At 66.6% G+C, this 112166-nt stretch carries 106 protein-coding genes, 3 tRNA genes, 1 other RNA gene and 3 pseudogenes (2 of these 113 only partly in view); 63 read left to right on the forward strand and 50 right to left on the reverse strand.

The features are described 5' to 3' along the window. Together mlaD and H3309_RS17155 are read left to right on the forward strand one after the other, a co-directional pair. A protein-coding gene (gene mlaD, locus H3309_RS04465) for an outer membrane lipid asymmetry maintenance protein MlaD (protein ID WP_182297567.1) crosses the window boundary here: on the forward strand, positions 1-150 show its end. It extends 348 nt beyond the left edge of the window; only the last 150 of its 498 coding nucleotides appear in the window; its start codon lies beyond the left edge, outside the window; the stop codon is at positions 148-150. A gap of 32 nt (positions 151-182) precedes the next feature. Next, positions 183-554: pseudogene (locus H3309_RS17155) on the forward strand (DUF2155 domain-containing protein); the annotation flags it as partial. A 35-nt stretch (positions 555-589) separates the two neighbouring features. Here H3309_RS17155 and aat read toward each other — a convergent pair. Beyond that, positions 590-1276: a leucyl/phenylalanyl-tRNA--protein transferase gene (aat, locus tag H3309_RS04470; protein WP_182297568.1), complete on the reverse strand. Its 687-nt coding sequence runs from the start codon at positions 1274-1276 to the stop codon at positions 590-592. Positions 1277-1353: 77 nt separating this feature from the next. On the opposite strand from aat, the gene H3309_RS04475 reads away from it, so the two are divergent. After that, positions 1354-2727, forward strand: coding sequence for an FAD-binding protein (locus H3309_RS04475; protein ID WP_182297569.1), 1374 nt, complete (start codon positions 1354-1356; stop codon positions 2725-2727). On the opposite strand, the gene H3309_RS17540 is transcribed toward H3309_RS04475, so the two are convergent. Next, positions 2717-3589, reverse strand: coding sequence for a serine hydrolase (locus H3309_RS17540; protein ID WP_182298892.1), 873 nt, complete (start codon positions 3587-3589; stop codon positions 2717-2719). The genes H3309_RS04475 and H3309_RS17540 overlap by 11 nt on opposite strands. Beyond that, complete coding sequence (locus H3309_RS17635; protein WP_182297570.1) at positions 3586-4857, reverse strand: serine hydrolase; 1272 nt, start codon at positions 4855-4857, stop codon at positions 3586-3588. The genes H3309_RS17540 and H3309_RS17635 overlap by 4 nt, the downstream gene beginning before the upstream one ends. An 89-nt stretch (positions 4858-4946) precedes the next feature. On the opposite strand from H3309_RS17635, the gene H3309_RS04490 reads away from it, so the two are divergent. Genes H3309_RS04490 through H3309_RS04500 form a run of 3 tightly spaced genes read left to right on the forward strand, consistent with a single transcriptional unit; the run spans position 4947 to position 10407 of the window. Further along, the gene (locus H3309_RS04490; protein ID WP_182297571.1) at positions 4947-6656 is read left to right on the forward strand and encodes an Hsp70 family protein; all 1710 of its coding nucleotides are present in this window, start codon (positions 4947-4949) and stop codon (positions 6654-6656) included. Between the two features lie 47 nt (positions 6657-6703). Continuing rightward, positions 6704-8836, forward strand: coding sequence for a hypothetical protein (locus tag H3309_RS04495; RefSeq protein ID WP_182297572.1), 2133 nt, complete (start codon positions 6704-6706; stop codon positions 8834-8836). Positions 8837-8895: 59 nt separating this feature from the next. Next, positions 8896-10407, forward strand: coding sequence for a Do family serine endopeptidase (locus H3309_RS04500; protein ID WP_243453845.1), 1512 nt, complete (start codon positions 8896-8898; stop codon positions 10405-10407). A gap of 104 nt (positions 10408-10511) precedes the next feature. On the opposite strand, the gene H3309_RS04505 is transcribed toward H3309_RS04500, so the two are convergent. After that, a complete protein-coding gene (locus H3309_RS04505; RefSeq protein WP_182297573.1) occupies positions 10512-11714 on the reverse strand; it encodes a kynureninase in 1203 nt (400 codons plus the stop codon). 94 nt (positions 11715-11808) lie between these two features. On the opposite strand from H3309_RS04505, the gene H3309_RS04510 reads away from it, so the two are divergent. Then, positions 11809-12090 (forward strand): hypothetical protein, encoded by a 282-nt coding sequence (locus H3309_RS04510; protein WP_182297574.1) that lies wholly within the window; start codon positions 11809-11811, stop codon positions 12088-12090. A 46-nt stretch (positions 12091-12136) separates the two neighbouring features. Beyond that, positions 12137-12445 (forward strand): glycine zipper domain-containing protein, encoded by a 309-nt coding sequence (locus tag H3309_RS04515; protein ID WP_207791556.1) that lies wholly within the window; start codon positions 12137-12139, stop codon positions 12443-12445. A 5-nt stretch (positions 12446-12450) separates the two neighbouring features. On the opposite strand, the gene H3309_RS04520 is transcribed toward H3309_RS04515, so the two are convergent. The 5 genes from H3309_RS04520 to H3309_RS04540 form a co-directional block, all read right to left on the reverse strand. Beyond that, positions 12451-13239, reverse strand: a complete 789-nt coding sequence (locus H3309_RS04520; RefSeq protein ID WP_182297575.1) for a glycosyltransferase family 2 protein — start codon at positions 13237-13239, stop codon at positions 12451-12453. Positions 13240-13243: 4 nt separating this feature from the next. Beyond that, the gene (locus H3309_RS04525; protein WP_207791557.1) at positions 13244-14179 is read right to left on the reverse strand and encodes a GDP-L-fucose synthase family protein; all 936 of its coding nucleotides are present in this window, start codon (positions 14177-14179) and stop codon (positions 13244-13246) included. Next, positions 14176-15225 carry a GDP-mannose 4,6-dehydratase gene (gmd, locus tag H3309_RS04530; RefSeq protein WP_182297576.1) on the reverse strand — a complete coding sequence of 350 codons (1050 nt, stop codon included), beginning with the start codon at positions 15223-15225 and terminating at the stop codon, positions 14176-14178. The genes H3309_RS04525 and gmd overlap by 4 nt, the downstream gene beginning before the upstream one ends. 69 nt (positions 15226-15294) lie before the next feature. After that, positions 15295-16872 (reverse strand): malate synthase A, encoded by a 1578-nt coding sequence (aceB, locus tag H3309_RS04535; protein WP_182297577.1) that lies wholly within the window; start codon positions 16870-16872, stop codon positions 15295-15297. A gap of 11 nt (positions 16873-16883) precedes the next feature. After that, positions 16884-18257, reverse strand: coding sequence for a helix-turn-helix domain-containing protein (locus H3309_RS04540; RefSeq protein ID WP_243453846.1), 1374 nt, complete (start codon positions 18255-18257; stop codon positions 16884-16886). Between the two features lie 155 nt (positions 18258-18412). Here H3309_RS04540 and aceA point away from each other — a divergent pair, with 155 nt between their 5' ends. Then, positions 18413-19696 (forward strand): isocitrate lyase, encoded by a 1284-nt coding sequence (gene aceA, locus H3309_RS04545; RefSeq protein ID WP_182297578.1) that lies wholly within the window; start codon positions 18413-18415, stop codon positions 19694-19696. A gap of 78 nt (positions 19697-19774) precedes the next feature. Here the strand turns inward: aceA and H3309_RS04550 are convergent, their stop codons facing one another. After that, the gene (locus H3309_RS04550) at positions 19775-20623 is read right to left on the reverse strand and encodes a metal-dependent hydrolase (protein WP_182297579.1); all 849 of its coding nucleotides are present in this window, start codon (positions 20621-20623) and stop codon (positions 19775-19777) included. Positions 20624-20678: 55 nt separating this feature from the next. Here H3309_RS04550 and H3309_RS04555 point away from each other — a divergent pair, with 55 nt between their 5' ends. The 3 genes from H3309_RS04555 to H3309_RS04565 all read left to right on the forward strand — a co-directional run bounded on the left by H3309_RS04555 (position 20679) and on the right by H3309_RS04565 (position 22492). Next, complete coding sequence (locus H3309_RS04555) at positions 20679-21284, forward strand: TetR/AcrR family transcriptional regulator (RefSeq protein ID WP_182297580.1); 606 nt, start codon at positions 20679-20681, stop codon at positions 21282-21284. Then, the gene (locus H3309_RS04560; protein ID WP_182297581.1) at positions 21274-21918 is read left to right on the forward strand and encodes a DUF4272 domain-containing protein; all 645 of its coding nucleotides are present in this window, start codon (positions 21274-21276) and stop codon (positions 21916-21918) included. Before H3309_RS04555 ends, H3309_RS04560 begins: the two co-directional genes overlap by 11 nt. Positions 21919-22090: 172 nt before the next feature. Continuing rightward, complete coding sequence (locus tag H3309_RS04565) at positions 22091-22492, forward strand: GFA family protein (RefSeq protein ID WP_243453905.1); 402 nt, start codon at positions 22091-22093, stop codon at positions 22490-22492. An 82-nt stretch (positions 22493-22574) separates the two neighbouring features. Here the strand turns inward: H3309_RS04565 and H3309_RS04570 are convergent, their stop codons facing one another. The 6 genes from H3309_RS04570 to H3309_RS04590 all read right to left on the reverse strand — a co-directional run bounded on the left by H3309_RS04570 (position 22575) and on the right by H3309_RS04590 (position 24464). Continuing rightward, entirely contained in the window at positions 22575-22892 is a 318-nt protein-coding gene (locus tag H3309_RS04570; protein ID WP_182297583.1) for a chorismate mutase, read from the reverse strand. Continuing rightward, positions 22883-23095 (reverse strand): DUF2842 domain-containing protein, encoded by a 213-nt coding sequence (locus tag H3309_RS04575; protein WP_182297584.1) that lies wholly within the window; start codon positions 23093-23095, stop codon positions 22883-22885. Before H3309_RS04575 ends, H3309_RS04570 begins: the two co-directional genes overlap by 10 nt. A 15-nt stretch (positions 23096-23110) precedes the next feature. Then, entirely contained in the window at positions 23111-23686 is a 576-nt protein-coding gene (locus tag H3309_RS04580; protein WP_182297585.1) for a 5-formyltetrahydrofolate cyclo-ligase, read from the reverse strand. A gap of 137 nt (positions 23687-23823) precedes the next feature. Continuing rightward, positions 23824-23977: non-coding RNA, 6S RNA (ssrS, locus tag H3309_RS17875), on the reverse strand. A gap of 21 nt (positions 23978-23998) precedes the next feature. Then, complete coding sequence (locus tag H3309_RS04585; RefSeq protein ID WP_182297586.1) at positions 23999-24301, reverse strand: cell division protein ZapA; 303 nt, start codon at positions 24299-24301, stop codon at positions 23999-24001. Continuing rightward, entirely contained in the window at positions 24294-24464 is a 171-nt protein-coding gene (locus H3309_RS04590) for a hypothetical protein (RefSeq protein WP_182297587.1), read from the reverse strand. The genes H3309_RS04585 and H3309_RS04590 overlap by 8 nt, the downstream gene beginning before the upstream one ends. Positions 24465-24637: 173 nt before the next feature. On the opposite strand from H3309_RS04590, the gene tkt reads away from it, so the two are divergent. From tkt to thiE, 8 genes are all read left to right on the forward strand, one after another. Next, positions 24638-26602, forward strand: coding sequence for a transketolase (tkt, locus tag H3309_RS04595; protein ID WP_182297588.1), 1965 nt, complete (start codon positions 24638-24640; stop codon positions 26600-26602). Beyond that, positions 26599-27609, forward strand: a complete 1011-nt coding sequence (gene gap, locus H3309_RS04600; RefSeq protein WP_182297589.1) for a type I glyceraldehyde-3-phosphate dehydrogenase — start codon at positions 26599-26601, stop codon at positions 27607-27609. The genes tkt and gap overlap by 4 nt, the downstream gene beginning before the upstream one ends. A gap of 48 nt (positions 27610-27657) precedes the next feature. Continuing rightward, entirely contained in the window at positions 27658-28857 is a 1200-nt protein-coding gene (locus tag H3309_RS04605) for a phosphoglycerate kinase (protein WP_182297590.1), read from the forward strand. A gap of 34 nt (positions 28858-28891) precedes the next feature. Then, positions 28892-29173 (forward strand): ribbon-helix-helix protein, CopG family, encoded by a 282-nt coding sequence (locus H3309_RS04610; RefSeq protein WP_182297591.1) that lies wholly within the window; start codon positions 28892-28894, stop codon positions 29171-29173. After that, positions 29170-29496, forward strand: coding sequence for a type II toxin-antitoxin system PemK/MazF family toxin (locus tag H3309_RS04615; protein ID WP_182297592.1), 327 nt, complete (start codon positions 29170-29172; stop codon positions 29494-29496). Before H3309_RS04610 ends, H3309_RS04615 begins: the two co-directional genes overlap by 4 nt. Positions 29497-29562: 66 nt before the next feature. Continuing rightward, positions 29563-30477: a class I fructose-bisphosphate aldolase gene (locus tag H3309_RS04620; protein ID WP_182297593.1), complete on the forward strand. Its 915-nt coding sequence runs from the start codon at positions 29563-29565 to the stop codon at positions 30475-30477. 2 nt (positions 30478-30479) lie between these two features. Then, positions 30480-30929 carry a hypothetical protein gene (locus tag H3309_RS04625; protein ID WP_182297594.1) on the forward strand — a complete coding sequence of 150 codons (450 nt, stop codon included), beginning with the start codon at positions 30480-30482 and terminating at the stop codon, positions 30927-30929. Then, on the forward strand, positions 30926-31615 hold the full coding sequence (gene thiE, locus H3309_RS04630; protein ID WP_182297595.1) for a thiamine phosphate synthase: 690 nt from the start codon (positions 30926-30928) through the stop codon (positions 31613-31615). Before H3309_RS04625 ends, thiE begins: the two co-directional genes overlap by 4 nt. On the opposite strand, the gene H3309_RS04635 is transcribed toward thiE, so the two are convergent. The 3 genes from H3309_RS04635 to H3309_RS04645 form a co-directional block, all read right to left on the reverse strand. Continuing rightward, complete coding sequence (locus H3309_RS04635) at positions 31616-32689, reverse strand: hypothetical protein (protein ID WP_182297596.1); 1074 nt, start codon at positions 32687-32689, stop codon at positions 31616-31618. Positions 32690-32757: 68 nt separating this feature from the next. Further along, positions 32758-33405: an LON peptidase substrate-binding domain-containing protein gene (locus H3309_RS04640; RefSeq protein ID WP_182297597.1), complete on the reverse strand. Its 648-nt coding sequence runs from the start codon at positions 33403-33405 to the stop codon at positions 32758-32760. Then, positions 33402-34298: a tetratricopeptide repeat protein gene (locus H3309_RS04645; protein ID WP_182297598.1), complete on the reverse strand. Its 897-nt coding sequence runs from the start codon at positions 34296-34298 to the stop codon at positions 33402-33404. The genes H3309_RS04640 and H3309_RS04645 overlap by 4 nt, the downstream gene beginning before the upstream one ends. 107 nt (positions 34299-34405) lie before the next feature. Between H3309_RS04645 and H3309_RS04650 the strand changes: the two genes are divergently transcribed. Further along, positions 34406-34480: transfer RNA gene (locus H3309_RS04650), tRNA-Gly, on the forward strand. A gap of 475 nt (positions 34481-34955) precedes the next feature. Then, positions 34956-43061 carry a GH36-type glycosyl hydrolase domain-containing protein gene (locus H3309_RS04655; protein ID WP_207791558.1) on the forward strand — a complete coding sequence of 2702 codons (8106 nt, stop codon included), beginning with the start codon at positions 34956-34958 and terminating at the stop codon, positions 43059-43061. A gap of 62 nt (positions 43062-43123) precedes the next feature. Here the strand turns inward: H3309_RS04655 and H3309_RS04660 are convergent, their stop codons facing one another. The 16 genes and pseudogenes from H3309_RS04660 to H3309_RS04735 form a co-directional block, all read right to left on the reverse strand. Further along, the gene (locus H3309_RS04660) at positions 43124-43405 is read right to left on the reverse strand and encodes a hypothetical protein (protein WP_182297600.1); all 282 of its coding nucleotides are present in this window, start codon (positions 43403-43405) and stop codon (positions 43124-43126) included. Positions 43406-43561: 156 nt separating this feature from the next. After that, complete coding sequence (locus H3309_RS04665; RefSeq protein WP_207791559.1) at positions 43562-44104, reverse strand: TrbI/VirB10 family protein; 543 nt, start codon at positions 44102-44104, stop codon at positions 43562-43564. Between the two features lie 217 nt (positions 44105-44321). Beyond that, a pseudogene (gene trbL, locus H3309_RS04670) lies at positions 44322-45236 on the reverse strand (P-type conjugative transfer protein TrbL); the annotation flags it as partial. A 3-nt stretch (positions 45237-45239) separates the two neighbouring features. After that, on the reverse strand, positions 45240-45485 hold the full coding sequence (locus H3309_RS17765; RefSeq protein WP_398399681.1) for a hypothetical protein: 246 nt from the start codon (positions 45483-45485) through the stop codon (positions 45240-45242). Next, positions 45485-46057, reverse strand: a pseudogene (locus tag H3309_RS17770) (threonine aldolase family protein). Before H3309_RS17770 ends, H3309_RS17765 begins: the two are co-directional and overlap by 1 nt. 143 nt (positions 46058-46200) lie before the next feature. Next, the gene (locus H3309_RS04685) at positions 46201-47841 is read right to left on the reverse strand and encodes a hydantoinase B/oxoprolinase family protein (RefSeq protein ID WP_182298498.1); all 1641 of its coding nucleotides are present in this window, start codon (positions 47839-47841) and stop codon (positions 46201-46203) included. Continuing rightward, a complete protein-coding gene (locus H3309_RS04690; protein WP_182297605.1) occupies positions 47838-49925 on the reverse strand; it encodes a hydantoinase/oxoprolinase family protein in 2088 nt (695 codons plus the stop codon). The genes H3309_RS04685 and H3309_RS04690 overlap by 4 nt, the downstream gene beginning before the upstream one ends. After that, positions 49922-50173 carry a hypothetical protein gene (locus H3309_RS04695; protein ID WP_182297606.1) on the reverse strand — a complete coding sequence of 84 codons (252 nt, stop codon included), beginning with the start codon at positions 50171-50173 and terminating at the stop codon, positions 49922-49924. Before H3309_RS04695 ends, H3309_RS04690 begins: the two co-directional genes overlap by 4 nt. Before the next feature lie 43 nt (positions 50174-50216). Next, entirely contained in the window at positions 50217-51305 is a 1089-nt protein-coding gene (locus H3309_RS04700; protein ID WP_182297607.1) for a cytochrome P450, read from the reverse strand. Between the two features lie 2 nt (positions 51306-51307). Further along, complete coding sequence (locus tag H3309_RS04705; protein WP_182297608.1) at positions 51308-53329, reverse strand: M3 family metallopeptidase; 2022 nt, start codon at positions 53327-53329, stop codon at positions 51308-51310. Then, positions 53329-54003, reverse strand: a complete 675-nt coding sequence (locus tag H3309_RS04710) for a nitroreductase family protein (protein WP_182297609.1) — start codon at positions 54001-54003, stop codon at positions 53329-53331. The genes H3309_RS04705 and H3309_RS04710 overlap by 1 nt, the downstream gene beginning before the upstream one ends. After that, a complete protein-coding gene (gene pip, locus H3309_RS04715; RefSeq protein ID WP_182297610.1) occupies positions 54000-54950 on the reverse strand; it encodes a prolyl aminopeptidase in 951 nt (316 codons plus the stop codon). The genes H3309_RS04710 and pip overlap by 4 nt, the downstream gene beginning before the upstream one ends. Before the next feature lie 2 nt (positions 54951-54952). Further along, a complete protein-coding gene (locus tag H3309_RS04720; protein WP_182297611.1) occupies positions 54953-55714 on the reverse strand; it encodes an alpha/beta fold hydrolase in 762 nt (253 codons plus the stop codon). Next, positions 55714-57414, reverse strand: coding sequence for a DUF885 domain-containing protein (locus H3309_RS04725; RefSeq protein ID WP_182297612.1), 1701 nt, complete (start codon positions 57412-57414; stop codon positions 55714-55716). Before H3309_RS04725 ends, H3309_RS04720 begins: the two co-directional genes overlap by 1 nt. Beyond that, positions 57411-58610 carry a M20 family metallopeptidase gene (locus H3309_RS04730; RefSeq protein ID WP_398399689.1) on the reverse strand — a complete coding sequence of 400 codons (1200 nt, stop codon included), beginning with the start codon at positions 58608-58610 and terminating at the stop codon, positions 57411-57413. Before H3309_RS04730 ends, H3309_RS04725 begins: the two co-directional genes overlap by 4 nt. A 32-nt stretch (positions 58611-58642) precedes the next feature. Then, complete coding sequence (locus H3309_RS04735; protein ID WP_182297613.1) at positions 58643-60787, reverse strand: TonB-dependent receptor; 2145 nt, start codon at positions 60785-60787, stop codon at positions 58643-58645. A gap of 103 nt (positions 60788-60890) precedes the next feature. Between H3309_RS04735 and H3309_RS04740 the strand changes: the two genes are divergently transcribed. From H3309_RS04740 to H3309_RS04770, 7 genes are read left to right on the forward strand one after another with little or no spacing between them, the layout of a single operon-like run. After that, on the forward strand, positions 60891-61907 hold the full coding sequence (locus H3309_RS04740) for a dipeptidase (RefSeq protein ID WP_182297614.1): 1017 nt from the start codon (positions 60891-60893) through the stop codon (positions 61905-61907). A 36-nt stretch (positions 61908-61943) separates the two neighbouring features. Beyond that, the gene (locus H3309_RS04745; RefSeq protein ID WP_182297615.1) at positions 61944-63260 is read left to right on the forward strand and encodes an MFS transporter; all 1317 of its coding nucleotides are present in this window, start codon (positions 61944-61946) and stop codon (positions 63258-63260) included. After that, positions 63253-63585, forward strand: a complete 333-nt coding sequence (locus H3309_RS04750; RefSeq protein WP_182297616.1) for a DUF885 family protein — start codon at positions 63253-63255, stop codon at positions 63583-63585. The genes H3309_RS04745 and H3309_RS04750 overlap by 8 nt, the downstream gene beginning before the upstream one ends. Continuing rightward, complete coding sequence (locus H3309_RS04755) at positions 63585-64724, forward strand: alpha/beta hydrolase (RefSeq protein WP_182297617.1); 1140 nt, start codon at positions 63585-63587, stop codon at positions 64722-64724. The genes H3309_RS04750 and H3309_RS04755 overlap by 1 nt, the downstream gene beginning before the upstream one ends. Before the next feature lie 38 nt (positions 64725-64762). Next, entirely contained in the window at positions 64763-65395 is a 633-nt protein-coding gene (locus H3309_RS04760) for a TetR/AcrR family transcriptional regulator (RefSeq protein ID WP_182297618.1), read from the forward strand. After that, positions 65319-66623 (forward strand): NAD(P)/FAD-dependent oxidoreductase, encoded by a 1305-nt coding sequence (locus H3309_RS04765; protein WP_182297619.1) that lies wholly within the window; start codon positions 65319-65321, stop codon positions 66621-66623. The genes H3309_RS04760 and H3309_RS04765 overlap by 77 nt, the downstream gene beginning before the upstream one ends. Before the next feature lie 52 nt (positions 66624-66675). Beyond that, positions 66676-67932 (forward strand): TetR family transcriptional regulator, encoded by a 1257-nt coding sequence (locus H3309_RS04770; RefSeq protein WP_182297620.1) that lies wholly within the window; start codon positions 66676-66678, stop codon positions 67930-67932. Here H3309_RS04770 and H3309_RS04775 read toward each other — a convergent pair. Beyond that, complete coding sequence (locus H3309_RS04775; RefSeq protein ID WP_182297621.1) at positions 67922-68557, reverse strand: AprI/Inh family metalloprotease inhibitor; 636 nt, start codon at positions 68555-68557, stop codon at positions 67922-67924. The two genes, H3309_RS04770 and H3309_RS04775, sit on opposite strands and share 11 nt — an antisense overlap. Next, a complete protein-coding gene (locus H3309_RS04780) occupies positions 68554-69363 on the reverse strand; it encodes an ABC transporter substrate-binding protein (protein ID WP_182297622.1) in 810 nt (269 codons plus the stop codon). The genes H3309_RS04775 and H3309_RS04780 overlap by 4 nt, the downstream gene beginning before the upstream one ends. 132 nt (positions 69364-69495) lie before the next feature. Between H3309_RS04780 and H3309_RS04785 the strand changes: the two genes are divergently transcribed. The 8 genes from H3309_RS04785 to H3309_RS04820 all read left to right on the forward strand — a co-directional run bounded on the left by H3309_RS04785 (position 69496) and on the right by H3309_RS04820 (position 78135). After that, entirely contained in the window at positions 69496-70281 is a 786-nt protein-coding gene (locus tag H3309_RS04785) for a DUF3011 domain-containing protein (RefSeq protein WP_207791560.1), read from the forward strand. A 29-nt stretch (positions 70282-70310) separates the two neighbouring features. Further along, a complete protein-coding gene (locus H3309_RS04790; RefSeq protein ID WP_243453906.1) occupies positions 70311-70811 on the forward strand; it encodes a fasciclin domain-containing protein in 501 nt (166 codons plus the stop codon). 82 nt (positions 70812-70893) lie between these two features. Beyond that, positions 70894-71286, forward strand: coding sequence for a lysozyme inhibitor LprI family protein (locus H3309_RS04795; RefSeq protein WP_182297625.1), 393 nt, complete (start codon positions 70894-70896; stop codon positions 71284-71286). Between the two features lie 103 nt (positions 71287-71389). Beyond that, the gene (gene lepA / locus H3309_RS04800; protein ID WP_182297626.1) at positions 71390-73207 is read left to right on the forward strand and encodes a translation elongation factor 4; all 1818 of its coding nucleotides are present in this window, start codon (positions 71390-71392) and stop codon (positions 73205-73207) included. A 41-nt stretch (positions 73208-73248) separates the two neighbouring features. Then, positions 73249-74136 carry a helix-turn-helix domain-containing protein gene (locus tag H3309_RS04805; protein ID WP_182297627.1) on the forward strand — a complete coding sequence of 296 codons (888 nt, stop codon included), beginning with the start codon at positions 73249-73251 and terminating at the stop codon, positions 74134-74136. Between the two features lie 158 nt (positions 74137-74294). After that, complete coding sequence (locus tag H3309_RS04810) at positions 74295-75467, forward strand: serine hydrolase domain-containing protein (RefSeq protein ID WP_182297628.1); 1173 nt, start codon at positions 74295-74297, stop codon at positions 75465-75467. Positions 75468-75555: 88 nt separating this feature from the next. Further along, on the forward strand, positions 75556-76818 hold the full coding sequence (locus tag H3309_RS04815; RefSeq protein ID WP_182297629.1) for a dicarboxylate/amino acid:cation symporter: 1263 nt from the start codon (positions 75556-75558) through the stop codon (positions 76816-76818). Positions 76819-76890: 72 nt separating this feature from the next. Next, on the forward strand, positions 76891-78135 hold the full coding sequence (locus H3309_RS04820; protein ID WP_182297630.1) for a cytochrome P450: 1245 nt from the start codon (positions 76891-76893) through the stop codon (positions 78133-78135). A gap of 9 nt (positions 78136-78144) precedes the next feature. Here the strand turns inward: H3309_RS04820 and H3309_RS04825 are convergent, their stop codons facing one another. The 6 genes from H3309_RS04825 to H3309_RS04850 all read right to left on the reverse strand — a co-directional run bounded on the left by H3309_RS04825 (position 78145) and on the right by H3309_RS04850 (position 82283). Further along, on the reverse strand, positions 78145-78537 hold the full coding sequence (locus H3309_RS04825; protein WP_182297631.1) for a type II toxin-antitoxin system VapC family toxin: 393 nt from the start codon (positions 78535-78537) through the stop codon (positions 78145-78147). Continuing rightward, positions 78534-78806 (reverse strand): type II toxin-antitoxin system Phd/YefM family antitoxin, encoded by a 273-nt coding sequence (locus tag H3309_RS04830; protein ID WP_182297632.1) that lies wholly within the window; start codon positions 78804-78806, stop codon positions 78534-78536. Before H3309_RS04830 ends, H3309_RS04825 begins: the two co-directional genes overlap by 4 nt. 88 nt (positions 78807-78894) lie before the next feature. Continuing rightward, positions 78895-79290, reverse strand: coding sequence for a DUF805 domain-containing protein (locus H3309_RS04835; protein WP_182297633.1), 396 nt, complete (start codon positions 79288-79290; stop codon positions 78895-78897). Between the two features lie 60 nt (positions 79291-79350). Next, entirely contained in the window at positions 79351-80871 is a 1521-nt protein-coding gene (locus H3309_RS04840; RefSeq protein WP_182297634.1) for a YifB family Mg chelatase-like AAA ATPase, read from the reverse strand. Positions 80872-80974: 103 nt separating this feature from the next. After that, positions 80975-81049: transfer RNA gene (locus H3309_RS04845), tRNA-Thr, on the reverse strand. A 142-nt stretch (positions 81050-81191) separates the two neighbouring features. Then, positions 81192-82283 (reverse strand): TerC family protein, encoded by a 1092-nt coding sequence (locus tag H3309_RS04850; RefSeq protein WP_182297635.1) that lies wholly within the window; start codon positions 82281-82283, stop codon positions 81192-81194. Between the two features lie 241 nt (positions 82284-82524). Between H3309_RS04850 and folE the strand changes: the two genes are divergently transcribed. The 9 genes from folE (at position 82525) to H3309_RS04895 (ending at position 91053) form a co-directional block, all read left to right on the forward strand. After that, positions 82525-83151, forward strand: coding sequence for a GTP cyclohydrolase I FolE (gene folE, locus H3309_RS04855; protein ID WP_182297636.1), 627 nt, complete (start codon positions 82525-82527; stop codon positions 83149-83151). Positions 83152-83186: 35 nt separating this feature from the next. Further along, positions 83187-84455: a 30S ribosomal protein S12 methylthiotransferase RimO gene (rimO, locus tag H3309_RS04860; RefSeq protein ID WP_182298502.1), complete on the forward strand. Its 1269-nt coding sequence runs from the start codon at positions 83187-83189 to the stop codon at positions 84453-84455. Further along, positions 84452-84988 carry a methylated-DNA--[protein]-cysteine S-methyltransferase gene (locus tag H3309_RS04865; RefSeq protein ID WP_317983337.1) on the forward strand — a complete coding sequence of 179 codons (537 nt, stop codon included), beginning with the start codon at positions 84452-84454 and terminating at the stop codon, positions 84986-84988. The genes rimO and H3309_RS04865 overlap by 4 nt, the downstream gene beginning before the upstream one ends. A gap of 39 nt (positions 84989-85027) precedes the next feature. Next, positions 85028-87280: a fused MFS/spermidine synthase gene (locus H3309_RS04870; protein WP_182297637.1), complete on the forward strand. Its 2253-nt coding sequence runs from the start codon at positions 85028-85030 to the stop codon at positions 87278-87280. An 87-nt stretch (positions 87281-87367) separates the two neighbouring features. After that, the gene (gene argC / locus H3309_RS04875) at positions 87368-88408 is read left to right on the forward strand and encodes an N-acetyl-gamma-glutamyl-phosphate reductase (RefSeq protein ID WP_182297638.1); all 1041 of its coding nucleotides are present in this window, start codon (positions 87368-87370) and stop codon (positions 88406-88408) included. Beyond that, positions 88405-88974 (forward strand): GNAT family N-acetyltransferase, encoded by a 570-nt coding sequence (locus H3309_RS04880; RefSeq protein ID WP_182297639.1) that lies wholly within the window; start codon positions 88405-88407, stop codon positions 88972-88974. The genes argC and H3309_RS04880 overlap by 4 nt, the downstream gene beginning before the upstream one ends. Beyond that, on the forward strand, positions 88971-89495 hold the full coding sequence (locus tag H3309_RS04885) for a GNAT family N-acetyltransferase (RefSeq protein ID WP_182297640.1): 525 nt from the start codon (positions 88971-88973) through the stop codon (positions 89493-89495). The genes H3309_RS04880 and H3309_RS04885 overlap by 4 nt, the downstream gene beginning before the upstream one ends. Continuing rightward, complete coding sequence (locus H3309_RS04890) at positions 89495-90013, forward strand: gamma carbonic anhydrase family protein (RefSeq protein WP_182297641.1); 519 nt, start codon at positions 89495-89497, stop codon at positions 90011-90013. Before H3309_RS04885 ends, H3309_RS04890 begins: the two co-directional genes overlap by 1 nt. After that, positions 90010-91053, forward strand: coding sequence for a Gfo/Idh/MocA family protein (locus H3309_RS04895; RefSeq protein ID WP_182297642.1), 1044 nt, complete (start codon positions 90010-90012; stop codon positions 91051-91053). The genes H3309_RS04890 and H3309_RS04895 overlap by 4 nt, the downstream gene beginning before the upstream one ends. Here the strand turns inward: H3309_RS04895 and H3309_RS04900 are convergent, their stop codons facing one another. Both H3309_RS04900 and H3309_RS04905 read right to left on the reverse strand, forming a co-directional pair. Beyond that, positions 91054-92427, reverse strand: a complete 1374-nt coding sequence (locus H3309_RS04900) for a sensor histidine kinase (RefSeq protein ID WP_182297643.1) — start codon at positions 92425-92427, stop codon at positions 91054-91056. 8 nt (positions 92428-92435) lie between these two features. Next, entirely contained in the window at positions 92436-93116 is a 681-nt protein-coding gene (locus tag H3309_RS04905; protein ID WP_182298506.1) for a winged helix-turn-helix domain-containing protein, read from the reverse strand. Positions 93117-93361: 245 nt separating this feature from the next. Here H3309_RS04905 and H3309_RS04910 point away from each other — a divergent pair, with 245 nt between their 5' ends. From H3309_RS04910 to H3309_RS04930, 5 genes are read left to right on the forward strand one after another with little or no spacing between them, the layout of a single operon-like run. Beyond that, positions 93362-94429, forward strand: a complete 1068-nt coding sequence (locus H3309_RS04910) for an ABC transporter substrate-binding protein (protein ID WP_182297644.1) — start codon at positions 93362-93364, stop codon at positions 94427-94429. 3 nt (positions 94430-94432) lie between these two features. Beyond that, positions 94433-95308, forward strand: a complete 876-nt coding sequence (locus tag H3309_RS04915; RefSeq protein ID WP_317983338.1) for an ABC transporter permease — start codon at positions 94433-94435, stop codon at positions 95306-95308. Beyond that, positions 95305-96144, forward strand: coding sequence for an ABC transporter permease (locus H3309_RS04920; RefSeq protein WP_182297645.1), 840 nt, complete (start codon positions 95305-95307; stop codon positions 96142-96144). Before H3309_RS04915 ends, H3309_RS04920 begins: the two co-directional genes overlap by 4 nt. Continuing rightward, positions 96141-97271, forward strand: a complete 1131-nt coding sequence (locus tag H3309_RS04925; RefSeq protein WP_182297646.1) for an ABC transporter ATP-binding protein — start codon at positions 96141-96143, stop codon at positions 97269-97271. The genes H3309_RS04920 and H3309_RS04925 overlap by 4 nt, the downstream gene beginning before the upstream one ends. Then, positions 97268-98104 (forward strand): alpha/beta fold hydrolase, encoded by an 837-nt coding sequence (locus tag H3309_RS04930; protein ID WP_182297647.1) that lies wholly within the window; start codon positions 97268-97270, stop codon positions 98102-98104. Before H3309_RS04925 ends, H3309_RS04930 begins: the two co-directional genes overlap by 4 nt. Positions 98105-98107: 3 nt before the next feature. Here H3309_RS04930 and H3309_RS04935 read toward each other — a convergent pair whose 3' ends face one another. Then, positions 98108-98842, reverse strand: coding sequence for a class I SAM-dependent methyltransferase (locus tag H3309_RS04935; protein WP_182297648.1), 735 nt, complete (start codon positions 98840-98842; stop codon positions 98108-98110). Positions 98843-98914: 72 nt separating this feature from the next. On the opposite strand from H3309_RS04935, the gene H3309_RS04940 reads away from it, so the two are divergent. The 9 genes from H3309_RS04940 to H3309_RS04980 all read left to right on the forward strand — a co-directional run bounded on the left by H3309_RS04940 (position 98915) and on the right by H3309_RS04980 (position 105602). Beyond that, positions 98915-99667, forward strand: coding sequence for a ComF family protein (locus H3309_RS04940; RefSeq protein ID WP_182297649.1), 753 nt, complete (start codon positions 98915-98917; stop codon positions 99665-99667). Positions 99668-99671: 4 nt separating this feature from the next. Next, a complete protein-coding gene (gene grxC, locus H3309_RS04945) occupies positions 99672-99929 on the forward strand; it encodes a glutaredoxin 3 (protein WP_182297650.1) in 258 nt (85 codons plus the stop codon). A gap of 2 nt (positions 99930-99931) precedes the next feature. Continuing rightward, complete coding sequence (locus tag H3309_RS04950; RefSeq protein ID WP_182298509.1) at positions 99932-100753, forward strand: carbon-nitrogen hydrolase family protein; 822 nt, start codon at positions 99932-99934, stop codon at positions 100751-100753. Further along, positions 100750-101214, forward strand: a complete 465-nt coding sequence (locus H3309_RS04955) for a DUF1178 family protein (RefSeq protein ID WP_182297651.1) — start codon at positions 100750-100752, stop codon at positions 101212-101214. The genes H3309_RS04950 and H3309_RS04955 overlap by 4 nt, the downstream gene beginning before the upstream one ends. An 88-nt stretch (positions 101215-101302) precedes the next feature. Then, complete coding sequence (locus tag H3309_RS04960) at positions 101303-101521, forward strand: ribbon-helix-helix domain-containing protein (RefSeq protein ID WP_182297652.1); 219 nt, start codon at positions 101303-101305, stop codon at positions 101519-101521. Next, a complete protein-coding gene (locus H3309_RS04965; RefSeq protein WP_182297653.1) occupies positions 101518-101811 on the forward strand; it encodes a type II toxin-antitoxin system RelE/ParE family toxin in 294 nt (97 codons plus the stop codon). The genes H3309_RS04960 and H3309_RS04965 overlap by 4 nt, the downstream gene beginning before the upstream one ends. A 338-nt stretch (positions 101812-102149) precedes the next feature. Beyond that, entirely contained in the window at positions 102150-103763 is a 1614-nt protein-coding gene (locus H3309_RS04970) for an RNA-directed DNA polymerase (protein ID WP_182297654.1), read from the forward strand. A 330-nt stretch (positions 103764-104093) separates the two neighbouring features. Then, positions 104094-104170: transfer RNA gene (locus H3309_RS04975), tRNA-Arg, on the forward strand. Between the two features lie 211 nt (positions 104171-104381). After that, complete coding sequence (locus H3309_RS04980; protein WP_182297655.1) at positions 104382-105602, forward strand: RtcB family protein; 1221 nt, start codon at positions 104382-104384, stop codon at positions 105600-105602. A gap of 72 nt (positions 105603-105674) precedes the next feature. On the opposite strand, the gene H3309_RS04985 is transcribed toward H3309_RS04980, so the two are convergent. From H3309_RS04985 to H3309_RS04995, 3 genes are read right to left on the reverse strand one after another with little or no spacing between them, the layout of a single operon-like run. Then, positions 105675-106628, reverse strand: coding sequence for an ornithine cyclodeaminase family protein (locus H3309_RS04985; RefSeq protein ID WP_182297656.1), 954 nt, complete (start codon positions 106626-106628; stop codon positions 105675-105677). Further along, positions 106628-107128, reverse strand: coding sequence for a cupin domain-containing protein (locus tag H3309_RS04990; RefSeq protein ID WP_182297657.1), 501 nt, complete (start codon positions 107126-107128; stop codon positions 106628-106630). The genes H3309_RS04985 and H3309_RS04990 overlap by 1 nt, the downstream gene beginning before the upstream one ends. After that, positions 107125-107913 carry an alpha/beta fold hydrolase gene (locus tag H3309_RS04995; RefSeq protein WP_182297658.1) on the reverse strand — a complete coding sequence of 263 codons (789 nt, stop codon included), beginning with the start codon at positions 107911-107913 and terminating at the stop codon, positions 107125-107127. Before H3309_RS04995 ends, H3309_RS04990 begins: the two co-directional genes overlap by 4 nt. 41 nt (positions 107914-107954) lie before the next feature. Here H3309_RS04995 and H3309_RS05000 point away from each other — a divergent pair, with 41 nt between their 5' ends. The 3 genes from H3309_RS05000 (at position 107955) to H3309_RS05010 (ending at position 111570) form a co-directional block, all read left to right on the forward strand. Next, positions 107955-108908, forward strand: coding sequence for a LysR family transcriptional regulator (locus tag H3309_RS05000; protein WP_182297659.1), 954 nt, complete (start codon positions 107955-107957; stop codon positions 108906-108908). 68 nt (positions 108909-108976) lie between these two features. Beyond that, positions 108977-109990, forward strand: a complete 1014-nt coding sequence (locus H3309_RS05005) for a phytanoyl-CoA dioxygenase family protein (RefSeq protein ID WP_182297660.1) — start codon at positions 108977-108979, stop codon at positions 109988-109990. Beyond that, positions 109987-111570: a GMC family oxidoreductase gene (locus H3309_RS05010; RefSeq protein WP_182297661.1), complete on the forward strand. Its 1584-nt coding sequence runs from the start codon at positions 109987-109989 to the stop codon at positions 111568-111570. Before H3309_RS05005 ends, H3309_RS05010 begins: the two co-directional genes overlap by 4 nt. A gap of 3 nt (positions 111571-111573) precedes the next feature. On the opposite strand, the gene H3309_RS05015 is transcribed toward H3309_RS05010, so the two are convergent. Beyond that, positions 111574-112166, reverse strand: the 3' portion of a protein-coding gene (locus H3309_RS05015; RefSeq protein WP_182297662.1) for an isocitrate lyase/PEP mutase family protein. It continues 232 nt past the right edge of the window; the window shows 593 of its 825 coding nt (coding positions 233-825); its start codon lies off the right edge, out of view — the gene reads right to left on this strand; it ends in the stop codon at positions 111574-111576.

Genomic DNA, 112166 nt, shown 5'->3' on the forward strand with positions numbered 1-112166 from the left:
CCGGGCGGCGAAAGCGACATGCTGCGGCCCGGCGACGAGATCAGCGACACGCAGGGGGCGACGGATTTGATGGGGCTGGTGGGGAGCTTCATCAATCGCAGCGGTGAGACCAAGCCGGCGGAGGCGGCGGCGGAGGACGCGGCGAAGTGAGGGCCGCACCGCTGGCGCTGATGCTGGTCTTGATGCCGATCGCGCGGGTGGTGGCGCAGGAGGCGCCGCCGGCGCCCGCGGCCGAGGCGAAGCCCGCGCCGCGGGCCGAGGCGGCGCCGGCAAAACCGGCTGTCCGGTCGGCGCCGAAAGCGCCGCCGGTTTCAGCGAAGCGCGTGGCGGTGGTGGGGGTGTTGGACAAGCGGACGGGACGCAGCGAGTTCTTCACGCTGGAGCCGGGGCAGCGGGCGGTGTTCGGGCCGCTGGCGGTGTTCCTGGCGCAGTGCGAGACGACGCCGCCATGGCAGCGGCCGAAGGTGTCGGGCGCGTTCGTGCAGGTCGACGAGACGGTGTCGAACGGTGGCCAGCGCGGGGTGCGGCGGGTGTTTTCGGGCTGGCTGTTCGCTGAATCGCCCTCGCTCAACCCGATGCGGCATCGGGTTTATGATGTCTGGCTGAGGCGCTGCACGATGGCTTTTCCGGACACGCCGCCGGCGAAGCCGTCGCCGGCGGTGCCTTCCGCGGCGCCGAAGGCGAAGAAGTCACCGGAGCCGGCGATCGCCTTGCCGAGCGCGGCGACATAGACGTCGCGCTTGACCTCGATGGCGCCGAACTGCGCCAGGTGGTTGGTGAGGAATTGCGTGTCCAGGAGAGTGAAGCCGCCGGCGCGGAGGCGGGCGACGAGGTGGGCGAGCGCCGCCTTGCTGGCGTTGTCGGCGCGGCTGAACATCGATTCGCCGAAGAAGGCGGCGCCGATGTGGACGCCGTAGAGGCCACCGACCAGCCGGCCGTCGGCATCCCAGACCTCGACACTGTGGGCGAGTTCGGCGGCGTGCATGCGGCAATAGCCCTCGTGGATGCTGGCGTTGATCCAGCTCTGGCGACGGCCGGGCGCGGGCTCGGCGCAGGCGGTGATGACGGTTTCGAAGGCGCGGTTGATGCTGTGGCTGAAGCGTTCGGATTTGAGCGTCTTGGCGAGCGAGCGCGGCAGGTGGAAGGCGTCGAGCGGGATGATGCCGCGGCGGCGGGGTTCGACCCAGAAGACTTCGGACGCCTCCCGGCTGTCAGCCATGGGAAAGATGCCGGCGCTGTAAGCGCGCACGAGCAGCTCGGTATTGAGCGTTTTCATCGGCTGGCGGTCTGCCGCCTCCCATCTTTGGCAGGCCATGCTTGACCGAAAGCGCGCGCGTGTCCAGCAGGAAGTTGATGCAGACGATGAACGCGCCGACAGTTTATTTCAATGACGCGACAGGAGATGACGCGCCTGGCGCCCATGTGCCCTTGCTGGTGGCGGGTGGCGGCGCGGCGGGATGGGCAGCGGCACTGTCTGCGGCGGCGCGGGGCATCGGGGTGGCGGTCGTGGAGCAGGATGCGCGCTGCCTGGGGTTGACCAGCATGAGCCAGGGCAATGCCGCGGCGGCGGGGACGCGGAGCCAGCGGGCAGCGGGGGTGGCGGACGATGCCGCGGCATTCCTGGCGGATATCGAGGCGAAAAGCGCGGGGACGGCCTGCCCGGTGATTTCGCGACTGGTGGCGGAGAACGGTGGCCCCTGTCTGGACTGGTTGGCGGATGAAGGGGTGCGGCTGGATTTCGATGCCGGCTGGGCGCCGGCATTCGGGCATCGCACGGCGCGGCTGCACGCACCGCCGAGCAAGACAGGGGTGGAGTTGCTGGCGATGCTGGAAGCGGCGGCGGTGCGGCATGGGGCGATGCTGTTGAACGAGGCGCGGCTGGCGGCGCTGTGGGTGAACGATGGCCGGGTGCGGGCGGTGGGAATCGTGCGGCCGGATGGCGCGCGGGAGGTGATCGGTTGCGATGCGCTCGTGCTGGCGACCAGCGGCTTCAACGCCAATCCGACGCTGATCGCGCGGCACATTCCGGCGATGGCGCAGGCGCGGGTGCACGGCTGGGAGGGCGACCGGGGCGATGCGCTGCTGCTGGGCGAGGCGCTGGGCGCGATGACGGGTGATCTCGACAGCTATCAGGGCTTGGGGATGTTGGCCGATCCGCACGGGATCATCGTGAACTTGCAGTTGTGCGTGGCGGGCGGGATCGTGGTGAACGACGCCGGCGAACGGTTCCAGAATGAGGTGGAGGATGTCTCTGGCGCCGGAGCGCGGGTGGCCGCACAGGGCGGAGCCTGGGTGGTGTTCGACGCGCGGCAGGCCGCGGCGGCGGAGGGTTATCCGGAATTTGCCGAACTGCGGGCGCTGGGGGCACTGCGTGAGGTATCGCGGCTGCGCCTGCCGGCGCTGGCAGCAACATTGGCTGCGGCGGAGGCGGTGCATCGGGGCGAGCGCGACGATCCATTCGGGCGGCGGTTCGAGGTGCCGCCGCCAAGGGGCGCCATGCAGGCGATTCGGGTGACGGGGGCGCTGTTTCACACCCAGGGCGGATTGCAGATCGACGCGCGGGCGCGGGTGGTGCGGGCGGATGGTGGGGTGTTCGACAACCTGTTCGCGGCGGGCGGCGCCGCACGCGGGATCAGCGGGCGCGGCGGCAGCGGCTATCTGCCGGCGGCGGGCATCGGCCACGCGCTGACGACGGGCTGGGTGGCGGGGCGCGCGGTCAGGGTCTGAAGCTGCGGGCCATGCTGGCCTCCAGCGTGCGGGTGGCGCCGCGCTGCTCGAGTTTGCGGGACAGTTTGAACTGCTGCGCGGACATGCTGCCGGTCTGCGGCAGGGCGGCCATCCCATAGGCGGGGAAATGGTCGGTGCTGCCCCAGTCGCGGTTTTCGACAATGGCCTTCAGCGGGTCGAGCCATTCCAGCTTGTAGCCCGTGTGCGTGTTGCCGTTCTGCGCGATGCAGTAGAAATAGCCGCCGGTGTCGCCGGTGAGGACGGTGCCCTGGCCGGGGAGCCAGCCACCCTTCGAATAGGTCCAGCGGTTGCTGCCGGCGTTGGCCACCCAATCGAAGCCATGGTGGCCATGGGCATCGGGGCCGGTCAGCGTGTCGGTGGCGACGCGGGCGGCGGTCAGCATGTCGGTGAGCGTGTCGGTATCGAGCACGGGGTTGTTCTGACGGGCGGCGAAGAGCGCGCAGAGGCGCGCCATGTCGACGATGCCCGCCGAAAGCCCGCCGCAGCCATCGAGAAATTCATAATCCCAGCAGCCATAATGTTTGGCGACAAGGCGTTCGTCGGTATGGCGGACGCTGCTGCCGCAGTCGAAGTGGAACAGTTCCCAGCGTTTGTCGCTGGGGTCGTTGGGGTCGCGGACGCTGTGCACCGTCATGTGGTGGCGGGCTTCGCCATCGACCTGGTTATCGGGGTCGCTGCGGCTGCCGCGGGTGCGGGTCTGGCCGAGCGGGTTGAGCACGAGGCTGCTGAGCGCGGCCTCGAAGCTGTTGACGCCCATCTTCTTCGCAAGGATCAGGCTGAGCAGCAGATAGTCGCTGTTGCCATAGACGCAGTTGGTCATGCTGCCCGGGGTGCCGGTCATGTCCTGGTCGGCGAGCCAGCGGGCGATCTGCGTGCCGCTGGCGGGAGGGTGGATCCGGCGGCGTCCACCGCTTCCTTGCTGCGGTAGATGCCGCCCTGCGGGATGCCGCTGGTGCTTTCCAGCAGGTAGCGGATGGTGACATCCTTGAAGCGGCTGTCTTTTGGGGCGCCGCCCGAAGGGGTTTTCAGGTTCAGGACCGATTGCAGCGTGGTATCCAGCGTGAAGCTGCTGTCCTGCTGCATCAGGCGCCAGATCGCGGCGGCGCACCAGGTTTTCGACGTGCTGGCCTGGCGGAAACGGGTTTCCGGGGTGATGTCGGGGTAGCCTGCCTCGGCGAAGGTGTAGCCGCGGGCGTAGAGCAGGCGGGTGCGGTGGCCGACGGCGATGGCGAGGCCGCGCAGGTTGCGGTCCTTGATGATGTCGCCCATCAGCGTGTCGATGGCGGCGACCGCCGCTGTCCCGCTGCTGCGCACGGTGCGCGGGGTGATGTCGTCGCGGCCGGCGAAGATGGCGGCGTAGCGACGGTCGGCGCCGCTGCCGCGGCTGTTCAGGCAGAGCGGGAAACGGCCGGCGGCGGCGTTGGTGTCGCGGCGAGCGGTATATTCCGCAGGGGTCATGTTGACGGCGGCGTCCCATTTGCCGACGCCGGTGTCGGTGAACATCTCCATGACGCGGCCGCCGGGGGTGCCGGCGACGAGCGTGGGGCGGGCGCCGGTGGCGCGCATGGCGAGGAAGCGGTGCTGGAGCGTGTCGCCGCCCTCGTCCACCGCATCGATGTTCCAGGCGATGCGGTCGGGGTTGGGCACCCAGATAGCGCAATAGCGCGGGTCGCTGGCGGCGCCGAAGGCATCGGCCCAGAGCAGGCGGTCGCCGCGGTCATGCGCTTCGCGGTTCATTTCGACGAAGCGGGCGCGGGTGAGGTGATGGCGGGTGAGCGGGATGAAGCCGAACTTGCGGAAGGCGGCGGCGTAGCGGGGGTTGTCGGCCGGGCCGGTGGCGCTGAGCACATAGGGGCCGAAGCCCTCGGCGGCGAGACTTTCGAAATCGGCCTGGAACTGGTCGAAGCTGCGGTTGATGACCTGGCGTGCGGCGAAGACAGTGGCGTGCTTGACCATGGCGGCGGCATAGCGCGGAGCGCTGACCGGGCCATGGATGGAGAGCGACAGGGTGCGGAAGCTCTGCGCGGCGAGGGTGTCGCGCTGGGCGACATGCTCGGCCTCTGACAGGTCGTGCCACGCGCGGTGATTGTCGGCGGTGAAGCTGGTCATCGTTAACGCCCCCTGGTGATGCGGCGAAAGGGTGGCGCGGCGGGGCGGCTGTTGTATTGGATATTTTCGACAGGAGCAGCGGGGGCGGGATGATCATCGGCATCGATCTGGGAACGACGAACAGCGCCTGCGCGATCTGGCGCGACGGGGCGGCGGTGCTGGTGCCGAACCGGCTGGGGCAGGTGCTGACGCCTTCGGCCGTCAGCGTGGACGAGAGCGGCGCGGTGCTGGTGGGGCTGGCGGCGCGGGAGCGGCAGGTGAGCCACCCGCTTGCCACCGCGACGGCATTCAAACGCTATATGGGAACGCGGCATGAGGTGACGCTGTCGGGCATGGCATTCAGCCCGGAGGACCTGTCCGCGCTGGTGCTGCGCAGCCTGAAGGAGGATGCCGAGGCGTTTCTGGGCGAGGCGGTGACCGAGGCGGTGATCACCGTGCCGGCCTATTTCAACGACCGGCAGCGAAAGGCGACCAAGCGCGCGGGCGAGTTGGCGGGGTTGAGCGTGGAGCGGCTGATCAACGAGCCGACGGCGGCGGCGCTGGCCTATGGCATCGAGCGGCGCGGGGACGAATCGCGGTTTCTGATCTTCGACCTGGGCGGGGGCACGTTCGATGTTTCGGTGCTGGAGCTGTTCGAGGGGGTGATCGAGGTGCGCGCCTCGACCGGGGACAACCGGCTGGGCGGCGAGGATTTCAACGCGGTGCTGATGGCGATGATGCTGGACGCGATGGGGCCGGCGCTGGCGGCGGCGGCGCGGACCGACCCGGCGCTGCACGAGCGGGTGCGGGAGGCGGCCGAGCGGGCGCGGCGCGGGTTGAGCGGCGCATCCGAGGTGGTGATGCGGCTGGTGTGGCGGGAGGTGGAGCACAGCATCACGGTGAGCGCGGAGGGGTTCGAGGCGGCGTGCGCGGGGCTGTTGGCGCGGCTGCGCGAGCCGGTGGTGCGGGGGATGCGCGACAGCAACCTGCGGCCGGAGGCCTTGTCTGAGATCATCCTGATCGGCGGGGCGACGCGGATGCCGGTGGTGCGGCGCGCGGTGGCCAAGATGTTCGGGCGCTTCCCGAACAGCAGTGTCAATCCGGATGAGGCGGTGGCGCTGGGGGCGGCGGTGCAGGCGGGGCTGAAGGCACGCGACGCAGCGTTGAGGGAAGTCGTGCTGACCGATGTGGCGCCGTTCAGCCTGGGGATCGAAATCAGCGAGCGGCGGCCGGACGGCAGCGAGGAGGCGGGGCTGTTCAGCCCGATCATCGAGCGCAACACGGTGATTCCGGCGAGCCGGGTGCAGGGGTATCAGACGACGCACCCGCAGCAGCGGCACGTCGACCTGAAAGTCTATCAGGGCGAGGCGCGACGGGTGATCGACAATGTCGAGCTGGGATCGATGCGGATTCCGGTGCCGCCGTCCAGGGATGGCGGCCTGGTGCCGTTCGAGTGCCGTTTCAGCTATGACATCAATGGCCTGCTGGAGGTGGATGTGGATGTGCCGCTGTCGGGCTATCGCGGCACGCTGACCATCGTGGATGGGGAGGAGGCGCCCGATCCGGCGGCGTTTGCCGAGCGGCGGGCGGCGCTGGCGGCGCTGAAGACGCATCCGAGGGAAAGCGAGGCGGTGCGGGCGGTGCTGGCGCGGGCCGAGCGCTGTTATGAAAGCGCACTGGGGGATGCGCGGGGCTGGGTGAACGGCTTGATCGGGCAGTTCCAGGGGGTGGTGGAGCGGCAGGAGCCGCGCGCGATCGAGGCGGCGATTGCTGATCTGAACCGCGCGTTGGACGAGTTCGAGGGCGACGCGTTTCTGTGAGCCGATGGCCCTGGTCCGTATTGGGGATTGCCCGGACGAAGGAGACATTGGCGATCCGGCGCGCCTATGCCGGGCTGCTGCGGGAGGCGAACCCCGAGGATGATCCGGCGGGGTTCCAGGCGTTGCGCGAGGCCTATGAGGCGGCGATGGCACAGGCTGCGGAGCGGCCGGCGCGGCGAACGGCGGCGGAGGAGCCGGCGCGGGATGCGGTGGCGCCCCCGACCGAGGCGGCGGTGGCGTCAGCCGCGGCGCGGTCTGCGGTGGCGGAGGCGCAGGATGCGCTGGTCGCAGCGCTGGAGCAGGGCGAGGACGGGTTGCCCGCGCTTGCGGTGTTGCAGGGCGCGATGGCGGAGGCGGACATCGGCGCGCAGGCGGCGGCGGAGGGCTGGCTGGGGGCACTGGTCGCCGACAACGCGCCGGCCAGTGACGCCCTGGTGGCGCCGGTGCTGGCGCATTTCGGCTGGGATGATGATTCGCGCCGCGATCTGCCGCCGGTGGCGTGGGAGCTGCGGTTGCGGGCCGACGGGTTGCGACGGATCGGAGGCTTTGCGACGCCGGCGGGGGGTGTCCGGGCTGGCTGGCGGCTGTTGAGCGGACGCACACGACCGCGCTGGCAGTGGCGCTTGTGGGCGTTGCGGCCGGGGATGATGGCGCAGCTGTGGGTGCTGGTCGATGAGGCGCGCCACAATGTTTCGCTGGTGGCGCGGCTGAACGGCGAGGCACTGGCTTGGGCGGAGGAGCTGCTGTCGCGGCCGCGTTTCTCGCTGGCGCATCTGCTGCTGGTGCTGGCGCCGTTGCTGCTGATTTTTGTCCGGGTGCGGCAGCAATCGAGTGCGGAGGACGACGCGACCAACAACCTGCTGGCATCGCTGACGTTTGGCGGAATGCTGTTGCCGGCGCTGGTATTCGCGGCGCAGCGATTGGGGGCGCGTTTGGCGGGGCGCTTCGAGACCACGATGGTGATGCCGGCGTGGTTGCTGCCAGTGCCGGTGCTCGCGCTGCTGCCGGTGACGATTGCCTTGGAATGGACGGTACTGGCAGGAGGACTGCTGTTGAGCCTGGCGATGATGGCCTGTGCTTTCGGGCGCGATCCCGAACGCCCGCGGGCCCTGTTGGGCCGGTTGTGGCGGGCGGGCTGGCGGCCGATTCTGCTGTTGTTGTGGTCGCTGATGGCGCTGAGCCACGAGCAGGCATTGGTGCTGGGGGTGGTGGCGCTGCTGTGCATGCAGGCGCTGATGCAGGGGGTTGATCCGCTGGTCTTCTGGATCGAGCGTCGCTGGCCTGGTCTCCGTCCGGGGTCGATCATTGCGATGGGCGGTTTTGCGTTTGCCGCCCTGTGCGGGCTGCTGGGCCTGTGGGCAGGGCAGTGGGGCTATGGGCTGGCGCTGGGATTGATGCCGGCGCTGTTCCTGATCGAACTGGGGCTGCGATTGGAGCCGACGCAGGGATTGCGAACGATCGTGCTGCTGCTGGCGATCGGGTTGGGGATCGGGCTGGCGCTGCTGGTCGCGCGTGAAACGCCCAAGCCGGCGCCGGCACCCCCGCCGGTGCCGGTGGTGGTGGAACCGCAGACGCTTGATGAGATGTTGAGCGGGTTGGATGAGGGTGCGGGCGCCTATGAGGCAATCCGGGTTCGCAACGCGCCGCTCTACGCCAAGCTGCTGGCGGCGTGGGAGGACTCGGCGGCGGCGGGGGAGCCCGTCGGCGGGCGGCGGATCGAGGTGGGCAATCTGATCGACGAGAGTTTTTCCCGCGCCCTGCCGCGGGGTGACATCGCCGAGGTGCGCGCCTGGCACGCGCTGAACGATGAGGTGGCGCGGCGATACCGGAAAGCCAAGCCCGAACTCTGTGTCGGGGTGTTGAACGGCAGCGAGCCGATCGAGATGGATGACCTTCCCGCCGACCTAAGGGCCCGCATTCATGCGGTGCGGGCGGAGGTGCTGGCCAATGCCGCGGTGGACCTGCCGAAGTCCAGAACGGGGCGCACCAGCGTTTCGAGTCGTGTTCTGGACGATGCACGGGCTGCCAGTGGACTGTCGCCGGCGCGTTTCGAGGCCGCACTGGATGACAAGGGTTCAGCGGCGGACCAATGCGCGATGCGGCTGGCGGTGCTGGGGCGGTTGGCAAAGGGGCGCGATGCCGAGAGCATGCGGGCACTGCGCAGCATTTACGGGGGTTGATGTTCATGGCGGCTTAAACTGTCAGCGCTATGGCGACACACGGAAGCGATGGAGGTTTGATGCTGGCGGCGATGGTGGAGCGGACGAAGGCTCTGGGATATCTGGCGGTCGGCGCGGTGGCGGGGCTGGCGCTGGCGCTGACGGTCAACTGGCAGAACGGCAATGGCGGCGCGCTGGCGCACCAGGCGAGCGAGCTGGCGCGCGACGCGGCGCCGGCGGTGGAGCGGACGGTGCCGGGCAGCGCGGCGCAGATCTCGCTGAGTTTCGCGCCGGTGGCGCGGGCGGCGCAGCCGGCCGTGGTGAACATCTTCACGGCGAAAGTGGTGCGCAACCGCGATGCCATGATGGCCGATCCGTTTTTCCGTTTCTTCAACAGCCAGCCCCGCGTGTCGAACAGCCTGGGATCGGGCGTGATCGTGGATGGTGCCAAGGGACTGATCATCACCAACAACCATGTGGTGGAGGGCGCGGACCAGATCATCGTGGCGCTGGCCGACCGGCGGGAATATGCGGCGCGGCTGCTGTTCGCGGATGCGCGGCTGGACCTGGCACTGCTGAAGGTCGATCCCAGGGGCGCGGCGCTGCCGGCATTGAAGCTGGGGGACAGCGACCGGGCGCAGGTGGGCGACCTGGTGCTGGCGATCGGCAATCCCTTTGGCGTGGGGCAGACGGTGACACAGGGCATCGTCAGCGCGCTGGCGCGGACGGGGATCGGGGTGAGCGACACGCAATTCTTCATCCAGACCGATGCGGCGATCAATCCCGGGAACAGCGGCGGTGCTTTGCTGGGGATGAACGGTGAGCTGCTGGGGATCAATTCGGCGATCCTGTCGCGTGGCGGCGGCAGCAATGGCGTGGGCTTCGCGGTACCATCGAACATGGTGCGCATGTTCCTGCGGGCCGCGGACAGTGGCAAGCTGGTGACGGCGTGGATCGGCGCGGAGGGCGAGGCGCTGACCAGCGACACGGCGCGTGAGGCTGGCCTGGACCGGCCGACCGGGGTGCTGATGACGGGGGTGTCGCCCGGCTCGCCGGCGGCGGCGGCGGGGCTGCGGGCCGGGGATATCGTCTATGCCATCGATGGCAAGGAAGTGAGCGATCCGGGCAGCCTGCGCTATCGCATCGCGACGCTGCCGGTGGGAGAGCGGGTGAAGCTGACCGTGGTGCGTGACGGCAAGGCGCGGAATGTCGAATTGGCGCTGGCGGCGCCGCCGGAAGTGCCGGCGCGGCAGCTGACACAGGTGCCGAACGGCAATTTCCTGGCGGGGATCACGGTTGCCAACCTGTCACCGGCGTTTGCGCAGGAACTGGGGGCGGGGCTGCCGGAGCGGGGCGTGGTGGTGGTGCGGGTACCCGGCGGCGCGCCGGCGGCGCGGACCGGCTTTCCGGCGCCGGGCGACCTGATCGAGATGGTGAATGGCACGCCGGTGCGCACGGTGGGCGACCTGGGGGCGGTGCTGCCCAATGCACGCGCTGCCATGCGGTTCGTGGTCAACCGGGGTGGCCAGCGTGTGGAGTGCGCGTTTCAGGTGCCGGGGAGTTTTGGCTGCCGGCAACTGGCGGTGAGTTAAGGGTCGCGGGCCAGGCTGGTCGGAAATGTTTTCTGATGCGGGAGACACCCCCTCCGCTCGCGTTCCGCGAGTCGCTCCCCCTTGCAGGGGGAAAGCTTGAACGATCAGGTGACTTTCCGCGATTGGTGATAGGCGGGATTGGTCCAGGCCTGGGTTTCGATGAGGTGGGCGAGCGTGGCGGCGGCGGTTTCGACGTCGGCGAAGCGGCTGGTGAGGGGTGCGAAGCCGAAGCGGATCAGGTTCGGGGTGCGGAAATCGGGGATGACGCGGTGGGCGATGAGCGCCTGCGTCAGGGGTTGCGCGTGATCGTGGGCGAGGGCGACATGCGCACCGCGGGCGGCGGGATCGCGGGGGGTGGCGAGCGTGATGCCCGGTATATGAGCGACGCGGTCGATGAAATGGGTAGTGAGCGCGGCGGCCTTGGCCTCGATGGCGGCGGGGGCGAGGCCATCGAAGGTGGCGAGGCCGGCGTTGAGGGCGGCGAGCGCCAGGATGGGCATGGTACCGGCGAGCCAGCGCGCCATGCCGGGGGCAGGGGTGTAACCGGGTTCGAAGGCGAAGGGGCGGGCATGGCCCATCCAGCCGGAGAGGGGGTTTTCCAGGCGTTTCTGATGGCGGCGGGCGACGAACAGCCAGGCCGGCGCGCCGGGGCCGCCGTTCAGAAACTTGTAGCCGCAGCCGACGGCGAGATCGGCGTTTGCGGCGTTGAGGTCCACGGCGATGGCGCCAGCGCTGTGGCTGAGATCCCAGAGGGTGAGCGCACCGGCGGCGTGGGCAGGGGCGGTCAGCGCCGCCATGTCATGGCGGGCGCCGCTCTGATAATGGACATGGGTGAGGAGCAGGATCGCGGTTTGGTCATCGAGTGCCGTGACGATATCGGCGAGCGGGATTTCGCGGAGGGTGACGTTGCCCAGCAGGTTGGCGAGACCCTGGGCGATGTAGCTGTCGGTGGGAAAGTCGCCGGCGAGCGTGACGATGGTGCGGCGGCGGGGGGTGAGGCCCGCGGCGAGCAGCTTGAAGAGGTTCACCGACACGCTGTCGGCAACGATCACCTCGTCTGCATGGGCGCCGATGAGGGGGGCGATGCGGGCACCAAGCTGCGCCGGGGCGTCGATCCAGCCAGCGTCGTTCCAGCTTCGGATCAGGCCCTGGCCCCATTCCGATTCGACGACATGGGCGAGATGGGCGGGCGCCGCGGCGGGGAGCGCGCCGAGGCTGTTGCCGTCGGCATAGACGATGCCGTCTGGCAGGCGAAAGCGGCCGCGGGCATGGGCGAGGGGGTCGGCAAGGTCGAGGGAGTGGGCCATGCGCCTGTTGTAGGCCGCGCGGATGGGGCGGTGAAGCGGGCTTGGCGGGAACGGGGAGGGTGATAGACTGTTTGGGCTGTGAAGGAGAATGGTGATGCGTGGTGCAGCAGTGATGGTGATGGCGGCGATATTGCTGGCGGTGCCCGCGGGCGCGAAGGAGAAGACCCGCTATCAATATGGCGACCGGGTTTATGAGACCTATGAGCAATGCCTGGAGGCGAAGCGCAAGGCGAAGAAGAAGGGCGCGATCGTGGGTGCCGTGGGCGGTGCGGTGACCGGCGCGCTGGTCGGCGGCAATTTCGGCGAGACAGCGCTGGCGTCTGGTGTGGGCGCACTGGCGGGCGGGGCAATCGGGAAGAGCACGAAGAAGTGCTGAGGGACTGAAAAAGCCGGCTGCGTTTCTTCTCCGTTCATGATAAACGATGTTTATCGAAGAAGGAGCGCGGGACATGCGGACGGCGGGATTGATCGCGGCGGCACTGGTGGTGCTGGCCATGCCGGCGGGAGCGAAAGAAAAAGTCCGTTACCAATATGGCAATAATTTTTATGAAAGCCTGCGGGAGTGTCTGGAGGCCAAGCGCAAGGCCAAGCGCAAGGGTGCTGTGATTGGCGCAGTGGGCGGCGCCGTGGTAGGTGCAGCCTCAGGTGGTAGTGTAGGCGGCACGGCCCTGGCCGCGGGAGTCGGCGCACAGGCAGGCGCGGTGATTGGCCGACGCACGGAACATTGTTAAGCCGGTCATGGCTCCCAACGGACGGTCGCAGGCGCGGGATAATGCGCCGCGGGGATCGCATATTGAGCGATTTTGGCGGCATATTTAGCCCACATCAAGGCTGAAGCCGAGGCGATGCCGTGGGCGCGCAACACGGCCAGATTTTCGCGGGCGATCGTTTGGCGGCTGCTGAAGCCACTGTTCGATGCGCCGCCTTCGCGCACGGCGACAAGCGTTTCGGCGAGCGTGGCGGCGCTGTGGCGGGCGAAAAAGCGTACCATGAAGTCGAAATCGGCGCTGATGCGAAGATCGGTGCGCATTGGGCCGAGGACGGTGGCAATATCGCGGCGCACGTAGAAGCCGGGATGTGGCGGCATGTGACCGAAACGCAGCATCCAGGGGCGGAAATGGTGCGCGGAGTAGCTGCGGGTGCGGACCGTGGGCGCATCGGGCTTCACCAGCACGACAGCGGCGGAAAGAGCCTCGGGATGCGCCCCGGCGGCGGCTTGCAGCAGCGCGATAGCATCGGTGCGAACGAGGAAATCGTCGGCATTGAGGAAGCCGATATAGTCGCCGGTGGCGGCGGCAAACCCTTTGTTCATCGCGTCATACAGGCCCTTGTCAGGCTCGCTGATGATGCGGGTGAAGGGTAAGGCATATTGCTGCGCAAGGGCGATAGTAGTGTCCGACGAGGCGCCATCGACGATGAGATGCTCGTGTGGCGCGGTGGTTTGGGCGGCGACCGAGCGAAGCGTGTCGGCGATGGTGGCGGCGGCGTTCCAGGCGACGGTGATGAGCGTGATCTTTGGCGGCACGAGATTATTTCGGCATGGCGGCATAGGCGTGGGCGAGGCCGTCGACGAGGCTGATGCGGGGTGTCCAGCCGAGCGCCGTCAGCCTGCTGCTGTCCATCAGCTTGCGCGGGGTACCGTCAGGCTTGGTTGGATCGAAGACGAGCCTGCCGGTGAAACCGACCACCTGCGCGATGGTTTCAGCCACCTCGGCGATGGTGACGTCGCTGCCGGTGCCGATGTTGATGTGCGGCGCGTCGCTGTAATGTTTCAGCACGAAGACAAGGGCATCGGCGAGGTCGTCGACGTGCATGAACTCCCGCCGGGGGGTGCCGCTGCCCCAAACCGTCAAGGTGTCGGCGCCCGTGGTTTTTGCCTCGTGCGCCTTGCGCAGAAGAGCGGGGATGACATGACTGCTGGCAAGGTCGTAGTTGTCGCCCGGGCCGTAGAGGTTTGTGGGCATCGCGCTGATGAAATCGAGGCCGTGCTGGTGACGATAGGCCTCCGCCAGTTTGAGGCCGGCGATCTTGGCGATGGCATACCATTGGTTGGTGGCTTCCAAGGGACCGGTCAGCAGCGCGTCCTCGGTAATGGGTTGCGGCGCGAGCCTGGGATAGATGCAGGAGGAACCAAGAAACAGTAGCTTGGGGGTGCGGGCGGCAGCGGCGGCATCGATCAGGTTGGACTGGATGACCAGGTTGGTGGCGATGAAATCGGCGGGATAGTCATTATTGGCGGCGATGCCGCCGACTTTTGCCGCGGCAATGACCACGACATCGGGGCGCTTCGCCCTGATGAAGGCGCGGACGGCAGGCTGGTCGGTAAGATCGAGCTGCGCGCGGTCAGCCGTAAGAACGGTGACTGGTTCGGACGCCAACCGGCGCACGAGGGCGCTGCCGACCATGCCGCGATGGCCGGCGACGAACAGGCTCCGCCCGGCAAGATCGAACAGGACTGCGCTCACAGGCGGCAGGCGGCGGCGAGCGCGCGGTCGGCGGAGACCATCTCGCGCACCAGTTCGGGCAGCGTCACCTGATGCTTCCAGCCGAGTTTGGTGTTGGCCTTGGTCGGATCGCCGAGCAGCAGGTCGACTTCGGTCGGGCGATAATAGCGGGGGTCGATGGCAACCAGCTCGCGGCCGGTCCTTGCGCAGCGGCCCACTTCTTGTTCGGCGTGGCCACTCCATTCAATGGTCACGCCGATTTCCGCAAACGCCAGTTCGACGAAGCGGCGAACCGTCTGGGTTTCGCCGGTGGCAAGCACCCAGTCTTCGGGGACATCGTGCTGCAGGATGCGCCACATGCCCTCGACATAGTCGCGGGCGTGGCCCCAGTCCCGTTTGGCGTCCATGTTGCCGAGGTAGAGTTTCGATTGCGCGCCCGCCTCTATGGCGGCGACGGCGCGGGTGATCTTGCGGGTGACGAAAGTCTCGCCGCGCAGCGGGCTTTCGTGGTTGAACAGGATGCCGTTGGCAGCGAAGATGCCGTAGGCTTCCCGATAGTTCACACAGATCCAGTAGGCGTAGATTTTGGCCGCGGCATAGGGCGAGCGCGGATAGAAGGGGGTGGTTTCCTTCTGCGGCACCTCCTGCACCTTGCCATAAAGCTCTGACGTGCTGGCCTGATAGAGGCGGGTCTTGTCCTCCAGCTTCAGGATGCGGATGGCTTCGAGCAAGCGCAGCGTGCCAAGCGCGTCGGCGTTGGCGGTGTATTCCGGTGTTTCAAAACTGACCTGAACATGGCTCTGGGCGGCGAGGTTATAGATTTCGTCCGGCTGGGTTTCCTGTACCAGCCGAATGAGATTGGTGGCGTCCGTCAGGTCACCATGGTGCAGGAAGAAGTTGGTATGGCCCTCGTGCGGGTCCTTGTACAGGTCGTCGATGCGTGCCGTGTTGAAGCTGCTGGAACGGCGTTTGACTCCGTGGACGGTGTAGCCCTTTGCCAGCAGCAATTGCGAAAGATAGGCACCATCCTGGCCGGTGACGCCGGTAATCAACGCGGTTTTTGACAAGAGAAGCTCCGAAAAAGGCAGATGTTGGACGCGGCCTGTTAGCCGGGCGGAGGGGCCGCGTCCAGTTTCTCAGGCCGCCATGAACTGGCGGTAGCAGGGCGTGGTCAGGAAATCCGGCAGCGTCTTGGCGAGGACAAGGTCGCTGAGGATGGTGGCGGCCTCGGCATAGCGGCCGGTGGCGAAGAAATTGTCGCCCACGGCATCTTTCCAGACGGCAAGCTGGGCCTGGATTTCGGCGTTGATCAGTGCGGCGGTGACGGTTTCGCCGCTGTCCAGCGTGACGCCCTGGGTGCGCCATTGCCACAGTTGTGTGCGGCTTATCTCGGCGGTGGCGGCGTCCTCCATCATGTTGTGGAGTGGTACCGCGCCTTGCCCGCGCAGCCAGGCGGCGATGTAGCCGATGGCGACATTGATGTTCATCGCGAGGCCGGCGCGGGTCTTCGGACCTTCGGGGGCGGCGAGAAGTTCGGCGGCGGAGACGGTACCGGCGGGGATTTTCTCGCGCTGGCTGGCGCCTGGCATCAGCCGGTCGAACACTTCCATGGCGACACCGACCAGGCCGGGGTGGGCGACCCAGGTGCCGTCATGGCCCAGCGTGGCCTCGCGTTCCTTGTCGGCCTTCACCGCGGCGAAGGCGGCGCTGTTCTTTGCCTCGTCGTCCTTCACCGGGATGAAGGCGCTCATGCCGCCCATGGCGTGGGCGTTGCGGCGGTGGCAGGTGCGCACGACATGGGCGGCATAGTGCGCCATGAAGGGGCTGGCCATGGTGACTGCAGAGCGGTCGGGCAGGACACTGTTGGCGTCATGCCCCAGGCACTTGATGTAGCTGAAGATATAGTCCCAGCGGCCGCAGTTGAGGGCGACGATATGGTCGCGCAGTTCGTAGAGGATTTCGTCGGCCATGAACGCGCCGGGGAGGGTTTCGATGAGCACGGTCGATTTGATGGTGCCGAGCGGCAGGCCAAGGATCGACTGGGCCGTGACGAAGATGTTGTTCCACAGCCGGGCTTCGAGATAATGTTCCATCTTCGGCAGGTAGAAATAAGGGCCGGAGCCATTTTCCACGAGTCTGCGGGCGTTGTGGAAGAAATAGAGCGCGAAATCGACGATGGCGCCGGAGACTTCCTCACCATCGACGCGAATGTGGGTTTCGGGCAGGTGCCAGCCGCGCGGGCGGAAGATCAGCGTGGCAATGATGTCGTTGAGTTTGTAGGATTTGCCCTTGTCTTCGAGATTGATGGTGCGGTGCACGGCGTCGCGCAGGTTGATCTGGCCGTCGATGATATTGTGCCACGTCGGGCTGGTGGCGTCCTCCATGCAGGCCATGAAGCATTTGGCGCCGCTGTTCAGCGCATTGATCACCATCTTGCGGTCGCACGGCCCGGTGATTTCGACGCGGCGATCGAGCAGGTCGGCGGGTGTGCCGCTGATCTGCCAATGCCCATCCCGGACGGACGAGGTTTCCGGCGCGAAATCGAGGCTGTTGCCGGCCTGCCACCAGCGTTTGCGGTCGTCGCGGGCACGGAGCAGCGATTGCCGGGTGGGATCGAACATGCGGTGCAGGTGGGCGATGAAGGCGAGCGCCGCGTCGGTCAGGATGGTCTCGCCGCCGGGAACGGGGGCGCCGTGGAGAGTGATGCCGGTCATGAAAATGCCTTTCAGGTGAACTGGAATGCGGTGAGGCCGCGCGCGGCGGGATCGATGGCAAGCGTGGCGCCCGATGGTGGCGCGGAACGCTGGCGGCAGTTGTCGCGGCGGCAGGCGGTGCAGCCGGAGCCGATGGGGGTGGGGGGAAGGGTCATGAGGTCGAGGCCGGTGGCGTAGGTGAGGCCGCGCGCATGGTCGAGGCCGCAGGAAAGCGCAATGGCGAAACGTGGCTGTACCGCACCCCAGGGGGTGACCTGGGGCCGGACGGTGCGGGCGATGGTGAAGAGGCGTTCGCCGCTTTCGACCTCGGCGACCTGGGTGAGGATGCGGGTGGGGGATTCGAAGGCGGCGTGCAGCACCCAGAGCGGGCATTGGCCGCCCTCCTCGGCAAAGGGGAAGCGGCCGGCGGCGAGGCGTTTGGAGATTTGCCCGGCGCGGTCAACGCGCAGCATGATGAAGGGGATGCCGCGCGCGCCGGCGCGTTGCAGGGTGGTGAGCCGGTGCGCGACCTGTTCGAAGCCCGCGCCGAAGCGGGCCTGGAGCAGTTCGAGGTCATAGCCGAGCGCCTCGGCGGCGGCATGGAAGCGGGCGTAGGGCATCATCAGCGCGGCGGCCCAATAGCTGGCGAGGTTGGCGGTGAAAATGCGCTGGGCGATGGGATCGGCGAGCGACGCGGCGGCGACCTCAGCAGTGATCTCGGCCTTGGCGTCGAGCAGGGCGAGCTGGTGCGCGGCCTGGAAGGTGCGCGAGGCGCCGTCCAGGGCCTCGGACAGGTGAAGTTGCCGGTTGTGCCAATCGAGCCGGCGGAGCGCGCCCGGCATGACGTCGGTGGGAAGGACACGCAGGGTAAGACCGTGGCGGGCACGCAGGCGATCCTGCAAGGCGGCGTAAAGGCCTGTGGCGGACAGGCGCAGTTCGTCGGAGACCGCCTCTGCATGGGCATCGAGGGTGGCGAAATGATTTTGCCGGTCGAGCATGGCACGGCGGACGGTGGCGAGCGGGTCGGTGGGGGCGGCTGATGCGGAGGGCGCGGTACTGGCGAGGCGGGTGAGCGCGGCGGCGATGGTCGGGTGCGCCTCGATGAAATCACGGATTTCGGCGCGGCTGATGGCGGGCTCGGCAGCGAGCGTGGCGGTGACATCGTGCGACAGGCGGTCGGAATTGCTGTCGGTCAGCGTGCGGACGTCGAGATCGTAGAGATCGGCGAGACGCAGGAGCACGGCGGCGGTGACCGGGCGTTGGTTGCGCTCGATGAGGTTCAGGTAGCTGATGGAGACCCCGAGATCCTGCGCCATGCGGGTTTGCGTGAGGCCAAGCGAGGTGCGCAGCCGGCGGACGCGGGGGCCGGCGAAGAGTTTGCGGTTGCTTTCGGCGGCGCTGGCCAAATTGTCAATACTTTCACAAATTTACAACATTGGAGGGTAAAGATTGAACCAATAAACCCGATTTCGCCCCCGTCTTGTCGCTATTTCTTGACGGAACGGCCGTCAGAGGTCAAGCGGGTGCTGCATTCCCGGTAAAAAATCTGTCAAAGGAAAAGATGGTGTCGAAGAGCTTTTATGATGTGGTGCCGGCGCCGGCGGGGCGCTTCGATGGGATCGAGCGGCCTTATACGCCGGCGGATGTCGAGCGTCTGCGCGGTTCGGTTCAGATTGAACATACGCTGGCGCGGCGTGGCGCGCTGAAACTGTGGGAGCTGCTGAAGACCGAGCCCTACATCAACTCGCTGGGGGCAATGAGCGGCAACCAGGCGATGCAGCAGGTGCGCGCCGGGTTGAAGGCCATCTATCTGTCGGGTTGGCAGGTGGCGGCCGATGCCAACACCGCGGGGGCGATGTATCCCGACCAGTCACTCTATCCGGCGAACGCCGGGCCGGAGCTGGCGCGGCGGATCAACCGGGCGTTGCAGCGCGCCGACCAGATCGAGCATAGCGAAGGCGGCGTGAAGCGGGATTGGTTCGCGCCGATCGTGGCGGATGCCGAAGCCGGCTTTGGCGGGCCGCTGAACTGTTTCGAGATCATGAAGGCCTATATCGAGGCAGGTGCGGCCGGCGTGCATTATGAGGACCAGCTGGCGAGCGAGAAGAAGTGCGGCCACCTGGGCGGCAAGGTGCTGATCCCGACCCAGGCGCATATTCGCAACCTGGACGCGGCACGGCTGGCGGCGGACGTGATGGGCGTGCCGACAGTGATCTGCGCGCGGACGGATGCCGAAAGCGCGATGCTGATGACCAGCGACATCGACGAGCGCGACCATGAGTGGCTGACCGGCGAGCGCACGCCGGAGGGTTTCTTCCGCCTGAAGCCCGGCACGGGGGTGGATCATTGCATCAAGCGCGGTCTGGCTTTTGCCAGCCATGCCGACCTGCTGTGGTGGGAAACGAGCCACCCGAACCTGGACGATGCCAAGCGCTTTGCCGAGGCGATCCGCAAGGTGCACCCCAACAAGATGCTGGCGTATAACTGCTCGCCCAGCTTCAATTGGGAGAAGAATTTGGACAAGGACACCATTGCCAAATATCAGCGCGAGCTGGGAGCGATGGGGTATAAATATCAATTCGTGACGCTGGCGGGCTTCCACAGCCTGAACCATGGCATGTATGAGCTGGCGGTCGGCTATCGTGACCGCGGCATGGCTGCCTATTCCGAACTGCAGCAGGCGGAGTTCGCCAGCGAGGCCAAGGGCTACACCGCGACGCGGCACCAGCGCGAGGTCGGCACCGGCTATTTCGATGCGGTGGCGGAAGCGATCAGCGGCGGGCAATCAAGCACGACCGCGCTGAAGGAATCAACGGAAGCGGCACAGTTCGAGAAGGCCGCGTAACGAAACACCCGGGGAGGGTGACGGCGCCGCGTTCGGGGAGAACGCGGCGCCGTTTCCATGCGTGGCATTCGCCGACTCTCAGGCGGCCTGAGCGCCGGGCAGCAGCGGGTCCAGGTCAGCGCGGGCGATCAGGTCGCGGTCATCATGGTTCCAGGGGTGGAAGCCGGGCAGGAAGAAGGCGAGCCAGGGAAAGAAAAGGGTGCGCAGCGCGCCGGGGTTGCCGAACAGGAACCACAGGATGCGGGCATGGGCGCGGGCGCCGGTGATGCCGTCCTGCGCCAGCAGGTCGAGCATGTTGGCGTAGCGGTTTTTCCAGAAGTTGCGGCTGGTCAGCAGCATCAGCAGCGCCTTGACCCGCCAGCGCTTGCCGCGCGACCAATCGCGGGTGGCGTGCAGCCAGGTGTCATAAGCGACGCCCTTGTGTTCGATCTCCTCGATGGCGTGCCAGCGCCAGAGCGCCTGCTGTTCCGGGTCGGCGGCGGCAAAGGCGTGGGGGTCGGACAGCATGCGCTGCGCCATGATGGCGGTGTAATGTTCGAGCGCCATGGTGACGGCGAGGTCGAGGATGGGGGGTCGACCCTTGGTGAGCGCCAGCGACTGCGCCACCCCGGCCTCGATGCGGCTGAGGTCATAGCCCGATTCGACCGCGCGGCGGTTGAAGGCGAGATGTTCGCGGCTGTGGGCCACCTCCTGCGCGACGAAGGCGCGGATTTCGGCGGCAAGTTTTGGGGGCGCATCGTCGCGGAACGCCTTTACCGACTCGACGAAATACGCCTCCCCCAGCGGGAAGGTGGCCGAGAGCGCGTTGTAAAAGGCGGTGGCGACCGGATCGCCGCCCATCCACCAGCGGGCGTGGGCGGTGCCGCGGCCGAAGCGACGGTCGCGCGGGGTGATGGTGAGGTCGGCGGGTGACTTTGTGGTGGCCATGGGTGATAATCCGGTGGTGGACTGACAATGATGTGAATGGACGCTATTGACACAAATGTCAACAGAGAAGCGGCGCTTCACCCAGGAGGAGAGTCGCGCAGCCGCGTTGGAGGCGGCGAGCGGGCTGCTGGTGGAGGCGGGGCCGGCGGCGGTGACGCTGAAGGCGGTGTCGGCCCGCATGGGCCGGACGCATGCCAATCTGCTGCATCATTTCGGCAGCGCGGCAGGGTTGCAGAGTGCGCTGGCGGCGCATCTGGCGGCGCGGGTGTGCGCGGAGATCACCCGCGTGGTGGTGGCGAACCGGGCCAGGGCGCCCGATCCGCGTGCGGTGGTGGACCTGGTGTTCGACGCCTTCGACCGGGAAGGGGCGGGGGCGCTGGCGACCTGGATGATCCTGAACGGCAACGAGAGCGCGCTCAATCCGGTGGTGGCGATGATCCATTCGCTGGTGGACGAACTGGGCGAGGGGCATGACGCGCCGGCGCTGCACCGCGAGACGCTGATGCTGGTGCTGGCGGCGATGGGCGACGCGCTGCTGGGCGCGGCTATGGCGGACGCGCTGGGCCTGCCGCGCGACGCCGCGCGGGTGCTGGCGACGGAGCGGCTGCTGGCCCTGCCGGCGAACATGGCGCGGATGGAAGAGAATACACATGCCGGGTGACCGGGGAGCGTTGGAACGAAAGGAACGATCCGAAGCGCTGCTGCTGCGACTGGATATTCCTATCAATCCGGATTTGCCCATTGTTGAGAATTCGAACGAGATCAGGCTTCGCGACGGCAAGGAGGTGATTCGACGGGCAATGTGCCTGTTTGCAGTTTCCTATGCGGCGCTTGAGAGCGTTGCGGGCGCGCAATCGCTGCTGGAACGGTGGAGTCTGACAGAGCATCTTTCGCCGAAAGAGCGTGCTTTTCTTTCGTCGGCAACGCCATCGCACCATGATCGCGTGCAGTTCAGTTGGCGCTGCGAGGCGATGGTTCCGTTGATGTGGGCGACCGGTCTGATGGAGGAATTGTCGTTCCCGACCGAAGACTTCAATTTCGAGTATCTGTCCGATTTCTGGAAAACCATCCCGCATGGCTTTTGGGAGGGTGTCGGAACGAGGTCGGCTGACGAGATTCTGGATGAGGTCGATTTGATCTATCGCTTGCACTGGGCCGTGCGTGAGGCTCAGCTCTCGGAAATGCCCGTGCCGGGTGGGTTGGATGAGGGGGTGGTGATGGAGCGCCACCATGCGTTGAATTGGTTGATCGGATATGGAGAGTGCGATTGGGATGATGTGACGACAGACACCTGATGGTGATCGGTTTGCCCATGAGCGGTGAAGCTAGGCGTTCTATGGTTAATGGATGTGATAAGGGATCATTTGGAATGTGCAAAAGCAAATGGAAGGACCGATCATCTGATGATTTGTTTGTAACCTGCCCCGATGAATTTGGTGGAGCATGCCAAGTGAGGTCGATTTGAGCGTGGAACTGTCCTGTCATTGCGGGTCGGTGACGCTATGCGTACAACGACGGCCCGACTTCATTCATGAATGCAATTGTTCCCTGTGCATGAAGACAGGGGCCATATGGGGCTATTTTGACCCGCGGGAGGTCAGAGTGAACGGCTCGACGTTGGGATATCGCCGGGCGGACAAGGCGGAACCGGGTGCCATCATCCGGTTCTGCGGAACGTGCGGCGCCACGTCCCATTTCGAGCTGAGCGAAGCCGCGGTTGAGAAATTCGGCAATGCGGTGGTTGGTGTGAACATGCGGCTGGCTGATGAGCGAGAGCTGTCGGGTGTCGAGATGCGCTATCCGGATGGAAGGGCATGGCCGGGCAGCGGCGATTTCGGTTATGTCCGACCCCCGCGCGTCATCGACTGAAGCAGGATTCGAATGATTTCAACCCGATGGCGATGGGCGTGTGTCGTTTGTCGCGGCACATCAGCCCGTCAGGCGTTGTCGGCTACCGCCGCAGCCGGTCCCATTCTTGGAACTCGTGGGCGATGCTGGCTTCGACCAGGGTGTCCCACAGTTCGGCGATGGCGGCGGGGTTGAGGCCGTGGGTTTCGGCATGGGCGCGGGCGTTGGCGATGACCTGGGCCTTGCGTGCTTCGTCGCGCACGGCGGCGCGCGTTGGCTTGATGCGGGCGGCGGCGTCCATCCAGGCGAAGCGTTCGGCGATCAGCGCCACCAGCCGGGCATCGAGCGCGTCGACGCCGGCGCGGACCTCGGCCATGGTGCTGGCCTCGGCGGGCGTGAGCGGCCGGTCGATCACCGCCATTGGCCGGTCTCCATCCAGCGCAGGAAGGGTTTCAGCGGCAGCAGCCAGGCGAGCCCGAGGATCAGCCAGATCGGCAGTTGCAGCAGCACATGCAGGCGCTCGATGGGGGTGAAGAGCATGGCGGCGCCCAGCACATAGGCGAAGAGGTAGAGGCAGAGCAGGATGATGCCGAACGGGCGGCGAAGCTGGGGAACGGGCTCCATGCGCAGCGGGTTAGACTAACGCAGGCAGAACTGGAAGCGCGTTGGTGTCGCAAGCGCATCGAGCGGCTGGTCCCATTGCTCGGCGGCGACGTGGGAGACGCGCTGCATGTCCCAGCCGATGCCGATGGCAAGCACGCCAGGGCCGCTCTGAGCGCGCAACCAGGCAAGCGTGCGGTCCCAATGGCCGGCGCCCTGACCCAGGCGGTTGCCAAAACGATCCGCAGCGATCAGCGGGACGAGGGCAACGTCCGGCCGGACGGGGTGCGCGTCGGCCGGGGGTTCGGGAATGCGCTTGAAGCCGGGGATGAGCTGGTCGCGGCGGCAACGGTGGAAGCTGAGCGGTGCGGTACCGCGCACCTTGGGGAAGGCAAGCGTCATGCCGCGTTCAAGGGCGAGGGCCTCGAGCGGGGCGGTGTCGATCTCGTCCCCCATCGGAGCGTAGCTGGCGAAGACGCCGCGGCGGGGCAGGGCGGGGGCGACCAGGTCGGCCAGCGCCTGTGCCTGTTCGGCGCGTTCGCCGGCGGTCAGCGCGCGGACATAGGCGGCGCAGCGGGCGCGCATGGCGCGGCGGACATCGGCGCGGGGGATCATCTTTGGCCGCCTTTGGCGGAGTCGGCACTGGCCCGCTCCCCCACCCGGCCACCCATAGGATACTGGCGTTGGGTGGGCGGGTGGGGGAGCGGGCCGGTGCCGCCCTGTTTCCGCCGCGCCGAAACAGAAAAGGCTGTGGCGGGACCGCGTGGGCCGTTTGTCGTTGGATCCTCTGACGCCAAGTACGTCAGGTGGGGACCATATGCACCGCACCAGGATGCGGACAGGGACAGCCCCCGTGGATGTGGAATCGCCTCAGGGATACAGTTGACGCGCACCCGGCAGTTCCCGCCATCAAGCAAGGTAAGCGCTTCAGCCATCGGCTTCAAGCTTGTCGGCAAGGGCCTCGAGACGGGCGATGGCGGCGAGCAGGACGGGGTCGTCGGCCGGCGTGGAGGGCGCGCCGCTGCCATTGCGGGCGGAAAAGAGCTCGTCGGTGATCATCAGACCGGCCATCAGCAGCAGCTGGCCTTCGGGTATCGGGCCGAGGCCGGCGGTGAGCGCGTCGGTCTTGCTCGCGATATGCGCGGCGGCGGTGCGGATCTGCGCTTCCTCTCCGTCGCGGCACGTCAGGCGATAGTGGCGGCCGCCGACGCTGACCGAAACCTCAGCCATTGCTGCGGGCGATCAGCCGGTCGAGATCGGCGAGTGCGGCGGTGGCTTCGTGGCGGAGCCGCTGGTGGCGCGCGTCGCGCACGGCAATCGCGCGTTCGATGCGGGCAAGGGCGGCGGCAAGCCGCGCGGCGGGCGCGCCGGATGATGCCTCCGCTGCCGTCATGCACTTCCCCCACAACGCAAAGACTTAAAGGGAATTGATAGGACGGCATCTTGGCGCCCGTCAACCGGCGTTGCGGCGCGGCGATTGATTTTGCCGTCATGGCTTGCAACAGGGAGGCGCCGCGCCGGGGCCTGATTCGGATTTGCGGGCCAGCACAGGGATTTGATGCGCCGATGACAATGACCAACCGCAGCATGGCCAATGCCATCCGCGCGCTTGCCATGGACGCGGTGGAGGCGGCGAACAGCGGCCATCCGGGGATGCCAATGGGCATGGCGGACGCGGCGACCGTGCTGTTCCGGCAATATCTGAAATTCGACGCCAACGCGCCGGACTGGCCGGACCGGGATCGCTTCGTGCTGTCCGCGGGTCATGGCAGCATGTTGATCTACGCCCTGCTGCACCTGACCGGCTATGCGCGGCCGACGATCGACGATATCCGGCGGTTCCGGCAATTGGGGTCGCCCTGTGCCGGGCATCCGGAGAATTTTGAACTGGCGGGCGTGGAGTGCACCACCGGCCCCTTGGGGCAGGGCCTGGCGATGGCCGTGGGCATGGCGATGGCCGAGCGCCACCTGAACGCGGTGCATGGCGATGCGCTGGTCGATCATCGCACCTGGGTGATCGCCGGCGATGGTTGTTTGATGGAGGGCGTGAGCCAGGAGGCGATCGGGATCGCGGGCCATCATCGGCTGGGTCGGCTGAATGTGCTGTGGGATGACAACCGGATCAGCATCGACGGACCGACCTCGCTGTCGACCAGCGAGGATATGGCAGGACGGTTCGCGGCGGCCGGCTGGCATGTGGTGGCGTGCGACGGTCATGATGATGGGGATGTGGCGCGGGCGCTGGCCGAGGCGCGGGATGATGAACGGCCGAGCCTGATCGCGTGCCGGACGACGATCGGTTATGGAGCGCCGACCAAGGCGGGGAGCAAGGACAGCCATGGCGCCGCGCTGGGGGCGGCGGAGATTGCCGCGACGCGCGTGGCGTTGGGCTGGCACAGTGCGCCGTTCGAGATCCCGGACGATATCGCCGCGGCGTGGCGGGCCGTGGGCGCGCGTGGGGCAGGTGAACGCCAGGCTTGGGAAGCGCGCGCGGCGGGTGCCGAAGGTGCGGCGCTGAAGGTGCGGTTCGGCGCGGTGCCGGATGCCGGCCTGATCGACGGGCATGTGGCGGCGCTGCTGACCAATCCGGCGAAGGTGGCGACACGGAAGGCGAGCGAGATGGCGTTGGGGGTGCTGACCGAAGCCGTGCCGGCGATGGTTGGTGGCTCGGCCGATCTGACGGGGTCCAACAACACCAAGACGGCGGCCACGAAACCGTTCAGCGCGCAGGACTATGGCGGGCGCTATGTCTATTGGGGTGTTCGCGAGTTCGGCATGGCGGCGGCCATGAACGGCTTGGCGCTGCATGGCGGGATCATCCCCTATGGCGGCACCTTCCTGGTGTTCAGCGATTACATGCGCAACGCGATCCGCATGTCCGCCTTGCAGCGGGTTGGCGTGGTCTATGTGCTGACGCATGACAGCATCGGTCTGGGCGAGGACGGCCCGACGCACCAGCCGGTCGAGCATCTGATGAGCCTGCGGGCGATGCCGAACCTGGCGGTGTATCGTCCGGCGGACGCTGTGGAGACAGCGGAATGCTGGGCGCTCGCGCTGGCGGACCGGACCCGGCCGAGCGTGCTGGCGCTGAGCCGGCAGAATCTGCCGCAGCTGCGGGTTGATGCCGGGATGCGCTGCGCGACGGGCGGTTACCGGCTGGTGCCGGCGACGGCGCCGCGGCGGGTGGTGCTGGTGGCAACGGGGAGCGAGGTTGCCATCGCGGCCGATACCGCCAAGCTGCTGGAGGCGCAGGGCATCGGGGCCGATGTGGTCAGCCTGCCTTGCTGGGAGCGGCTGATGGCGCAGCCTTGGGCGCTGTTCGCCGATCTGTTCCCAGCCGATGTGCTGAAGGTGAGCATCGAGGCCGGCGCGACGCTGGGATGGGAGCGCATCGTCGGCACCGACGGGATGACCTTCGGCATCGACAGTTTTGGCGCGAGCGCGCCCATCGAGGCACTGTATGAGCATTTCGGGCTGACGCCCGCGAACATCGCCGCAAAAGTCGGCGAGCGGTTGAAGGAGCGAGCATGACGATCAGGGTTGCCATTAATGGCTTTGGGCGCATCGGGCGCAACGTGTTGCGGGCGATTGTCGAGTCCGGCCGCGACGATATCGAGGTGGTGGCGATCAACGATCTCGCCAGCCCGGAGGCGAATGCCCGGTTGCTGAAGCGCGACAGCGTGCACGGACCGTTCGGTGGCAGCGTGAGCGTGGACGGCGATGCGATGGTGGTGAATGGCAAGCGCATCCGCGTGACGGCGGAGCGCGATCCGGCGAAACTGCCGCATGGCGAGATGGGCGTGGACATCGCGCTGGAGTGCACGGGGTTCTTCACCGATGCCGCCAAGGCGGGCGCGCATCTGGCGGCAGGGGCGAAGCGCGTGCTAATCTCCGCGCCGGGGAAGGGTGTGGACCTGACTGTGGTCTATGGCGTGAACCATGACAGGCTGACCGCCGAGCATCGGATCGTGTCGAACGCCAGCTGCACGACGAACTGCCTGGCCCCGGTGGCGAAGGTGCTGCACGAGACTGTAGGGATCGAACGCGGGCTGATGACGACGATTCATGCCTATACCAACGATCAGAAGATCCTGGACCAGATTCACGACGATCCGCGGCGGGCGCGGGCAGCGGCGATGAGCATGATTCCGACGACGACGGGCGCCGCGCGCGCGGTGGGCGAAGTGCTGCCGGAGCTGAAGGGCAAGCTGGACGGCAGCGCGGTGCGGGTGCCGACGCCGAATGTCAGCCTGGTGGACCTGACCTTCGTGCCGGGACGGGCAACGAGCAAGGCGGAGATCAATGCGGCGCTGAAGGCGGCATCGGAGTCCGGTCCGCTGAAGGGCATATTGGATTTTACCGACGAGCCGCTGGTGAGCATCGATCTCAATCATGCGCCGGCGTCGAGCACGGTCGACAGCCTGGAGACGGCGGTGATCGACGGCATGCTGGTGCGCGTGGTGAGCTGGTATGACAATGAATGGGGTTTTTCCAACCGGATGGCCGACACCGCGGTGGCGATGGGCCGATTTCTGTAAACCCCTGCGCCGGGCGCCGGGGTGACACCAAGGCAAAGAGGATAGGGAATGGCTTTCCGGACGCTGGATGAGCTGCCGATGGACTTGCGCGGGCAGCGGGCGCTGGTGCGCGCCGATCTGAACGTGCCGATGGTCGATGGACGGGTGAGCGATGCCACCCGGCTGAGCGCGGCGGTGGCGACGATTGCCACCCTGGCGGACAGGGGCGCGGTGGTGCTGGTGCTGTCGCACTTCGGCCGGCCGAAGGGGGTTGATCCGGCGCTCAGCTTGCGGCCGGTGGTGGCGGCGCTGGGGGAGGTGCTGGGGCGACCCGTGGCGTTCGTGGCCGACTGCGCCGGCGCGGAAGCCGAGGCGGCCGTGGCCGCGATGGCGCCGGGCGATGTGGCTGTGCTGGAGAACACGCGTTTCCACGCCGGCGAGGAGGCCAACGACCCGGCGCTGGTGGCGGCCATGGCGCGGCTGGGGACGCTGTATGTCAACGATGCCTTCAGCGCCGCGCACCGGGCGCATGCTTCCACCGAGGGGCTGGCGCATGTTCTGCCGGCCTATGCCGGGCGCACGATGCAGGCCGAGTTGAGCGCGCTGCAGCGGGCACTGGGGGCGCCCGAACGCCCGGTGGCGGCGGTGGTGGGCGGGGCGAAGGTCTCGTCCAAGCTGGACGTGCTGCGCAACCTGGTGGGGAAGGTCGACCATCTGATCATCGGTGGCGGGATGGCGAACACCTTCCTGGCGGCGCGCGGCGTGGATGTGGGCAAGAGCCTGTGCGAGCATGAGCTGGGCGAGACGGCGCGCGAAATACTGGCGCGCGCCGACGCGGCGGGGTGCACCGTCCACTTGCCCTATGACGTGGTGGTGGCGCGGGCATTCCGGGCGCAGGCGCCCAGCGAGGTGGTGAACATTCACGAGATTCCGGCGGACGCGATGGTGCTGGACATCGGCCCGGACGCTGTGGAGGCGCTGGGTGATGTGCTGAAAACCTGCACCACGCTGGTTTGGAACGGGCCGCTGGGGGCGTTCGAGATCGAGCCGTTCGACCGGGCGACGGTGGCGCTGGCGCGGACGGCGGCGGCACTTACCGAGGACGGCGGCCTGGTGAGCGTGGCGGGGGGTGGCGATACCGTGGCGGCGCTGAACCATGCCGGGGTGGCGGAGGCCTTTACCTTCGTCAGCACCGCGGGTGGGGCGTTCCTGGAATGGATGGAGGGCAAGACGTTGCCGGGGGTGGAGGCGTTGCGACAGGCAGCCTGACACGCTATGTTCAACATGTTGAACGGAGGCGGCGATGTTGGGTTTGCGGCTGGATGCGGCGACGGAAAAGCGTTTGGCGCAGCACGCGGCGGAGACGCGCCGGACGCGGAGTGACATCGCGCGGGTGGCGGTGAGGGAATATCTGGACCGACATAGTGAGGATGCCGAATGGGAAAGGCAGTTGGCGACGCTGCGAAAGGCACGGGAAGCGCGCGCTGAAATCGACACCGGCGGCGATGGGACAAAGGCTTGGTTGCGGTCGCTTGATGCCATGGACGGCGGTTATGATTGGGGTCCGAACGGTCCGCCGGCATGAAGCGCGGTGAGCTCGTCATTGTGCGCGAACCGCACAGTCCGACAAGCAAAGCGCGTCCGTGCGTGATCGTTCAGACCAATCGGGCGCTTCCCGACCGTAGCTATCTGACCATTTGTCCGCTGACCACCCAACTGAGTGACAGTTCGCTGTTCCGTGTTCATGTCCTTCCGTCGGATTCAAATGGCTTGAAGCGACCATCTGATGTCGAAGTGGACCTGATCTATTCCGTGGCGGTGGCCCATATCGGGCCCACGATCGGGATGCTTGACCGATCCACAATGGTGCAGGTGGATGCCGCATTGCGACGTTGGCTGGAACTGTAACGGCGGTTGCCTCTGCCGGGCGGCCCGGCTATCGCCCGCGCCATACATTCGTATGCGGAGCTTTCGATGACCATGACCCCTGCCGTGCGCGCCATTCTTGCCAATTATGAAAGCGACAATCCGGGAACACGCGCCAACCTGGCGCGGATGCTGATGCAGGGCCGGCTGGGCGGCACGGGGAAGATGGTGATCCTGCCGGTGGATCAGGGGTTCGAACATGGGCCGGCGCGCAGCTTTGCCGTCAACCCCGCCGGCTACGACCCGCACTATCATTTCCAGCTGGCGATCGACGCGGGGCTGTCCGCCTATGCCGCGCCGCTCGGGATGCTGGAGGCCGGCGCCGCGACCTTCGCCGGGCAGATCCCTACCATCCTGAAGGTGAACAGCTCGAACAGCTGGGCAACAGGGGTAAACCAGGCGCTGACCGGCGGGGTGGATGACGCACTGCGGCTGGGCTGCTCGGCGATCGGCTTCACCATCTATCCGGGGGCGGACGACTGCTTCGACATGATGGAAGAGATCAAGGAGATGTCGGCCGAGGCGAAGTCGGTAGGCCTGGCGACGGTGATCTGGAGCTATCCGCGCGGCGGCAAGCTGAGCAAGGAAGGCGAGCTGGCGCTGGATGTGGGCGCCTATGCGGCGCATATGGCAGCACTGTTGGGGGCGCATATCATCAAGGTGAAGCTGCCCAGCGATCATATCGAGCAGAAGGACGCGAAGAAGGCGTATGAAGGCTTTGACAGCAGCACCCAGGCGAAGCGGGTGGCGCATGTGGTGCAGAGCTGCTTCAACGGCCGGCGGATCGTGGTGTTCAGTGGCGGCGCGACCAAGGGCGCAGACGCGGTGTATCAGGACGCGCGGGACATTCGTGATGGCGGCGGCAATGGCAGCATCATCGGCCGCAACAGCTTCCAGCGGCCGCGGGACGAGGCGCTGGCGCTGCTGGACAAGATCGTGCGGATCTATCTGGGGCAGGAATAGAATTGGCCGAAACTAAACCCGAACGGCGTTCAAGCCATCAAACGCAGTGGGCAGCGCAGTTTGCGGTAGCGAGTGAGCTGTGCAAACGCGGATATGAAGTTGCTCTAACGATGGGCAATCACCCTACAAAGGATTTAATGGTTTCAAGCCCGAACGGGGTTAATTTTGGCATTGATGTAAAAGGCCTATATAAGAGAAATTACTGGACAGTAAAAAAGAAACCGGACAGAAATGACATATTTTATGTATTGGCATTTATGCCCAACGATGAAAAAAATCGTTTTTTTGTTTTATCGCAAACGGAGGCCAATGAGGGGTTAAACCAAGAATCAATAAGGGCAGCAGCGGCAGCCGAGAAAAGGGGTGTTACCGGTTATCGCGAAAAGTTTCCTGGAATTTCTTGGAGATTTGCCGAAAAATACGAAAACTTCTGGGATAAACTTCCCAAATGAACATCAACGAAACATCATTTGATTTCGAACCCGGCCCGGACTTTGCCGAGCGGTTTCGAGCCGAGCGGCGGCCGGCGTGTCAGCTTTATCTGATCTCGCCGCCGGCATTCGACCTCGCTACGCATTCCGAGGCACTGCGCGCAGCGCTGGGGGCGGGGTCGGTCGCGGCCTATCAGTTGCGGATGAAGGGTGTGGCTGATGCCGATGTTCTCGCGGCGGCGGCGGTGTTGCAACCGATCTGCGCGGCGGCGGAGGTGGCGTTCATCGTCAACGACCGGGCTGATCTTGCCGCGGCCTGTGGCGCCGACGGCGTGCATCTGGGGCAGGGGGATGGCAGCGTGGCGGATGCGCGCGCGCTGCTGGGGCGGGAAGCGCAGATTGGCGTGACCTGCCATGCCAGCCGCGACCTGGCGTTCGAGGCGGGGGAGGCCGGCGCGGATTATGTGGCGTTCGGGGCCTTTTACCCGACGACGACCAAGCCCAGCGAGCACCGGCCGGAGCCGGCGATCCTGAGCTGGTGGACGACGATCAGCCAGCTGCCCTGTGTTGCCATCGGCGGGATCACGCCGGCGAACGCGGCGCCGCTGGTGGCGGCCGGCGCCGATTTCCTGGCGGTCAGCGCGGGCGTGTGGAATGGCGACCCGGCGGCGAATGTGCGGGCGTTCGCGGCGGTGATGGCGGGGTAGCTATTTCTCGCTGACGGCGGTGCGGTCGGCGATGCGGTTGATGACATCCGGCACCAGTCGTTCGGAAAAGCCGGCGAGGAAGGCGAAAATGAACATGCGCAGCAGGTCGGCGCTGCCGCAGAAGCCCATCAGCCGGCCAATGTCTCCCATCTGGGTGGTGGCGGCGAGCGCCGGGCAGTTGTCGACCGCGGGGAAGACGCCGCCCGACAGGCCGAGCGCCGAGGCCATGCCGCTGGCGAACAGGACATAGAGCAACAGCGCGAAGACGCCGGCGGACAGCATGGCGACGTCGATGCCGCGCTGGCCGGTCAGCAGCCCACCGATGGTGAACACGGGGTCGGTGCCCATGACGTTCGAATCAACGGCTTTCTGGAAGCGCTGCGTGACGCTGACGATGGAACCGAGATAGCCGAGCGCGAAGATCACCGAGAGCACGCCGCCGAGCTTCAGGATCGTATCGCCGAGGTCGGTGTGGCCGGCGAAGCCAAAGCCGAGGCGGACGAGCGCGGTGACGACGAAGGCCGCGAACAGGGCGGCCAGCACGCGGCGCACCCGCAGGATGAGCGCGGTCTTCTGCCGGGTGACCGCCATCTCCCGCGCCATGTTCATCATATATTGCGCGTGGATATAGTTCATCAGGCCGATGGTGTCGGCGGTCATCTCGTCCGTCCAGGTGAGCGACAGGGCAACGGGTTGGGTGGACTCGCGGGCGGTCACGGCACCCGGCGCGGCGACGCGGGCGAAGCGTTCGCGGGTTGCCTGGGCGGAGGCGAGCTTGTTGGCGGGGTCGGAAGCGCGGAAATAGGCAAGCTCGACCTGCATCAGCCGTGAAAAGGCGTCGCTGGTGCTGCCGTCGCCCTCGGCGGACGTGATGGCGTCATCGATCTCGGCCGCCATTGCCTCGGCACCGGCGGCGGGCGGGGAGCCGACAAGGCGGGTGCGCAACGCCAGGCCATAGGCGCGGATCACCTGCGAATAGCTGCGCTCGATCTCGTCGGCGTGGATGTCCTTCCAGCCGATGCCGATCAGGATGAAGCCCCAGATGATCTTCAGCGTCGATGCCTGCTCCGCCATGACCGCCGCCTCCCCAAGGGCAGGATGCGACGCCTCGGCGGCTGTGGCAAGCCATTGCGCTGTGCAAGCTATTGCAGGGTGACGCTGTCCTCCGGACCCTGCGCGAAGGTCATCAGCGTGGTCAGCGTGGCGGTCCTGGCTGCGAGCGTGGGGGCCTCGACCAGCGCCTGGCGCTCGACGCTGTCGAACGGGCAGACGGTGGCGAGCGTATTGACCAGCGATTCATCGTCGGCGCTGGAAATCGCCTCCCAGTCGGCGCTGAGGCCCTGATTGTCGAGATAGCTGCGCAGCGTGTCCTCGAGCGCGGCGCGGGCGGTGGCGGCGAGCGGTGCCGGGGGTGACCAGTCGGCGGCGAAGTCCGCATAATCCGGTTGAACCTGGCGATAGGGGGTGGTGACGGACAGCTCGGCGCGCACGCGAAAGCGCATCAGGCCGGTAAGGGCGATCAGGAAACGGCCGTCACCGGTTTCCGAAAATTGCGTGATGCGGCCGACGCCACCAATGCCGAACAGGTCCGGCCGCTCGCCGCGCCAGTCGCCGCGCGGCTGCACGATGCCGATGATCCGGTCGCCGGCCATGGCATCGCGCACCATGGCGAGGTAGCGCGGTTCGAAGATATTGAGCGGCAGCAGCGCGCGCGGCAGCAGGATCGCCCCGCCCAGGGGAAACACCGGCAGCGTCGCGGGCAGGTCGGCGGCGCTGCTGGGGGGCGTCATGCGAACAGGATCGCCGAGAGTTTGCGGCGGGTGGCGACCGTCCAGGGATCGCCCATGCCCACAGCCTCGAACAATTGCAGCAGTTTGGCGCGCGCGGCGCCCTCGTTCCAGCCACGGTCGGCGGCGATGCTGGCGAGCAGATGGTCGGCGGCGGCGTCGTTCTGCCCCTTTGCCATCAGGGCGGTGGCAAGATCGAGCCGGGCCTGGTGGTTGGCGGGGTCCGCGGCGACAGCGGCCTGGAGCGTCGCGGTTTCCGAATCGGGAACGGCGGTCTCTGCGAGCGCCAGCGCGGCGCGCGCCTGGTTGACGGCGGCATCCTTGCTGTCCGTGGGAAGGGTGGCAAGCGTTGAGCGGGCCGCGTCCACATGGCCCAGCGCCAGCAGCGCACGGGCATAGCCGGCGACGATATCGGCGCGGTCCGGCAGTTCCTGGACAAGAGCGCCGAAGGCTTCTGCGGCGAGTTCGGCATCCCCGGCGGCGAGGGCCTCGCTGGCGGCGGCGACCATGGCTTCGAGGTCGGCCTGCGCATCGGTGGGGGGGAGGGTGCTGAGCAGCTTTTGGATAAAGGCGATGACGTCTTTTTCCGAGCGGGCACCGGCAAAGCCGTCGACCGGCTGGCCACGCACGAAGGCATAGACGGTGGGGACCGACTGGATGCGGAATTGCTCGGCGAGCAGGCGGTTCTGGTCAATATCGACGACCACCTGCGACAGGCGGGGATCGCCGGCAGCGGCGATGGCGCGATCGATGATGGGGGCGAGCGTCTTGCAGGGACCGCACCATTCGGCGGTAAAGCGGACGAGGACGATGCCGGTCATGGATTTTTCGACCACGTCGCGGCGGAAGGCTTCGATCGAGGCGCGTTCGGCGGGACTGATGGAAAGGCTGGCCACTGGCGATGCTCCGTTTGTCGCGCGCCGATATGGGGCAGGCTGAAAGGAATGGAAAGGGCTTGCCTTTGTCGGGCGGCTTGGTTAGTGCCGCGCTTCCGGCGACGGATGCGGGCGTAGCTCAGGGGTAGAGCGCAACCTTGCCAAGGTTGAAGTCGAGGGTTCGAATCCCTTCGCCCGCTCCAGTGCGCCAGCGTGCGCTGTTTACGCCAAGCGACGCTTCCGGCAAAGCTGGGAAAGGGCGTGGAAGCATCTAGGAAGCCGTTGCAAGGGTTGCGATCGCCTGAAGACGAACAGGGGACGAAAACTAACCCATGAATTGCAGCAGGTTAGGCTGAACGATCTTCTGTGAAGCATTGATCTGCTCACGCGCGGAAATGCTTCCTATGTGCTTTCCGCTGCCAAAATGCTGCACCGTCTTGATGGTTTGCAAAGAGGGGCAGATGTCTCGCGGTCGGCAAGACGCCCGACCGGCTGTCGAGAAGCGACCAGATGGTCTCGCCGGCGCCTATTGGAAGCGAACTGGTTGCTCGACGCCCCGCCCTCTGTCGCCCGGACATGTCGGAATGCTGCGCCAGCACCGTGCGACGTTGTGGCTGTGCGAATCTGTGATAGCAAGCAGGCATGAACTCGGAACAGGTTTTAGTTGTTAAGCGTTTCATGCGTTGGGTGACGAAAGCTACTGGCGACATTCCCGCTTTCAGCGACATCGAACCGATCCGCTCCGAGCTGTTCGGGCTTGAGCGTCTTGCCGATCATGCGCGATCGCTTGCCCGTGAACGGCGGCAAGAACGGATGGCGCCGGCGTCGACCACCTTACTCGATCGTCTCAACGCCAATGCCCGCTCGCTTGCCGCCTGCTATGCGGCGACCGTGAAAATGACGGCTCAGGGCAGACCCATCGCACCCGCCGCAGAATGGCTGATCGACAATTTCCACTTGGTCGAAAAGCAGATCCGGAAAATCCGTGACGACATGCCGCCCGATTATTATCGCCAGCTTCCCAAGGTAGCGAACGGGCCGTTGGCGACGTTGCCACGGGCCTTCGAACTGGCGTGGGCTTATGTGGCGCACAGTGACAGCCATTTCGAGCGCGATCGCTTCCAGCATTTTGTCGCTGCATATCAGCGCTCCTATGCGCTCACCATCGGCGAGCTGTGGGCGATGGCGATCATGCTGCAGCTGGTGCTGGTCGAGAATCTCCGGCGGCTGGCCGACGAGGGAATCGCGGACGAGCGCGAGCGGCAGGAAGCCGACAACCTGGCAATCGAGGTGCTTGCCGCACCAGACCCGGCGCGGGCGGTAGCGCGGCTTTCAGCCTCGATCAGCGAAGTGCGGCCCATCCTTCACTCGCAGCTCGCCCTTCGCCTGCGTTTCGACGACCCGCTTGCGGTCGAAAGCCGCCGCTGGCTGGATCAGCACGCGCAGGCAGCCGGGACGTCGCTCGCGGCGCTCGATGCCCAGGCACAACAGCGCTTCGTGGCCGCGACCACGTCGGTTCGCAATGTAATCATGTCCATCCGGATGGTCGCCGAGGCGGATTGGGGCGCCTTTGTCGAGGCGGTCAGCCTGTCCGACCGCCTGCTGGCCGCGGGCAGCGATTTCGCCGCCATGGATTTCGCGACCCGCAATCTTTACCGCAACGCAATCGAGGAACTGGCGCGCGGATCGGACTGTAGCGAAGATCGGGTTGCCGAAATTGCACTGAAGCTGAGCGCACAGGACGCCAGCCGCAACCGCAGCGATCGCGATCCGGGCTATTGGCTGCTGCGCGATGGCCGGGCTGCGCTGGAAGCCGAGATCGGGTTCGTGCCGGGGCTTACGGCCAGACTGCAGCGTTTGCTCCGGCAGGGCAGACTTGGCCTGTATATCGGGCTGATCGCTCTGCTTGCAGTGGTGACGCTCAGCATCGTCTTTGCCCTGACGGGGGCGGCCGAAACGCATTGGGCGTTCGGCCTGTTGTTGCTCGGCGTGGGAGCCGTGATCACGCTCGAGACGTCCACGGCGCTGGTCAATCGCGCCTATGCGATGATCCTGCCGCCGCAGCTGGTGCCCGCGATGGCGCTTGAGGGCGGGATTCCGCCGGAGCTTCGCACGCTTGTCGTCGTGCCGGTGCTGATCGGGGACGCAGCCCAGCTGAAGGCTGCGATCACCGACCTTGAGGTGCTGCACCTGGGTGCCCGGGAACCCGAGGTCTTCTATGCCCTGCTGTCGGATTTCGCCGATGCGGCCTCCGAGCATCTGGCCGGCGAGGATGCGTTGCTGACGCTCGCCGGCGAGCAGCTATCTGCGATCAATGCACGGCATGCCGGGACCGGCGACACGCCCCGCTTTTTTCTGCTCCATCGCCGACGGCTCTGGAATGCGCGTGAGGGCGTGTGGATGGGGTGGGAGCGCAAGCGTGGCAAGCTGGAGGAACTGAACCGATTGCTGCGCGGCGGCGAGGGCACCAGTTACGAGCGGGATGGCGCCCCCCCTGCTGTCCCGGCCGGTGTCCGTTATGTTGTCACGCTGGACCAGGACACGCGGCTTCCCCCCGGCACCATCCGACGGCTGGTCGGCAAGATGGCCCATCCGGTAAACCGGCCACGCTTCGACATTGCGCTGCGGCGGGTGGTGGGCGGCCATGGGGTGATGCAGCCGCGCGTCACGACGGCGCTGCCATTGGGCCGCGGCCAGTCCGTTTTCGAGCGGTTGACGGGCGGACCCGCGGGAACGGACCCCTATGCCGCGGCCGCATCCGATCTCTATCAGGATCTGCTGGGCGAAGGGTCGTTCACCGGCAAGGGCATCTACGAAGTCGACAGTTTCATGGCGGCCCTCCATGGGCGGGTGCCGGAAAACCGGCTGCTCAGCCACGATCTGTTCGAAGGCAGTTTTGCCCGCGCGGCGCTCGTCTCGGACATCGAGGTCGTGGAGGATGTGCCTGTCCGCTACGATGCAGCCGCGCGGCGCATGCACCGATGGGTGCGGGGGGACTGGCAGCTCCTCCCCTGGCTGCTTGCGCACGGCAAGGGCGGAGTGCCCTTCGAAGGCCGCGCCAAGATGCTCGACAATCTGCGCCGGTCGGTCGTGGCGCCCGCCGCGTTCACGGCGCTGGTGGCCGGCTGGTTCCTGCCGCCGTTCGCCGCGGCGCCCTGGATGCTGGCGATCCTTGTGCTGATGGCGGTGTCTCCGATGCTCGGCGTGCCGTCGCTGCTGTTGGCGGCCATCCCCCGCAACGTTCCGCTTCGCCTTCACCTGCGCGATGTCGCCGAGGATGTGGCGCTGGCGCTTGCGTCCGGCGCGCTGATGCTGCTGACGCTGGCCGACCAGGCGGTGCGGATGGTCGATGCCATCGTCCGGACGCTGTGGCGCCTTGCCGTGAGCGGCCGACACCTCCTGGAATGGCAGACGGCGGCGCAGGCCGCGCGTGCGCCGGCGCCGACGGGGCCGGCGCTTGCACGATGGATGGCGACCTCCCTGCTGCTGGTGGCGACGCTTGCCGGACTTGCGCTTTGGCTCGGCGCCAGGCCGTGGCTCGTTCTGCCGCTTGCGCTGCTGTGGCTCTCGGCGCCGCTGGTGCTCGCCATGCTCGGTCGGCCGGCGCCGCTTGCCTCGGCAGCGCGGCTGTCCCCCGGCGATCGCGCGGCGCTGGAGGAGATCGCGCGCGAAAGCTGGGGCTATTTCGCAACCTATGCCACTGCCGAGCACAATCACCTGCCGCCCGACAATGTCCAGTTCGAGCCTGTGCTGAAGGTGGCCGACCGCACCTCGCCGACCAACATCGGCCTTTACCTGCTTGCCGTCGCGACCGCGCACGACCGCGGCTGGATCGACCGATCGGAAGCGCTCGAGCGTCTGGGCGGCACCTTTGACACGCTGGCCCGCATGACCCGCCATCGCGGGCATCTCTTCAACTGGTACGACACGCGCAGCCTGCAGGTGCTGGAGCCGCCTTATGTCTCCACCGTCGACAGCGGCAATTTCGCTGGTCACCTGATTGCGCTCGCCAATCTGCTCGATGCCTGGGACGCGCCGGAGGCAGCCCGGCTTGCAGCGCATGCGCGCGCCGAAGTTGCTGGCATGCCCTTCGACTTCCTGGTCGATCCCGAGCGCCGCTTGTTGTCGATCGGCTGGTCCGTGACCGACAGCCGGCGCGATGAGAGTTGTTATGATCTGCTCGCCTCGGAAGCGCGGCTGGCGAGCCTTGTTGCCATCGCGCGGGGGGACATTTCGGCAAAGCACTGGGCTCGTCTTGGGCGCAGCGCCACGCGGGTCGGTCGCTTTTCGGTCCTGATTTCCTGGTCGGGATCGATGTTCGAATATCTGATGCCCTCGCTGGTGATGCGTGCGGCCGATTGCAGCCTGCTCGAACGGTCCAACCGCGCCATGCTGACCTTGCAGCGCGCCCATGGCGAGGCGGGCCAGATCCCTTGGGGGGTATCGGAATCGGGGTTCAATGCGCGCGATCGCGAGCTGAACTATCAGTATGGCCCGTTCGGGGTTCCGGGACTTGGGCTGAAGCGCGGCCTTTCGGGCAATCTGGTGATTGCGCCCTATGCAACCGCGCTGGCCGCAATGGTCGACGCGCGCGCCGCACTTGCCAACTTCGAGGCGCTGGAGCGGCTCGGCGCGCGGGGCACCCACGGCTTCTACGAGGCGCTGGACTTCACGCCACAGCGGCTCGCCGAAGGCCAGCGCTTCGCGATCGTCCGCAGCCATATGGCGCACCACCAGGGCATGGCGATGCTCGCGCTGGTGAATGTGCTCGACGGGGCTCGGCTGCGCGACGCCTTCCACGCCGAGCCGATGGTTGCGGCTGTGGACCTGCTGCTGCAGGAGCGCCCGCCCCGCGGAGTGGGCACCTTCGAGCCTCGCGAGGAAGAGCGCAGCCATGCCTATCGCAGCCTGGCGCCGCAATCCCCCACCGTCCGCCGCTACGGGCCGCATCCCGGACGGTATCCGGCGCTCCACCTGCTGGCGTCCGGCAGCTACGGGCTCATCGTGACCGACTCGGGCGGCGGCACCAGCAGCTGGCGCGGGCTCGCGCTCAATCGCTGGCGACCGGATCCTGTGGTCACCGGCCACGGGCAGTTTCTCTACTGTGTCGATCACACCGCCGGGCTCACCTGGTCCGCCACCCGCGCGCCGCTGGGCGCCGACGAAGCAACAGGCTACTCGGCGCAGTTCGGAGACGGGCGCGCCGAGTTTCATCGCCGCGACGGCCGCATCTCGACCTCGACCGACATTCTGGTCGCACCGGATGGCGAGGGCGAGGTCCGGCGCGTGACCCTGTCAAGCCAGTCCTCGCGCGCGCACGCCGTCGATGTTGCATCCTTCATGGAGCTGGCAATGGCCCAGCCGGGCGCCGATCTCGCGCACCCGGCCTTCTCGAAGCTGTTCATCGAAACCGAGGTTCGGCCCGGGCCGGTGCTGATCGCCCGCCGCCGCCCGAGATCGCCCGACGAGCCACCGGTTCACATGGCCCATTTCGCCGTTGTGGAAGGTGCGGTCCGCGAACCGGCGGACTGGGACACGGATCGCGGCAGCATCATCGGTCGCGGGCGCGGCATTGCCAATCCTGCGATGCTGGACGACCCGATGGCGGGCAATGCGGGCACCGTGATCGATCCGGCCTTTGCGCTCAGGGTGCGGCTGACGGTGCCGCCTGGTGGCCGCGTACGCGTGGCCTTCTGGACAGTCGTGGCGCCCGATCCCGCGACGCTTGACGAGATTATCGACCGCCACGCCAGCCCTGATGCCTTCGATCGCGCCGAAGTTGCCGCCTGGACTCGCGTGCAGGTCGAACGCCGCTATCTGGGCCTCGATACCGGCGAACGGGCCGATTTCCAGCGCCTGGCCCGTCATGTGCTGTTCGGCGGCCATCTGGCGCCGGACGCGGCGCTGGTCGAAGCTCATGCGGGGCCGCAATCGTCGCTATGGGTGCACGGTATTTCCGGGGACCGCCCGATCCTTCTCGTCCGCCTCGATGACCCCCGCGATCTGCCTGTGGCGGCCGAACTGCTGCGGGCGTTCGAGTTTTTCCGTGGCCGGTTGTTCGACGTGGATCTGGTCATCCTGAACGAGCGCCGCGCCTCGTACATCCAGGATCTTCAGGCTGCGATCGACGCGGCGGTCGCTGCCACCATCGGCCGGATGGGAGGCAGCCATGGCCGGCTCTTTGCGCTCAGAGGCGATCTGATGTCCGAAGAGCAGCGGCTGCAGCTTGTCGCGGCCGCCAGGGTCGACATCGACGCCCGGCGCGGGCGGCTGCGTCGCCAGCTCGACGGGCGGTCAGCCGCCGCGCCACGCCCGGTCGCACCGCTCCCACCTGCGGCGCCCCAACGGCCCGGACGCGCTGCGGCCGCACCACCGCCGGAATCGGCGCTCCTGCTGTTCAATGGAATCGGGGGCTTCGCGCCCGATGGCCAGTCCTATGTGATTGCGGGCAGGACGCCCGCCCCGTGGCTCAATGTACTCGCGAATCCCCATTTCGGCTGTCATGTATCCGCCGACGCGACTGGCGCCATCTGGGCCGGCAACGCCCGCGAGAACCAGCTGACGCCCTGGTCGAACGATCCCGTCGGGGACCCAGGCGGCGACACGCTCTATCTCCGCGACGCTGCCTCGCGTTTGACCTGGTCGGCTTCCGCATGGCCCTGCGGCGCTCCGGGTGGGCGCACCACGGTCCACGGTTTCGGTTTCACGCGCCAGCTGCTGAGCGCGCACGACATCGACACGGACCTGCTGCTGTTCGTTCCGCCGGACGATCCTGTCCGGATCGCGCGGCTGACACTGCGCAACACCGGCACCCGCACCCGCATGCTCGACGTGACGGGCTATGCAGAATGGGTACTGGGACCGAACCGGACCAAAACCGCGCGGCACCTGGTCACGTCGATCTGCCCGGAGACCGGCGCCATCCTGGCGCGCAACCCGTTTGCGACGGAGAATTCGGGCCAGGTTGCTTTCGCGGACCTTGGCGGGGCGCAGACCAGTTTCACCGCCGATCGCACCAGCTTCCTGGGGCCCGACGGAGACCCTTCCCGCCCGGCGGCGCTAGCCAGCCCCGGACCGCTTTCCGGCGGGATCGGTGCCGGCCTGGACCCCTGTGCCGCCCTGCAGGGGCGCGTCGTGCTTGCGCCAGGCCAGTCCGCGGAGCTGCTGTGGCTGATCGGCACCGCGTCCGACGGAGCAGAGGTCAGCCGCATCGTGCGCCGCTGGCGTGATGCCGATCTTGACGCGGCGCTTGCTGCCACCCGGGCCCAATGGAACGACATCCTGGGGCAGGTGCAGGTGGAGACGCCAGATCCGGCCTTCAACTTGATGATGAACGGCTGGCTGCTGCACCAGGTGGTTGCGGGACGCTTGTGGGGCCGGGCCGGCTTTTACCAGGCCAGCGGCGCCTATGGTTTCCGCGACCAGCTGCAGGACGGCGGCGCCCTGCTGCTGGCGCGACCGGATATGGCGCGCCCGCACCTGCTGCGGGCAGCCGGACGGCAGTTTCCGGAGGGCGATGTGCAGCATTGGTGGCTGCCGGAAAGCGGCCGGGGCGTGCGCACCCGCATTTCCGACGATACCGGATGGCTGGCGCTGTCGGTCGCGGACTATGTTGATGCGACAGGCGACGCCACGCTGCTGGACGAGCCACTGCCCTTCCTGACCGGGCCGACGCTGGAACCCGGGATCCACGACAGCTTCTTTCTGCCGGGAACGAGCACGGAACAGGCGCCGCTGTTCGAGCATTGCGCCCGTGCGCTTGATCGGGCGCTGTCGCTGATCGGCGACAACGGGCTGCCGCTGATCGGCACCGGCGATTGGAACGATGGGATGAACCGCGTCGGCGAGCATGGCCGGGGCACGAGTGTGTGGCTGGCGTGGCACCTGATCCATGCGGTCGACCGCTTCGCCCCGCTCGCCGATGCGCGCGCGCCCGAAAAGGCGGCCGACTGGCGCGACCGCACGGCCCGAATCCGCGAAGCGGTCGCAAGAGAGGCCTGGGACGGCGAATGGTACCGGCGCGCCACCTACGACGATGGCAGCTGGCTCGGGACCCGGGAGTCCGCCGAATGCCGTATCGATGCAATCGCGCAGAGCTGGGCGGTGATCTCGGGCGCTGCCGCACCGGAGCGCGCGCGCGCTGCCATGGCGTCGCTGGATCGCCATCTCGTGGACCGCGACGCCGGGATCCTGCGCCTGTTCGCGCCGCCATTCGATCGGGGAGCCCGCGATCCGGGCTATATCAAGGGTTATCCCCCCGGTTTGCGCGAAAATGGCGGCCAGTACAGCCACGGCGCCATGTGGGCGATCATCGCCAAGGCGACCTTGGGTGACATCGATGGCGCCCTCGCGCTGTTCGATCTTGTGAACCCGGTGAACCATGCGCTGACCCCGGAAGCGGCGGCGCGCTATCGGGTCGAGCCTTATGCTGTTGCGGCCGACATCTATTCGGTGGAACCGCATGTAGGACGCGGCGGCTGGACCTGGTACACTGGCGCGGCCGGGTGGATGTATCGCGCCGGGATCGGTTCGATCATCGGGCTGTCCCGATCCGGGCACCAATTCCAGCTCAGGCCGGCACTGCCCTCCGGCTGGGACAGGATCGGAATCGTCATGCGGTCGGCCGGGGGCGGGCATCGGATCACTGTGCAACGGGTGCCTGGCTTGCGCACGCAGCGGGCGACGCGAAACGGGGAGACACTGGAAGCCGCAGGCGGCGCGTTTCGGTGGAGCATGGAGGCCGGGCAACATGAAATCATTGTCAACCTGCCCGGCGCGCCCTGAAGACGGCGGATTACGTCTCGCACGAACCTGGCGGATTACCGCCTCAATCATCTTCTCACCGCTTATTGGCTGCGCAAATTGATGTATCGCCGGGTGCGGAAGCACGGGTTGCCCATGTGGGAAGCATATAGGAAGCCATTGAAAGCAAGCCGTGGCGAAGCGGATCGTACCATGGCGCAGGCCAAGCCGCTGTAAAAAAGAGAGAAGAAATGCTCTGGCGTAAGTTCGGCTACCGCCATCCATGCCTTGCCAAGGTTGAAGTCGAGGGTTCGAATCGCTTCATCCGCTCCAGTTTCTCTTGGAATATCAAGGAATTGGAAGTCGCGGCAGCGCAATCGAGCCATTACTTGGCGCGATCGGGGTGGTCGCGTAATGGCGACGTAATGTCTCGGGAGCGTATTTTGGCGTAGAATGTCGCATTTTGTCGCCTTGCAACGCCCACGCTGCAGCAAGAATGGTTTTGATCTTTGCGGATCCGGGATTGAATGAGGCGGCTGGCGCTAAGGCGCTAGCATCAGATCTCTCGTCAGAATTGCCCTGATGGGCATGCCGGCACGCACCGTGATTGTCGGCCTTCGAGACAATTCGCGCTCGACGATCTGCCTGCCCGTGCGGCTGATGCTGTCGGATGCACCGTCGCGGAGGGCGCGGGCGATGTCGCTTTCGTCTCCGGAAGTGCCGGACTGGGCGCCGATGCTGAGAATGGTCGAGATCAGGGCGGCCTTTGCGGTCCTGCCCCAGTGATTGTCGACCTTGTCGCTCAGGCCGGGCTGACCTGTCGCGTCGGCGGCGGGCATGCGGCCTAGATCGATGGACCGGCCGTCGGGCAGTAGAAGCCGGGTCCAGACCAGGAGCAGCCGGGTCTGGCCGGCGGCCAGTTCGCTGTCGTAGGTGCCGATCAGACGGGCACCTTGCGGGATCAGGATCTTCGAGTACCTGAAGCTGTCCTGGACAGGCTCGGTAACCTGCGCGATAACAAGACCGGGCAGATCCGACTGGATGCCGGTGACCAGGGCCGCCGGAATAATGGTTCCGGCGCGCAAGATGTTCCGGCCGGCGGATGGCAGAGTGCTGGGTGGCCCGCTGGCCAAGGCCACGAATGGTTCCGGCTGGGTTTTCTCAGCCGAACCTGCCTCACCTGATCCGCGTGGCTCATTCGTCGTCATTGATGGCGCATCAGCCGCCGGTGGCGATGCAGCGCTGCCGCTTCCAAAGAAGAGGCCGGAGGTTCTGGCCGCGATCCGTGCCTGTTGTTCCGGGGTCTGACCTGCCGGACGCAAGTATGGCGGCGCGCCATCGTTCGAATAGGGTCCCAGCCAGTGCGGCGCCTCCGACGGCAAGCCCGGTACCGACGGCCGCGCCGGCACCCAGTTGCGGGCCGCCTGCAACGATGCCGTTGGCAATGCCCGGGCCGAAGATGCCAAGCGCCAGCAGGGATAGCGACGCCAGCACGACGGCCGAGGCCTCGTCGATTGTCGGCACCGGCCCGGCAAACGCACCGGTGAACTCGCTGAACAGCGTCGAGCCGATACCGACGATGACCGCCAGCACCAGCACCTTGATCCCCGACGAGATGACATTGCCCAGCACCCGCTCGGCCATGAAGGCGGTCTTGCCGAACAGGCCGAACGGCACGAGCACGAACCCGGCGAGCGTCGTCAGTTTGAACTCGATCAGCGCCACGAACAGCTGGATGGCCAGCACGAAGAACGACAGCAGGATCACCGCCCACGCGGTCAGCAGGATGGCGATCTGGGCGAAGTTGTCGAAGAAGGAGGCGAAGCCCATCAGCTCGCCGACCGCGTCGAGGATGGGACGCCCGGCCTCCAGCCCGACCTCCGCGATCCGGCCCGGCCGCAGGAAGTCCGCCATCGCCATCGGCGTGCCGGACGCCATCAGCCCGAGCCCGGCGAAGCTCTCGAACACGATCCTCGCCAGCATGTTCCAGTTGCCGATGACATAGGCGAACACGCCGACGAAAAGCGTCTTCTTGACCAGCCGGGCAATGATGTCCTCATCGGCCCCCCAGACCCAGAACAGGGCTGCGAGCGTGACATCGATGACGATGAGCGTCGCCGCGAGCCACGCGACCTCGCCCCCCACCAGCCCGAACCCGCTGTCGATGTAGCGGGTGAAGGTGTCGAGGAACCGGTCGATGACGCCGATGTCCTGCATGGCTCAATCCCGGAACATGGTGATGGGGGTGGGGACGTAGCCGCGGCCGGCCTTCAGGAACCGACGGTTCTGCTCGCGCGCTTGATCCTGTGCCGCGACCCGCTGCGCCTCGGCAAGCACCTGCGCGCGGCCAAGCGCCGTCATGGTGGCGGTGAGGTCAGCACCCTCCGCCAGTCGACGCTCATCGATATGATCGTCCGCCAGCCGTTCGACGTGGTGATCGAGCGCATGGAGGCAGGCGGTGGCCATTATGCCTGCCTGCCTGCCTGCCGTATCGCCCCGCCAAGCATATGCTTGCAGCGCTGCGCGGACTGAATGAAGCCATCCGCTCTCATGAGCACCACGCCGAAGGGCGCGCCCAGTCCCTTGGTGAAGTCCAGCCAGAGCGAATCGGATAGCGCGCCGTAATCCGAGGCTGGCGTCTGCAATGGCTGCATTCAGAAGCCGTGCGCCGTCGATATGAACGCCCAGTCTTCGTTCCAACACCAGCTGCCGAATGTGGCGGAGCAGCGCCAGCGGCCAAACCGCACCGCCGCCCATGTCTGTTGTTTGCTCGACCCAGATCAGCCTGGGGCGCGGTGCATTACGCCGCGCCGGACGCAGCGCGCCCTCGAGGGTAGCAAGGTTGAACAATCCCCGACTGCCGGCAAGTGGCGTGGTCATCAGGCAGCCCAGGCCCGCTGCTCCGCCCGTTTCGAAGTGAAAAGATGGCTGGATCTTTCGGCCAGGATTTCATCGCCACGCTGGCAACGGACCATTACCCCAATTACATTGACCATCGTGCCCGATGGCAGGAAAAGCGCCGCCTCCTTGTCGAGCATCGTGACGACTCGGCTGGTCAGTGCCGTGACGGCCGGATCTTATCCGGTTGCTCGTTTCCTACCTCGCAGCCGCCGTTGCGGCACGCACGCCAAGGCTGGACGTGTCATGGAATCGGAATAAAGGTCGATGCGCCGGTGCGATGTCATGAGCGCGTCCGGTAGAGCCGTTCCGCCGCCTCGGCCGAGACATAGCCGTCGCGCAGGTCCCGCGCGATGGCCTCCGGCGACCGCGCCTCGGGGGGGCCGAAACCGCCGCCACCCGGCAACTCCAGGATCAAGCGATCACCGGGAGGGATGTCAAATCTGCCCTTGCCGCCGACCGGACGTCCTGATGCCAGCCTGACCCTGCCCGCGCGCCCGTCCATGCCGCCCTCCCGGCCCCTGGGCGGATGATCGATCCGGTCGAACATGGCGTTGAGCAGCAGCGGTGTTTCGCCGATGCCCTCGATCTCGATCACCTGGCCCAATCCGCCACGCTGCCGCCCGGGGCCGCCGCTGTCCGGCAGCAGCTCCTTGCGGCGGACAAGGATGGGGGCCGATGCCTCGACCGCTTCGACCGGCATCGTCCTCACGCCGGAGGGAAAAGCGGTCGCATTCCACCCATCGCGATCGGATTGGGCACCGGCCCCGCCCGCATTGAAGGTGACCGTCGCAAAATGGCGCCCGTCCGGCCCACGCCCGCGCAGGCTGGGATTCCAGATGAGCCCGGCCCCCTCGGCCGGCACCGGCAGGAGCGCGCCGAGTGCGCCGAGAACAAGATCGGGAAGCATCTGGCCGATCATATGCCGCGCGGAGACCGCCGCGGGCCGCCGGGCGTTCAGGATCGATCCTTCGGGTGCGCGCACCTCAATCGGGGCAAGGCTGCCATGGTTGCAGGGAATGTCGGGGTTGATCAGGCAATTCACGCCGAACACGGCATAGGCCGTGGTATAGTTGAGAACGACATTGACACCACGCCGCGAAACATCCGGGCTCCCCGCGAAATCGAGCGTCATGCGTGACCCGGCGATGGTGATCGTCACCGGGAGCACGAGCCCGTCCCCGGTTCCATCGAGCGCGAGGCTGTTGCGATAGATCCCGTCGGGAAGCGCCATGATCCGCGCCTCGACCGTGTCGCGCGTGCGATCGATGATAGCATCCGAAACACCCTCGAGATCCGCAAGGCCGAACTCCTCGAGCAGTGCCATCGTCCGCCGGATGGCAACGGCGTTTCCGGCGATCGAGGAATGGAGGTCGCCAACCACCTGATCCGATTCGCGCACATTGGCACGGATGACCGCCATCAACAGCGGATCGACGATGCCGGCGCGTGCCAGTTTGCAGACCGGAATGCACAATCCTTCCTCATGCACATCGCTTGCGTCCGCGCCGAATCCCAGCCCGCCGATATCGACGACATGCACCGTGTTGGCGACGGCGCCCACGGCGCGCCCCCGGTGAAAGATCGGGCTGACGATCGTGAAATCGTGGAGATGGCCCGAGCAGATCCAGGGATCGTTGCTGACCAGGACATCGCCAGGTTCAAGGCTGTCGAGCGGAAACAGGCGGAGAAAATGCTCGACGGCCAAGGCCATGGAATTGACGTGGCCGGGCGTGCCGGTGACGGCTTGCGCCACCATGCGCCCGCGTCGGTCGAACAAGCCCGCCGACAGGTCGCCGGCCTCCCGCGTCGTGTTTGAAAAGGCGGTGCGGATCAGGGTTTGCGCCTGATCCTCCAGGATCGCGATCAGCCGCTGCCAGACAAGATCGACCGTCACCCGACCCGGAACCACGATGTCGCTCATGCCCAGGTCTCCCGCGAGATGCGAATATAGCCCCAGCCATCGATGGTGAAGCGATAGCCGGGGTTCACGACCGTGGTGGTTTCCGCCTCGGTGATGATCGCCGGGCCAGAGGCGGTGGCACCGGGTGCCAGCGTTTCGCGGCTGTATTCCGGCCATGTCGCCCAGCATTCGTCGCGCCCGTCATAAATGCGGCGCGCGGCGTCGGCGATGGCTGCGTCGGGCGTGGTCGCTCGTGGCGCGGCGGCGCGGGTGTCGTCCCGGTGCCGCACCCGAACCACCCAAGAGGTTACTTCTGCCGGACTGTCGGCCAGCGCCTGGCCATGCAGCCTCTGATAGGCGGAATCGAATGCGGCGCGCAGCCGCTCGGCGAAATCGCTGTCGTCCGGGTGTCCGGGAAGCGCCACGGCAATCTCGTGCCCCTGGCCCCGGTAGCGCATGTAAGCGGTGCGTTCGACCGCCAGGTCGGGTTCGCCGCGCACCACCGAGCGCACGATTGTGGCCGCAGCGGCTTCCATTTCCGCCAATGCCGCGCGAACGGGCTCGATGCGCGCCCCAGGCAACAGCAGCCGTGCCGTGCGCACGATCTCGAAAGCCAGCGGTGCCCTGAGGAACCCCAGCGCCGAGCCGACGCCCGCGCCCGCGGGAATGATGATTTCCCGAATGCCGAGTTTCTCGGCGAAGCGCACCGCCTGCAACGGCGCGCCGCCACCGAAGGCGATCAGCGTTCGCGCCTCGACATCCACCCCGATCTCGGCGGCATGAACCCGGGCCGCCGATGCCATGGTTTCCGCCACCGTCTCGATGACGGCATAGGCGGCAGCTTCGGGAGACAGGCCGGCCGGACCGGCGACGTCGGTGATGATGGCTTGCGCGGCCGCTGCGCGGTCCAGCGGCATCGTGCCGCCCGCGAAGCTGTCGGCGTCAAGCTTGCCCAGCAAAAGGTCACAATCGCTGACGGTCGCTTGAACGCCGCCACGCCCATAGCAGGCAGGCCCGGGTTCCGATCCCGCGCTTTCCGGGCCGACGGCGACCCGCCCCACGGCATCGATCCGCGCGATCGAGCCTCCGCCGGCGCCGATTTCCACCAGATCGACCACCGGAACACGCACGGGCAGGCCGCTGCCGCGCTTGAACCGGTAGGTGCGGCCAACCTCGAACGTGAGGGCATGGTGCGCCTCGCCCTTGTCGATCATGCAGAATTTGGCCGTCGTTCCCCCGACATCGAACGAAAGCACACGGTCCTCACCCAGCCGCCGGGCGATGTCGCACGCGAAAATCGCGCCGCCCGCCGGTCCGGATTCGAGCAGCCGAACGGGAAAGCGCGATGCCGCGTCGACGGTGGTGAGGCTGCCGCTCGACAGGATCACCAGCATCGGCACGACGAGCCCCGCGGCTTGCAGGCGCCGTTCGAGACGGAGCAGATAGGCGCTCACGACCGGCTGCAGATAGGCATTGGCGCAGGTCGTGGAAACCCGCTCATACTCGCGCATCTCGGGCGACACGTCATGGCCGAGCGACAGCGGCACGTCGCCACCCAGGCGATAGCGCAGGATCTCGGCCGCGCGCAGTTCGTGCGCGCCATTGGCGTAGGCATGGAGAAAGGCGATCGCAACGGCCTCCACGCCCTCCGCGGACATCGCATCGGCCGCCGCCTCGACCCCGGCCTCGTCCAGCGGTTCCAGGACCGAGCCGTCGGCATAAAGCCGTTCACCCACGCCAAAGCGCCAATGCCGCGGCACCAGTGGCGTCGGCTTGACGATTTTCAGATCATATTGATCGAAGCGGCCTTCGGTGCCCATTTCAAGGACATCGCGAAATCCGGCGGTCGTCAGCAGGGCGGTGCGCGCGCCTTTGCGCTCGATCAGTGCGTTCGTGGCAAGCGTCGTTCCATGGACCAGGAAATCGATCTCCGCGAACGAGCCGCCACATTGCGCCATGGCGCGCGCCACCGCCTCCATCACCGCGTCATCGGGGGCATCGTGGGTGGTCGGCACCTTGACCGACCAGCGCCGGCTGCCTTGTTCCACCGCCACATCGGTAAATGTGCCGCCGATATCGACACCGACGCGAAAGCCCCGGGTCATTCGATCGCCACCCTATCATTGGGCCCCGGCCGGCCACCGTCGGTATGGATGGGCTGGCCGGTCACATGGGAAATGTCGTCGGGCACGGGGAAGGCCGCGATGGTGGCCATTTGTGCCGGTTCGCCTGCTGGCGCGTCGATGTTCGCCAGGATGATGCGCGCGTCTTTCTCGACAAAGCCTATGGCGCAGGCGAGACCGGGGTCGCGTGCGGCCCGGATAACGACGATGTCCTGGTCCTTGAGTCTCATTGTCCCGTGCCTGTTGAGATACAGCCGAGCGCAGCGCCCGCGGTCAAGGCGCGGTATCGATCTGGAGCCAAAGATGGGTCGGGTGGCGGAATTCGCTGCCACGAACCATGCAAGCAACACCGCCGTGGGACGCTGGATCGATGCGAGCCGTGGCGAGACGTTCGCGGAGGCGGAGGATCGCTATCCGGGCTTCGAGCCGGGCGAGGTGATTGCCAAGGCAGAAGTGCGGGCCTGACGCGAAGCCCAGATGCCCGGCGCTGTTGGGGCGCGATACGTCCCAGCGATCAGGCTCCGCGAACACCGCCGGATCGCGGTTGGCGGCGGCGATCATGCCGTTGACGGTATCGCCCACCGCAAAGGGACCGGTTGCGCGCACGACATGGCGGGTGGCGGACTGAACCGGGGACAGCCAACGCATCGTTTCCTCGATCGCGCGATCCACAGTGTCGGGGCTTAACGCCTGGTCATGCAGGGCGGCCGCATAGAGCGTGTTGAGGATCAGCCCTTCGACCGTCGAAATCCCGCCAAAGAAGATGAGCAGGGCGTTCGAGGCCGCTTCCTCGTCGCCGCCGAAAAAGGCGCGGAATTCGGCCGCCGCTGCCTCCCCGCGCGTGCGCACCCCCGCATCCCCCCCGAAATTCGCGAGCGCCGCCCCGAAGGCATCGTACCAGCGCCGCACATCGGCCTCCGCACCCTCGTCCAGACCGAACAGCGCCAGCATCGTCAGGACCGGCAGACGGGCGGCATAGGACGGCCTGAGATCGACCCGCGCCTCGCCTGCGAAGGTGTCGATCAGCCGGTCGGCGATCGCCTCGATCCCCGGCGTCAACGTCCGCTTGACCTCTCCGGGCGCGAACATGCCGCGATAGCGTTCGCGCAGGTCGGCATGCCGGGGCCCGTCGAGCGTGAGCATGTTCTCGCCGAAGGTGCCGCGGATCAGCGAGGCATCGGTTCCCACCGCGAAATGCACGGGATCGGCAAGGATGGCGCGCACATCGGCATGGTTGACCACCCACCACATGCCCAGCGGCTCGATCCATGCGACGCCCCCCATGGTCCGGACGGCTTCATAGGCCGGATAGGGATCGTCTTCGAGCGCGGCCGGATCAAGGGTGATGGACGGCTCGCGCATTGTCATGCCGCGAGGTCGAAGCGCCGCTTGAGCGCGTCCGTATCGGGATCGCGCCCGCGGAAGCGCCGGAATGCATCATCGACCGGCACGATATTGGCACTGCCCAATATTTCCTGGCGATATTTGTCGGCAAGCGCGCTGTGGTAGAGGCCGGCATCGGCAAAGCTGCTGCCGAGATCGGCGGCGATCACATCGGCCCAGAGATAGACATAGAGACCGGCAGCATAATGCTCGGTCCAGGTGTGATAGGCGTTGGTCACCGTCATCATCGGGTCCATCGCCTGGGGCATGTCGAGCTCGGCGAGCAGCTCGGCTTCGACGGCAACGGGATCGATCGCGCGCCCGTCGGCAAGGCGGTGCAGCCGCAGGTCGGTGAGCGCGGGGGCGAGATAGTCGAGATTGACGCTGAACACGCGGTCGAACTTCAGCCCTGCCTCCACGGCATCGATCATCGCTTCGGGCATCGGTTCGCCCGTCCGCCAGTGGCGCAGGTGGCGGCGAATGAGCGTCCGATCATAGAGCCAGCGCTCGTTGAGCAGGGAGGGCACCTCGATAAAATCCCATGGCACGGTGCAGGGACCGAGCGAGGGATAGGCCGCGCGGCTTGCCAGCATGTGCAGCCCGTGGCCGAACTCGTGGAACAGCACATTGGCATATTCCCAGCTCATGGTGACGGGTTCGCCTTCGCGTGCCGGCATCAGCCCCGAACAGACGTTCGAGATCGGCAGGACGTCACCGCGGAAACTTTCATGCGTGCGGACTTCATATTGCCATGAGGCGCGCATCTTCGCCTCCCGCCAGATGACATCGAAATACATGACGCCAACCGGGTGGCCGTCGCGCGACACTTCAAAGGTGCGGACATCGGGATGCAGCACCGGTGCATCGGGCAACGGGCTGAAATCGAGATTGTGCAGCTGCTTTGCCTGATCGAACAAGGCTGCCAGCACATTGTCGAGCGTGAGATAGGGCTTGACCGCCTCGGTATCGAGGCCGAAGCGCGTCCGCCGCAGTCGCTCGGCATAGTAGAGCCGGTCCCATGGCATCAGCGCGAAGCCCGCACCTTCGGCATCGGCGATGGCCTGCATCTCGGCAATCTGCGCGCGGGTGACGGGCAGGACGGCTGCCCACATGTCGCGCACCATCGTCTCGGCAATGTCCGGCGTGCGGGCCATGCGGTCGGCAAGCGCATAGTCGGCATAGGTCGCAAAGCCGAGCAGCTTCGCGCGTTCGCCCCGCAGTTCGAGCATGCGGCGGATAATGGGCCGGTTGTCGCTGGGTCCGTCATGCGCGCCGCGCGACGACCACATGCGCCAGACCTGCTCGCGCAAGGGCCGGTCAGCGACGGTCTGAAGGAAGGGCCAGACCGTGGGACGGGTGTTGACGATCGCCCACTCGCCCGGCCTGCCGCGAGCCTCGGCCGCGCTTGCCGCCGCCTGTTTCATTGCTTCGGGATAGCCGCTCAGCCGTGTTTCGTCGGATATGAACACCGCCTGGCCATCCTGATCGGTGCCAAGGTTCTGGTTGAACTGCACGCTCAGCCGGGCAATCTCGCCATTGACCTCCACCAGCCGGGCGAGCGTCGCCTTGGGCAGCCCCGCACCCCGCCGCTTCATGCGGTCGATGATCACCGTCCTGAGGCGCCGTTGCTCATCCGAAAGCCCCTCATCAGGCACGGCGCCGAGCCGGGCGAACAGTGCCGCATCATGCGCAATCTCGTCATCGAGCGCGCTGAACAGGGGGGCCAGACGCGGCCCGATTTCGGTCCATGCGCCGCCGCTCTTGTTCGAGTTGAACAGCATGAACAGCGGGAACACCCGCCGCAGCGCACGTCCGCTATCCTCGAACGCCTCGATGCTGTTGGCGAAATCGGCGGGGGCGGGATTGGCGACGATTGCCGCAATCTCTTCGCGCTTCATCGCGATGGCTTTGTGCGTTGCCGCTTCAATGGCTTCGGGCGTCGCAACATCGAGCGGGGGCAGGCCGCCATAGGGTCCCTGCCAGGGTTGTGTCAGGTCGATCATCACAGGAACCTCGCGATCTCGTCGAACGGCTTTTTCACCTTGGCGTGCGTGGGCACCGTAGCCCCCTCGGCGGGGTAGCCGCACACCAGCAGCAGATAGGGCTTTTCGGACGCGGGACGGCCACACATGGTGTTGAGGAAGGTCATCGGTTTGGGCGTGTGGGTGAGCGTCACGACGCCCGAAGTGTGGAGTGCGGCGATCAGGAATCCCATCGCGATTCCGACCGATTCAGGCACATAATAATTCTGCCGCTCGATCCCCTTGCGAACGCCGCCCTTGCGCTGTCCGAAAATGGCGATGATCCACGGGGCGGTCTCGAGATAGGGTTTGTGGTCGTCGGTGCCGAGCGGGGTCAGTGCGTCCAGCCATTCGTCGCCAGCCTTGCCCGCGTAGAATAGGCGCTCCTCGACTTCGGCGCGTTCGCGAAGTTCTTTCTTCATTGCCGGAGAGCCGATGATCGAAAAGAACCAGGGCTGATGATTGGCCCCGCTCGGTGCGGTCCCGGCGGTCTTTACAGCGGTTTCGATGACCTCGCGCGGGACCGGGCGGTCGGAAAAGGCGCGCACCGTGTGTCGCTTGCGCATCGTCTCGTAAAACGCGTCTGCCCGCGCAATCATTTCGGGATGCGGATAGTCCATGCGGTCGGGCAGCGGGATGGCCTCATGCTCCTTCATCGGGCGATTTCCTTCAGCTGTTCGATGCAATCGAGGAAGGCGCGTGCGACCTGCGGGTCGCTGAGCCCATGCGCGCCGTCACGAACGACGGTGTAGGTCGATCCCGGCCACGCCTTGTGGAGGGTCCAGGCGGCTTCGGGAGGAGTCGTCACGTCATGGCGGGCAGCGACAATCGCGCAGGGCAGATGCGCGACTCGGCCGAGATCACGCAGCAGCTGTCCGGCGACGAAAAAATGGTCGTTCACGCAATAATGCAGGAACAGCCGGGCAAGGGGCAGGGTGATCTCCGGATCCTCATAGCGCGCGAGCGCTTCCGGGTTCGGTTCCAGCGAAACCGTCGCGGCCGAAAACAGGCAGAGCGCCCTGGCCGCGGGCAGGTGAACGGCGGGATCGGGATCGATCAGCAACCTGTGCATGGCCTTCATCGGCTCGTCGCGCGATGCCTCGGGCAGGATCTGGAGCATCTCATCGAACGGCTCGGGAAACAGCTTCCGCGTGCCCCGCCACCACCAGTCGCGGTCCGTCGGGCGGCCCAGCGTCACCCCCATCAGCCCGAAGCCGAAACAGGCCTGGGGATGCGCCTCGCCATAGGCGATCCCCAGCGCGGTTCCCCAACTGCCGCCGACCACCAGCCATCGGGCGATGCCCCGGGCGTTGCGCAGACGCTCGATATCGGCGATCAGCGCCTGCGTGCTGTTGCCCCGCGTCTCGGCAGGCGGCACGGACTTGCCGCAACCGCGCTGGTGAAAGGTGATGAAGCGGTAAAAGCCAGGGTCGAAATAGCGCCGGTGCGCCGGCATTGATGGCCCGCCCGGCCCGCCATGCAGGAACAGCAGCGGCACGCCATCGGGATTGCCGCATTCCTCCCAATAGACGGTGTGGACATCATCGGGCGCGAAGTGGCCGCTGGCATGAGGCTCGATCTCGGGAAAGAGGAAGTCGTGCATGATTATCCCAGCGCGCGGTCAAGGAACGCCGCGACGGGCGGGACCACCAGTGTCGCGTCCATGCAAACGTCATGGCCACGGCCTGAAAACTCGACGATATCCCACCCCATCGCCTCCAGCCGCGCGCGATTTGCGCGAAAGGCGGACGCGATGTTGACGGCCAGCCCTGCCTCGACCAGATCGCCGTTGCCGCCAAAATAGCCGAAGCGGGGGCAGCCGATCGCGGCGACGCTTGACGCCTCGTCCCAGTCGATCATGCTTTGATAGTAGCAGGACCATTGGCGATATTGATCGTCGCTGCGCAGGATGATGCGCGAGCCCGGCTCGACATGGCCGATTTTTCGGCGGGAGGCGTCGAGAAGGTTGGCATAGGGGCCGCCAAGCGGCGGCCAGCCGCCGATCACAAGCGCCGAGAGCCGGTCTGTCCGCGCCGCCAGTTGCAGCCCGACGGCGCCGCTCCAGCTATAGCCCCAATAGGCAAAACGATCGTGCCCGGCGGCGGTGGCAACGCGGAGCAGGTCGGCGCACACCCGGTCGGCGGTCAGGTCTTCCGGCGCGATGTCGCGGCTTTGGCCAATGCTTGGATAGTCGATCAGGATCAGGCTGAACCGGTCCTTGAGCGGCCCGACATAGCCATTGAAGACCGGCATCATCGCATCGCCGAAAATCTCGCGGTAAGACGCCATCAGCGGCAGCGCGACCATCACCGCCGGGCCTTGCCCCAGCACTTCGAAATGGATGCCACTGGCTGGATCGAAGGCCATCAGGCCGCCAGCCGGCCGGTTTCGCGCGCCAGCCAGTCCTCCACCAGCATGTCGAGCACGTCGAGCGGCACGGCACCCGCCGTCAGCACCGCATCATGGAAATCGCGGATGCTGAACCGGTCGCCAAGCGCGGCCTCGGCCCTGGCGCGCAGGTCGCGGATGCGGATGTTGCCGATCTGATAGGCAAGCGCCTGCCCCGGGAAGGCGGCGTATCGATCGACTTCGCCGGCGATCGTCGCATCATCGAGGGCAAGCCGTTCGCGCATGTAGGCGATCGCCTGGTCGCGGCTCCAGTCATGGAGGTGGATGCCGGTATCGACGACGAGGCGGCAGGCGCGCCACATCTCCATTTCGAGTCGGCCATAATGTTCATGAGGCTGCTGGTAGATCCCCATTTCAACGCCGAGCCGCTCGCAATAGAGCGCCCAGCCCTCGATATAGGCGGTGTATTTGACCGCGCCGTAACGGCGGAAGGCGGGCAGATGATCGAGTTCCTGCAACACCGCGAGATGCATCAGATGCCCCGGCCAGGCCTCATGCACGACGAGCGCCGGGTAAAGATAGGACGGGCATTTTGCCAGGATGCCGTTGGCCCAGAAGATTCCGGGGCCTGAGCCGTCGGCAGGCGCGGGTTGGGCGTATGCGGGCGGAAGCGCCGCCGAAACGGCTTCGGGAACGATATCAACACCATAGGTTGAACGCGGGATGCGGCCGAAAAAGGCGGGGATGCGCTTGTCCACCCGCTTGCACAGGCTTTCGAGTGACCGGCGCAGCGCATCCTGGCTTTCGGGAATGAAGCTGCGATCATCGGCGATGCGCTTGCGATAGCCCGATACATCGCCTGCAAAACCATTGTCCGCGGCGAGCGCCGCGACCTCGGTTTCAAGCCGCGCGACCTCGGCAAGCCCCAGCGCGTGGATATCCTCGGGCGTCATCGCCGTCGTGGTGAAGCGCCGCACCGACCAGTCATAATAAGCGCGCCCGTCGGGCGCATCGATGCATGACAGGTTGCTGCGCGCGCCGGCCATCAGCGGGCCGTCGATGAGATCGGCAAAGGCGTGCATTGCGGGAATGATCATGGTTTCAATGACGGACAGCGCCTGCACCGCAAGCGCATCGAACCTGTCGCCGCGAAGCGTCGCGCGTTTGAACGCGCCGTACCAGCCGCTTTCGGCGGGCGCCTGCCTGGCGATGCCGCGGGTATTGGCGGCCGCCGCTTGCAGCACGGCCCACGGGTAGCGGATACCCTTGGCATGACCCGCGCGCAGATTGCCCTGGACGTCGGCGAGGAAGCGCGGGAACGCCCGCAGCCGTTCGACGTAAAGTCCGGCGGATTCCAGCGTTCCAAGGACGGCCGAATTGGCAAAGAAGATCGTGTTGAAATCGGGCCCGACCGGCAACAGCCATGGCCGAAGCGATGCCGACACCGCATATTCCGTACGGATATTCTCCAGTTCCTGCCGCAGCAGTGCGTGCGTCGCGCGCTCCTGCGGGGACAGGCCGGCCGTGGCGATGCCGTCGAGCTCGGCGAGAAAATCCCCCGCCGCCCCATCGCGCCGGGCGTGGTCCTCCGCGCTGTCGCGGAAGACCGCGACGGCATCGGTCGCCACGCTAGCCTGGATCGCCGCAAAGGGAAACTCCGCGCACTCGAACGACCAATAGCGCGCTGCCAGCTCTGCCAGGCGTTCGGCTGCGGTCATGTCGCAAATCCCCGTTCAAGGAACCGGTGCGCCACCTCCGCCAGCCACGCCGCGCCCATCGGCATCACATTCTCATCGAGCACCATATGGTTGGAATGCAGGCCGCAGCAACTTCGCCAATCGGTTCCGGCTTCAGCGGCGCCAAGAAAGAACATGGCGCCGGGTACCTTCTGCAGCACATAGGAAAAGTCTTCCGCCCCCATGACGGGCGCATCCATCGGATGCCAGGCATCATCCCCGAACAGGGATGTTACAGCCGCCTTTCCGGTACCGACCGCCTCCGCATCACAAAGGGTGACCGGAAAACCGGCTTCGATGGAAATCTCCGCGGATGCGCGGTGGGCGCAGGCGATGTGACTGGCGAGGGTGGTGATGCGTTCGACGATGATCCGGCGGTTTTCAGCGGAAAGGGTGCGGATTGTCCCGTGGAGGCGCGCCATCGGTGCGATCACATTGTCATTGTTGCCGCATTTGATTTCGGCGATGGTCACGACCACCGGGTCGAACACCGGGAACTGGCGCGTCACCATGGCCTGCAGGGCGCAGACGATCTCGCAGGCGATCGGCACGGGATCGACCGCATGATGCGGCATCGAGGCATGACCGCCGGCGCCGTGTACAAGGATGGTCAGCTTGTCCGAGGAGGCCAGCAACGGGCCGGCCCTGCCGCTGAACCTGCCGTGCGGGGCGTTGGGCATCATGTGCAACGCAAAGGCCGCGTCGGGCAGCGGGTCGAGCAGGCCGTCTTCCAGCATGAAGCGTGCGCCATGATAGCCTTCCTCGCCGGGCTGGAACATGAAGAGCACCTCTCCGCAGAGGGTGTCCCGACCGGCACAGAGCAGCCTGGCGGCGCCCGCCAGCATGGCGGCATGCGAATCATGTCCACAGGCGTGCATGGCACCCGCCGTCTGCGAAGCAAATGCCAGGCCGGTCTCTTCCTGCAACGGCAAGGCATCCATGTCGCCACGCAGCAGAACCCGCCGGCCAGGCCGGTGACCCCGCAGGATGGCGACCTGGCCCGACGTCGAACTGCCCTGCCGCCATTCAAGGGGCAAATCCGCCAGCGCCTCGCGCACCTTCGCCATCGTTTTGGGGGTAAACAGCCCCAGTTCCGGTTCGCGATGGATGGCGCGGCGCAAGGCCGAGAGCTGGGGCAGAAGCGCTTGCGCCTCCGTCATGAACTGGATCTGCGACACGCTCCACCTCCACTCGCGCCAAAACTCGTCCGTCAGAATTTGCCTTTGACGCCCAACCCGACCGTCCTGGGCTTGGTATAGGTCGGTTCGAAAAAGGCACCGAATTGCGGATTCACGATCCGATACGTGTCGAAGACATTGTTGACAAAACCATAGACCTCGAACTGCGAGAAACTGACGCCCAGGCGAAGATTGGCGACTTCACGCGCTTCGGAACGTTCGACCCGGTTGAGGCCCGGAACCGGCGGCAGCTGGCGCAGCGTGATGAAGCCCTTGTCCGTAAATCCGATATCGGCATGGGCGATCAGGCCGACGGTGTCCGACAGTCGGGGCTGATAATCGATTGACGCCGACCAGTTCCAATCGGGCACAAGATCGAGCGGATCGCCCTTGATCTTGTCGGTCGAACTGGTGTCGAACCGCATCCTGTTATAGCCGAGCGAGGCTGCAAACGTCAGGTCGCGCGACGGCTGGGCGCGGACAGAAAAATCGACGCCCGGGCCGCTTGCCTTTCCCGAACCGAGGACCGCTGCGAATGCCGTGTTCGGAACGATGACCGTCGTTTGGATGTTGTTATAGTCATTGTAATAGATTGAAGCCTCGACGAAGAGGCGGTTGTTGAGGAAGCTTTGTTTCAGGCCGAGTTCGTAGGACCACAGCTTTTCCGGAGCGAAGGTCGCTGGCACGCTCGGTGCCGTGATGCTGTTGAATCCGCCGCTGCGAAAGCCCTTGGCGACGTTGGCATAGATAATGCCTGTATCCCCCGTCTTCATGCTCACGGCAAGGCGCGGGTTGAAGCTGTCGAATGTCCCCTTCTGGTTCGTCAGCTGCGGTGGACCAAAGCCAACGAGATTGAAGGTTCCAACGCTGGTTCGACGATCACTGAAATAACGCCCGCTGAGATCAACCGTGACAAGGTCGCCGAACGTGTAGCCAACGCTGCCGAACGCCGCGAAAATCTTTGATTGGGTTTTTGAGTCCTGCTGAAAGACGACGCCGAGTGCCGAAGGTGGCAATCCGGGAACCAACGACTCACCATTGCCGTCGGTCAGGCCCTTGTTCTTGCCGTCGGTGTAGGACGCTCCGACCAGATAGCGCAGCGGACCATCGTTGTTGGACGACAGCCGCAGTTCCTGGTGAAACTTCTTGAGACCGCCCCGCGCGTCCGTCAGCGCGGTGCGCAGCAACGGTGCGCCGAACAGCTTGTTGTAGAATGGACCCGAATCGTCGACACTTCGGCTGGTCTGGTCGAGATAACCGGTCGTGCTCACCAGCGTGACCGGGCCGGCATCATATTCGAGGTTGAGCGTGCCCAGCCAATAGCGCTGCCGCGCGTTCGAGGGAACAATCTGCCCCGTGCGACCTCTGGTTGCATTCGAATAGCTTTTGAAGAGTTGGTCGGATTCATTGTAAAGGCCCGACAGGGTGATCTTGAACGTATCGGACGCCTTGGCGAGGAGCGTCACGCGCGCGGTCGTCGTGTTGCGACCGTTGAGATTGTTGCCCGGAGCGCCGTCGATCCAGCCGCCCTCCTTTTCGTGCGTCGCGGCGATGCGCAGTCCAACCATGTCCGCCACCAGAGGGGCATTGACGATGCCCTCGACGCGATAGCCCGTATCGCCGTCCTTCGGGAAAGTGACTTCTGCCAGGCCCGACCCGCTGATGGTCGTCAGGTTCGGCTTGGCGGTGACATAGCGGATCGTGCCGCCCATGGAACCTTCGCCATACAAGCCAGGCTGCGGTCCGCGCAGCACCTCGATCCGCTCGATATCAAGCAGTCGCACCTCGGCACTGCCCGATGGCCCATAGGTGTTGATCGGGAATTCGTCGATGTACAGCCCGACCGTGGGCAGGCCGAGATATTGGGAAATGCCGCGTAGCTGAATGCGCTGCTGGCCGGGGCCGATGTCGACGAGACGAAGTGCCGGCACTGCCGACTGGAGCTGGTCGAGCGACGTGACGTTGCGGTTTTCGATGTCCGCGGCAGTGAGTGCGGATACGGACATCGGGACGTCACGAAGCCGCTCCTCACGCTTCTGGGCGGTCACGACAATTTCCGCGGTTGCCACATCCTCCGCGGAAGCGGCCTGCGCAAGGGCGGGCGTCGCCACGGTCAGAACGCTTCCGGAAAAAAGTGCCACCATGCTCGTGTGTGCGAAATACCAGCCCTTTGTCATTGTAATCTCCCCGGTTTTGGCGGCCCGCACAGCTGTTTCAGCAGTCGATGATCAATTTTCCCCGGCGTAAGCAAATCCCGTTGCAGGCACCATACATATGTGTATGGTCATCAACACAGGCAACGTCAAGCGGTCTGTTCAAGGGGTGAACATGGGCTCCACAATGCTACCGGTCTGGGACAATCACGCCTGCATGCCCCTTCGCGCCAATGACGGCGTCTTCCTGCCGCAGCTGGAGCGGGCGCGGGACAATGGCGTATCGGTCATTTCGCTCAATATCGGCGCAATGGAACAGACCCCCGAAGAGCACCGGGCCGTGCTGCGCTGGTTCCGGCAATGGCTCGGCGAACGCGGCGACGCCTATCGGATTGTCTCGACGCCCGATGACATCGCCATCGCGCGGGCTGAGGGGCGCATGTCCGTGATGTTCGATATCGAGGGCGCACGCGGGATCGGCGACCGGCTGGAGAGCATCGCGGACTATTACGCGCTGGGCGTCCGCTGGATGCTGATCGCCTATAATCGCGAAAATCTCGCGGGTTATGGCTGCTATGACGAGGAGGACCTCGGGCTTAAGCCGTTTGGCCGCGACATGATCCGCGAAATGAATGCGGCGGGCATGACCGTCTGCTGTTCGCATACGGGGGAACGCACCGCTCGCGACGTTCTGGACGCGTCGAGCCGGCCGGTGATTTTCTCGCACTCGAACTGCGGCGCGCTGCACGCGCACAAGCGCAACATTTCCGACGCGATGATTCGGGCCTGCGCCGCGCAGGGCGGCGTCGTGGGCATCAACGGCATCGGAGACTTTCTCTGCGGCGCGGGAAAGGACATTGTCGAGGCGTTTGTTGCCCATGTCGATCATGCGGTGCAGCTGGTCGGGCCCGATCATGTCGGCCTCTCGCTCGACTACTGCTACGACATGCAGGAACTGCTCGATTATCTGGAAACCATGAAGCACAGCTTTCCGGAAGGGTTCTCGCCCGAAATCCGGATGGTCGCGCCCGAGGATCTGCCGGCTATTGTGTCGGGCCTGCGGCGGCGCGGCTATGACGACGGCAGTCTTGCCAAGATCCTGCACGACAACTGGTTGCGGATAGCCCGGCAGAACTGGCGCTGACATGAACGGGGGAGGAAAGCCATGGCGGGCATAGCATTGGGCGCCGACCGGGCCGCGCGCCCGTCCATCGGCTGGGCCTGGTATGGGCTGGCGGCGCTGATCCTCGTCTCGCTGATCGGCAATCTGATCAAATACATGATCATCCTGGTGTCAGAGCCGATCAAGCTTTCGCTTTCGCTGTCGGATACCCAGATCGGCAGCCTCAATGGCCTGGCCCTGACGCTGACCACCGCGATTGCCGCCATTCCGATGGGCTGGCTTGCGGACAAGGTTGACCGGCGCTGGCTGCTCGCGATCAGCGTTGCGGTCTGGTCGGTCGCGACGGCCGCGTTCGGCCTGGCCACGACCTTTCCGCTGATGTTCGCCTTCGCGATGGGCATTGCGCTGGGCGAAGCCGTGCTCGGCCCGATCACCTATGCGATGATCCCCGACATGTTTCCACGCGACAAGTGGATCAATGCCAACTTCATTTTCTACATCGCCGTGCTGCTCGGTTTTGCCGCGGCCAACTGGGCCAGCGGGCTGCTGCTGGCGTGGCTCGACGGCCACCGCATCGGGCTTCCCGCGGTCTTCGCGGGACTGGAAAGCTGGCGCGTGGCGATGATCCTCTGCGCGCTCGCGGGCCCGCTGCTGATCGTCATGCTGCTGGCCATGCGGTTGCGTCCTCTGGCGCCGCAAGTCGCTGTTCAAGGCGATGTCGAAGGCGTGATGGCCTATTGCCGTGCGCATGCCCGGACGATCATCGGCGTCTTTATCGGCTTCGGCCTGAGCTACGCCGCCTATGGCGCGCAGGGCGCCTGGATACCGGTCACGCTGCAACGCAGTTTTGGGGAGACGCCCGCGACTGTCGGGCAGACACTGGGGCAGATATCGATGGTTGCGGCGCTTGCCGGGGTCGGCACCTCATGGCTTGCGGTGCGATGGTTGCGCCCCCGGTTCGGGGACCACGCACCGATGCTCGTCGCGCAGGGCGGGCTGCTGATCGGCCTGCTGGTCTCGTGTGGCCTTCCCTTCGTCCAGACCGCGGCGCACCTCTATGCGATCATCGGCGTCAAGACGGTGTTCACCATCGTCGCCATGTCGCTGTCACCCGCCGTGCTGCAGTTCATCGCGCCGGCGCACATGCGCGGTCGCGTGGTGGCGGTCGGCGGGATGGTGACGATTATCTTCGGCTCGATCCTGCCGCCGTTCATCGGCTTCCTGTCGGACAGCTATTTCCATGGTCCATCGGGCATCCTCCATGCGCTTTCCGTTGTCGTCATCCCCGCCTTCTTCATTGGGCTGATCGTCCTGCGCTGGGGTTCGAAGACACTGCCGGCGACGATCGCGGCGGCAAGCGGAGGCGATGACTGAGATGTCCCCCGATCCCGTCGGCCTTGCCCTTCGCCTGATCGACGATGTCCGCAATGCGTCGGCGGAGCGGGTGCTCGACATCCGCATGACCGCGCGTGCCTGGAGCCTTGAGCCGGCGCGCGATTACAGGCGCGAGAACAGTTTTTTCCCCGAAACCGAAATCCGGTCCGAAACGCTTCGATATGCGTGCGATGTCGCGGGTCAGGCGTTTGCCTACAGGCTGGGTGAGTTCGCGATCGCCGACAGGCGCGCGCGGATGCGGGACAGGCTGGGCGACAAGTTCAACCTTCGGGATTTTCATGAAGCCGTGCACGGGGTTTCCTGATGCGGACCGCGATCCTTACCCTGCTCAGCCGCGAATGGTTTGCCTTCATCCCGGCGTCCATCTTCGCGGCCGCCGGGCTGGCGCTACGCCCAAACGGACCGGGGCTGGGCGTGGCCCTCATCCTTCTGGCGTTGCTCATGGCGGTCGGGGGCGTTATCCATCTTGTGACCATCGCCGCCGCCCGGCGCAAATACCCGCCGCCGGGCAAGATGATCGATGTGGCGGGCACGCAAATCCACATCGTCGCCGAAGGCGAGGCGAAGGACCGGCTGCCGATCATATGGTTCGGGGGTGGGCATGCCGCCGGGCTGGTGATGGATCATGTCCACCGCGCGCTGCGCGATGAGACACGTTCGATCCTGATCGACCGGCCGGGGACGGGCTGGAGCGGAACCGGGCGGTTCCCGCGCACCACCGCGCGCGAAGCGGAAGAGATGGTCGAGACCCTGAAAGCGGCGGGAGAGCAGGGGCCCTTCATCATCGCGGGCTATTCCTTCGGTGGCCTGCTCGCCGCCAATATCGCCCGCCGCCATCCCGAGCTTGTCGCAAGGCTGGTGCTGATCGACCCAACCCCGCTTGAAACCATCGTGTTCGGTCCGCGGCTGGGGGCGATCAGGACAATGCGCCGCACGGCCTTCATCACCGGCCTGTTGCGGCTGTTCGGCATTCACTTTGATTTCGCGCGCTGGGCCGTCAGACGCAATCCCGCCTATTCCGAAGCCAGCAGCGCGTTCGAAACCGAACTCGGGGCGGCATATGGCACGCTGCGCGCGGTCGATACCAGCGCCGGGCATCGTTTCGCCGAATATGACATCTACCGCGAGCTGCTCGGCACGCATGTCGGCACCTGCGGGTGGGAAACCGTTGTCTATGATGGTGATCTCGGCGCCATGTCGGTCTGGCTGGTGGCACCGGGAGACGCCGGCGAAGTGACCGCCAATCCCGAGGTCGCGGGCGCGGGTGGGGAGCAGGCGCGGATGATCAATTTTTTTGCCAGATCGCGCGAACGCTATATGGCGACGTCATCGAATGCCCGACGGATTGTTGCGCCCGCGGGAACCACCCATCAATTCGTCTATGAACGCCCCGATTTCATCATCGATACCATGCGCGAAGCCATCCGACCGGAGTCCCGTTAATGGTTGCCCTTGCCCCCTCAGCTTCTACAGACGCAGCGATGGAGAACAGCCGCAGCTCGCTCTCCCGCGAAGATTGGATCGAGGCTGCCCGTCTCGTGCTGATCGCGTCGGGCGTGGACGATGTGAAGGTCGACCGGCTGGCGAAGAAGCTGAACGTCAGCCGCGGCAGCTTTTACTGGCATTTCAAGCACCGCAAGGACCTGCTCGATGCGCTGCTTTCGGGATGGGAAACGCAGAACCGCAACGAGCTTGCCCAGATCCGCGACCGCAACGGCCAAGGTGATGGTGGGGTGATGGAGGCGGTCCGCATCTGGCTGAGCGAGGATCCCGCCTATCCGACGTTCGATATGGCGATCCGTTTCTGGGCGCGCAAATCGCCGGAAGTCGCCCGGCTGGTGCGGCAGATCGACGAGGACTGGATCATCATGCTGGCCGCGATCTTCGAAGGGTCGGGGGAAGACAGGATGACCGCGATCGCGCGTGCCCGCGTCAACTATTTCCATCAGATCGGCTATTATGCGCTGGCGTTCGAGGAGAGCCTTGAAGACCGGCTGGCGCTTGCCCCCTATTATCACCGCGTCCTGACGGGACACGATGGCGGCCAGGCGCTTGCCGCCACGATCGATGACCTGCGTGCGCGCGCCGGGCGGAATCCCCCAACGCATGGCTGAAACGGCGGACATCGTCATTGCCGGTGCCGGGATCATCGGCCTTTGCGCGGCGCTGCAGATCGCCAAGCGCAGCCGGTCGAAGATCATCGTTCTGGAGAAGGGGGCCGGGCCGGGCGAGGGTTCGACGGGCGCATCCTCGGCGGTGTGCCGGACGAAATATTCGCTTGATCGCACCGTCGTCCTCGCCCGTGACGGTATCGCGGCCTATCGGAACTGGCCCGATTTTCTGGCGCTTGGCGATCCCTTCGCGCGGCTTCATCAAACCGGCGTCCTGTGGCTTGGCAACGGCGATGCCGGCACGACGGTGAGAGAGGCGGAACGGCTCAAGATGCTTGGTGTTGCCGTTGCCACGATGGATGATGCCGGGCTTGCCGAACTTTACCCCTCGGTCAATCCGTGCGCGCTGGCGCCCGATCTCGTCCACGGCGCGCCACATGATTGTATCGCGGGCGGGATCCATATGGTCGAGACCGAAGGCGGCTATGTCGATCCGGTCGACGCGCTTCAGGATCTGCTGCGTGTGCTGCGCCCGCGCGGCGTGGAGATACGCTTCGGCGCCGAGGTGACGGGTGTCGACCTGCGGTCTGGCGACATCTCGTCGGTACGCTGGTCCGGAGGGGAAATCAGGACGCCGGTTCTGGTCAACGCGGCCGGTCCCTGGTGCAACGCGCTGAATGGTCTTGTCGGGCTCGATTGCCCCTGGCCATTGCGCCCGACCCGCATCCAGATTGTCCATATCGATCGCCCCGACACGGTTGTGGGGCCGGTACCGACCTGTGCCGACCCGCTGGGCGGCATCTATTTCCGCCCGCAGAACCGCGGCCAGCAAATCGTGCTGGGCTCGGTGCTTGAGGAGGACGAGCGCGAATTTGTCGATCCCGATGATTTTGATCGGGGCGTGGACAATGACTTTGCCGCAATCAAGCTGCATGCCCTCCAGCATCGGCTTCGCGGACTCGGGCATTTGCGGGGGGTCGCCGGGTATAGCGGGCTCTATACGATCAACGATATCGATGTTCACCCGGTCGTCGGCGCCACCCCGGTCGGCGGCTATTTCGTGGCCAACGGGTGCAGCGGGCACGGCTTCAAGCTTGCCCCCGCCATCGGATCGCTCCTGGCGCAGGCGATCATCGGACAGCGGATTGCGGGCGACACCGAAGTCGATGCAAGCGCGCTCGCCTATGACCGCGCACCGATCGAGATTGCGACACGCAGCGTTCTGGCATGATCAGGATCCCGCGGCGCTGGATTGTGGCGTGGTCCTGGGATAACCGGCGCGAATGATGCGCTTTCAGCTCCAGACACCCGCCATGCCCGAGCAGCGGCGGCAGGTGTTGGACATCGCCCAGCGCCTGATCGGTGCCGGCGGGGCGCGGGCGGCGAGTTTTCGCACCATCGCGGCCGAAGCGGATCTGCCGGTGGCGCGGTTGCTGGCGATGTTCGAGACCAAGGACCGGCTGCTGGCGGCGGCCTATGCCGACACCGTGGCGCGTGATCTGGCTTTTTGCGACGCACAACTGGCCGAGGTGCAATCGTTCAGCATGGCGCGCGCGGTGGCGCCGCCGCTGCTGTGGAGCCTCGTGGAGACCGCTGGCGGCGTCTGGCGCGGTGACATGCTGACACTCGCCGACCTTTGGTTGCAGGCGCCGCAGCAACCTCAGGTGGCGGCGCAGTGCCGGGCGTTCATCGTCGGCCGGCGCGATTTCTACCGGGCGCTGGGCGCGGCGCTGGGAGGCGATGCGACCGCGTTCGACATCCTGGGGCTGGTGAGCCTGTCGGAAAGCTGTTTCGCGCTGAGCTGCGCCGGTTCGGCCGCGTGGCGGATGACCGCGGAAGCCGGGCTGGCGGAGCTGGTGCGGGCGCTGACCGGATGGCCGGTGCCGGAGGTGCATGCCGAGGTGGACGCGGTGTCCCTTCGCTTCCACCTCGATCCCGGCGCGGAGGATGCCGTCCCCGGTGGCCCGGCCGGGCGTTCGGCCTTCAGCCGCCACCTGATGGTCGATGCCGCCGCCGACCTGATCCAGGAACAGGGGTTGGCATCGGTCACCAACCGGGCGGTCGCACAGCGTGCCGGCATTTCGCTCGCCCGCACGACGCATCATTTCCGGACGGTGGCGGACCTGGGCTACGCCGGCCTGCTGCGGCTGTTCGAGCGGGCAAACGCCGCCGCCCCGCAGGTTTCGCCGCTGGACGGCAGCGTGGGCGGCGCGCGGCAGTGGATCGCGGACCGGTCGCGCCAGAGCGCGTTGGCGCGGGTGGGCACGCGCGGGATGGCAGAAATCTCGCTGGCCGCGGCGCGCGGCTTCATGCCCGCCGATCTGGGCCTGGCGATGCGGCGGCAGCGGGGCACCATCACCCATTCGATGCTGCGCGCCGCCGGCCGCGATGATGTCGGTCGCCGCGCGGCCGCCACGCATGCGCTATGGTACGCCGCCGTATTCCTGCTGTGCGCGGCACTGCCGGACGCGGAGACGATCTTCGATTTCGAGGCGCAATCGGATCGGCTGGCGCGCGACCTGTTGGGCTTCAGCGGCTGAGCGTCATCGTCCGGCCGTTGCTCGCCTGCTGACCAACCAGGCGGTTGGGGTCACGCAGCGAGAAGCGGCCAACGACCTCATTGCCGATCCGGATCAGCACAATGGCGTCGCCGTCAAAGGCCCACCGGTTGGCGGTGAAGAAACCGTCCGGACAACCGCCATAGGTCCAGGCCGGATAGGTGCCGAAGGATTTGTCGGGTTTCAGCTGCACGTTGCAGCTGCCGCCATCCCAGCGCAGTGTCCAGTTTCCCGCTAGCATGTCGGCAGTGGGCCGCCCCCACCCCGCGCCGTTGCCGCCCATTGCGGGGTTCGTCGGTGCGCCGTTGACGGGGCCGCCGATGGTGACGCTGGTGGAGCGCTCCTCACTCGTCTGTTCGACATGCGTGGTGCCGCTGTCTTGCGACTGCTGTACCATCCGGCCCATATTGTCCTGCTGCTGGGCGGCGTCGGCGGCGGGGCTGGCGGGCGGATCGGGCATCACAGGGGGATCGGGCATCGCCGGGGGATCGGGCATGGCGGCAGGGTCGGGGGTGGCATCCTGCGCGGCAAGCGGGGTGGCGAACGGCGCCACGGCCAACAGGGCAATTGCCAGCAGCCGGAACAGCGATTTTGACGACGTGATCATTTCGAGGCCTTCGCCGCTTTGGTGCCGACCTGCATCTCGTTGATCCAGTCGAAACGGACGAACCAATGTTGGCGCAGGTTGGCGAGGAAGCCGTCTACCTTGCGCGCTTCGATCCAGTTGTCGACATAGCGCTGCAGGCGGACATCATCGGGCCGCAGTGCCAGCGCCTCGGCGGTTTTGGTAAGCGGCGTGCCGGTCAGTTCGAACCGGCCACCATAGATGCGGGCCGCCATGCGTGGCACCGGCGATTTGGCGACCAGCGCGTCCGCCCGGCCATCTACCAGCGCGGCAAGTGCCTGTGCGCTGTCGGCGAAGGGCAGCAGCTTCGCTTTGGGATAGGAGGCCCGCGCCGCGGCTTCGTCCAGCGAGCCGGCGAGGACAGCGATGGTGCGGCCGGCGCCGTCCGCGGGCATGGCGCCCTTGCTGCCGCGGACGGCGACCGTGCGCACCACCGTGAGCCCGACCGGTGCCGAGAACACCACGGCGCGGGCCCGTTCCGGCGTGATGGCGAGACCGGCGGCACCCATGTCCGCCTCGCCTGCCGCGACGCCGGACACCAGATTGCCGAACGGCATTTCAACGAACCTTGCCTCTACGCCCAGATCCTTCGCCAGCGCACGGGCGATGTCGATATCATAGCCTGCCAGGCTGCCGTCGGGCCTTTTCAGCACCCAGGGCGCATTTAGCGCCACCGCCACCACCAGGTTACGCTGTGTCAGCACCCGGTCGAGGCTGGCATCGGCGGACGCCGGGGCGGTCGTGACCACCCCCAGGGCGAGCAGGCCGCCGACCGCCGCGCTCGCCAACCGCCTTGCGCGCCTCCATGACCATCTCCGTTTCGGCATCATCGAACCCTTGTTTGCTTTCAGGTACATTCGTTTGTATATCAGCTCAGCGGCTCTTGCCAGATGATTCTTTTTCACGACCAGCACGACGGGATGGGAACGATGCGGACACGATCTGTACAACTGTCTTTCCTCGGCATTGCGATGGCGGCGGCGCTGGTGCTGCCCGGGGAAGGGGTCGGCGGGTCGGCGAACGCCGGCACGATCGCCTGTGGCAGTGTCAACGGTGCCTATCATTACTGCGCCGCCGACACCGGCCGGGGCGTGCAGTTGCAGCAGCAACTGTCGCGTGCGCCTTGCCGCCAGGCCGAGAGCTGGGGCTATGACCGCCGCGGCGTATGGGTGGACAATGGCTGTGCCGCCACTTTCCTCGTCGGCTCCTGGGGAGAGAGCAGTGGGGTTGCCGGGCGCGGTGGTGACGGCGGCAAGGTCAGCGCGGCGATCGTCGGCGGGCTGGTAGGGGCGTTGTTGGGCGGTGCCATCGGCGGATCCAGCCACAGCAGCAGCACTTATGTCTCGCGCACCTATGTCCAGAGCGGCGACGATGGTCCAACGCAGGACGAGCAGCGCGCCGCCTATGCCGCCAACCAGCAGGCGCAGCGCGACCAGCAGGACCGGCTGGACGACGCGCAGCAGCGTGCCGCCTATCTGGCCAACCAGAACAACCAGCTGGAAATCCAGGCATCGCAGGATCGCGAACAGCGCGACAATGCGCGCGCGGCGCAGGCCGAAGCTGAGGATGCCCGGCGCCAGGCGGAAATCCGCGCCGGTGAAGCCGATGAGAACCGGCAGGCGCGCGAAGCCGAAAGCAATGCCGACAGCAACAGCAGTGGCGACAACAGCGACAGCGGCGCGGCGGCAGAGGAAACGCCGCAGTGACATCCGCGGCGGGAGTTGCAGCCGTGGCGATGCTGTTTCTGGCATTGCCGCTTGCCGCACAGCCGGTGCCGTCCTGGTCGCCCGACGAGGACATCCTGGGCCATCTGGAAAAACAGCCGGACAACAGTCGCTTCATGGCGGCGCTGAAAGCTTCCGGCTGGGACGTGACACTGCGGACGCCGGGCCGCTACACCGTGTTCGCCCCGACCAACCAGGCGTTCGCGGCGCTGCCGCGGGCGTTGGCCGCCGCCCTTGTCGATCCGCGCCAGCGCGACAGGATCCGGGCGCTGGTGGGCTGCCATATCGTGGGCCGCGAGGTGAAGTTCGGGCTTGGCCCGGATGGCACGCAGGTGATCCGGACGCTGGGTGGCTGCACCCTGCGCCTGACCCGCAAGGGGCTGGATATCCGCGTTACGGACGAAAACGGCATCACGGCAAAGTTGCGCATGTTCGACGTGTTCGAGGCCAATGGCCAGATCGAGGTGATCGACGCCGTGCTCACCCCGAAACTTCCGGCGGGGGCATCTTGACCGGGCGGGTTTCAGATCGTCCGGGATCCGTACCGGCCCATGCGCCGCGTTGTTCGCAGACGCTGTCTGAAAGGATGATCCGATGATGCCCCGAACCATTGCCACCGTGGTTCTGTTGCTGGCGCCGCTGCCCGCCGCCGCGCAGCCCGCCAACTGCGCCAATGCAGTCTCCCAGGCCGACATGACCGCCTGTGCCGCCGCCGGCCGCTCCAATGCGGATTTGCGGCTGAACCAGAGCTATGCCCGCCTGCGCAAGGGGTTGAGCGCTGGCGGGCAGGAGCGGTTGAAGGCCAGCCAGCGGGCCTGGATCGCCTTCCGGGACCTGGAATGCCAGTTCCGCTCCAACGGCGCCGATGGCGGCTCCGCGGCGCCGATGGTGGCGGCGACCTGCGCGGCCGATCTTTCGCGGGCGCGCACGGCCGACCTCGACCGCCTGGGCAAATGCGCAGAGGGCGATCTTTCCTGCCCGCGCTGAACGGCGGGAATTGTCGTTGATCCGCCGCCGGGCGTGGCAGCGCTGGAAATGCCTGCGGCCACCCGCCCCTTTGCCGGGGCGCCACAACCGGCTAAGGCGCGGCATGGCTTCGCTTCCTTCCACCGACATTTCGCGCATCCGCAACTTTTCGATCATCGCGCACATCGATCATGGCAAATCGACGCTGGCCGACCGCTTGATCCAGGCCACGGGCGGCCTGACCGCGCGGGAGATGAGCGAGCAGGTGCTCGACAATATGGAGATCGAGAAGGAGCGCGGCATCACCATCAAGGCGCAGACGGTGCGGCTGGATTACCGGGCGCAGGATGGCCTGGATTATGTGCTGAACCTGATGGACACGCCGGGGCATGTCGATTTCGCCTATGAGGTGAGCCGCAGCCTGGCGGCGTGCGAAGGCGCGCTGCTGGTGGTGGACGCGGCACAGGGGGTGGAGGCGCAGACGCTGGCGAACGTCTATCAGTCGATCGAGCATGACCATGAGATCGTGCCGGTGATCAACAAGATCGACCTGCCGAGCGCCGAACCGGAGCGGGTGAAGGCGCAGATCGAGGAGGTCATCGGTCTGGATGCCAGCAACGCCGTGCTGGCGAGCGCCAAGAGCGGCATCGGCATCGGCGATGTGCTGGAGGCGATCGTGACGCGCATTCCCGCGCCGAAGGGCGACGCGACGGCACCCTTGAAGGCGATGCTGGTGGACAGCTGGTATGACGCCTATCTGGGCGTGGTGATCCTGGTGCGGATCATCGACGGCGTGCTGAAAAAAGGCATGCAGATCAAGTTCATGGCGGGCGACAGCGTGCATCTGACCGATCGCGTGGGCGCGTTCCGGCCGAAGATCGAGCAGCGCGGCGAACTGGGGCCGGGGGAGATCGGCTTCATCACGGCACAGATCAAGGAGGTGGCGCAGGCGCGGGTGGGGGACACGATCACCGACGCGAAGCGACCGGCGAACGCGGCCCTGCCGGGGTTCAAGGAAGTGCAGCCGGTGGTGTTCTGTGGCCTGTTCCCGACGGACGCCGCCGATTTTGAGAAGCTGCGCGAGAGCATCTACAAGTTGAAGCTGAACGACGCGAGTTTCAGCTTCGAGATGGAGACCAGCGCCGCCCTGGGCTTCGGTTTTCGATGTGGGTTCCTGGGCCTGCTGCATCTGGAGATCATTCAGGAGCGGCTGAGCCGGGAATATGACCTGGACCTGATCACCACGGCGCCCAGCGTGGTCTATGAGGTGCATCTGAACAACGGCGAGATGCTGGAACTGCACAATCCGGCGGACATGCCCGATCCGGTCGCGATCGACCATATCAAGGAGCCGTGGATCGAGGCGGTGATCTTCGTGCCGGACGAGTATCTGGGCAGTGTGCTGAAGCTGTGCCAGGACCGGCGGGGTATCCAAAAAAACCTGACTTACGTGGGCGGACGGGCGCAGCTGACGTACGAACTGCCCTTGAACGAGGTGGTGTTTGATTTCTACGACCGGCTGAAGAGCATCAGCCGCGGCTATGCCAGTTTCGATTACCACCAGATCGGCCACCGCGAGGGCGATCTCGTCAAGATGACGGTGCTGGTGAACAGCGAGCTGGTGGACGCGCTGAGCATGATCGTGCACCGCGACGCCGCCGAGGCGCGCGGCCGGCACATGTGCGAGCGGATGAAGGACCTGATCCCGCGGCATCTGTTCAAGATTCCGATCCAGGCAGCCATTGGGGGCCGCGTGATCGCGCGGGAGACGATCGCGGCGCTGCGCAAGGACGTGACGGCGAAATGCTATGGCGGCGACATCAGCCGCAAGCGCAAGCTGCTGGACAAGCAGAAAGAAGGCAAGAAGCGCATGCGCCAATATGGCAGCGTGGAGATCCCGCAGGAGGCGTTCATCGCGGCGCTGCGGATGGGGGACGCGTAACCCCGGTTGCGCCAGCGGCGGTTGCGTGAAATGCTGACATCATGGACGTGGACGACGGGTTCGGCGCGAAACTGGCGTTGGCGATCAAGGCCTTGTCGGTCAGTCGCAGCCGGTTGGCGCATGAGTTGGCGGTGGACAAGAGCGCGGTCGGGCGTTGGGTGTCGGGCACCGCGCTGCCATCCGCGCATAATCTGGAGCGGTTGACGCAACGAGTGGCGGCCACGCACCCCGGTTTCACCATGGCCGATTGGGACGTTGCACTGCCGGCGCTCGCGGCGCGACTGGGCGTAACGCCACCGCAGGCGGCGGCGCCGGACGTGGACTGGCTGGCACCCGGGCTGATGACGGAGGCGCGGGCGAACACGGCGATGCGAGGCGGTGCCTACGAAGGCGTCTGGCGCACCACACGGCCCTCTGCGGACAATGCGGGGGCACCATTCGTGCATGACCATATGGTGCAGCGGGTGGCGCCGGATGGGTTGCTGCGCTATCGGCTGGGGGTGTTCGGGCTGCGCTTCCATGGCATCGGCCTGCCGATCCAGGGACAGCTCTTCTCGATCGCCAGTGACACGGTGAGCGGCGTGTTCATCTTTTCGATCGTGAAGGCGGTGGCGCGTCGCAAGGCGGTGGTGCTCGACGGGCTGACACTGACCTGCCTGCGCAACACCGACGGCGATATCGTGGCGACGCCCTGCATTTTCGAGCGGGTGGCCGACCTGCCGCCGGACCCGGCCGACGATGATGCCGTGCTGGAACGCTGCATGCGCGCGAGCTCCTTTGCCGCCGCGGAAGCCGTCGATCCTGCGTATGCGCGGCGGCTGCTGCCCGATATCGGCCCGGCGGCGCATGCGGCCGGCGGAGAGTTGCTGCTGTTGATGCGCTTTGCCGAAAGCCTGTCCCGCGCGGCGCCGATCGGCGGGCGGGACTGATCGACGCTCCGCTGCGGCGCGCAAGGGGTTGCGCAACCGTCATTGTGCGCAAGGGGTTGCGCAACCGTTGCGCATGTCGCTGCGACTGTTGGGGTCGCGCCCGGCACGGCATAAGCGCCGCGTTCACGAAATCGGGGAATATCATGTACAAGATGACAATGATGATGCTTGCCGCCAGCCTGGTGGCGGTACCGGCGCAGGCCGAGAAAGGCACTGGCAAGACGTTCGATGTCGCGCTGTTCGGCAAGAATATCCAGGGCGGGATGGACGCGGTGGCGGGCGGGTTCGCCTGGTCGGTGGCACAGAATGGCAAGCCGGCGGGCACGGGCAAGAAGGGGTTCGCGCGGACACCGGCCGACGGCAACCTGCCGCATTCGCCCAGTCAGCGGCAGAACATCGCCAGCGTATCGAAGATGATCACCGCCGTGGCGGTGTTGCAGACCCTGCGGATGATGGGGAAGGACGAGGATACGCTGATCGCCGGCTATTTCCCGCCGGGATGGAAGAAAGGCCCGAATGTCGACACGCTGACGTTCGCCCATCTGCTGGGCCATCGCAGCGGATTTCCGAATGCCAACATGAACAGCAAGGCACTGCTCGATTACAGTGCGATGAAGGCGATGGTGGCCGCGGGCACGCCGGGTCCGGCCCCGCTGCCGGCACCACCCAAGGGCATCGATTATCGCAACGTCAACTATGCGCTGCTGCGCGTGCTGCTGTACAACATGCATAACCGCATCCCGGGGGTAACGCTGCGATCCGATGAGATCGCGCGGACGATGGAAGGCCAGTTGGGCGAGATCACCGGCGAGGCCGGGAGCGACGAATATGTCGGCAAGCTGGTGAGCTGGTTCTATGCCGCCTGGGTGCAGAAGAATGTGCTGGAGCCGGTGGGCGTGAAGGGCGCGCTGTGTCAGGACAAGAGTGCAACGCAGACGCTCTATTATGACAGGGACCAGACCATCCCGGGCAACAAGTCCATGGGCAACAACAGCTGGTCGGAATTCTGCGGCTCGGGCGGCTGGTATCTGTCGTCCAACGACCTGGTGCGGTTCATGACCTTCCTGCACAACAGCGAGGTGCTGCTGCCCGCGGCCTGGCGGCAGCGGATGATCGACAAAAGGTTCGGCGTGATGGGGCGGGTCGGCGATTTCGGCACCTATTGGAATCACGGCGGCGTGGTGGGTTCGGGGGGCGGCGGCGGTATCCATGCCTGCATCATGCGCTTTCCCAACAATGTGGAAGCCGCGGTGGTCGCCAACGTGGTATTGCCACCGAAGATCAGCACCTGCCCCATCCTTGCCGATGCCTATGATGCGGCATGGAAGTGACGGCCGGGGTGGCGGCTGACCCCGCCACCCTTGCCCTTCCCGGCGTCGCCTGCCACTGCTGCGGCAAGGACAAGCCGGGAGTGGGTGCGTGGGAAACAAGCTGACCGTCTGGATTCTGGTGGCGCTGGGGCTGGGGCTGGTGCTGGGCCTGGTGATGAACGCCACCATGGCACCGGCGGATGCCAAGGCCATCGGCAGCCAGCTGACCATCATCACCGACGTGTTCCTGCGGCTCATCAAGATGATCATCGCGCCGCTGGTGTTCGCCACGCTGGTCGCCGGCATCGCCGGCATGGGCGGGGACAGCAAGTCGCTAGGGCGCATCGGGGTGCGCACCATCGCCTGGTTTCTGGCGGCGACGGTGGTTTCCATCACGCTGGGGCTGCTGGCGGTGAATACCCTGCAACCGGGGGTGGGGCTGAACCTCTCCCTTCCCGTGGCGGACGCGGCGACCGCGGTGAAGACCGAGGCGCTGACGTTCCGCAAGGTCATCACCGAGATTTTCCCGAAGAGCATCGTCGATGCCATGGCGACCAACAACATCCTCCAGATCGTGGTGTTCGCCGTGTTTTTCGGCATTGCGCTTGCGAAGGTGGGGGAGCGTGGCCGGCCACTGGTGAAGGCGATGGAGGTGCTGATGGAGGTGATGCTGGTCATCACCAACATCGTGATGTGGGTGGCGCCCTTCGCGGTGTTCGCGGCGGTAACGGCGACCGTCGCTGAACAGGGAGTCGGCATCCTGGCGACCTATGGGGCCTTCATGGGCGGTTTCTATGCCACGCTGCTGATCCTGCTGGCGATCATCCTGACGGCGGGTGGCCTGGTGATCGGGTTCGGCAACATCCCGCGGCTGGTGCGGGAAATCCGCGAACCCTTCCTGCTGGCGTTCAGCACGGCGAGCAGCGAGGCGGCCTATCCGCGCTTCCTGGCGGCGCTGGAGCGCTTCGGCGTGCCCAACCGTATCGCCAGCTTCACCCTGCCGCTGGGCTACAGCTTCAACCTCGACGGCTCGATGCTCTATTGCAGTTTCGCCACCGTGTTCATCGCCCAGGCCTATGGCATCGACCTGACGCTGACGCAGGAAATCACCATGCTGCTGTTCCTGATGGTGGCGTCGAAGGGCATGGCGAGCGTGCCGCGCGCGAGCCTGGTGGTGATCACCGCGACGCTCAGCTTTTTCGGGCTGCCGACCGAGGGCGTGCTGCTGATCCTGGCGGTCGATCACTTCCTCGACATGGGGCGCAGCGCCACCAATGTGGTCGGCAACGCGGTGGCGACGGCGGTGGTGGCGAAGTGGGAAGGCGAGCTGGGCCGCCCCGAACCCGCGGTATTGCGGAGTGAACGTCCGTAGATTTCGCTTGGCAATCCGTCGCGATTTGAGTTAGCCTCAAATTGAGAGGGCGAGCGAATCGGGAGACGCATCATGGCCACAGCCTACAAGCCGAGCGAGCTGACACTGGACGATCTGGACATCTCGCGGCCGGATTTGTGGCGCGACTATGCCATCCTGCCGAAGCTGGCGACGCTGCGGAACGCCGGCCCCTTGCATTACTGCCCGGAGAGCGATTTCGGCCCCTATTGGTCGGTCATGTCCCACCGCGAGATCGTGGAAGTGGAGAGCAAACCCGACATCTTTTCTTCGAGCTGGGACCGGGGCGGCATCACCATCGGCGGGCGGCCGCCGGAGGGGGAGGAGGAAATCCGCTTCCCCATGTTCATCGCCATGGACCGGCCGCAGCATACCGGCCAGCGGCGCACGGTGGCGCCGGCCTTCACGCCTTCCGAAATGGACCGGCTGCGCGCCAGCATCCGCGGCCGCACGGCGACCTTGCTTGACAGCCTGCCCGTAGGTGAGGCGTTCGACTGGGTGGATCTGGTCTCCGTCGAGCTGACGACGCAGATGCTGGCGACTCTGTTCGACTTCCCTTGGGAAGACCGCCGCCTGCTGCCCTATTGGTCCGATGTGGCGACCGACTTCGACGCGATCAAGGATGTGGAATCGCACCGCAAGCGGCATGAGATCCTGTTCCAGATGGTGGTCTATTTCCAGCGGCTGTGGGACGAGCGCAAGGAGAAGGGCCTGGCGCCCGACCTCATCTCGATGATGATCAATTCGGATGCCACCAAGGACATGAGCCAGCTGGAATATCTGGGCAATCTGATCCTGCTGATCGTGGGCGGCAACGATACCACACGCAACAGCATGACCGGCGCGGTGATGGTGCAGAACCGCTATCCCGATCAATGGGCGAAGCTGGTGGCGAACCCGGCGCTGATCCCGAACGCCACCAGCGAACTGATCCGCTGGCAGACGCCGCTGGCGCACATGCGGCGCACCGCGCTCGCCGATACCGTCGTGGCCGGGCAGACGATCCGCGCCGGCGACAATGTGGTGATGTGGTATCTGTCCGCCAACCGCGAGGAGGGCATGTTCGCCGCCGCCGACACCTGGATGCCGGACCGGGAGAATGCGCGGCGGCACCTGGCCTTCGGGCACGGCATCCATCGCTGCGTCGGCGCGCGTCTGGCCGAATTGCAGCTGGGCATCCTGTTCGAAGAGATGCTGGCTCGCAACATGCGCGTACGCGCGCTCGCCGAGCCGAAACGGGTGAACAACTGCTTCGTGCACGGCTATCGCCAGCTGATGGTGGAGATGATGCGCGGCTGAGGCCGGCGCTTAGGGGTACACCAGCAGGATCGGGCCGGGGTAGCGGGTCAGCGTCGTATCGACGGTCAGCAGGGTAACAGTTTCCGATATCGCTTGTCCGATCAGAGCTCGATCGAATGGATCGCGATGGTAGAGTGGCAAGGCGGCAGCATGCTGCGCATGTAACGCATTGAACGGCAACTCCCCCCACCCCGCGCGCCGGAGGGTTGTTTCGACTTCCTTTGCGTCCCAGCGAAAGTCGGGCCTGCCAGCGGCCTGCTTGATGCCGATTTCCCAGATGCTGATCGAACTGAACAGCGGCTCATTGCGGACATCGCCCAACATCTCCCTCGCTTGAGCCGTGAAGCGGGCGTCGCCTGCCGTGAACCACAGGAGGAGATGCGTGTCGAACAGTAGCCTCAATCGCGCAGCCCGAACATCTCTTCGATTTCGTCGCGGAACGGCGTCTTGATATCATCCGGCGCCACGAACCGGCCTTTCAGCGCGCCGAAGCCGCGTGCGATCAGCAACTTCTCGCCCGAGAGCGGCGTGTCGTCGGCAGGCACCACCTTGACCAGCGGTTTGCCGGCGCGGGCGATGATGAACGGCTTGCCAGCGGCGGCATCGGCGACGAGGCGGGAGAGGTGGGTTTTGGCCTCATGCATGTTGATGACGGGAAGCGGGGCGGTCATGGCGGTTTCCTGCGTGTGAACCAACCAAACTTAGTCCGCTTGGTTGAAAAAATCAACCAAGCGGGGTGGGGCGGAGGTTCCGGCCGCCTTATCGCTCCATGATGCCAGGATTGCCGCGGCCCTTGGGATCGTCCCCGAAACGGTTCGGGCCGGGGGTGCCGTCGAGTACGAAAAACACCAGCAGCACAATGCTGCCGATCAGCGGGACCAGGCCGATCAGATACCACCAGCCGCTGCGATCGGTATCGTGCAGACGACGGACGGCGACGGCGAGCGAGGGAATGAAGAAGGCAAGGGCGAGGATGCCGACGAGCGCGATGAAAACGCCCCCCGGCTCGCCATTGGGGCCCGGCGGGCTGACCAAGGTGCCGACAAGCGCGACAAAGGCATAGATCACCACCAGAAACAGCGAGAACAACCAATATTCCTGACGGCGCGAGCGCCCCCTGAAATCCGCGTAACGGCGCAATGGTTCGAACATCATGTCATTTCCCCTGCTTGTGTCCGATGCTGGCAGGGACGAAGGCGTGGCGTCAAGCCGCGATCAGTTGACGGGACGCTGCCGGCGAAAACTCAGCGCCTCGGCGATGTGCGCGCGTCCGACCGTTTCGGCGCCCTGCAAATCCGCCAGCGTGCGCGCAACCCGCAGCGTGCGGTGATAGCCCCGCGCCGACAGTTTCATCGCCTCGGCCGCCTGGGTCAGCAGCCGGCGGCCGGCGTCGTCCGGTGCGGCGGCTTCCTCCAGCAGCTTGCCATCGGCCTCGGCATTGCAGCGGGCGGCATCGCCATAGCGCGCGCGTTGCAGGGCGCGGGCCGCGGCGACGCGCGCCGCGACCATCGCACTGTCCTCGGCGGGCGGCGGCAGGCTGAGGTCGGCGGCGCTGACCGCCTGCACCTCGATATGCAGGTCGATGCGGTCCAACAACGGCCCCGACAGCTTCGCCTGATACTCCCCGGCGCAGCGCGGCGCGCGGGCGCAGGCGAGCGCGGCGTCTGAGAGGTGCCCGCAGCGGCAGGGGTTCATCGCGGCGATCAGCTGCACGCGGGCAGGGTAGGTGACATGCGCCGCCGCGCGGGCGACCACGACCTCGCCGCGTTCCAGCGGCTGCCGCAGGCTGTCGAGCACGCCGGCGGCGAATTCGGGAAGCTCATCGAGAAACAGCACGCCCAGATGCGCCAGGCTGACCTCGCCGGGCTTGGCTTTCGCGCCACCGCCCACCAGCGCCGGCATGGACGCGCTGTGGTGCGGTGCCCGAAAAGGCCGGTGGCGGGCGATGCGGGTACCATCCAATGTGCCGGCCATGCTGGCGATCATCGCCACTTCCAGCGCCTCGGCGGTGGAGAGCGGCGGCAGGATGCCGGGCAGGCAGGCGGCGAGCATCGATTTGCCGGCGCCCGGCGGGCCCGACATCAGCAGGTTGTGGCCGCCGGCAGCGGCGATCTCCAGCGCGCGCTTGGGAATTTCCTGGCCCTTCACCTCGGCCAGGTCGGGGCCGCGGAAGCCGCTTTCGCTGAGCGCCGCGGCCTCCGGCGCCGGCAGCGCGCGCACGCCCTGGAGATGGTGGATGAGGGCGAGCAGGTCGGGCGCACCGATCACCTCGATGCCGCCGCTGCCCGAGGCGAGCCAGGCGGCTTCCGAGGCTTGCGCGGCAGGGCAGATCAGGCCCAGCCCCCGTCCCGCGGCGTGCATCGCGGCGAGCAGCACGCCCGGCGACGGCGCGACCCGCCCATCGAGGCCGAGTTCGCCGACGACGACATAGCTGCCCAGCGTTTCCGCGTCGACCACCCCCATGGCGCCCAGCAGCGCCAGTGCGATGGGCAGGTCGTAGTGCGAGCCTTCCTTGGCGAGGTCGGCGGGCGCCAGGTTGATGGTCACGCGCTTGGGCGGCAGCGACAGGCCAATGGCGGCAAAGGCGGCAGCCACGCGGTCGCGGCTTTCGCGCACCGCCTTGTCGGGCAGGCCCACCAGGGTGACTCCGGTCTGGCCGGGGGCCACCTGGACCTGTGCGTCAACGGGTTTTGCCTCCAGCCCAAGATAGGCGACGGTTGCCACATGCGCGACCAAAGGCGATGCTCCGAACAGGTCCGACCCTGCGTAATGACGTCCCGTTAGCCGACCGGGTGGCGGGAGGGAAGTGGCAGGGCGCGCGCCGTTCGACTGCCTGGGGTGGTGCCGGAAGAGGGGATCGAACCCCCGACCTTCGGTTTACAAAACCGCTGCACTACCGCTGTGCTATTCCGGCATGCCGCGCGTGTAGCGCGACATGCCGCTTTGCTCAACTGCCGCGTATGACCCGCATTTTGATGGGATCAAAATGCGGGTCTGTCTTTTTGTCGCGGTGCATCCCTTGCGGAAAACCGGAACCCGTTTTTCCGCGATACACTCTAGCCGGCGTCGCCGGGCTTGTTGCCGCCCAGCGGGTAGCCGACGGTCGTTTTCGGCGTCGCCTCCGGCGCGGTGTCGCGCGTCTTCCACAGGCTCCAGCCAATGCCGGTGAACAGGATGACGAAGGTGATCGACAGGCTCCAGCTCGCCGGGAATTTCCCGCCCTCGAAGCCGAGCAGGTCGGCGACGAAGATTTTGGAACCGATGAACACCAGCAGCACCGCCAGCGCATATTTCAGATAGTGGAAGCGGTGCACCAGCGCCGCGAGCGCGAAATAAAGCGCGCGAAGGCCCAGGATGGCGAAGATGTTCGAGGTGTAGACGATGAACGGATCCGTGGTGATCGCGAAGATCGCCGGCACGCTGTCCACCGCGAAGATCACATCGACGATTTCGATCATGATCAGCGCCAGCATCAGCGGCGTCATCCAGCGCACCATCCTGCCGGTCTGCGGGTCGGGCTTTTCCACGAAGAAGCGGTCGCCATGGAGCTCGTCGGTCACCCGGAACCGCTTCTTCACAAACTTCAGGACTTTCGATTCGCCGACGTTATATTCCTTGTCGGCGGTGACCCACATCATCACGCCGGTGTAAATCAGGAAGACGGCGAAGATATACATGACCCAGGCGAACTGGCTGACCAGCGTGGCGCCCAGCCCGATCATGATCGCGCGCAGCACGATGACGCCCAGGATGCCCCAGAACAGCACGCGGTGCTGATAGACGCGCGGGATCGCGAAATAGGTGAAGATCATGGCGATGACGAAGACATTGTCCATCGCCAGTGATTTTTCGATCACGAAACCGGTCAGATAGAGTTTCGCCGCCTCGAACCCCGGCAGCAGGGTGGCGGCCTCGGCGGCGGTCGCGCCGGCTCTCGCATCCTCGAACGCCCACCAGACGAAACCGGAATAGGCAACGCCCAGCGTGATGTAGAAGGCGGAGAGAATGAGGCTCTCCTTCACCTCGATCTCGCGGTTGTCCTTGTGCAGCACGCCCAGGTCGAAGGCGAGCAGCACGATCACGACACCGATGAAGCTGAACCACAGCCACAAGGGTTTCGTCAGCCATTCATAGGTCAAGACATCCATCACGGGCCCCTTTGTTGCCACCTGCGGCGCCGCGTGCCGCGCCGAAACCATGCTTCATCCGACATCACGGTGTCGCCACACCGCCAGAGGGGCCCGGATTGCGGCGGCAAATGGGGTGGCCCGGGCCGATAAGCAAGACATGATTTTGCGGCAACGCAACATTTGCGTGGTTTGTGGAATTCCAATGGAAGCGCTAAAGCTGCCGGCGGACGCGGGGCCGCGACCTGCTTTTGAGAGATCCATGGCCGATTACCACACGCATGACGACGACGAGCCGCTGAGCGGCGAGGACCGCGACGCCAGCATTCCCGCCGATGTGCTGGATGCCGTGCGCACGCTCATTCGCTGGGCCGGAGATGATCCGGAGCGGGAAGGCCTGCACGACACGCCCGGGCGGGTGGCGCGTGCCTATCGCGAATATTTCAAGGGCTATGCGGAGGATCCCGAAGGCCATCTCGCACGCACCTTCGAGGAGGTGGGCGGCTATGACGAGATCGTGCTGCTGCGCGACATCCCGTTCCAGTCGCACTGCGAACATCACATGGCGCCGATCATCGGCAAATGCCACGTCGCCTATCTGCCCACAACGCGCGTGGTCGGCATCAGCAAGCTGGCGCGCGTGGTGCAGGGCTATGCCAAGCGGTTGCAGGTGCAGGAACGGCTGACGGCGGAGATCGCCGACGCGATCCAGCACGGGCTGCACCCGCGCGGCGTCGCCGTGGTGGTGGAGGCGAGCCATGCCTGCATGTCGGCGCGCGGCGTGCTGACGCCCGGCGTCAGCATGATTACCAGTCGCATGATGGGGGTGTTCCGGGAGGATGAGCGCAGCCGCAAGGAAGTGCTGGCGTTGATGAAGATCGGCGGGTGAACACGACTGTTCTCGACCCGCCGAAGAAGATCGGCATGGTCTCGCTTGGCTGCCCCAAGGCGCTGGTGGACAGCGAGCGCATCCTGACGGCGCTGCGCGGCGATGGCTATGCCATGTCCGCCGACTATGCCGGCGCCGATGTGGTGATCGTCAACACCTGCGGCTTCTTGGACAGCGCCAAGGCGGAAAGCTTGGAGGCGATCGGCGAGGCGATCGCCGAGAATGGCCGGGTGGTGGTGACCGGCTGCCTGGGGGTGGAGGCGGAGCGCATCCGCGAACGTTTCCCCGCGGTGCTGGCCATCACGGGTCCGCAGCAATATGAGGCGGTGGTGGGCGCGGTGCGGGACGCGGCGCCGATGCCGCCGCAGCCCTTCGTCGACCTGGCGCCAACCAAGCTGACGCCGCGCCACTACAGCTATCTGAAGATTTCCGAAGGCTGCAACCACCGTTGCGCCTTCTGCATCATCCCCTCGCTGCGCGGCGATCTGGCCAGCCGCCGGCCGGACGCCATCCTGCGGGAGGCGGAGAAGCTGGTGGCCGCCGGCACGCGCGAACTGCTGGTGATCTCGCAGGACACGTCGGCGTATGGCCGCGACCTGCGGCATGCCGACTATAACGGCCGCCGCGCGCACATCACCGACCTGGCGCGCGACCTCGGCAGCCTGGGCGCCTGGGTGCGGCTGCACTATGTTTACCCTTACGCCAGTGTGGATGAGCTGATCCCGCTGATGGCCGATGGCCTGATCCTGCCCTATCTGGACATTCCCTTCCAGCATGCCGCGCCCGGCGTGCTGCGCGCGATGCGCCGCCCGGCGAACGAGGCGAGGGTGCTGGAGCGGCTGGCCGCCTGGCGCGCGGCGGTGCCCGACATCGCCATCCGCAGCACTTTCATCGTGGGGTTCCCCGGCGAGAGCGAGACGGATTTCGCCTATCTTCTGCAATGGCTGGAGGAGGCCCAGCTCGACCGGGTGGGGGCGTTCGCCTATGAAAATGTTGCCGGCGCCGCGGCGAACGACCTGCCCGGCCATGTGCCGGAGGAGGAAAAGCAGGAGCGGCTGGCACGCTTCATGGAAACGAGCGCCCGCATCTCCGCGGCAAAGCTGGCGGCAAAGGTCGGGCGCCGGATCGATGTCATCATCGATGAGGCGGACGGGGAGGGCGGCGCGACGGGGCGCGGCCAGGCCGACGCACCGGAAATCGACGGCCAGGTATTCCTGCGCGATTGCCATGCCGCACCGGGCGATATCGTCCGGGTGGTCGTGGAAGACGCTGACGAGCACGACCTCTACGGGGTGCCCGTGTGACGCTGCTGAGCGCGCGGATCGACACCCCGGTGGGGCCGATGATCCTGGTGCATGATGGCGCAACCCTGTTCGCGGCGGAGTTTCATGAGGATGCGGCGCGGATCGGCGTCAGCCTGAAGCGCTTCGGCCTCGGGCCGGTCGCGGAGGCAACGGCGGTGCCCGAATGGCTGGGTGAAGCCTTCGCCGCCTATTTCGCCGGCGCGCTGACGGCACTGGAGGGGCTGCCCACCGCACGGCATTTCGGCAGCGACTTCGAACGCGCGGTGTGGGCGGAACTGCGCCGGATCCCCGCGGGCGAAACCCGCAGCTACGGCGCCGTTGCCCGCGCGCTCGGGTCCCCTGCCACGGGCGACGGCGGGTTGGCGCGCGCCGTGGGCACGGCGAACGGCCGCAATCCGCTGGCGATCGTGGTGCCGTGCCACCGGGTGATCGGCGCGGACGGCTCGCTGACCGGCTATGCCGGCGGGCTGCATCGCAAGCGCTGGCTGCTCGCCCACGAAGGCTCGCTCGTGGAACAGCCAAGATTGCTCTGACCATTTGCCTTTTGCGGATGGGGCTTTAACGCTGCCGGCATGCGCGCGCTCTTCACCGCCACCATCTTCCTCGGCAGCTTCCTGCTCTTCCTCATCCAGCCGATGGTGGCGCGGCTGGCGCTGCCCACGCTGGGCGGCTCGCCCAATGTCTGGAATGTGGCGATGCTCTTCTACCAGGGCGCGCTGCTGCTGGGCTATCTCTACGCGCATCTTCTCAGCCGGTTCGCGGTGCGCACGCAGGCCGGCCTCCATGTCGCGCTATTCCTGCTCGCCGCGCTGACCTTGCCGGTGGGGCTGGCGACGCCTGTCGGCATCAACGCCAGCACCGCGCCCGGCCTGTGGCTGCTGGCGGCGCTGGCCGGCGGTATCGGCCTGCTGTTCGTCACGGTCGCGGCACAGGCGCCGCTCATGCAGGCCTGGTTCGCGCGCTCCGGCGACCGCGATGCCGCCAATCCCTGGTTTCTCTACGCCGCCTCCAACGCCGGCTCGCTGCTCGGGCTGCTCGCCTACCCCTTCCTGCTGGAGCCGCTGACCGCGTTGCCGGCACAAACGCTCGGCTGGTCGATCGGGTTCGGCGCGCTGCTGCTGCTGGTGGGGCTGTGCGGCTGGCGGGTCGGCTTCATGCCCCCTCCGTCCGCTGCGCGGACACCGCCCCCGCCTGCGGGGGAGATGGGTGAGCAAAGCGCGGCCGGAGCAGGCATCGGCTGGCGCCGGCGCGTCCGCTGGGTGCTGCTCGCCGCGGTGCCGTCGGGGCTGATGCTGTCCTCCACCACGCACATCACCACCGACATCATGGCGATGCCTCTGCTCTGGGTGCTGCCGCTCGGCCTTTATCTCATCAGCTTCATCCTGGTGTTCGGCGGCAATGGTGCTGCCTGGACCCGGCGGGCGGTGCTGGTGGCGCCGGTGCTGCTGCTGCTGTTCGGCGGCGTCGGCCTGTTCGCCATCGGCAAGGTGGCAACGCTCTATGGGCTGGCGACGCTGCTGCTGCTGCTGGTGATCGCGGTGGCGCTGCACGGCACGCTGGCCGGCGACCGACCGCACCCATCGCGGCTGACCGAATTCTACCTGTGGATGAGCTTCGGCGGCGCGCTCGGTGGGCTGTTCTGCGGGCTGCTGGCGCCGATGCTGTTCGACTGGACCTATGAATATCCGCTGCTGCTCGTGCTGGCGGCGTTGCTGTTGCCGGCACGGCCGCTGACCCGGCGCATTGGGCGCCTGTGGCAGGGCCGGCCGCGCCTGCTGACGGCGTTTGCCGTCGTCGCGCTGGCGGCGCTGGGCTGGTGGACCAGTTTCGCCATCAGCATCGATGCCTTGCAAATGCTGATCGTGGCGCCGGTCGCGGTGATTGCGCTGATCGCCGTGCTCGCCATCGGCCGGCCGGCGCTGTTCGCCTTCGCGCTCCTGAACCTGATGCTGGCGCTGGGCGGCTGGAAGCAGATCGACATCTCCACCATTCCGGGCGCGCGCGAGCGCAGCTTCTTCGGCATCTACAGCATCGAAAACAACTATGCCGACAACAGCCGGCGGCTGTTGCACGGCACGACGCTGCACGGCATCCAGTCGCTCGATCCGGCGCTCAGCCGCACGCCGCTCAGCTATTATGCGCCGAAAAGCGGCGTCGGCCAGGTGATGCGCGCCGCGCCCGCGCTGTTCGGGCCGGGCGCCAGCATCGCCTTCGTCGGCCTCGGCACCGGCAGCCTCGCCTGCTATGCGCAACCCGGCCAGCGCTGGACGGTGTATGAGATCGATCCGGTCATCGTGCGCATGGCGTTCGACCCGAAACGCTTCAGCTATGTCAGCCAGTGCAAGCCGGACCTGGCGGTGAAGCTGGGCGACGCGCGGCTGGAACTGGCGGCGACCCCTGCCGCCAGTCTGGACGTGCTGGCGGTCGACGCCTTCAGTTCGGATGCGATCCCGCTGCACCTGATGACGAAAGAGGCCTTCGCCATCTACAAGCGGGTGCTGCGCCAGGACGGCGTGCTGCTGGTGCATATCTCCAACCGCTTCCTGCGGCTGGCGCCGGTGGTGGCGGCGATCGCGGCGGAGAGCGGCTGGCGGGCGCGCGAGCTGCAATACAAGCCCACGTCGGAGGACAATGCCGGCAACCGCACCTTCACCAGCAGCGACTGGATCGTCCTGACCCGCAGCGAGGCGCGAATGGCGGCGGTGCTGGCGGCGACCGATGGCGACTGGCAGCCGCTGCCGCGTGACGCCGCCGTGAGCGCCTGGAGCGATGATTTCGCCAGCATCCTTCCCACCTTGAAGCCGCTTCATATTCCCGGTCTTTGAATCGCCGAAGGAAACAGAAGACTCCGTGGGCGCTTGCGCCTTCGGCGGGGGGTTACTGGCGGCGACATCTGGTGCTAACCGGACGCGATGAACAACAGGGTGAGCATCGCGGTGCTGGGTGCTTCGGGCTATACCGGCGCCGATCTCGTGCGCCTGGCGCTGACGCATCCGGGCGTGGAGGTCGTGGCGCTGTCCGCCAATGCCAAGGCCGGGCAGGCGATGGCGGACATCTGGCCGCACATGGTCCCCTATCGCCACCTGCCGCCGCTGGTGAAGGCGGAGGACATCGATTTCTCCCGCGTCGATTTCGTCTTCGGCTGCCTGCCGCACGCGGCCTCGGCCACGCTGCTCAGCCAGATCAGCGGCCCGCGCATCATCGACCTCAGCGCGGACTTTCGCCTGAAGGACGCGGCCACCTATGCCGACTGGTATGGTGGCGCCCACCCGGCGCCGGCGCTGCTGGCGGACGCCGTCTATGGCCTGACCGAATTCGCCCGCGCCACGCTGCCGTCGGCACGCCTGGTTGCCTGCCCCGGCTGCTACCCCACCGCGGCGCTGTTGGCGCTGGTGCCGCTGGCGCGCGCCGGCGCGATCCGCCCCGTCAACATCACCATCAACGCGCTCTCCGGCCTGACCGGCGCCGGTCGCAGCCTGAAAGAGGCCAACCTGTTCGCGGAGATCGGCGAGGCGGCGGCGCCCTATGCCGTCGGCCATCACCGCCACATGCCGGAGATGGAGCAGGAGCTGGCACTGGCGTTCGCCGCGCCCGTCACACTCAGCTTCACGCCGCATCTGGTGCCGATGAGCCGGGGCGAACTGGAAACGATCACCGTTGAACTCAACGGCGCCAGCGTCGCCGACGCGCGCGCGATCATCGAGGATTTTGCGCGTGACGAACCCTTCGTCCACCTGCTGCCCGACGGCGTGCCGGCCTCCACCCGCATGGTGCGCGGCAGCAACCATGTGGTGCTGAACATCGCCGCCGACCGCATCCCCGGCCGCGCCATCCTGACCGTCGCCATCGACAATCTGGTCAAGGGATCGAGCGGCCAGGCGTTGCAGAACATGAACCTGATGGCGCAGCTGCCCGAGCCGACGGGGCTGGACGCGGCGCCGCTGTTCCCATGACCGCCTTTCCGCGCCCCTCGCCGCCGGACAAGGCCATCGTCGAGACGCCGCGCCTGATCCTGCGGCAGTGGAAAGAGAGCGACCGCGAACCGTTCGCCGCGCTGAACGCCGATCCGCGGGTGATGGCACATTTTCCGGCGTTGCTGATGCGCGGCCAAAGCGACGCGCTGCTGAACCGGCTGGGAAGGATGATCGCCGAGACCGGCAGCGGCCTGTTCGCCGTCGAGCGGAAGTCCGATCGCGCTTTCCTGGGCTTCACCGGGATCGCGCCGGTGCCGTTCGAAACCGTGCTGGCAGGCGAGACCGAGATCGGCTGGCGCTTCGCCCGCGCGCACTGGGGCATGGGCTATGCCAGCGAGGCGGCGGCCGCCGTGCTGTCCTTCGGGTTCGCGGCGCGCGGGCTGGCGCGCATCGTCTCCTTCACCGCGACCGACAATCTGCGTTCGCAGGGGGTCATGGCCCGCATCGGCATGCGCCGCATGCGCGACCTCGATTTCGAGCACCCCAACCTGCCGCCGGGGCACCGGCTGCGGCCGCATGTGGTCTATGTGGCGGACGCGCCATGAGGATCGAGACCGAACGGCTGGTCCTGCGCAGCTGGCAGGACGCCGACCTCGACGATCTGGTGGCGCTGAATGGCGATCCCGAGGTGATGCGCTTTTTCGGCTTCACCATGAGCCGGGAGGCGAGCGCGATCATGCGCGGGCGCCTGCAGGGCTGGGATGATGCCCTGGGCGTCACCTTCTGGCGCGTCGGGTTGCGCGAAGATGACCGCTTCCTGGGGATCGCCGGGCTGAAACCGCTGACCGTGCCCTGGCCGGAGCCGCACGACGTCGAGATCGGCTGGCGCTTCGCCCGCCACGCCTGGGGGCAGGGCCATGCCAGCGAAGCCGCGGCGGCGGCGCTGGCGGTCGGCCTGGCGCGCTGGCCGCGGGTGATGGCGCAGACCAATTTCGCCAACCGCGCGAGCTGGCGGGTGATGGAACGGATCGGCATGACGCGGGCGGAAACGCTGGACTTCGACCATCCCAATTATGCCGAAGGGCATCCGCTGCGGCCGCACATCGTCTATGTGAAAGCGCGCTGATGCCGCTCTTGCCCTTCATGGGAACCACGCCGACCATCGACTCCAACGCCTGGGTGGCACCGGGCGCGAGCGTGATCGGGCAGGTGACGCTGGGGCCGCAGTCCAGCGTCTGGTATGGCTGCGTGCTGCGCGGCGACGTGATGCCCATCGTCATCGGCGCGCGCAGCAACATCCAGGACGGCAGCGTGGTGCATGTCACGCGAAAGCTGGCGGCGACGACCATCGGCGATGACGTGCTGGTGGGCCACATGGCGATGATCCACGGCTGCACGCTGATGGACCGCGCCTTCGTCGGGCTCGGCGCCATCGTGATGGACGGCTGCGTGATCGAGCCGGACGCGATGCTGGCCGCCGGTGCCATGCTGACGCCGGGCAAGCGCATCCCCGCCGGCGAACTGTGGGGCGGCCGCCCGGCGGTATTCATGCGCAGGCTGACCGAGGCGGAAATCGCGCGGAACCGCGCCGGCGCGGCGGGCTATGTCGAACTGGCGCGGCTGCACCGGGAGAGCCAGGCATGACCCTCCCCTGGGCGCTGGTCGGCGGCGGGGGCGGGGCAATGATCGGGCCGATGCACCGGGCCGCCGCGCTGGGCTGCGGTGCCTTCACCCTGGTGGCGGCCGCACCCTCCTCCCGCGCCGAGGTCGCGGCGAAAACCGGCGCCGAATGGGGCCTGCCCCCGGCGGCGACCTTCGCCGACTGGCGCGACCTGGTGGCGGCGACGCCGGTTCTGGGGCTGCGGGCGGTCAGCATCGCCACGCCGAACGCGCTGCACGCCGAACAGGCAAGCGCCTTCCTGCGCGCCGGTGTCGCGGTCATCTGCGACAAGCCGCTGACCGGCACGCTGGCGGAGGCGGAGGCGCTGGCGGCAGTGCAGGCGGCGACCGGCACGCCGTTGTTCGTCACCTATAATTACAGCGCCTTCCCGCGCATCCGGGAGGCGCGGGCGATGGCGGCGGCGGGCGATTTGGGCACCGTCACACAGGTGCTGGTGGAGTTCGCGCAGGACGGCCGGCTGACGGAGCGCAAACCGCGCGGCTGGCGGCACGACCCGGCGCTGAGCGGCGCGGGCGGTGCCAGCGCCGATGTCGGCACGCACGCCTTCCACCTGGCGGAGTTCGTCAGCGGCCAGCGCGTCAGTGCGCTCGCCGCCGACATCCAGCATGTCGCCGGTGGCCCGCTGGACGATGGCGTGCATGCGCTGCTGCGCTTCGATGGCGGCGCGCGCGGCCTGCTGTGGGCGACGCAGGCGGCGCCGGGCACCCGGCCGGGCCTGCGACTGCGCGTCGTCGGCACGCGCGCCAGCCTCGATTGGCACCTCGCCGCGCCGGACCAGCTCCCGGTCACTGGACTGAAGGTGCCCGCGCCGGGGATGATGCCGGTATCCCCGGACGAACTGACCGCCAGCTTCACCGCCGCCTTCACCGCGCTTTATGCCGACATCGCCGCCGCGCTCGCCGGCCGGCCGTCGCTGGCGCCCGATGTCGCCGATGGCGTGCGCGGGCTCCGCTTCGTCGAAACCGTCCTTGCCTCCAACGGCCGGTGGCTTTCGATGGCCTGATCAGCCGCGCGGCATGCGCACGTCCACCCGCAGCCCCGGCGCATTGTCGGCCAGCGTCAGCCGGCCGCCATGCACCCGCACGATGGTATCCACCAGGCTGAGTCCCAGCCCGACGCCCGGCGACTGCCGGCTGGCATCCAGCCGTACGAAGCGGGTCAGCACGCGCGCGCGATCCTCGGGCGCGATGCCGGGGCCGGTGTCGGCCACGGTCAGCCAGCCCTGATCGCCCTCGCTGCCCGTCGCCAGCCGCACCCGGCCTCCCGCCGGCGTATATTTGATGGCATTGTCCAGCAGGTTCGCCACCAGCTGCGTCAGCAGCGGCGAGGAACCGCGCACCGGCGCCGCATCGGTCGCCAGCGTCAGCAGCACGCCCTTGTCTTCCGCCACCGGCGCGTACAGCTCCGCCATGTCCCGCGCCAGCGTGGCCAGGTCGAGGGCCACGAAGCTCTGCACACTGGTCGCCTCGGCCCGCGCCAGCCGCAGCATGCCGTCGATCAGGCCCAGCAACGCCCGCAGGTCCTTGTCGGTCTCCTGGAACAGCTCGTCGAACGCGCTGCCTTCCCCGGCGCGCATCTGCGCCAGCTCCAGCCGTGCCTGGATGCGTGTCAGCGGTGTCTTCAGGTCGTGCGCCATGCCGTCGGTCACGGCGCGCAGCGATTCAACCATGTTCTGCGTCGCGTCGAAGGCGGCGTTCACGGTTTCCGAAAGCCGGTCATATTCGTCGCCGTGTCGCGTCACCGGCAGTCGCTCCTTCAGCGAGCCGGCGAGGAAGCGGTCCCCGGTGTCGTTCATGGCGGCGATGAACGCCAGCGCGCGCCGGGTGCGCCAATAGCCGAACAGCAGCCCGAACAGGGTGGAGAGCACTGCCGCCACGCCGACCGCCGTCAGGAACCGGTCGCGGATGCGCAGCCGCCCTTCCGCCAGATGCCCCACCAGCAGCTTGTTGCCGCCCGACAGGCGCACCGCCAGCGCGTCGATCTGCCGGGTATAGGGCCCCTGCAGGCTGGTGAGCCGCACGGTGAAGCGGGACCAGCCCGCAGGCGGCACGTCAACGGGCCAGCGGGTCAGATTGCCCGCCAGCCGGGAGCCGTCGCCGGCCGCCAGCAGATAGAAGAAATCATTGCCGCTTTTGTCGCTGTCCACGGCATCGGTCACGGTCTGCCGCAGCGCGTCATGGCCGTCGTTGCGGTCCACCTCCAGCAGGGTCTGCAACTCACCGTCCACCACCGCGCGCATCTGCGCCTCCACCACGCGCACGGTCTGGAAATAAACAACGCCCAGGGCGATCGCCGTCGTCGCCACCGCGATCAGCGCGATCCACAGCGCCTCCCGCGCCGCCATCAGCCGGAGGCGCTGGCGCCGCGTGCCGGCCATGGCGGCGATCAGCTGCCCGCCGCCAGCCGGTATCCCGCGCCGCGCACCGTATGCAGCAGGGGCGTGTCGCCCGGGCCGTCGATCTTGGCGCGCAGCCGGCTGATGTGCACGTCGATGACGTTGGTGCCGGGGTCGAAATTATAATCCCACACCGCTTCCAGCATCATCGTGCGCGTCACCACATGGCCCTGATGCCGCATCAGATATTCCAGCAGCTGATATTCCTTGTTGAGAAGCTCGATCCGCCGCGCGCCCCGCCGGGCGGTGCGCGCCAGCATGTCCAGCTCCAGATCCAGCAGCGTCATCTTGGTCGCCACCGCGCCCTCGCCATCCGCGCGCCGCAGGATGGCGACCAGCCGCGCGATCAGCTCCTGGAAGCTGAACGGCTTCACCAGATAATCGTCGCCGCCGGCGTTCAGCCCCTTCACCCGGTCGTCCACCTGCCCCAGCGCCGACAGGATCAGCACCGGCGTGCGCTTGCCCTCGGCACGCAGCGCCTGCAACACCGAAAGCCCGTCCATCTTCGGCAGGTTGCGATCCAGGATCAGCGCGTCATAGGCGTTGGTCAGCGCCGCGGTCAGCCCGTCGAGCCCGTCGGCGGCATGGTCGCAGGCATGGCCCAGCTCCGACAGGCCCTGCCGCACATAGTCCGCGGTGGAGGCATCATCTTCGATCAGCAGCAATTTCATCGGGCGTCCCTGGTTCGGCGCCGCCATCCGAGCGCGTTGCGCCGCTCCGGTCAAGTCGCTCTCCGCCCGTGTCAGCAGCTGGTCCATCGCGCATCCTTCGCCTCGCGTCGCGCCTTCCATGCCCCGCCCCGCGCTCAGGCGTGTCAACGCGGCATGAATTCCCTGTCATCTGGCATCACTTTCGCCTTTACGCCGGGGCCTGCCCTTGGCACGCATGGCGTGTACGCACGGGCAAGGATTTGCGCATGATGAACCGGTTCGGAAAACTGTCCCGCCGCTCGATGCTGGGCGCGATCGGCACCGCTGCCGTCGGCTTCAGCCTGTCGTCCTGCGGCAAGGCCGAGACCAAGAAGCTCAATTTCTACACCTGGGACACGTACATCGGCAAGACGACGCTCGCCGATTTCGAGAAAGCCAGCGGCATCACCGTCCGCCCCAGCTATTATGCCAACAATGACGAACTGTTCGCCAAGCTGAAGGCCGGCAACCAGGGCTATGACGTGATCGTGCCCAGCAATGAATTCGTCACCAAGATGCGCGCCGCGGACATGCTGCTGCCGCTCGACATGGCGAAAATCCCGAACTTCAGGAATGTCGACCCGGATTTCGCCGTGGCCGAATATGACCCGGCGCCCCGCCACAGCGTGCCCTACACCTGGCTGGTGCTCGGCATCGGCTATCGCAAGTCGAAGGTCGATGGCGTGCCCGACAGCTGGAAATGGCTCTATGATTCGGATCGCTACAAGGGCCGCATCGCGCTCATCACCGAGGCGCCCGACCTCATTCGGCTGGGCGCCAAATATATGGGGAAATCGCTGAACGGCGTCGACAAGGCGACGACCGACGCGGTTGCCGCCATGCTGACGAAGCAGAAGCCCTTCATCAAGGCGTTCCACGACGACAATGGCCAGGACATGCTGCTGGCGGGCGACGTTGACATCGTGCTGGAATATAATGGCGATATCGCCCAGGTGATGAAGGACGACCCCGACCTGGACTTCGTGGTGCCGAAGGAAGGCAGCCTGATCAACGCTGACACGCTGGCGATCCCCAAGGGCGCGCCGAACGCCGACCTGGCGCACCAGTTCATCAACTTCCTCCTGGATGCGCAGGTGGGGAAGGGCATCACCGAAACCATCCTCTATCCGACGCCGAACGCCGCGGCGAAGGCGCTGATGCCGCCCTCCTACAAGAACAACCCGGTCATCTTCCCCGCCTCGCCGGGCATGCAGGCCAGCGAATGGGGCCGGTTCGAAGGCCCGGAACAGGCGCGCTATTTCGAGGAAGCCATCACCCGCATGCGGGCTTCCTAGGCGTTGGCGAGCGACAGCAGCATCGACTGGCGGCGCGCCAAGACCGGCCTTCTGGTGCTGCTCGGGCCGCCGCTCGGCTGGTTCCTCCTGTTCTTCGCGGTGCCGATGGCGGTGGTCTGGGGCTACAGCTTCGGGAGCAATGTCGGCATCGCCGACATCGACATCAGCGGCACCTTCCTGAATTACGCCCGGGCGCTGGAACCGCTCTATCTCGGCATCCTCGTCAAATCCTTCGCCGTCGCCGCGCTCGCCACCTTCCTCTGCCTCGTCATCGGCTTTCCCGTGGCGATGGCGATCAGCTTCGCGCCGCCCGGCTGGAAACCCTGGCTGCTGCTGGCGGTCATGCTGCCCTTCTGGACCAACCTCCTCATCCGCACCTATGCGCTGATCGCGATCCTGCGCGATGAAGGTCTGGTCAACAGCGGCCTGAACTGGGCATGGGGCCTGTTCGGTGCCGATTTCACGCCGCTGCCGCTGATGAACAATAATTTCGCCGTCATCCTGGGGCTGGTCTATGTCCACCTGCCCTTCATGGTGCTGCCGCTCTACGCCGCGCTCGACAAGCTCGACCGCAGCCTGATCGAGGCCAGCCTCGACCTTGGCGCCGGCCATTTGCGCACCGTGTTCACCGTCATCCTGCCGCTGGCGCTGCCGGGCATCCTGTCCGGCCTGCTGATCACCTTCATCCCGGCGCTGGGCAGTTACCTGACGCCCGACCTGCTGGGCGGGCCGGACAGCCAGATGATCGCCAACATCATCGAACGGCAGTTCAAGCGGGCGAACGACTGGCCCTTCGGCGCGGCGCTGGCCTTCCTGCTGATGTATCTCACCTTCATCGCGGTGGCGGTGCAGTCGCTGGTGGAGCGGCGCGCGAAATGAAGCGCGACTCCAACCTCCTGGATTACGCCCGCCGGCCCGTGATGCTGCTGTGGCTCACGCTCGTCGGCCTGTTCCTCTATGTGCCGCTGGTCGTGCTGGTGGTGTTCAGCTTCAACGACAGCCGGCGCACCAGCGTGTGGAAGGGCTTCACGCTGGACTGGTATGGCCGCGCCTTCGGCAATGCCGAGCTGTTGCTGGCCTTCGGCAATTCGCTGACCATCGCCGCGGTCAGCATGCTGCTCAGCCTGGTGCTCGGCACCCTCGCCGCGATCGCGCTGTGGCGCTTCCGCTTTCCCGGCCGGCCGCTGGTCGATGGGGCGTTCGCGCTGCCGATCGTGGTGCCGGAGATCTGCATGGGGGTCGCCATGCTGATCTTCTTCGCCCGGGTGATGCCCTGGCCACAGGACCTGCCCTGGCCCTTGAACCTGGGGCCGATCATCATCGCCCATGTCGCGTTCAGCTTCCCCTTCGTCGCCGTCGTCGTCCGCGCCCGGCTGGCCAGCTTCAACCGGGAGCAGGAGGAGGCGGCGCGTGATTTGGGCGCCTCGCAGTGGCGGGCACTGTGGGATGTGGTGGTGCCGCACCTGCGCCCCAGCCTGATCGCCGGCGCGCTTTTGGCCTTCACCCTCAGCCTTGACGATTTCGTCATCACCTTCTTCACCGCCGGGCCGGACACGGTGACCTTCCCGGTGAAAGTCTATTCGATGGTGCGTTTCAGCGTCACGCCAGAGGTGAACGCGATTTCCACCATCCTGCTGCTCTTGACCGTGATCCTGACCTTCATGGCGCTGCGCATCCAGGCGCGCGTTACCGCAGCCGAGGCGCGCAAGCTATGACCCCGATCATCCAGTTCGAAAAGGTGACCAAGCGCTTCGGCGACGTGCTGGCGGTCGATGCCGTGTCCCTGACGATCAACGAGGGTGAGTTCTTCGCGCTGCTCGGCCCCAGCGGCTGCGGCAAGACCACGCTCTTGCGGATGCTCGCCGGGTTCGAGGTACCGAGCGAGGGCCGCATCCTGATCGACGGCAAGGATGTGACACTGGTGCCGCCGAACCGCCGCCCGGTGAACATGGTGTTCCAGAGCTATGCCGTGTTCCCGCATCTCTCCGTCCTGAAGAACATCGAATATGGCCTGAAGATGGAGGGCGTCGGCAGCGCCGAGCGGCGGGCGCGGGCGGAGGAGGCGCTGGCGCTGGTGCAATTGAACGGGCTGGGCGACCGCATGCCGGACGCCATGTCCGGCGGCCAGAGACAGCGCGTGGCGCTGGCGCGCGCGCTGGTGAAACGCCCCCGCGTGCTGCTGCTGGATGAGCCGCTGTCCGCGCTCGATGCCAAGCTGCGGGAGGAATTGCGCTTCGAATTGAGCCGGTTGCAGGACAAGGTCGGCATCACCTTCGTGATGGTGACGCACGACCAGGACGAGGCGCTGGCGCTCGCCACCCGCTGCGCGGTGATGAGCAAGGGCAGCCTGATGCAGGTGGCGAGCCCGTCCGACCTGTATGAATTTCCGGCGACGCGGCTGGTCGCGGACTTCATCGGCAGCGTGAACCTGTTCCAGGGCCGTGTGCTGGCGGACGAAAGCGACCATGCCATCATCAACCTGCCCGAAGTCGGCAAGCAGGCCTGGCTTGAGCACGGCGTGGGCAGTTCCGACACGCTCGACATCTGGCTCGCCGTGCGGCCGGAAAAGATCGAGCTGCACAAGCGCAGCAACGGCGAGGGACCGCCCGAGCTGGAGGGCACGCCGGCGGGCTATAATGTCATCGAAGGGGTGATCGCCGACATCGCCTATCTGGGCAGCGAGAGCGTCTATGAGGTGAAGGTGGCGCTGGCGGACGGCGGCGAGCGGATGATGCGGGTGATCCGCCCGAACCTGACGCGCTGGGACCAGGAGGATTTCACCTGGGACGAGCCGGTCTGGCTCGGCTGGCACGCGGAGGCGGCGGCGGTGCTGCTGGCATGACGCAGGGTTTGGTGGCCGTCCCCGGCGGCGACATCTTCACGCTGCGCTGGGGCGACGATCCGGCGCTGCCCTGGCTGGTGTTCGCGCACGCGACCGGCATGTGTGCCGCCGTCTATGCCGGGCTACTGGCGCCGCTCGCCGCGCGCTATCGCGTGCTGGCTTTCGACGCCCGCGCGCATGGGCGAACCAGCGTTTCACTGGTGGAATGTCCGGACTGGCGGGTTCAGCGCGATGACCTGGTGGCGCTGGTGCGCGCCCTCACAGACGAACCGGTGACGCTCGCCGGGCACAGTTTCGGCGGCAGCACGGCGATCGCGGCGGCAGCGGCGGTGCCGGGGCTGGCAAGCCGCGTCGTCGCTGTTGAACCGGCCTTTATCCCGTTCGACCATGCCAATGCCTTCCGCGCCGCGCGCGACGGCGGCATGCCGCTGCCCAACCGCATGGCCGACCAGGCCGAGCGCCGCCGTGCGCGCTTCGACAGCCTCGCCGCGATGCGCGCGGCCTATGCCGGGCGTGGCGTCTTCGCCGGCTGGCCGGACGCGGCGCTGGACGCCTATCTCGATGGCGGCGCTGTGGTGGACGCCGATGGCGCGCATCTGCGCTGCACGCCGCTGGCCGAGGCGACCACCTTTCGCGGCGTCACCACCCGCCTGCGCGACGATATCGCCGCCCTGACCGCGCCGCTGACCCTGCTGCACGCAACCGAAGGCAGCACCGTGACGCCGGAGGACGCCGCCGTCATCGCCGCGACCGGCGCGTCGGTCCACCGTTTCACTGGTGAAACGCATTTTGTGCCAGTGGAACGGCCGGACCTGGTGCGCCCCTGGCTCTGACCCTCAGGCGACCCGCCCGCTCAGCACCAGCAGCTGCACGCTGACCGGCACCTTGCCGTCGGCGTCCGCCTGCGCTGCGAACCGGGCACTCGCCGCTGCCCACAGGTCCCGCCGCATCGGCACCCGCGGGCGTGCCGCCAGCCAGCCGGTCTCCCCCATGCCGCGCAGCTCCCGCGCGAGTGTCGTCAGGTCCGGGTAGCGCGCGGTCACCGTTTCCACATCCGCGACCGGCTCCGCGAACCCTGCCCGAGCCAGCAGGCCGGCCGCCTGCGCCGGATCGATGGTCGGCCCCACGCGCACGCCGACCCGGCCGGTCAACGCATCCTCCGCCTCGAAAAAGGCGCGCCGCACCGCCATCAGCGCCTCGCCCGCGACACAGGCCGCCAGCATCCGTCCGCCGGGCCGCAACGCGCGCCGCATCGCCACCAGCGCGCCGGGCACATCGTTGACGCCATGCAGCACGCCGACGCTCTTCACCAGCGTGAAGCCGCCCAGCCGCAGCCGGTCCTCGTCCACCACGCCGTCGCGGCCCCAGCGTGCGCCGGCGTCCACCACCATCCCCTCGCCCGGCACCGCACCGCCGATGGTCAGCACGGCGGTGCGGTCCGCGCCCAGCAGGTCGGCGCGCGCGTCCAGCTCGTCTGCCATCAGCCGCAGCAGGAAATCATGGCCCGCGATCATCGGCGCGGCGCGATCCCGGGCGCGGGCGCGCAGCCGCCGGTCGAAAATGTCATCCATGCGCCTGCCATGCCGCCACTGGCCGCCCCTGCCAAGCCATGCTAGCGGTGGCCATGGGTCGGTCGAAAGGCCATGATGCTCGCCACCCTGCGCAGCGCTGCCTCCTGGGCGCTCGACCGGGTGCTGCCGCCGCGCTGCGTCGGCTGCGGCATGCTCACCGGTGCGGCGCACAGCCTGTGCCTGCCCTGCTGGCAGGCGCTGCCGCCGCTCCTCGATCCGCACTGCCCGGTCTGCGCCGAAACCCTGCCGCTTGGCACCTTCGAGGGCGCGCAGTGCGGCGGCTGCCTTGCCGATCCGCCCCGCTTCGCCGCCACCCGCGCGCCGCACCGCTATGACGGCACCGCCCGGCTGATGGTACTGGCGCTGAAACATGGCGCGCGCGAGACCCTGGCCACGCCGATGGGCAGCGCCATGGCCCGCGCCGCCGGCGACTGGCTGGCAGCGGACACGCTGCTGGTCCCCGTGCCGCTGCACCGCAGCCGGCTGGGCAGCCGCGGTTTCAACCAGTCCGCCTGGCTCGCCCGCGCCATCGCCCGCCACGGCGGCATGCTGTCGCTCGACCTCCTGATCCGCCGCCGCGCCACCGAATCGACGAAGGGCAAGGGCCGCGTCGCCCGCCTGAAAGAGATGACCGGCGCCTTCGCCGTGCCGCCCGCCGCCCGCGCGCAGCTGAAGGATCGCCATGTCATCCTGGTGGACGATGTCATGACCAGCGGCGCCACCGCCCGCGCCTGTGCCCGTACGCTGCGCCGCGCCGGTGCCGCGTCCGTGAAACTTCTTGTCTATGCCCGGGTTGCGCCGGACCGCACGCTCCTCCATCTGTAGCGGCATGGCCACCGTCGAAATCTACACCAAATTCCTCTGCCCCTATTGCGCGCGGGCGAAATCGCTGCTGACCGCCAAGGGCGTCAGCTTCGAGGAGGTCGACATCAGCATGGGCGGGCCGAAGCGCAGCGAGATGATCGCGCGCTCCGGCGGCCGCACCACCGTGCCGCAGATCTTCATCGACGGCCGCCACATCGGCGGGTCGGACGATCTCGCCGCGCTGGACCGCGCCGGCGGGCTGGATCCGCTGCTCGCCGCATGAGCCTGCGCGTCGGCCTGTTGCAGACGACCTCCGGCATCGACCCCGCCGCCAATGCCGACATGCTGGCCGCCGGGGTTGCCGAGTTGGCCGACCGCGGCGCCGCGATCATCTTCACGCCGGAAATGAGCGGCCTGCTCGACCGCAACGGCGAACGCCTGCGCGCGCATGTGCGGGGCGAGGCGGACGACTCCAGCCTGGCCGCGCTGCGCAGCCTTGCGGCGGAGCGCGGCGTGTGGGTGGCGCTCGGCTCGCTCGCCATCGCACTGCTCGATGGCCGCATCGCCAACCGTTCCTTCCTGATCGACGCGACCGGCGCCATCGTCGCCCGCTATGACAAGCTGCACCTGTTCGATGTCGACCTGCCGACGGGTGAACGGCATCGCGAATCGGCGACCTATGCCGCCGGCGAAGGCCCGGTGCTGGCGGCCACGCCCTGGGGGCCGCTGGGGCTTTCCATCTGTTATGACGTGCGTTTTCCCCATCTCTACCATGCGCTGGCGCGCGCCGGCGCGGCGATGCTGGCGGTGCCGGCGGCCTTCACCGTGCCCACCGGGGCGGCGCACTGGCATGTGCTGCTGCGCGCGCGCGCCATCGAAACCGGCAGTTTCGTGATCGCCGCCGCGCAGACGGGGAAGCATGCAGACGGCCGCGAGACCTTCGGCCACAGCCTGGTGATCGATCCCTGGGGTCGTGTGTTGCACGACAGCGGCACGGAGGCCGGCGCCGCGGTGGTCGACATCGACCTGGCGCAGGTGGCGGACATCCGCGCCCGCATCCCGGCGCTGGCGCACGCGCGAAGCCTGCCGACGGTGGCGCGCTGGTGATCGTGTTCGACCTGAAATGCGGGCAGGCCCATGTGTTCGAGGCCTGGTTCGGCAGCAGCGACGATTATGCCGCGCAACAGGCGCGCGGGCTGGTCAGCTGCCCCATCTGCGGCGACGCCCGGATCGAAAAGGCGCTGATGGCGCCCGCGGTCGCCGCCAAGGGCAACCGGCTGGCCAGTTGCGACAATGCGGCGAGCAAGGCGCGGTTGGCCGAACTGGCGCGGCAGCAGGCCCGGATCGAGGCCGATTTCACCTGGGTCGGCCGCGACTTCGCCCGCCAGGCCCGCGACCTGCACGAGGCGCCGGCAAACGATGCGCCCCCCGCTGAAGCCGTTCCGAAACCCCCACCGCCAAAGGGCATCTACGGCGAAGCCACCCTCTCCGAAGCCCGCGCCCTGGTGGCCGACGGCGTGCCGATCGCGCCGCTGCCGTTCAGGAGCCGACGCAGCGCGGATGCGTGAGGGGCGGTTGCCCATGCCAGGATCGTCTATTACACTGTAATACAGGTGTGGAGCGTGTCGGATGAGCCAGCGGGAAGGATTGGCGAGTGTGAGCCTGGGGTCGGCCAAGGCCATCGGGCAGCGGCTTGTTGCCGAGGGACGGTTCGACAATCTGTCGGAGGCGTGCCGTGCGGGGCTGCGAAGGCTCGAGCAGGATGAGCGCGTTGTGGACCGCCTCGTCGCCCTTGGCGCGGCAGGCATGGCCAGCGGCATCGATGACGGCTTTGACATCGATGCCTTCGTCGACGCCATGCCCGCTGAATCGTGAGGCTGGCCTGGTCGAACGTTGCCCGGCAGGAACTGGAAGAAGTTCGGCGCTATTCGACGCAGACCTGGGGCGCCCCTGTCGCCCGTCGCTACCTTGAAGATGTCCGCGATGCCGCCAAGGCCGCGGCCGAACGCCCGGAACGCGCACGGCCGTTGCGCGATGATTTTCGGATCCTGCGCGTTCGCTCCCACTATCTGATCCTGCACATCAACCCGAGCCTGCGGCGCGTCACGATCGCCCGCATCCTGCATGTGGCCATGGATATCGAACGGCATTTGCCAAAGGATTGACATGGCGTGGGTGCGTTATGAACCGGCGGACCTCGGGCCTCGAAGCTGGACATTCGCGAGCCAGTTCATATCTCCCAAAAGCTACCATTCGTTTGATGGCGCAAAATGAACCAGTTCGGCCGTCTTCTGCCAGTTTGGTTCATAGCATCACAGTTAGGAAATCTGACATTTGGACGAACCAATGGCTCAGTCAGGAGCCGCTGACATAGCCGCCGTTCCAGGAAGCAAAGAAGCCTCGTAACGTGCACCCTTTGATTGTTCACGGTATTGGGTTGCACTTGGCGGCACCTCGTGATTGAGTTTGCATTCTGGGGCTTGAAAATCGGTGGCGGGGCGTCATGAAAGATCGGTGGGGACTAATACAGCGTGGACTTTTCCCAGAAACATTGCCACCTTGTTACACATCGATAGACCTGAAACGTGCATTCTCTGGCTTGGTGCGAACACTCAAGACAAAGGAGCTGCACAAGGGTCGGCAATCCGATTACGTGCGATACAATGGTACGAAACATGACGGCAGCCGACGTTACTTTGGAACGCCAAATCCTATTTCCTATTTCTATGTTGCTAATTTCATAGCTAATCATTGGGTCGAATTCGAAGCAAGATTCAACAGTTCGCCGTTCTCGGTCAGTACGCCGAGAATTGGCAAGCCAACCGATGATCGGCCTGTGATCATACCCTCACTTTCCGAGCTGACAACGGTCGCCTCGAAAAAGCTCGGGCGATCCGCTTTCATTCTCAAGACTGATATTGCTCAGTTTTTCCCTAGCATCTATACGCACGCAATTGCTTGGTCGGCACACGGCGTTGACATTGCGAAGGCAGACACAAGCCCTACCTCAGTAACTAACTATTTTAACCAGCTCGATTTCTTCGTGCGCAACTGCCAACTCGCAGAGACTCGCGGCGTGTTGGTGGGTCCTGACGCATTTCGCCTCGTTAGTGAGTATATCGCATCTGGGCTTGACAGCGAAATTTTTGCCGACACGGGTGGACACATCATCGGCGCGGCGCGCCACGTCGATGACTATTACATCGGCCTTGGCAGCGAGATTGCTGCCCTCGCGACGCTCTCGGTCTTGCGCGATAAGCTTCAGCGCTACAGCCTTCATATAAATGATGCGAAGACTAAAACTATGCTCAGCACCGAGCCGCTGAATGATATCTGGGCGCAGAGTCTGCGAAGGGAGTCACGGGAGGTGGGGGGCTATTTCCGCCAAACTGATGACATCATCTTGTTTTTGGATCGCTCGCTCGATCTTGCTAAGCAGCTCTACACCGACAGCCCCATCAAAATCGCCCTGCGGACGATGGACAAAATCAAGCTTTATAACCTTTCCGATTGGGAGGTTGTCGAACCGTACTTGCAGCGTGCGCTTTTTCACCACTCACACTCTATCGACTACATCGCGTTACTCGTGGCTAAGCGCGTCTCTATTGGTAAGCAAATAGATCGTGAGGGATGGAGGGCTGCTGCTTACGATTTGATTGCGCGACACCTTCCGCTAAACCATCATCATGAAGTCGTATGGTTAGTCTGGATGCTCCTTGTTTCGCGTCTCGCATTGTCCGACCAGCTCGTTGATGCTCTATCGCAAAATGATAACGCACACGTTCAAGCCTTGGTTGTTGCTGCATATCTCGATGGCCTTGTTGATCGACGGCCACCCATCCGCCTTGGGGCGCGATTGGCCACCACTGATAATCGGTGGCTTCTAAACCTTGTGGCACGGGCAAGGGGTTACAGTGGCGCCGCATTCAGCGGCGCGCTAGCTGGTGAGTTTCAGCACATAGCCGACAAGCATGTGAAGTTGATCGACTTCAAAGCCCATATGAAGTCAGTCCAGCTGGGAAACGTGCAGGCCATCAGCCGCACCCGGTACGGTTACGACAACGATGATGAGGAGGAAGACGGGGACAATTGGGACGATATTAATGAAGTATTTTAGTCGATTAACGGCATTATGACTAACCCACAGGACCTTAAACAAAAAGTCGGCTATATTCCAAATTTGTTCGCGAGTTCTGGAATACCAGCAATGTCCGATATTGCGGATACGGTCGATGCTCGGGCTGACATCTGCTTTCGGGAAATCCGCGAAACGTTTGAACGACTGAAATGGACATACGCAGGCCAAGTTGTAACGTCCAACATGCGGACGGCATAGTGTAGGGCGTCCTCAAAAGCCATTTTTTGCTCTCCACCCTAAATCAGCAATGAAAAGCAAGCCCATCGCAATCTTGCACCCGCGCCCCCACTCGCGCAAAAGGACACCCGTGGTCCCGTAGCTCAGCCGGATAGAGCGCCCGTTTCCTAAACAGGAGGCCGCAGGTTCGAGTCCTGCCGGGATCACCACCTTGACCGACTCGGGCCGCCTCCCCTATGGCGCGCGGCATGAACCGTTATCGCCCCAGGCTGCAGACCAACGTCACAATGTGACGGGCGCCTTGCTGCGCCCTTTCCACAGGGTGCAGCGCTGCCGGGGAAACGGCCTCCCAATCTCAGAGGCTCCACAGGTTCACACAGCGCCACCCTGTTTCACCACCGAACGAACAGGGAGACCATCATGACCGACCATCGATACAGTGTTCACGAAACCGCCGGCGTGCCGCTGAAGCTGTGGGACAGCCATGGCGCGTTCGAGGACGGCGCCATGGCGCAGCTGCGCAACGTCGCCAGCCTGCCGTTCGTGCACAGCCATGTCGCCGGCATGCCCGACGTGCACTGGGGCATGGGCGCCACCGTGGGCAGCGTCATCGCCACGAAGGCGGCGATCATCCCGGCCGCGGTGGGCGTGGACATCGGCTGCGGCATGATGGCGGTGCGCACCACGGCGCTTGGCCGTCAGCTGCCGGACAATCTGCACGCCATGCGCTGCGCCATCGAAGCCGCGGTGCCGCACGGCCGCACCGACAACGGCGGCGCCAACGACCGCGGCGCCTGGGGCGAGCCGCCGGCGGACGCGCTCGCCGTGTGGGCGGCAATCGAAGACGGCTACAAGGCGATCATCGCCAAGCATCCCAAGGCAGCGGCGTTCAACAGCGCCCGCCACCTGGGGTCGCTGGGCACCGGTAACCACTTCATCGAGGTCTGCCTGGATGAGGAGGACCGGCTGTGGGTGATGCTGCACAGCGGCTCGCGCGGGGTGGGCAACCGGTTCGGCAGCTATTTCATCGAGCTGGCGAAGAAGGACATGCGCCGCTGGTTCATCAACCTGCCGGACGAGGACCTGGCCTATTTCCCGGAAGGCACCGAGCATTTCGCCGATTACTGGCAGGCGGTCAGCTGGGCGCAGGGCTTCGCCAAGGCCAACCGCGAGCTGATGATGGCGGCGGTGCTGCGCGCCATCGCGCCCTTCCTGCCGCCGTTCGAAACGGTGCAGGAGGCGGTGAACTGCCACCACAACTATGTCAGCCGCGAAGCGCATTTCGGCGAGAATGTGATGGTGACCCGCAAGGGCGCCGTGCGGGCGCGCGCCGGCGAGCTGGGGATCATCCCGGGCAGCATGGGCACGGGCAGCTTCATCGTGGAGGGGCGGGGCAACCCGCACAGCTTCCAGTCGTGCAGCCATGGCGCGGGGCGGAAAATGTCCCGCGGCGCGGCGAAGAAGGCGATCAGCCTGGAGCAGCATGCCGACGCCATGCGCGGGATCGAGGCGCGGCTGGATGCCGGCGTGCTGGATGAAAGCCCGGCGGCCTACAAGGACATCGGTGCCGTGATGGCGGCGCAGGCCGACCTGGTGACGATCCGCCACCGGCTGCGGCAGGTGGTCAATGTGAAGGGGTAACAGCGCATCGCGGAAAAGTGGGAACCGGTTTTCCGCATCACGATGCGCGCCAACAAAAAGCAGGGATCGGCATCACGCCATCAGGTCGATGTCGGTCCCCGCGCCCGCCGCGCGGGCGCGGGTGAGGAGGAGGGTGGCGGCGGCGAGGTCCTGCGCGGAGACGCCGAGCGATTTGTAGAGGGTGATGTCGGTGTCGTTACGTCGGCCGGTGGCGCGGCCGGCGGCGACGGCGCCGATCTCGGCGAGGATATGGTCCTCGCCCACCAGCCCGGCGGCCATGGCGCGCTTCAGCTCGCCGGCGGCGGCGAGCGCGGCAGGGCGGTAGTCCACCACGAAGCGCGCCGCGGCGACGGCGGCTTCGTCGATCTCGGCATGCTCGGCAACCGCGCTGCCCACCAGCGTCAGATGCTGGCCGGGGCGCAGCCAGGCGCCGCGCACCAGCGGCTCGCGCGCGGCGGTGGCGGTGACGATGATGTCGGCCCGCGCGACGGCGGTTTCCAGGTCGGTCACGGCCTCGGCCTCCTCGCTTGCGGCGAAGGCGGCGGCGCGGGCGGCATCGCGTGCCCACACCAGCGCCCGCTGCACCCGACGTGTGGCCCGCAGCGCCCGCAGGTGCCAGCGCGCCTGCTCGCCGGCGCCGACCAGTAGCACGCTCTCCGCATCCGCCCGCGCCAGCAGGTCGGTCGCCATCGCACTGGTCGCCGCGGTGCGGATCGCGGTCAGGCTGCCGCCCTCGATGATCGCCACGGGAAGGCCGTCGGCGGCATCGAACAGCAGCACCATGCCGACATGACTGCCGTGCACGCTGTCCGCCGCTCGCGGGAATTTCGCCACCAGCTTGACGCCGAACGCCTCCCCCAGCACGCCGGGCATGGTGGTGAACTTGCCTGCACCGACCGCCACGAACTGCCGCAGCGGCATGGTGGCGCGGCCTTCGGACACCGCGATCATCGCGTCGCGCATGGCCTCGGCGCAGTCCGCCAGCGGCAGCAGGCGCTCGACGTCGCTGCGGGTGAGCAGCAGCATCAGCGGGGTTTGGGCGCTACAAAGCGCATCCGCGCCTGTACCTCGGCCACATCATCCGGGCGCGCGAACGGCTCCGGCATCGCCTCACCGGGCAGGCGTGGGCGGCCGATGGCGGAGAACCAGTCCTCCAGGCCGGGCGGCATGAACACCCAGAACAGGGTCATGTCGGTGGTACCGTCATTCTCCAGCAGGTGCCGGGCGTGGCGGCCGAACAGGATGGTGGAACCGGGGCCGACACGATGCTCGGCATCCTCGATCTGGCAACGCCCGCTGCCGCTGATGATGTGGATCAGCTCATGATTGCGCTCATGGCCATGCTCGCGGACGTGGCAGCCGGGCGGCAGGGTCTGGGTGCCGCAGGAAAAGCCGTCGTACGGGCTGTTCGTCGGATCGAGCAGCACCTCGACGAACCCGCGCGAGGGCAGCGGCTGCCAGAAACCGCGGCCCTCGCCCGGCTGGATCACCGTGCCCCACCGCCCGAACGGGGTTTCGTCGGTCATGCCAGAAACCCTCGCGCCGCCGCGGCCCAGGCATCGGGCACGGTCGCCGGCGCGAAATGGTTGCCGGAGTCGAGGATGCTCAGCCGCGCGCGCGGGATCAGCGCCGCCAGCTCCTCGGACAGCGGCAGCGGCGTGATGGCGTCGTCCTGTGCGCAGATCACGCCGCAGGGCGCGGTGATGTCGGGCAGCGCGGCGCGCAGGTCGTGCGCGGTCACCGCGTCCATGCGCTGCAATTCGATCTCCACGCCATGGAAGGCAGCCGCGCGGTTGGCGATGTCGGCGGCTTGCGCGGGCCAGCCCGCGGCATTGTGCCAGCCGGGATTGCCCAGCATGGCACCCTGGGTCAGATAGGCGGCCGGGCCGAGGGTGCGCAGCACATCCTTGCGCAGCGCGAACAGGTCGGTGAAATAGGGCGTCGGCCCGGCCCAGCTGGCGCTCAGAAGAAGCCGGGTCACCCGCTCCGGCGCCTGCACGGCGAGATGCTGCGCGATAGCGCCGCCCAGCGAATGGCCAACGATATCAAGGCGTTCGATGCGCAGCGCATCCAGCAGCCGCAGCGCGTCTTCCGCCAGCACGCGCACGGTCTGCGTCACGTCCGAGGGGATCGAATCGCCGCGGGCGCGGTGGTCGAAACTGATGCAGTCCCGGTTCGCAAAGCGCGCGAACTGCGGCGCCCAGAAGTCCGCGCGACCACCCAGCCCGACCAGGAACAGCAGCGGCGCGCCTTCGCCATGCCGCACGACATGCAGCGCGGTGTCGCCGACAGTTACCAGCTCGCCCTTCATGCCGCGCACCTTCGTTCGCGTTGCGATAACTTCAACTGCCGATGATGGCCTTATCCATGCACGGCGTCTATGGTTCGGGCATGGAAATCCGCCACCTTCGCCATTTCGTCGCGGTCGTCGATGCCGGCAACCTGTCCAAGGCCGCGGAGCGCGCCTTCATCAGCCAGCCGGCGCTGACCCGCAGCATCAGGAATCTGGAGGACATCGTCGGCGCGCCGCTGCTGGAACGGCGGCCGCGCGGCGTGGTGCCGACGCCGGCGGGGGACACGCTCTATGCCCATGCCCGGCTGGTGCTTAACGAATGCGCGCGGGCGAAGGCGGAGGTGAAGGCGGTGCAGGGCGGCGCGCGCGGGCAGATTTCCATCGGCATCGCGGCGATGTTCGCCGAGCATGTGGTGGACGATGCGATCGTGCGGCTGTGCCGGGCCCAAGCGCCGGTGTCGATCCAGGTGACGCAGGGCTTCTTCGAGGAGATGCTGACGGCGTTGCAGGCCGGCGTGCTGGACGCGGTGTTCTGCAACCTGCCCAGCCTGACGCTGCCGGACGATGTCACGGTCGAGCCGTTGCTGGACATTCCGGCGAGCATCTGGGCCGGGACGGGCACGACGCTGCCATCGCGGGGCATCACACGGGAGGATCTGGCGCGGCAGCCCTGGGCGGTGGTGGACCAGACGCACATGGAGCTGTTCATGGAGCGCTTCTTTGGCGACGCCGGCCTGCCGGCGCCGCGGCCGTTGCTGCGGACGAATAGCATCGGCTTGATCCGCAAGTTGATTTACCGTGATGCCTTCCTGACGCTGCTGCCCGATCATCTGATGGCGGCGCAGGAGGAAGAGGGCTTCGCCCGGCGGATCCTGGTGGAAGGGGTGCCGATCGTCCGGCGCGCCGGGCTGATCCGGCGCGCGACCATGCCGAACCGGCCGGCGCTGGAGGCGTTCTGCGAGGAGCTGCGCGCCGCCTGTGGGCGCAGCGGCATGCATGCGGTGCATGGATAAGCGGAAAATCGGTATTTGAAGTTATGGCAGCGCCGGGCAAGGGAATGTCACCCTGCCGGAGACCAGCGATGCCCTTCAACCGCCATCCCCTGCGCCCGATCACCGAGGCCGATGCCGAAACCTATGCCCGCGACGGCGTGGTCTGCCTGCGCCAGGTGTTCGATCCCGAATGGCTTGCCTCCATGGAAGGGCCGGCGCGGCGACTGCTCATTGACAAGGCGGATTTCGGCCTGTTGCCGAACAACCCGGGCCGTTACATGGCGCGCACCATTCCTGAATTCCGGCGCTTTGTGTTCGAAAGCCCGGTGGGCGAGGCGGCGGCGAAGGCGCTGGGCAGCAGGACGGCGCGTTTTTTCTTTGACGAGATTTTCGCCAAGAAGCCGCAATCGACCGACAAGACCATCTGGCACACCGACCGCATGGGCTGGCCGGTGACGCCGGACACGACGATGGTGCCGAGCCTGTGGATCCCGCTGACACCGATCACCAGGGCGAACAGCCTGGAGGTGATCGCCGGCACGCATAGCACGCCGGTGGATTACTGGCTGTTCAGCCCGAATGCGCGCAAGATGGTGCGGCCCGAGGGCCGGGCAAACCATCCCGATGGCGAGGCGCTGCGCACCCACCCGGACTATGCCGACCGTTTCCTGACCTGGGACATGCAGCCCGGCGACATGCTGGTGGTGCACCCCTGGGCGCTGCACTACAGCCATGGCAATCCAACGGACGACTGGCGCATCGCCCTGTCGGTCCGCGTGTTCGGCGACGATGTGCGCTGGTCGCCGCGGCCGGATTGCCTGAACATCGCCGGCGTCAGTTTCGACGAGATGATCGAGGGTGATGCCCCCGACGGCGACCTGTTCCCGCTGCTGTGGAGCGCGGACGGCGCGCGCGACGATGACAGCCGCTATCCGCGTGCCTTCGCGACCCGTTGGCAGGCGCGGCGGCGCGACGATGTGAATGATTATGCCGGCTTCACGCGGTTGCAGGAGGCCGACAAGGCAGCCAGCGCATGTTCCGATCCGGTGACGTCACCGGCATCGGAAACCCATGCGCTGAAATTTCAACAAGCTTCGGCGTGACATTCGACCATATTATCGTCGGCGCCGGCTCGGCGGGGTGCGCGCTGGCGGCGCGGCTGTCGGAAAACCCGGCGCGGCGCGTGCTGCTGCTGGAGGCGGGCGGTGGTGACAGGTCGCCCATCCTGACGGTGCCGGCAGGCATCGTGCGGGCGATTGGGAACCCGCGTTACGACTGGGCGCATCTCGCCGAACCCGATGCCTCGCGCGGGGGCAAGGTGGACCTGTGGCCGGCGGGAAAGGTGCTGGGCGGGTCCTCCAGCATCAATGGCATGCTGTGGGTGCGCGGCAACCATGGCGATTTCGACCGCTGGCAGGCGGCCGGCAATCCGGGTTGGGGCTGGGCGGATGTGGCGCCGTTGTTCCGCCGCATGGAGGATTATGCCGGCGACGGCGACTGCCAGTGGCGCGGGCGGCTGGGGCCGCAGCGGGTGGAGGGGTTGCGCACGACGCACCCGATGGCACGCGATTTCATCGCCGCGGCAGTGGCAGCCGGTTTACCCTTGAACCCGGATTACAATGGTGAAACGCAGGATGGCGTGGCGGCGCCGCAGGTCAGCCAGCAGCGGGGCAGCCGGTTCAGCGCGGCGAGCGCCTATCTGGCCGCGGCGCGGCGGCGGCCGAACCTGCGCATCGTGACCCGCGCCGAGGTGCGGCGGGTGACGTTCGGCGGGAGATGGGTGACCGGTGTGGAATGGCAGCGCCATGGCCGGGTGGAGCGCGCCGCCGCACCAGAGGTGACGCTGTGCGCCGGGGCGCTGGCGACGCCGAAGCTGCTGATGCTGTCGGGCATCGGCGACGCGGCGCATCTGGGCGAGCATGGGATTGCGGTGCTGCACCACAGCCCGCAGGTGGGGCGCAACCTGGCGGAGCATCCCAATGCCAACATGAGCTGGGACGTGCGGCCGCGCACCTACAATGTGGAGATCAACGGCGCGCGGGCACCCTTCCATGCGCTGAACTGGCTGTTGTTCCGGCGCGGGCCGGCGACCAGCCCCTATCCGCACGCGGTGGCCTTCTTCCGCACGGCGCCGGACCTGAAGGTGCCGGACATCCAGCTGATGTTCGGGCCGTTCGCCTTCGCCTTCTCGCCGGAAGGTGTGGTGCCTTATCGCAAGCCGGCGGTGACGGTGGTGGCGGCGTTGAACGATCCGCGCACGCGGGGGCGGTTGACGCTGCGCTCCGCAGACCCTGCCGCGCCACCGGTGATTGCGCACGCGCTGCTGGCGGAGGAAGCGGATGTGGCGCGGCTGACGCTCGCCTGCCGGCGGGTGCGGACGATTTTCGAGCAGGCGGCGTTGCGCGCCGACGTGATCGCGGAGCGGCTGCCGGGTGCGGGGGTGGAGCGCGACGATGAATGGGCGGACTATCTGAGGGCGACGACCTTCCTGGGCTATCACCCCTGCGGCACGGCGATCATGGGGCCGGAGGGGGTGGTCGATGCGCGGTTGCGGGTGCGCGGGGTCGAGGGCCTGCGGGTGGCGGATGCCAGCATCATGCCGAGCCCGGTGAGCGGCAACACCAACGCCGCGAGCATGATGATCGGCGAGAAGGCGGCCGACCTGATTGCGGAACAGGGGTAGCGGTCAGGCGTAGCGGGCCATGGCGGCGAGCCATGCCGGCGCGCCGATGGTGGCGGCGACGTCGGCGGTGATGGCGGGCGCGCGCCCATCGGCAAGCGCGGCGAGCGCCGCGGCGTTGGCGGCGACATGGGCGCGGATCAGCGTGGCGGGGAACAGCAGCAGGGTGAAGCCGGCGGCGTGCGCCTCCGGGACGGTGGCGAAGGGCGACCGCCCGCCCTCCATCAGGTTGTGGACGAGGGGCAGGCGCGGGCCGAAGGTTTTGGCGAGATGCGCGAGTTCGGCGGCGTCGGACAGGCCCTCCACGAACAGCAGGTCGGCGCCGGCCTCCACATAGGCGTGCGCACGGTCGAGGGTTTCGGCGAAGGGGCGGGTGGCGGGCGCGTCGGTGCGGGCGGAGACCAAAATGCTCGCCGCGTCCTTGGCGGCGCGGATGCGGCCGACCATGTCGGCGACGGAGACCAGCGGGCGGGAGGCGAGGGCGTCGACGGGTTTCAGCGGCGCCTGATCCTCGAGCTGCATGACGGCGGCGCCGGCGCGGGCGTAGGCGCGGGCGGTGCGGGCGACATGGGCGGCATTGCCGAAGCCGCTGTCGGCGT

The sequence above is a fragment of the Sandaracinobacteroides saxicola genome, from assembly GCF_014117445.1.
Classification (GTDB): domain Bacteria; phylum Pseudomonadota; class Alphaproteobacteria; order Sphingomonadales; family Sphingomonadaceae; genus Sandaracinobacteroides_A; species Sandaracinobacteroides_A saxicola.

What these genes read in the sequence shown, in the direction of transcription:
- aat (WP_182297568.1), bottom strand. Translation starts at nt 1,276, where the DNA reads ATGAAAACGCTCAATACCGAGCTGCTCGTGCGCGCTTACAGCGCCGGC.
- H3309_RS04475 (WP_182297569.1), top strand. Translation starts at nt 1,354, where the DNA reads ATGCAGACGATGAACGCGCCGACAGTTTATTTCAATGACGCGACAGGA.
- H3309_RS17540 (WP_182298892.1), bottom strand. Translation starts at nt 3,589, where the DNA reads ATGACCGGCACCCCGGGCAGCATGACCAACTGCGTCTATGGCAACAGC.
- H3309_RS17635 (WP_182297570.1), bottom strand. Translation starts at nt 4,857, where the DNA reads ATGACCAGCTTCACCGCCGACAATCACCGCGCGTGGCACGACCTGTCA.
- H3309_RS04490 (WP_182297571.1), top strand. Translation starts at nt 4,947, where the DNA reads ATGATCATCGGCATCGATCTGGGAACGACGAACAGCGCCTGCGCGATC.
- H3309_RS04500 (WP_243453845.1), top strand. Translation starts at nt 8,896, where the DNA reads ATGCTGGCGGCGATGGTGGAGCGGACGAAGGCTCTGGGATATCTGGCG.
- H3309_RS04505 (WP_182297573.1), bottom strand. Translation starts at nt 11,714, where the DNA reads ATGGCCCACTCCCTCGACCTTGCCGACCCCCTCGCCCATGCCCGCGGC.
- H3309_RS04510 (WP_182297574.1), top strand. Translation starts at nt 11,809, where the DNA reads ATGCGTGGTGCAGCAGTGATGGTGATGGCGGCGATATTGCTGGCGGTG.
- H3309_RS04515 (WP_207791556.1), top strand. Translation starts at nt 12,137, where the DNA reads ATGTTTATCGAAGAAGGAGCGCGGGACATGCGGACGGCGGGATTGATC.
- aceB (WP_182297577.1), bottom strand. Translation starts at nt 16,872, where the DNA reads ATGACCGGCATCACTCTCCACGGCGCCCCCGTTCCCGGCGGCGAGACC.
- aceA (WP_182297578.1), top strand. Translation starts at nt 18,413, where the DNA reads ATGGTGTCGAAGAGCTTTTATGATGTGGTGCCGGCGCCGGCGGGGCGC.
- H3309_RS04550 (WP_182297579.1), bottom strand. Translation starts at nt 20,623, where the DNA reads ATGGCCACCACAAAGTCACCCGCCGACCTCACCATCACCCCGCGCGAC.
- H3309_RS04555 (WP_182297580.1), top strand. Translation starts at nt 20,679, where the DNA reads ATGTCAACAGAGAAGCGGCGCTTCACCCAGGAGGAGAGTCGCGCAGCC.
- H3309_RS04560 (WP_182297581.1), top strand. Translation starts at nt 21,274, where the DNA reads ATGCCGGGTGACCGGGGAGCGTTGGAACGAAAGGAACGATCCGAAGCG.
- H3309_RS04570 (WP_182297583.1), bottom strand. Translation starts at nt 22,892, where the DNA reads ATGGCGGTGATCGACCGGCCGCTCACGCCCGCCGAGGCCAGCACCATG.
- H3309_RS04575 (WP_182297584.1), bottom strand. Translation starts at nt 23,095, where the DNA reads ATGGAGCCCGTTCCCCAGCTTCGCCGCCCGTTCGGCATCATCCTGCTC.
- H3309_RS04580 (WP_182297585.1), bottom strand. Translation starts at nt 23,686, where the DNA reads ATGATCCCCCGCGCCGATGTCCGCCGCGCCATGCGCGCCCGCTGCGCC.
- H3309_RS04585 (WP_182297586.1), bottom strand. Translation starts at nt 24,301, where the DNA reads ATGGCTGAGGTTTCGGTCAGCGTCGGCGGCCGCCACTATCGCCTGACG.
- H3309_RS04590 (WP_182297587.1), bottom strand. Translation starts at nt 24,464, where the DNA reads ATGACGGCAGCGGAGGCATCATCCGGCGCGCCCGCCGCGCGGCTTGCC.
- tkt (WP_182297588.1), top strand. Translation starts at nt 24,638, where the DNA reads ATGACAATGACCAACCGCAGCATGGCCAATGCCATCCGCGCGCTTGCC.
- gap (WP_182297589.1), top strand. Translation starts at nt 26,599, where the DNA reads ATGACGATCAGGGTTGCCATTAATGGCTTTGGGCGCATCGGGCGCAAC.
- H3309_RS04605 (WP_182297590.1), top strand. Translation starts at nt 27,658, where the DNA reads ATGGCTTTCCGGACGCTGGATGAGCTGCCGATGGACTTGCGCGGGCAG.
- H3309_RS04610 (WP_182297591.1), top strand. Translation starts at nt 28,892, where the DNA reads ATGTTGGGTTTGCGGCTGGATGCGGCGACGGAAAAGCGTTTGGCGCAG.
- H3309_RS04615 (WP_182297592.1), top strand. Translation starts at nt 29,170, where the DNA reads ATGAAGCGCGGTGAGCTCGTCATTGTGCGCGAACCGCACAGTCCGACA.
- H3309_RS04620 (WP_182297593.1), top strand. Translation starts at nt 29,563, where the DNA reads ATGACCATGACCCCTGCCGTGCGCGCCATTCTTGCCAATTATGAAAGC.
- thiE (WP_182297595.1), top strand. Translation starts at nt 30,926, where the DNA reads ATGAACATCAACGAAACATCATTTGATTTCGAACCCGGCCCGGACTTT.
- H3309_RS04635 (WP_182297596.1), bottom strand. Translation starts at nt 32,689, where the DNA reads ATGGCGGAGCAGGCATCGACGCTGAAGATCATCTGGGGCTTCATCCTG.
- H3309_RS04640 (WP_182297597.1), bottom strand. Translation starts at nt 33,405, where the DNA reads ATGACGCCCCCCAGCAGCGCCGCCGACCTGCCCGCGACGCTGCCGGTG.
- H3309_RS04655 (WP_207791558.1), top strand. Translation starts at nt 34,956, where the DNA reads ATGCGTTGGGTGACGAAAGCTACTGGCGACATTCCCGCTTTCAGCGAC.
- H3309_RS04660 (WP_182297600.1), bottom strand. Translation starts at nt 43,405, where the DNA reads ATGGCTCGATTGCGCTGCCGCGACTTCCAATTCCTTGATATTCCAAGA.
- H3309_RS17765 (WP_398399681.1), bottom strand. Translation starts at nt 45,485, where the DNA reads ATGGCCACCGCCTGCCTCCATGCGCTCGATCACCACGTCGAACGGCTG.
- H3309_RS04685 (WP_182298498.1), bottom strand. Translation starts at nt 47,841, where the DNA reads ATGAGCGACATCGTGGTTCCGGGTCGGGTGACGGTCGATCTTGTCTGG.
- H3309_RS04690 (WP_182297605.1), bottom strand. Translation starts at nt 49,925, where the DNA reads ATGACCCGGGGCTTTCGCGTCGGTGTCGATATCGGCGGCACATTTACC.
- H3309_RS04695 (WP_182297606.1), bottom strand. Translation starts at nt 50,173, where the DNA reads ATGAGACTCAAGGACCAGGACATCGTCGTTATCCGGGCCGCACGCGAC.
- H3309_RS04700 (WP_182297607.1), bottom strand. Translation starts at nt 51,305, where the DNA reads ATGCGCGAGCCGTCCATCACCCTTGATCCGGCCGCGCTCGAAGACGAT.
- H3309_RS04705 (WP_182297608.1), bottom strand. Translation starts at nt 53,329, where the DNA reads ATGATCGACCTGACACAACCCTGGCAGGGACCCTATGGCGGCCTGCCC.
- H3309_RS04710 (WP_182297609.1), bottom strand. Translation starts at nt 54,003, where the DNA reads ATGAAGGAGCATGAGGCCATCCCGCTGCCCGACCGCATGGACTATCCG.
- pip (WP_182297610.1), bottom strand. Translation starts at nt 54,950, where the DNA reads ATGCACGACTTCCTCTTTCCCGAGATCGAGCCTCATGCCAGCGGCCAC.
- H3309_RS04720 (WP_182297611.1), bottom strand. Translation starts at nt 55,714, where the DNA reads ATGGCCTTCGATCCAGCCAGTGGCATCCATTTCGAAGTGCTGGGGCAA.
- H3309_RS04725 (WP_182297612.1), bottom strand. Translation starts at nt 57,414, where the DNA reads ATGACCGCAGCCGAACGCCTGGCAGAGCTGGCAGCGCGCTATTGGTCG.
- H3309_RS04735 (WP_182297613.1), bottom strand. Translation starts at nt 60,787, where the DNA reads ATGACAAAGGGCTGGTATTTCGCACACACGAGCATGGTGGCACTTTTT.
- H3309_RS04740 (WP_182297614.1), top strand. Translation starts at nt 60,891, where the DNA reads ATGGTCATCAACACAGGCAACGTCAAGCGGTCTGTTCAAGGGGTGAAC.
- H3309_RS04750 (WP_182297616.1), top strand. Translation starts at nt 63,253, where the DNA reads ATGACTGAGATGTCCCCCGATCCCGTCGGCCTTGCCCTTCGCCTGATC.
- H3309_RS04755 (WP_182297617.1), top strand. Translation starts at nt 63,585, where the DNA reads ATGCGGACCGCGATCCTTACCCTGCTCAGCCGCGAATGGTTTGCCTTC.
- H3309_RS04760 (WP_182297618.1), top strand. Translation starts at nt 64,763, where the DNA reads ATGGAGAACAGCCGCAGCTCGCTCTCCCGCGAAGATTGGATCGAGGCT.
- H3309_RS04765 (WP_182297619.1), top strand. Translation starts at nt 65,319, where the DNA reads ATGGCGGCCAGGCGCTTGCCGCCACGATCGATGACCTGCGTGCGCGCG.
- H3309_RS04770 (WP_182297620.1), top strand. Translation starts at nt 66,676, where the DNA reads ATGATGCGCTTTCAGCTCCAGACACCCGCCATGCCCGAGCAGCGGCGG.
- H3309_RS04775 (WP_182297621.1), bottom strand. Translation starts at nt 68,557, where the DNA reads ATGATCACGTCGTCAAAATCGCTGTTCCGGCTGCTGGCAATTGCCCTG.
- H3309_RS04785 (WP_207791560.1), top strand. Translation starts at nt 69,496, where the DNA reads ATGGGAACGATGCGGACACGATCTGTACAACTGTCTTTCCTCGGCATT.
- H3309_RS04790 (WP_243453906.1), top strand. Translation starts at nt 70,311, where the DNA reads ATGCTGTTTCTGGCATTGCCGCTTGCCGCACAGCCGGTGCCGTCCTGG.
- H3309_RS04795 (WP_182297625.1), top strand. Translation starts at nt 70,894, where the DNA reads ATGATGCCCCGAACCATTGCCACCGTGGTTCTGTTGCTGGCGCCGCTG.
- lepA (WP_182297626.1), top strand. Translation starts at nt 71,390, where the DNA reads ATGGCTTCGCTTCCTTCCACCGACATTTCGCGCATCCGCAACTTTTCG.
- H3309_RS04805 (WP_182297627.1), top strand. Translation starts at nt 73,249, where the DNA reads ATGGACGTGGACGACGGGTTCGGCGCGAAACTGGCGTTGGCGATCAAG.
- H3309_RS04810 (WP_182297628.1), top strand. Translation starts at nt 74,295, where the DNA reads ATGATGATGCTTGCCGCCAGCCTGGTGGCGGTACCGGCGCAGGCCGAG.
- H3309_RS04820 (WP_182297630.1), top strand. Translation starts at nt 76,891, where the DNA reads ATGGCCACAGCCTACAAGCCGAGCGAGCTGACACTGGACGATCTGGAC.
- H3309_RS04830 (WP_182297632.1), bottom strand. Translation starts at nt 78,806, where the DNA reads ATGACCGCCCCGCTTCCCGTCATCAACATGCATGAGGCCAAAACCCAC.
- H3309_RS04835 (WP_182297633.1), bottom strand. Translation starts at nt 79,290, where the DNA reads ATGATGTTCGAACCATTGCGCCGTTACGCGGATTTCAGGGGGCGCTCG.
- H3309_RS04850 (WP_182297635.1), bottom strand. Translation starts at nt 82,283, where the DNA reads ATGGATGTCTTGACCTATGAATGGCTGACGAAACCCTTGTGGCTGTGG.
- folE (WP_182297636.1), top strand. Translation starts at nt 82,525, where the DNA reads ATGGCCGATTACCACACGCATGACGACGACGAGCCGCTGAGCGGCGAG.
- rimO (WP_182298502.1), top strand. Translation starts at nt 83,187, where the DNA reads ATGGTCTCGCTTGGCTGCCCCAAGGCGCTGGTGGACAGCGAGCGCATC.
- H3309_RS04870 (WP_182297637.1), top strand. Translation starts at nt 85,028, where the DNA reads ATGCGCGCGCTCTTCACCGCCACCATCTTCCTCGGCAGCTTCCTGCTC.
- argC (WP_182297638.1), top strand. Translation starts at nt 87,368, where the DNA reads ATGAACAACAGGGTGAGCATCGCGGTGCTGGGTGCTTCGGGCTATACC.
- H3309_RS04880 (WP_182297639.1), top strand. Translation starts at nt 88,405, where the DNA reads ATGACCGCCTTTCCGCGCCCCTCGCCGCCGGACAAGGCCATCGTCGAG.
- H3309_RS04885 (WP_182297640.1), top strand. Translation starts at nt 88,971, where the DNA reads ATGAGGATCGAGACCGAACGGCTGGTCCTGCGCAGCTGGCAGGACGCC.
- H3309_RS04890 (WP_182297641.1), top strand. Translation starts at nt 89,495, where the DNA reads ATGCCGCTCTTGCCCTTCATGGGAACCACGCCGACCATCGACTCCAAC.
- H3309_RS04895 (WP_182297642.1), top strand. Translation starts at nt 90,010, where the DNA reads ATGACCCTCCCCTGGGCGCTGGTCGGCGGCGGGGGCGGGGCAATGATC.
- H3309_RS04900 (WP_182297643.1), bottom strand. Translation starts at nt 92,427, where the DNA reads ATGGCCGGCACGCGGCGCCAGCGCCTCCGGCTGATGGCGGCGCGGGAG.
- H3309_RS04905 (WP_182298506.1), bottom strand. Translation starts at nt 93,116, where the DNA reads ATGAAATTGCTGCTGATCGAAGATGATGCCTCCACCGCGGACTATGTG.
- H3309_RS04910 (WP_182297644.1), top strand. Translation starts at nt 93,362, where the DNA reads ATGATGAACCGGTTCGGAAAACTGTCCCGCCGCTCGATGCTGGGCGCG.
- H3309_RS04920 (WP_182297645.1), top strand. Translation starts at nt 95,305, where the DNA reads ATGAAGCGCGACTCCAACCTCCTGGATTACGCCCGCCGGCCCGTGATG.
- H3309_RS04925 (WP_182297646.1), top strand. Translation starts at nt 96,141, where the DNA reads ATGACCCCGATCATCCAGTTCGAAAAGGTGACCAAGCGCTTCGGCGAC.
- H3309_RS04930 (WP_182297647.1), top strand. Translation starts at nt 97,268, where the DNA reads ATGACGCAGGGTTTGGTGGCCGTCCCCGGCGGCGACATCTTCACGCTG.
- H3309_RS04935 (WP_182297648.1), bottom strand. Translation starts at nt 98,842, where the DNA reads ATGGATGACATTTTCGACCGGCGGCTGCGCGCCCGCGCCCGGGATCGC.
- H3309_RS04940 (WP_182297649.1), top strand. Translation starts at nt 98,915, where the DNA reads ATGATGCTCGCCACCCTGCGCAGCGCTGCCTCCTGGGCGCTCGACCGG.
- grxC (WP_182297650.1), top strand. Translation starts at nt 99,672, where the DNA reads ATGGCCACCGTCGAAATCTACACCAAATTCCTCTGCCCCTATTGCGCG.
- H3309_RS04970 (WP_182297654.1), top strand. Translation starts at nt 102,150, where the DNA reads ATGAAAGATCGGTGGGGACTAATACAGCGTGGACTTTTCCCAGAAACA.
- H3309_RS04980 (WP_182297655.1), top strand. Translation starts at nt 104,382, where the DNA reads ATGACCGACCATCGATACAGTGTTCACGAAACCGCCGGCGTGCCGCTG.
- H3309_RS04985 (WP_182297656.1), bottom strand. Translation starts at nt 106,628, where the DNA reads ATGCTGCTGCTCACCCGCAGCGACGTCGAGCGCCTGCTGCCGCTGGCG.
- H3309_RS04990 (WP_182297657.1), bottom strand. Translation starts at nt 107,128, where the DNA reads ATGACCGACGAAACCCCGTTCGGGCGGTGGGGCACGGTGATCCAGCCG.
- H3309_RS04995 (WP_182297658.1), bottom strand. Translation starts at nt 107,913, where the DNA reads ATGAAGGGCGAGCTGGTAACTGTCGGCGACACCGCGCTGCATGTCGTG.
- H3309_RS05000 (WP_182297659.1), top strand. Translation starts at nt 107,955, where the DNA reads ATGATGGCCTTATCCATGCACGGCGTCTATGGTTCGGGCATGGAAATC.
- H3309_RS05005 (WP_182297660.1), top strand. Translation starts at nt 108,977, where the DNA reads ATGCCCTTCAACCGCCATCCCCTGCGCCCGATCACCGAGGCCGATGCC.